Source organism: Streptomyces sp. RKAG337 (assembly GCF_023701715.1).
Taxonomy (GTDB): Bacteria; Actinomycetota; Actinomycetes; order Streptomycetales; family Streptomycetaceae; genus Actinacidiphila.
In genome coordinates, this window is the sequence record NZ_JAJOZA010000001.1 from 4,013,451 (window position 1) to 4,126,860 (window position 113,410).

The 113,410-nt window shown below is 72.0% G+C and carries 104 protein-coding genes, 1 tRNA gene, 1 pseudogene and 1 riboswitch (1 of these 107 running past the window's edge); of the genes and pseudogenes, 72 read left to right on the top strand and 34 right to left on the bottom strand.

Annotated features, from left to right (window positions below; genetic code table 11):
* Window positions 1-871 precede the first annotated feature (871 nt).
* The 12 genes from LNW73_RS17905 (at window position 872) to LNW73_RS17955 (ending at window position 11,934) form a co-directional block, all read left to right on the top strand.
* Window positions 872-3,205: an asparagine synthase-related protein gene (locus tag LNW73_RS17905; protein WP_250990586.1), complete on the top strand. Its 2,334-nt coding sequence runs from the start codon at window positions 872-874 to the stop codon at window positions 3,203-3,205.
* A 168-nt stretch (window positions 3,206-3,373) separates the two neighbouring features.
* Complete coding sequence (locus LNW73_RS17910; RefSeq protein ID WP_250990587.1) at window positions 3,374-4,594, top strand: DNA polymerase III subunit delta'; 1,221 nt, start codon at window positions 3,374-3,376, stop codon at window positions 4,592-4,594.
* Window positions 4,595-4,808: 214 nt separating this feature from the next.
* Complete coding sequence (locus LNW73_RS17915) at window positions 4,809-5,759, top strand: hypothetical protein (protein WP_250990588.1); 951 nt, start codon at window positions 4,809-4,811, stop codon at window positions 5,757-5,759.
* Between the two features lie 273 nt (window positions 5,760-6,032).
* Window positions 6,033-7,589, top strand: a complete 1,557-nt coding sequence (locus LNW73_RS17920) for an alpha/beta hydrolase (protein ID WP_250990589.1) — start codon at window positions 6,033-6,035, stop codon at window positions 7,587-7,589.
* 104 nt (window positions 7,590-7,693) lie between these two features.
* A tRNA-Thr gene (locus LNW73_RS17925) sits at window positions 7,694-7,770 on the top strand.
* Between the two features lie 443 nt (window positions 7,771-8,213).
* Window positions 8,214-8,312, top strand: coding sequence for a hypothetical protein (locus LNW73_RS36695; RefSeq protein WP_374118271.1), 99 nt, complete (start codon window positions 8,214-8,216; stop codon window positions 8,310-8,312).
* 89 nt (window positions 8,313-8,401) lie between these two features.
* Complete coding sequence (locus LNW73_RS17930; RefSeq protein WP_250990590.1) at window positions 8,402-8,701, top strand: SHOCT domain-containing protein; 300 nt, start codon at window positions 8,402-8,404, stop codon at window positions 8,699-8,701.
* 138 nt (window positions 8,702-8,839) lie between these two features.
* The gene (locus LNW73_RS17935; protein ID WP_285392980.1) at window positions 8,840-9,262 is read left to right on the top strand and encodes a DUF6325 family protein; all 423 of its coding nucleotides are present in this window, start codon (window positions 8,840-8,842) and stop codon (window positions 9,260-9,262) included.
* A 207-nt stretch (window positions 9,263-9,469) separates the two neighbouring features.
* Window positions 9,470-10,114 (top strand): GAP family protein, encoded by a 645-nt coding sequence (locus tag LNW73_RS17940; RefSeq protein WP_250990591.1) that lies wholly within the window; start codon window positions 9,470-9,472, stop codon window positions 10,112-10,114.
* A 102-nt stretch (window positions 10,115-10,216) separates the two neighbouring features.
* A complete protein-coding gene (locus LNW73_RS17945; protein WP_250990592.1) occupies window positions 10,217-10,393 on the top strand; it encodes a hypothetical protein in 177 nt (58 codons plus the stop codon).
* Between the two features lie 44 nt (window positions 10,394-10,437).
* Window positions 10,438-11,574 carry an alkyl sulfatase C-terminal domain-containing protein gene (locus LNW73_RS17950; protein ID WP_250990593.1) on the top strand — a complete coding sequence of 379 codons (1,137 nt, stop codon included), beginning with the start codon at window positions 10,438-10,440 and terminating at the stop codon, window positions 11,572-11,574.
* Between the two features lie 138 nt (window positions 11,575-11,712).
* Complete coding sequence (locus tag LNW73_RS17955; RefSeq protein WP_250990594.1) at window positions 11,713-11,934, top strand: hypothetical protein; 222 nt, start codon at window positions 11,713-11,715, stop codon at window positions 11,932-11,934.
* Here LNW73_RS17955 and LNW73_RS17960 read toward each other — a convergent pair.
* Window positions 11,909-12,532, bottom strand: coding sequence for a class F sortase (locus LNW73_RS17960; RefSeq protein ID WP_250990595.1), 624 nt, complete (start codon window positions 12,530-12,532; stop codon window positions 11,909-11,911). The two genes, LNW73_RS17955 and LNW73_RS17960, sit on opposite strands and share 26 nt — an antisense overlap.
* Window positions 12,533-12,594: 62 nt before the next feature.
* Complete coding sequence (locus LNW73_RS17965; protein ID WP_250992952.1) at window positions 12,595-12,990, bottom strand: LPXTG cell wall anchor domain-containing protein; 396 nt, start codon at window positions 12,988-12,990, stop codon at window positions 12,595-12,597.
* Between the two features lie 230 nt (window positions 12,991-13,220).
* Between LNW73_RS17965 and LNW73_RS17970 the strand changes: the two genes are divergently transcribed.
* Complete coding sequence (locus tag LNW73_RS17970; RefSeq protein ID WP_250990596.1) at window positions 13,221-13,481, top strand: hypothetical protein; 261 nt, start codon at window positions 13,221-13,223, stop codon at window positions 13,479-13,481.
* A gap of 48 nt (window positions 13,482-13,529) precedes the next feature.
* On the opposite strand, the gene LNW73_RS17975 is transcribed toward LNW73_RS17970, so the two are convergent.
* Window positions 13,530-13,997, bottom strand: coding sequence for an Lrp/AsnC family transcriptional regulator (locus LNW73_RS17975; protein WP_250990597.1), 468 nt, complete (start codon window positions 13,995-13,997; stop codon window positions 13,530-13,532).
* 152 nt (window positions 13,998-14,149) lie between these two features.
* On the opposite strand from LNW73_RS17975, the gene LNW73_RS17980 reads away from it, so the two are divergent.
* From LNW73_RS17980 to LNW73_RS17990, 3 genes are all read left to right on the top strand, one after another.
* Window positions 14,150-15,118 carry an NAD-dependent epimerase/dehydratase family protein gene (locus LNW73_RS17980; RefSeq protein WP_250990598.1) on the top strand — a complete coding sequence of 323 codons (969 nt, stop codon included), beginning with the start codon at window positions 14,150-14,152 and terminating at the stop codon, window positions 15,116-15,118.
* On the top strand, window positions 15,115-16,053 hold the full coding sequence (locus LNW73_RS17985; RefSeq protein WP_250990599.1) for an aldo/keto reductase: 939 nt from the start codon (window positions 15,115-15,117) through the stop codon (window positions 16,051-16,053). Before LNW73_RS17980 ends, LNW73_RS17985 begins: the two co-directional genes overlap by 4 nt.
* 160 nt (window positions 16,054-16,213) lie before the next feature.
* The gene (locus LNW73_RS17990; protein WP_285369630.1) at window positions 16,214-17,191 is read left to right on the top strand and encodes a zinc-binding dehydrogenase; all 978 of its coding nucleotides are present in this window, start codon (window positions 16,214-16,216) and stop codon (window positions 17,189-17,191) included.
* Window positions 17,192-17,297: 106 nt separating this feature from the next.
* Here the strand turns inward: LNW73_RS17990 and LNW73_RS17995 are convergent, their stop codons facing one another.
* On the bottom strand, window positions 17,298-17,846 hold the full coding sequence (locus LNW73_RS17995; protein WP_250976494.1) for a GNAT family N-acetyltransferase: 549 nt from the start codon (window positions 17,844-17,846) through the stop codon (window positions 17,298-17,300).
* 119 nt (window positions 17,847-17,965) lie between these two features.
* Here LNW73_RS17995 and LNW73_RS18000 point away from each other — a divergent pair, with 119 nt between their 5' ends.
* The 3 genes from LNW73_RS18000 (at window position 17,966) to LNW73_RS18010 (ending at window position 20,661) form a co-directional block, all read left to right on the top strand.
* Complete coding sequence (locus LNW73_RS18000; protein WP_250990600.1) at window positions 17,966-18,598, top strand: GtrA family protein; 633 nt, start codon at window positions 17,966-17,968, stop codon at window positions 18,596-18,598.
* Between the two features lie 94 nt (window positions 18,599-18,692).
* Window positions 18,693-19,202, top strand: coding sequence for a SigE family RNA polymerase sigma factor (locus LNW73_RS18005; protein ID WP_250990601.1), 510 nt, complete (start codon window positions 18,693-18,695; stop codon window positions 19,200-19,202).
* A 142-nt stretch (window positions 19,203-19,344) separates the two neighbouring features.
* The gene (locus LNW73_RS18010; RefSeq protein WP_250990602.1) at window positions 19,345-20,661 is read left to right on the top strand and encodes a hypothetical protein; all 1,317 of its coding nucleotides are present in this window, start codon (window positions 19,345-19,347) and stop codon (window positions 20,659-20,661) included.
* A gap of 67 nt (window positions 20,662-20,728) precedes the next feature.
* Here the strand turns inward: LNW73_RS18010 and LNW73_RS18015 are convergent, their stop codons facing one another.
* Window positions 20,729-23,254: an ABC transporter permease gene (locus tag LNW73_RS18015; protein WP_250990603.1), complete on the bottom strand. Its 2,526-nt coding sequence runs from the start codon at window positions 23,252-23,254 to the stop codon at window positions 20,729-20,731.
* Window positions 23,255-23,404: 150 nt separating this feature from the next.
* Here LNW73_RS18015 and LNW73_RS18020 point away from each other — a divergent pair, with 150 nt between their 5' ends.
* From LNW73_RS18020 to LNW73_RS18045, 6 genes are all read left to right on the top strand, one after another.
* Window positions 23,405-24,037: a response regulator transcription factor gene (locus tag LNW73_RS18020; RefSeq protein ID WP_308407794.1), complete on the top strand. Its 633-nt coding sequence runs from the start codon at window positions 23,405-23,407 to the stop codon at window positions 24,035-24,037.
* 239 nt (window positions 24,038-24,276) lie between these two features.
* Window positions 24,277-24,522 (top strand): Sec-independent protein translocase subunit TatA, encoded by a 246-nt coding sequence (gene tatA / locus LNW73_RS18025; RefSeq protein WP_250990604.1) that lies wholly within the window; start codon window positions 24,277-24,279, stop codon window positions 24,520-24,522.
* Between the two features lie 94 nt (window positions 24,523-24,616).
* On the top strand, window positions 24,617-25,699 hold the full coding sequence (locus LNW73_RS18030; protein ID WP_250990605.1) for a PucR family transcriptional regulator: 1,083 nt from the start codon (window positions 24,617-24,619) through the stop codon (window positions 25,697-25,699).
* Window positions 25,700-25,902: 203 nt separating this feature from the next.
* Complete coding sequence (locus LNW73_RS18035) at window positions 25,903-26,559, top strand: hypothetical protein (protein ID WP_441349483.1); 657 nt, start codon at window positions 25,903-25,905, stop codon at window positions 26,557-26,559.
* A gap of 138 nt (window positions 26,560-26,697) precedes the next feature.
* The gene (locus LNW73_RS18040; RefSeq protein WP_250990607.1) at window positions 26,698-28,761 is read left to right on the top strand and encodes an SPFH domain-containing protein; all 2,064 of its coding nucleotides are present in this window, start codon (window positions 26,698-26,700) and stop codon (window positions 28,759-28,761) included.
* Window positions 28,762-28,804: 43 nt separating this feature from the next.
* Window positions 28,805-33,631 (top strand): DNA repair ATPase, encoded by a 4,827-nt coding sequence (locus LNW73_RS18045; RefSeq protein ID WP_250990608.1) that lies wholly within the window; start codon window positions 28,805-28,807, stop codon window positions 33,629-33,631.
* Between the two features lie 93 nt (window positions 33,632-33,724).
* Here the strand turns inward: LNW73_RS18045 and LNW73_RS18050 are convergent, their stop codons facing one another.
* On the bottom strand, window positions 33,725-34,312 hold the full coding sequence (locus LNW73_RS18050) for a phosphatase PAP2 family protein (protein WP_250990609.1): 588 nt from the start codon (window positions 34,310-34,312) through the stop codon (window positions 33,725-33,727).
* Window positions 34,309-35,088 (bottom strand): DedA family protein, encoded by a 780-nt coding sequence (locus LNW73_RS18055; RefSeq protein ID WP_250990610.1) that lies wholly within the window; start codon window positions 35,086-35,088, stop codon window positions 34,309-34,311. The genes LNW73_RS18050 and LNW73_RS18055 overlap by 4 nt, the downstream gene beginning before the upstream one ends.
* A gap of 115 nt (window positions 35,089-35,203) precedes the next feature.
* Here LNW73_RS18055 and LNW73_RS18060 point away from each other — a divergent pair, with 115 nt between their 5' ends.
* Genes LNW73_RS18060 through LNW73_RS18070 form a run of 3 tightly spaced genes read left to right on the top strand, consistent with a single transcriptional unit; the run spans window position 35,204 to window position 38,023 of the window.
* Entirely contained in the window at window positions 35,204-35,644 is a 441-nt protein-coding gene (locus LNW73_RS18060; protein ID WP_250990611.1) for a BlaI/MecI/CopY family transcriptional regulator, read from the top strand.
* A complete protein-coding gene (locus LNW73_RS18065; RefSeq protein ID WP_250990612.1) occupies window positions 35,641-36,609 on the top strand; it encodes a M56 family metallopeptidase in 969 nt (322 codons plus the stop codon). The genes LNW73_RS18060 and LNW73_RS18065 overlap by 4 nt, the downstream gene beginning before the upstream one ends.
* A 55-nt stretch (window positions 36,610-36,664) precedes the next feature.
* Window positions 36,665-38,023: a DUF2786 domain-containing protein gene (locus tag LNW73_RS18070; protein ID WP_285392993.1), complete on the top strand. Its 1,359-nt coding sequence runs from the start codon at window positions 36,665-36,667 to the stop codon at window positions 38,021-38,023.
* Between the two features lie 52 nt (window positions 38,024-38,075).
* Here LNW73_RS18070 and LNW73_RS18075 read toward each other — a convergent pair whose 3' ends face one another.
* Window positions 38,076-39,803, bottom strand: coding sequence for a vWA domain-containing protein (locus LNW73_RS18075; RefSeq protein WP_250990613.1), 1,728 nt, complete (start codon window positions 39,801-39,803; stop codon window positions 38,076-38,078).
* A gap of 251 nt (window positions 39,804-40,054) precedes the next feature.
* Here LNW73_RS18075 and LNW73_RS18080 point away from each other — a divergent pair, with 251 nt between their 5' ends.
* The 8 genes from LNW73_RS18080 (at window position 40,055) to LNW73_RS18115 (ending at window position 45,417) form a co-directional block, all read left to right on the top strand.
* Complete coding sequence (locus tag LNW73_RS18080; protein ID WP_250990614.1) at window positions 40,055-41,041, top strand: alpha/beta fold hydrolase; 987 nt, start codon at window positions 40,055-40,057, stop codon at window positions 41,039-41,041.
* A complete protein-coding gene (locus LNW73_RS18085) occupies window positions 41,038-41,913 on the top strand; it encodes a metal-dependent hydrolase (protein WP_250990615.1) in 876 nt (291 codons plus the stop codon). The genes LNW73_RS18080 and LNW73_RS18085 overlap by 4 nt, the downstream gene beginning before the upstream one ends.
* 27 nt (window positions 41,914-41,940) lie before the next feature.
* Window positions 41,941-43,107 (top strand): PDR/VanB family oxidoreductase, encoded by a 1,167-nt coding sequence (locus LNW73_RS18090; protein ID WP_250990616.1) that lies wholly within the window; start codon window positions 41,941-41,943, stop codon window positions 43,105-43,107.
* A gap of 124 nt (window positions 43,108-43,231) precedes the next feature.
* Window positions 43,232-43,474: a hypothetical protein gene (locus tag LNW73_RS18095; protein ID WP_250990617.1), complete on the top strand. Its 243-nt coding sequence runs from the start codon at window positions 43,232-43,234 to the stop codon at window positions 43,472-43,474.
* Entirely contained in the window at window positions 43,446-43,961 is a 516-nt protein-coding gene (locus LNW73_RS18100; RefSeq protein ID WP_250990618.1) for a DUF6879 family protein, read from the top strand. Before LNW73_RS18095 ends, LNW73_RS18100 begins: the two co-directional genes overlap by 29 nt.
* A 26-nt stretch (window positions 43,962-43,987) precedes the next feature.
* Entirely contained in the window at window positions 43,988-44,836 is an 849-nt protein-coding gene (locus tag LNW73_RS18105) for a helix-turn-helix domain-containing protein (RefSeq protein WP_250976475.1), read from the top strand.
* A 64-nt stretch (window positions 44,837-44,900) separates the two neighbouring features.
* Window positions 44,901-45,167, top strand: a complete 267-nt coding sequence (locus LNW73_RS18110; protein WP_250990619.1) for a hypothetical protein — start codon at window positions 44,901-44,903, stop codon at window positions 45,165-45,167.
* A gap of 40 nt (window positions 45,168-45,207) precedes the next feature.
* The gene (locus LNW73_RS18115) at window positions 45,208-45,417 is read left to right on the top strand and encodes a hypothetical protein (RefSeq protein ID WP_250976474.1); all 210 of its coding nucleotides are present in this window, start codon (window positions 45,208-45,210) and stop codon (window positions 45,415-45,417) included.
* A gap of 93 nt (window positions 45,418-45,510) precedes the next feature.
* Here LNW73_RS18115 and LNW73_RS18120 read toward each other — a convergent pair whose 3' ends face one another.
* Entirely contained in the window at window positions 45,511-46,539 is a 1,029-nt protein-coding gene (locus tag LNW73_RS18120; protein WP_250976473.1) for a rod shape-determining protein, read from the bottom strand.
* Complete coding sequence (locus tag LNW73_RS18125; RefSeq protein WP_250990620.1) at window positions 46,536-47,018, bottom strand: DUF7144 family membrane protein; 483 nt, start codon at window positions 47,016-47,018, stop codon at window positions 46,536-46,538. The genes LNW73_RS18120 and LNW73_RS18125 overlap by 4 nt, the downstream gene beginning before the upstream one ends.
* Before the next feature lie 238 nt (window positions 47,019-47,256).
* Here LNW73_RS18125 and LNW73_RS18130 point away from each other — a divergent pair, with 238 nt between their 5' ends.
* On the top strand, window positions 47,257-48,936 hold the full coding sequence (locus LNW73_RS18130) for a SpoIIE family protein phosphatase (RefSeq protein WP_250976471.1): 1,680 nt from the start codon (window positions 47,257-47,259) through the stop codon (window positions 48,934-48,936).
* 19 nt (window positions 48,937-48,955) lie between these two features.
* Here LNW73_RS18130 and LNW73_RS18135 read toward each other — a convergent pair whose 3' ends face one another.
* Window positions 48,956-50,212 (bottom strand): M23 family metallopeptidase, encoded by a 1,257-nt coding sequence (locus LNW73_RS18135; protein ID WP_250990621.1) that lies wholly within the window; start codon window positions 50,210-50,212, stop codon window positions 48,956-48,958.
* A gap of 257 nt (window positions 50,213-50,469) precedes the next feature.
* On the bottom strand, window positions 50,470-50,685 hold the full coding sequence (locus tag LNW73_RS18140; protein WP_138355860.1) for a dodecin: 216 nt from the start codon (window positions 50,683-50,685) through the stop codon (window positions 50,470-50,472).
* Between the two features lie 248 nt (window positions 50,686-50,933).
* Here LNW73_RS18140 and LNW73_RS18145 point away from each other — a divergent pair, with 248 nt between their 5' ends.
* The 3 genes from LNW73_RS18145 to LNW73_RS18155 all read left to right on the top strand — a co-directional run bounded on the left by LNW73_RS18145 (window position 50,934) and on the right by LNW73_RS18155 (window position 54,699).
* The gene (locus tag LNW73_RS18145; protein ID WP_250990622.1) at window positions 50,934-52,010 is read left to right on the top strand and encodes a PP2C family protein-serine/threonine phosphatase; all 1,077 of its coding nucleotides are present in this window, start codon (window positions 50,934-50,936) and stop codon (window positions 52,008-52,010) included.
* Between the two features lie 151 nt (window positions 52,011-52,161).
* Window positions 52,162-53,250: an AI-2E family transporter gene (locus tag LNW73_RS18150; RefSeq protein ID WP_250990623.1), complete on the top strand. Its 1,089-nt coding sequence runs from the start codon at window positions 52,162-52,164 to the stop codon at window positions 53,248-53,250.
* A 168-nt stretch (window positions 53,251-53,418) separates the two neighbouring features.
* Window positions 53,419-54,699 (top strand): sensor histidine kinase, encoded by a 1,281-nt coding sequence (locus tag LNW73_RS18155; RefSeq protein ID WP_250992955.1) that lies wholly within the window; start codon window positions 53,419-53,421, stop codon window positions 54,697-54,699.
* Window positions 54,700-54,737: 38 nt separating this feature from the next.
* Here the strand turns inward: LNW73_RS18155 and LNW73_RS18160 are convergent, their stop codons facing one another.
* Together LNW73_RS18160 and leuE are read right to left on the bottom strand one after the other, a co-directional pair.
* Window positions 54,738-56,144 (bottom strand): glutamate decarboxylase, encoded by a 1,407-nt coding sequence (locus LNW73_RS18160; protein ID WP_250990624.1) that lies wholly within the window; start codon window positions 56,142-56,144, stop codon window positions 54,738-54,740.
* A 183-nt stretch (window positions 56,145-56,327) separates the two neighbouring features.
* Entirely contained in the window at window positions 56,328-56,996 is a 669-nt protein-coding gene (gene leuE, locus LNW73_RS18165; protein WP_250990625.1) for a leucine efflux protein LeuE, read from the bottom strand.
* A 120-nt stretch (window positions 56,997-57,116) separates the two neighbouring features.
* On the opposite strand from leuE, the gene LNW73_RS18170 reads away from it, so the two are divergent.
* Complete coding sequence (locus LNW73_RS18170) at window positions 57,117-57,875, top strand: MerR family transcriptional regulator (protein ID WP_250976465.1); 759 nt, start codon at window positions 57,117-57,119, stop codon at window positions 57,873-57,875.
* 25 nt (window positions 57,876-57,900) lie between these two features.
* Here LNW73_RS18170 and LNW73_RS18175 read toward each other — a convergent pair whose 3' ends face one another.
* Both LNW73_RS18175 and LNW73_RS18180 read right to left on the bottom strand, forming a co-directional pair.
* Window positions 57,901-58,266, bottom strand: coding sequence for a YbjQ family protein (locus tag LNW73_RS18175; RefSeq protein ID WP_250976464.1), 366 nt, complete (start codon window positions 58,264-58,266; stop codon window positions 57,901-57,903).
* 63 nt (window positions 58,267-58,329) lie between these two features.
* The gene (locus LNW73_RS18180) at window positions 58,330-59,688 is read right to left on the bottom strand and encodes an ABC transporter ATP-binding protein (protein WP_250990626.1); all 1,359 of its coding nucleotides are present in this window, start codon (window positions 59,686-59,688) and stop codon (window positions 58,330-58,332) included.
* Between the two features lie 232 nt (window positions 59,689-59,920).
* Between LNW73_RS18180 and LNW73_RS18185 the strand changes: the two genes are divergently transcribed.
* On the top strand, window positions 59,921-60,625 hold the full coding sequence (locus LNW73_RS18185) for a DedA family protein (RefSeq protein WP_250976463.1): 705 nt from the start codon (window positions 59,921-59,923) through the stop codon (window positions 60,623-60,625).
* 98 nt (window positions 60,626-60,723) lie between these two features.
* Window positions 60,724-62,409, top strand: coding sequence for a threonine/serine ThrE exporter family protein (locus tag LNW73_RS18190; RefSeq protein ID WP_250990627.1), 1,686 nt, complete (start codon window positions 60,724-60,726; stop codon window positions 62,407-62,409).
* 70 nt (window positions 62,410-62,479) lie between these two features.
* Here the strand turns inward: LNW73_RS18190 and LNW73_RS18195 are convergent, their stop codons facing one another.
* Entirely contained in the window at window positions 62,480-62,983 is a 504-nt protein-coding gene (locus LNW73_RS18195; RefSeq protein WP_138355876.1) for an inorganic diphosphatase, read from the bottom strand.
* 87 nt (window positions 62,984-63,070) lie between these two features.
* Between LNW73_RS18195 and dacB the strand changes: the two genes are divergently transcribed.
* The 6 genes from dacB to folE all read left to right on the top strand — a co-directional run bounded on the left by dacB (window position 63,071) and on the right by folE (window position 70,517).
* Window positions 63,071-64,477, top strand: a complete 1,407-nt coding sequence (gene dacB, locus LNW73_RS18200; RefSeq protein WP_250990628.1) for a D-alanyl-D-alanine carboxypeptidase/D-alanyl-D-alanine endopeptidase — start codon at window positions 63,071-63,073, stop codon at window positions 64,475-64,477.
* Between the two features lie 100 nt (window positions 64,478-64,577).
* Complete coding sequence (locus tag LNW73_RS18205; protein ID WP_250976460.1) at window positions 64,578-65,738, top strand: zinc-dependent metalloprotease; 1,161 nt, start codon at window positions 64,578-64,580, stop codon at window positions 65,736-65,738.
* 144 nt (window positions 65,739-65,882) lie between these two features.
* Entirely contained in the window at window positions 65,883-66,878 is a 996-nt protein-coding gene (gene tilS / locus LNW73_RS18210; protein WP_250976459.1) for a tRNA lysidine(34) synthetase TilS, read from the top strand.
* Between the two features lie 35 nt (window positions 66,879-66,913).
* Window positions 66,914-67,453, top strand: coding sequence for a hypoxanthine phosphoribosyltransferase (hpt, locus tag LNW73_RS18215; protein WP_138355918.1), 540 nt, complete (start codon window positions 66,914-66,916; stop codon window positions 67,451-67,453).
* A 239-nt stretch (window positions 67,454-67,692) separates the two neighbouring features.
* Window positions 67,693-69,765 (top strand): ATP-dependent zinc metalloprotease FtsH, encoded by a 2,073-nt coding sequence (gene ftsH / locus LNW73_RS18220; RefSeq protein WP_250976458.1) that lies wholly within the window; start codon window positions 67,693-67,695, stop codon window positions 69,763-69,765.
* 146 nt (window positions 69,766-69,911) lie between these two features.
* The gene (gene folE, locus LNW73_RS18225; RefSeq protein WP_138355881.1) at window positions 69,912-70,517 is read left to right on the top strand and encodes a GTP cyclohydrolase I FolE; all 606 of its coding nucleotides are present in this window, start codon (window positions 69,912-69,914) and stop codon (window positions 70,515-70,517) included.
* A gap of 80 nt (window positions 70,518-70,597) precedes the next feature.
* Here folE and LNW73_RS18230 read toward each other — a convergent pair whose 3' ends face one another.
* Window positions 70,598-72,478, bottom strand: a complete 1,881-nt coding sequence (locus LNW73_RS18230; RefSeq protein ID WP_374117289.1) for a phosphatidylglycerol lysyltransferase domain-containing protein — start codon at window positions 72,476-72,478, stop codon at window positions 70,598-70,600.
* A 166-nt stretch (window positions 72,479-72,644) separates the two neighbouring features.
* Here LNW73_RS18230 and LNW73_RS18235 point away from each other — a divergent pair, with 166 nt between their 5' ends.
* The 8 genes from LNW73_RS18235 (at window position 72,645) to LNW73_RS18270 (ending at window position 78,198) form a co-directional block, all read left to right on the top strand.
* On the top strand, window positions 72,645-73,751 hold the full coding sequence (locus LNW73_RS18235; RefSeq protein ID WP_250976456.1) for an alpha/beta hydrolase: 1,107 nt from the start codon (window positions 72,645-72,647) through the stop codon (window positions 73,749-73,751).
* A gap of 28 nt (window positions 73,752-73,779) precedes the next feature.
* Window positions 73,780-74,652: a dihydropteroate synthase gene (gene folP, locus LNW73_RS18240; protein ID WP_250990629.1), complete on the top strand. Its 873-nt coding sequence runs from the start codon at window positions 73,780-73,782 to the stop codon at window positions 74,650-74,652.
* A complete protein-coding gene (locus LNW73_RS18245) occupies window positions 74,649-75,119 on the top strand; it encodes a nuclear transport factor 2 family protein (protein WP_250990630.1) in 471 nt (156 codons plus the stop codon). Before folP ends, LNW73_RS18245 begins: the two co-directional genes overlap by 4 nt.
* Window positions 75,120-75,400: 281 nt before the next feature.
* Window positions 75,401-75,760 carry a dihydroneopterin aldolase gene (gene folB, locus LNW73_RS18250; protein ID WP_138355885.1) on the top strand — a complete coding sequence of 120 codons (360 nt, stop codon included), beginning with the start codon at window positions 75,401-75,403 and terminating at the stop codon, window positions 75,758-75,760.
* Window positions 75,757-76,347, top strand: coding sequence for a 2-amino-4-hydroxy-6-hydroxymethyldihydropteridine diphosphokinase (gene folK, locus LNW73_RS18255; protein ID WP_250976452.1), 591 nt, complete (start codon window positions 75,757-75,759; stop codon window positions 76,345-76,347). The genes folB and folK overlap by 4 nt, the downstream gene beginning before the upstream one ends.
* A 97-nt stretch (window positions 76,348-76,444) precedes the next feature.
* Window positions 76,445-76,924 (top strand): DUF3180 domain-containing protein, encoded by a 480-nt coding sequence (locus tag LNW73_RS18260; protein WP_250980216.1) that lies wholly within the window; start codon window positions 76,445-76,447, stop codon window positions 76,922-76,924.
* A gap of 300 nt (window positions 76,925-77,224) precedes the next feature.
* A complete protein-coding gene (locus tag LNW73_RS18265; protein WP_250990631.1) occupies window positions 77,225-77,788 on the top strand; it encodes a cysteine dioxygenase in 564 nt (187 codons plus the stop codon).
* Window positions 77,785-78,198, top strand: a complete 414-nt coding sequence (locus LNW73_RS18270; RefSeq protein WP_250990632.1) for a rhodanese-like domain-containing protein — start codon at window positions 77,785-77,787, stop codon at window positions 78,196-78,198. Before LNW73_RS18265 ends, LNW73_RS18270 begins: the two co-directional genes overlap by 4 nt.
* A gap of 40 nt (window positions 78,199-78,238) precedes the next feature.
* On the opposite strand, the gene LNW73_RS18275 is transcribed toward LNW73_RS18270, so the two are convergent.
* Window positions 78,239-79,399 carry a betaine/proline/choline family ABC transporter ATP-binding protein gene (locus tag LNW73_RS18275; RefSeq protein ID WP_250990633.1) on the bottom strand — a complete coding sequence of 387 codons (1,161 nt, stop codon included), beginning with the start codon at window positions 79,397-79,399 and terminating at the stop codon, window positions 78,239-78,241.
* A 197-nt stretch (window positions 79,400-79,596) separates the two neighbouring features.
* On the opposite strand from LNW73_RS18275, the gene LNW73_RS18280 reads away from it, so the two are divergent.
* The 4 genes from LNW73_RS18280 (at window position 79,597) to LNW73_RS18295 (ending at window position 83,274) form a co-directional block, all read left to right on the top strand.
* Window positions 79,597-80,274, top strand: coding sequence for an ABC transporter permease (locus LNW73_RS18280; protein WP_250990634.1), 678 nt, complete (start codon window positions 79,597-79,599; stop codon window positions 80,272-80,274).
* Complete coding sequence (locus LNW73_RS18285) at window positions 80,274-80,996, top strand: ABC transporter permease (protein WP_250990635.1); 723 nt, start codon at window positions 80,274-80,276, stop codon at window positions 80,994-80,996. Before LNW73_RS18280 ends, LNW73_RS18285 begins: the two co-directional genes overlap by 1 nt.
* A gap of 61 nt (window positions 80,997-81,057) precedes the next feature.
* Complete coding sequence (locus LNW73_RS18290; protein ID WP_250992956.1) at window positions 81,058-82,002, top strand: ABC transporter substrate-binding protein; 945 nt, start codon at window positions 81,058-81,060, stop codon at window positions 82,000-82,002.
* A gap of 342 nt (window positions 82,003-82,344) precedes the next feature.
* Window positions 82,345-83,274 carry a hypothetical protein gene (locus LNW73_RS18295; RefSeq protein WP_308407684.1) on the top strand — a complete coding sequence of 310 codons (930 nt, stop codon included), beginning with the start codon at window positions 82,345-82,347 and terminating at the stop codon, window positions 83,272-83,274.
* 54 nt (window positions 83,275-83,328) lie between these two features.
* On the opposite strand, the gene LNW73_RS18300 is transcribed toward LNW73_RS18295, so the two are convergent.
* Window positions 83,329-84,480, bottom strand: a complete 1,152-nt coding sequence (locus LNW73_RS18300; protein ID WP_250990636.1) for an NADH-quinone oxidoreductase subunit D — start codon at window positions 84,478-84,480, stop codon at window positions 83,329-83,331.
* 45 nt (window positions 84,481-84,525) lie between these two features.
* Window positions 84,526-85,581 carry an SAM-dependent methyltransferase gene (locus LNW73_RS18305; protein ID WP_374118272.1) on the bottom strand — a complete coding sequence of 352 codons (1,056 nt, stop codon included), beginning with the start codon at window positions 85,579-85,581 and terminating at the stop codon, window positions 84,526-84,528.
* Between the two features lie 240 nt (window positions 85,582-85,821).
* On the opposite strand from LNW73_RS18305, the gene LNW73_RS18310 reads away from it, so the two are divergent.
* Window positions 85,822-86,775 carry a carbohydrate-binding protein gene (locus tag LNW73_RS18310; protein ID WP_250990638.1) on the top strand — a complete coding sequence of 318 codons (954 nt, stop codon included), beginning with the start codon at window positions 85,822-85,824 and terminating at the stop codon, window positions 86,773-86,775.
* Here LNW73_RS18310 and LNW73_RS18315 read toward each other — a convergent pair.
* The 3 genes and pseudogenes from LNW73_RS18315 to LNW73_RS18325 form a co-directional block, all read right to left on the bottom strand.
* Window positions 86,765-87,095 (bottom strand): annotated as a pseudogene (locus LNW73_RS18315) (PfkB family carbohydrate kinase); the annotation flags it as partial. The gene LNW73_RS18310 and the pseudogene LNW73_RS18315 overlap by 11 nt on opposite strands.
* 22 nt (window positions 87,096-87,117) lie before the next feature.
* Window positions 87,118-88,272: an N-acetylglucosamine-6-phosphate deacetylase gene (nagA, locus tag LNW73_RS18320; protein ID WP_250990639.1), complete on the bottom strand. Its 1,155-nt coding sequence runs from the start codon at window positions 88,270-88,272 to the stop codon at window positions 87,118-87,120.
* Complete coding sequence (locus LNW73_RS18325) at window positions 88,272-89,213, bottom strand: ROK family protein (protein ID WP_250990640.1); 942 nt, start codon at window positions 89,211-89,213, stop codon at window positions 88,272-88,274. The genes nagA and LNW73_RS18325 overlap by 1 nt, the downstream gene beginning before the upstream one ends.
* Window positions 89,214-89,468: 255 nt before the next feature.
* Between LNW73_RS18325 and LNW73_RS18330 the strand changes: the two genes are divergently transcribed.
* From LNW73_RS18330 to otsB, 3 genes are all read left to right on the top strand, one after another.
* Complete coding sequence (locus LNW73_RS18330) at window positions 89,469-90,746, top strand: extracellular solute-binding protein (protein ID WP_250990641.1); 1,278 nt, start codon at window positions 89,469-89,471, stop codon at window positions 90,744-90,746.
* Between the two features lie 71 nt (window positions 90,747-90,817).
* Window positions 90,818-91,063, top strand: a complete 246-nt coding sequence (locus LNW73_RS18335; protein ID WP_250990642.1) for a DUF3263 domain-containing protein — start codon at window positions 90,818-90,820, stop codon at window positions 91,061-91,063.
* Between the two features lie 125 nt (window positions 91,064-91,188).
* On the top strand, window positions 91,189-92,034 hold the full coding sequence (gene otsB, locus LNW73_RS18340; protein ID WP_250990643.1) for a trehalose-phosphatase: 846 nt from the start codon (window positions 91,189-91,191) through the stop codon (window positions 92,032-92,034).
* Window positions 92,035-92,099: 65 nt separating this feature from the next.
* On the opposite strand, the gene LNW73_RS18345 is transcribed toward otsB, so the two are convergent.
* From LNW73_RS18345 to LNW73_RS18360, 4 genes are all read right to left on the bottom strand, one after another.
* The gene (locus LNW73_RS18345) at window positions 92,100-93,065 is read right to left on the bottom strand and encodes an SUKH-3 domain-containing protein (RefSeq protein WP_250990644.1); all 966 of its coding nucleotides are present in this window, start codon (window positions 93,063-93,065) and stop codon (window positions 92,100-92,102) included.
* A complete protein-coding gene (locus LNW73_RS18350) occupies window positions 93,062-97,630 on the bottom strand; it encodes a DUF6531 domain-containing protein (RefSeq protein WP_250990645.1) in 4,569 nt (1,522 codons plus the stop codon). Before LNW73_RS18350 ends, LNW73_RS18345 begins: the two co-directional genes overlap by 4 nt.
* A 113-nt stretch (window positions 97,631-97,743) precedes the next feature.
* A complete protein-coding gene (locus LNW73_RS18355; RefSeq protein WP_250990646.1) occupies window positions 97,744-99,171 on the bottom strand; it encodes an alpha,alpha-trehalose-phosphate synthase (UDP-forming) in 1,428 nt (475 codons plus the stop codon).
* 102 nt (window positions 99,172-99,273) lie between these two features.
* Entirely contained in the window at window positions 99,274-100,254 is a 981-nt protein-coding gene (locus tag LNW73_RS18360; RefSeq protein WP_250990647.1) for a glucosyl-3-phosphoglycerate synthase, read from the bottom strand.
* Between the two features lie 194 nt (window positions 100,255-100,448).
* A riboswitch (SAM riboswitch) is annotated at window positions 100,449-100,590 on the top strand.
* A gap of 17 nt (window positions 100,591-100,607) precedes the next feature.
* Here LNW73_RS18360 and thrC point away from each other — a divergent pair.
* The 4 genes from thrC (at window position 100,608) to groL (ending at window position 104,769) form a co-directional block, all read left to right on the top strand.
* Window positions 100,608-101,906: a threonine synthase gene (thrC, locus tag LNW73_RS18365; RefSeq protein WP_250990648.1), complete on the top strand. Its 1,299-nt coding sequence runs from the start codon at window positions 100,608-100,610 to the stop codon at window positions 101,904-101,906.
* Window positions 101,903-102,178 (top strand): ubiquitin-like small modifier protein 1, encoded by a 276-nt coding sequence (locus LNW73_RS18370; RefSeq protein ID WP_138355904.1) that lies wholly within the window; start codon window positions 101,903-101,905, stop codon window positions 102,176-102,178. The genes thrC and LNW73_RS18370 overlap by 4 nt, the downstream gene beginning before the upstream one ends.
* 418 nt (window positions 102,179-102,596) lie before the next feature.
* Entirely contained in the window at window positions 102,597-102,800 is a 204-nt protein-coding gene (locus tag LNW73_RS18375; protein WP_009339379.1) for a cold-shock protein, read from the top strand.
* A gap of 340 nt (window positions 102,801-103,140) precedes the next feature.
* Entirely contained in the window at window positions 103,141-104,769 is a 1,629-nt protein-coding gene (gene groL / locus LNW73_RS18380) for a chaperonin GroEL (protein WP_138355905.1), read from the top strand.
* 102 nt (window positions 104,770-104,871) lie between these two features.
* On the opposite strand, the gene murQ is transcribed toward groL, so the two are convergent.
* On the bottom strand, window positions 104,872-105,813 hold the full coding sequence (gene murQ, locus LNW73_RS18385; protein WP_250976432.1) for an N-acetylmuramic acid 6-phosphate etherase: 942 nt from the start codon (window positions 105,811-105,813) through the stop codon (window positions 104,872-104,874).
* A gap of 136 nt (window positions 105,814-105,949) precedes the next feature.
* Entirely contained in the window at window positions 105,950-106,906 is a 957-nt protein-coding gene (locus LNW73_RS18390) for a MurR/RpiR family transcriptional regulator (RefSeq protein WP_374118132.1), read from the bottom strand.
* A 72-nt stretch (window positions 106,907-106,978) separates the two neighbouring features.
* Here LNW73_RS18390 and LNW73_RS18395 point away from each other — a divergent pair, with 72 nt between their 5' ends.
* The gene (locus LNW73_RS18395) at window positions 106,979-107,323 is read left to right on the top strand and encodes a hypothetical protein (protein WP_250990649.1); all 345 of its coding nucleotides are present in this window, start codon (window positions 106,979-106,981) and stop codon (window positions 107,321-107,323) included.
* A 46-nt stretch (window positions 107,324-107,369) separates the two neighbouring features.
* Complete coding sequence (locus LNW73_RS18400) at window positions 107,370-107,660, top strand: DUF4031 domain-containing protein (RefSeq protein ID WP_250990650.1); 291 nt, start codon at window positions 107,370-107,372, stop codon at window positions 107,658-107,660.
* A gap of 31 nt (window positions 107,661-107,691) precedes the next feature.
* Here the strand turns inward: LNW73_RS18400 and LNW73_RS18405 are convergent, their stop codons facing one another.
* Together LNW73_RS18405 and LNW73_RS18410 are read right to left on the bottom strand one after the other, a co-directional pair.
* Entirely contained in the window at window positions 107,692-108,912 is a 1,221-nt protein-coding gene (locus tag LNW73_RS18405; protein WP_250990651.1) for a Cmx/CmrA family chloramphenicol efflux MFS transporter, read from the bottom strand.
* 95 nt (window positions 108,913-109,007) lie between these two features.
* Entirely contained in the window at window positions 109,008-109,766 is a 759-nt protein-coding gene (locus LNW73_RS18410; protein WP_250990652.1) for an HD domain-containing protein, read from the bottom strand.
* Between the two features lie 60 nt (window positions 109,767-109,826).
* Between LNW73_RS18410 and LNW73_RS18415 the strand changes: the two genes are divergently transcribed.
* A complete protein-coding gene (locus LNW73_RS18415) occupies window positions 109,827-110,543 on the top strand; it encodes a copper homeostasis protein CutC (RefSeq protein ID WP_250990653.1) in 717 nt (238 codons plus the stop codon).
* A gap of 484 nt (window positions 110,544-111,027) precedes the next feature.
* Here LNW73_RS18415 and LNW73_RS18420 read toward each other — a convergent pair whose 3' ends face one another.
* Complete coding sequence (locus LNW73_RS18420; protein WP_250990654.1) at window positions 111,028-112,935, bottom strand: sensor histidine kinase; 1,908 nt, start codon at window positions 112,933-112,935, stop codon at window positions 111,028-111,030.
* Window positions 112,925-113,410, bottom strand: the 3' portion of a protein-coding gene (locus LNW73_RS18425; RefSeq protein WP_250990655.1) for a response regulator transcription factor. Its footprint extends 222 nt past the window's final position; only the last 486 of its 708 coding nucleotides appear in the window; the start codon falls outside the window, past its right edge; the stop codon is at window positions 112,925-112,927. The genes LNW73_RS18420 and LNW73_RS18425 overlap by 11 nt, the downstream gene beginning before the upstream one ends.

The window sequence follows — 113,410 nt, forward strand, 5'->3', positions numbered from 1 at the left end:
GGGCATCGGATGGGCCGGGTGGGCCCGGTGGTCCCGGTGGTGCCGAGGCATCGGGTAAGCCGGAGATGTCGGCCGGGCCGGGGCTGCCGCGGGTGCCGGGGGTGTCGACCGGGCCGGGAACATCGGCCGGGCCGGCTGTGTCGGACGCGCCGGGGATGCCGGACGCGCCGGCCCGTCCGGACACGCGAGGGCCGCGCACGTGGACCACGCCCTTGCCACCCCCTCGACACAAAGAACGGCCGCCCCAGCCCCTCTTGTAGAGGCTGTGATGTCTGTGGAGCCCGATTCGGCCAATGTCGCGGACAAACCGGGCCCCGAGATGCCGGGGCGTTCGCTACTCGGGTACACCCAGCGTAGTTCGCCGCATCCCGACCGTTAAGAGGCCTGTCCCGGATGGCGAGATTGCAGCCCCCAAAAAGTGCCCGTGCTCCCGGTATATGTGGCTGTGCGCCCGCCCGTGCGCTCTTTGCGGTCCTGATCAGGCGCGCTTCCATGGACGGGTGGGTCGGCCCGTGGCCTCGACAAGCGGCAATGGCAAGAGACGGCGGGCCAGGGGGCTCCGCCGCCACAATCCCCGCGGGCGGCGGACCGGTCCGGGAGGCGTGCGGACGCCTCCCGGACTGTTGTTTTTATGCGGCGTATGTCCCGTAAATGCGCCCGCTCGACCACAGATCCGGCGACCGGCATATCAACTCCGGCATGTGCCAGCCACTTTGGCGTGAAACCGACGTTTGGCTTCACGCGGACGACCCGGCGCTCCTCCCTGCGCCCATGCGCCTCCTTGTGCGCCGTGCCATGGCAGCATGTTCCTCAGGCGGAGCGGCAGTTCGCATGCCGCACAGCCAGTGGTCCACAGCCTGTGGAGGCGGCGATGCGGTGGTTGGTGGGGTGGAGCAGTGCCGCCGCGGGGTCACTCCCGGGCACTGCGGCCCGTACGGTCCTCCCGGTTGGCGCGCAACTCCTGTGGGGCGACCCGGATCCGCTGTGGGCGGTCGGTGACTGGCGTCCGGACGAGGTCCGCGTGATCCACGCCGACCCGGCCGGCGCCTCCTACCAGGGCGGCAGCAGCTATTCGGGTTCCGGGTCCGGGTCCGGGTCCGGTGCGGGTGCGGGTGCCGCCTACGGAAGCGGCTCCGGCAGCAACGGGTACGGGAACAACGGTTACGGCGGCGGCAGCAGCGGCCGCGGCACCGGAACCGGCTACCAGGGTTCCAACGGCTACGGCGACAGCAACGGCAGTACCTACGGCGGCGGTCACGGCAGCGGCTACGGCAGCAGCCACCCCGCCATCGCCCGGATCGCCATCCTCGGCCGCTGCCACGCCAGCGACGCCCAACTGCGCGTCGGCCTCTTCGCCGCCCGCGGCGGCGCCCTGCGCCACCTCACCGCATGGCCCGGCAGTTACACCGCCGTCCTCCAACTCGGCCGCCGCATCACGATCCTGGGCGACCTCGCCGGCGCCCGGCCGGTCTTCCACACCCGCTGGGCGGGCGGTACGGCCTTCGCGACGGCCGCCCTCCCGCTCGCCGACCTCACCGAGGCGGGGCTGGACGTCACCCACCTCGCCGCCACCCTCGCCTGCCCGGACTCGCCCGAGGCGCTCGGCGACGGGACGCCGTACATCGGCGTCCGCCGCGTGCCGCCGGGCCACGCCCTCATCCTGCGCGACGGCGTCCCCGAGATCAGCGGCTACGAGGCGACCGCGTCGCTCGCCGTCGGCAACCAGACCTCCGCCTCCGACACCGAGGCGGCGATCACCGGGGTCCGCGACGCCCTCGTCGACGCCGTACGGGCCCGGCTCGCCCAGCCGCGCTTCATCCCCGAGGCCGGCGAGGCCCCGTCCCCCGGCATCGGCGCCGACCTGTCCGGAGGCAGCGCCTCCGCCACCCTCGCGCTGCTCGCCGCCGGACTGCCCGGCATGCCCGGCACCCCGCTCGGCCACGGATCCTCGGCCGGGCAGCGGCTGCTGGCCGTCACGTTCAACGATCTGGCGGGCGGCGGACTGCAGTCCCGCGACGCCGAACTCGAACGGGCCAGGGCCATGGCCGCCGACCCCCGGCTGCACCACGTGGTGGTGCCCGGCGGCACCGAGGCGCTCCCGTACGCCGAGCTCGGCTCGGGCCCGCTCACCGACGAGCCGGGCCCGTCCCTCATCACCGCGGAACGCCACCGCCGCCGGCTCGCCGCGGGCGGCGCCGACCACCTCGTGGGGCACGGTGCCCGCCAGGTCCTCGACGCGCACCCGGCACGCCTCGCCGACCTGCTCCTGGACCGGCACCGCCGGCACATGCTGCGACCGGTGGCCGCGCTCGCCACGGCGGACGGCCCGACCGGCCGTTCCGTCCTCGTCCCCTTCACCGTCTACCGCGCCGCCCGGCGGCTGGCCCGTACGCCCTACCAGCAGGGCGTGCAGGACGCCGCGGCCCGGCTGTTGCGGCGCGACTTCGGCTACGGATCCGGCTCGTCCGCGGCCTCCGGCAACGGCTTCGGTCCCGGTTCGAGCTCCGGTGACGCGGGGCCGGGCGCCGCGCTCAACGCCTCCCTCGCCGCGCTGGCCTGGGTGCGGCCGGGCCCGGCCGCCCGCTGGCTGACCGGCGAGGCCCTCGCCGAAGTATCGGTTCGCCTCCAGGAGGCGGCGGCCCGGCCGGGACCGGTGGAACGTCCGGGCGACCGGCGCGCGCGAGCCGCGCTGGCCCGGCACGCCGCCGACCACCGCGTCTTCGAGCAGGCCGTCGAGGTGCGCAGCCAGCGGCTGCACGCCCCCTTCCTCGACAACCAGGTCGTCCGGGCCTGCCGGGCGCTGCCCGAGGCGCTGCGCGTGCAGCCCGGGGCGCGGGTCTCGGTGCTGCGGGCGGTCCTGGCCGGCTCCGGGATCCGGGAGCTGCCGCCGGGCTGGGGCGCCAACTCCCACGTTTCGACCGCCGCCGCGTTCCGCACCGGGCTGCGGTCCTCCGTCGACGACCTCATCGAACTGTTCGACACACCGCTGCTCGCCGACGCCGGGCTCGTCGAGGCCCGCGTCGTCCGCCAGGCCCTGCGGGCCGCCGCCGACGGGGAGGCGCTCCCGCTGGACGGGCTCGGCGAGCTCGTCGCGACGGAGGTCTGGCTGCGCCGGCTGCTGGCCCGCCGCGGATCCTGCTGGACCGGGGCGGACGCTCCGGAGCAGCGCGCTGTGGCGGGCGGGGTGCGCCGGCTGACGATGTGAGGGGTGGGGCGGGGACGGGGTCGGCCGGTGGGCGGCGAACCGTTGTCAGTGCGATGCCCGACAATGGTCTCCAGGTCCGATGGCATCCGATGGCTACCCATGGCTCCCATGGCTTGGCTTCCGATGGCAACGGGCGATGGCACGAACGGCGACCGCAGAGGACTCGTAATGGCGGTGTGGGACGACCTGGTCGGCCAGGACGCGGTGACGGCGCAGCTGTCCGCGGCCGCGCGGGACGCCGATGCCCTGGTGACGGCCACTTCGGCGGGCGCGAAGGGCGCGGCGCTGCCGACCGCGTCCAAGATGACGCACGCCTGGCTGTTCACCGGCCCGCCCGGCTCCGGCCGCTCCACCGCGGCCCGCGCCTTCGCGGCGGCGCTGCAGTGCACGAGCCCGGACCGGGCGCTGGGCGGGGTACCGGGCTGCGGGTTCTGCGACGGCTGTCACACGACGCTGATCGGGACGCACGCGGACGTCGAGATCGTCCGGACGGATCTGCTGTCGATCGGCGTGAAGGACACCCGTGACCTGGTGCGGCGGGCGGCCATGTCGCCGGCGGGCGGCCGGTGGCAGGTGATCGTCCTGGAGGACGCCGACCGCCTCACCGAAGGAGCGGGGAACGTGCTCCTGAAGGCGGTCGAGGAGCCCGCGCCCCGGACCGTCTGGCTGCTGTGCGCACCCTCGGTCGAGGACGCGCTGCCGACCATCCGCTCCCGGTGCCGGCTGCTGAGCCTGCGGACCCCGTCCGTGGAAGCGGTCGCCGACGTCCTGGTGCGGCGGGACGGGGTCGACCCCGAGCTGGCCGCCACGGCCGCCAGGGCGACACAGGGCCACATCGGCCGGGCCCGCCGGCTCGCCACCGACGAGCAGGCGCGGGCGCGGCGGGCGACCGTGCTGCGGGTGCCGCTGCGGGTGGACGACGTGGGCGGGTGTCTGAAGGCCGCGCAGGAGCTGGTGGACGCGGCCTCGGACGACGCCAAGCAGGTCGCCGTGGACGTGGACGGCAAGGAGACCGAGGAGCTGCGGGCCGCGCTCGGGGCGTCGGCGGGCGCCGGCAGCCGGATGCCGCGCGGCACGGCGGGCGCCATGAAGGACCTCGCGGACCGCCAGAAGCGCAGATCGACCCGAACCCAGCGGGACACCCTCGACCTCGCCCTCATCGACCTGGCCGGCTTCTACCGGGACGTGCTCGCGGTGCAGGTCGGCTCGAAGGTCGGCATCGCGAACGTCGAGGCGCGCGACGCGATCGAGCGCATCGCGGCCTCCTCCCGCCCGGAGAACTCGCTGCGCCGGATCGAGTCGATCCTCGCCTGCCGGCAGGCACTGGAACGGAACGTCGCGCCGCTGCTGGCGGTGGAGGCGATGACGCTGTCGCTGCGGGCGGGCTGACAGGGGGGCGGGCTGACAGGGGCGGGCTGAGGGGCCTTCGCCTTCCTCGGCCCTCTGGGGTCGTTGGTGCCGTTGGCGCCTTTGGTGCCTTCGGGTGATCAACGACGGGGACCCGTAACGCCGACCGCCCACCCGGCGTGCCGCGTTGCAGGCTGCAGACAGTGCCGCCGGAGCCCACCCGGAGGCCGCAGTCGTCCCCGAGGTGGTCCGTACCGTGGCTGATGCCGTCCTGTTCACTCTGCTCTTCTTCACCACTGCCGCCGCCGTGGCGCTCGTGCGCTCCGCGCTGCGCTACTGGTGGTCGGAACGGTCCGGCCGGGTCTACGAGTTGGCGCAGGACCGTACCGGTACGGCGCTGCGCGCCGCCGCCGCGGGCGCGGCCGTCCTGGCGGTGGTCGCCGTCGCCGTACCGCTGCTGTCGCCGGGCGGCGGCGGGGGCACCGTGACGGCCGCCGCCCGGACGGCGGTGGACCTCCGGGTGCCCGCGCCTCCCCGGGCGCCCGCCCGCGCGGCCGCGCCGCCCGCGTCCGGATCCGCTGCGCCCCGTACGATCTCCCGCCCGGCGGGCGGCGTCCTGCAGGAGCTCGCCGACGGCACGCGCGTCTGGACCCCGGCGCAGTACGCGTACCCGCGCGCCGCGAAGGTGTCCTTCCCCGTGGTGGTCGCGGAGCTCGGCGCCGGTGACCAGGAGCTCTACGCGGGCTTCGCCGCCCAGGTCCAGCGGCGCCTGGCCGATCCGTTCCTTCTCGTGATCCCGCGCACCTGCGGCGGCGCGGGACCCGATCTCGGCGCCGTCGCCCGGCACTACCGCACCCTGACGGCCCGCTCCGCCCGCGCGATCCTGGGCGTCGGCGACCGGGCGGCGTGCGCGGTCCGCGAGGCGTTCGCCCACCCCGACCGCTACCGCGCGGTCGCCGGGATCTCCGGCCGGTACGAGGGCGTCGCCGTCCCGGCCCCGTCCCAGGCGGGCCGCCGCCCCGCGCTCCTCATCGCCTCCGGCTCCGGCGAGAGCGCCTCCCGCGACTCGGCCCTCAGGTTCCGCACGGCGCTGCGCCCCCGCGCCGACGAGGTACGCGTCATCGACGGCGTGAGCGGCCGCCGCGAACTCTTCGCGCGCGTCGCCGGCTACCTGACGGAGAAGGTCGACGGCCCGAAGCACCCGTAGCGAGAGCGCGCCATCGGGCGCAGGCACGCGGCGGGCCACCCGCCCGGGCACGCGACGAGACCACTCACCGAGGCGCGCGGCGAGCCACCCGCCCGGGCACGCGGCGAGCCACCCGCCCAGGCCCTCGCCCAACCACTCGATCAGCCACGCGATCAGCCCTCAAACGGCCTACAAACAGCCTACAAATAGCCCATAAGCGGGCGCCGGAGCCCGCCCCCACCCCACCAGGACGGATACGCTCCCCCTCACCCGACGGGAGGACCCGAGCCGCCGATGTACTCCAAGAGCCCGCTCCGTATCCCCGCCATCGCCCTCGCGGTGGCGGGCCTGCTCCTCTCCGGATGCAGCAGCGGGGGCCCGGGCCACAGCGCCGCCGCCTCCACCACCGCCAGCTCGCTCGGCCCGCTCCCGTCGGCCGGTGACGCCGACCTGGCGCCGTACTACGCGCAGAAGCTGAACTGGCACTCGTGCGGCGTCCCCGGTTTCGAGTGCGCGACGATGAAGGCCCCGCTGGACTACGCGCACCCCGTCGCGGCCGACGATCTGAAGCTCGCCGTCGCCCGTAAGAAGGCCGCGGGTCCCGGCGCGCGCCTCGGCTCGCTCCTGGTCAACCCCGGCGGTCCCGGCGGCTCGGCCATCGACTACCTGCAGTACGCGGCGCTCGGCTTCCCCGCACCGGTCACCGCCCGCTACGACATGGCCGCCATCGACCCGCGCGGCGTCGCCCGCAGCGAGCCGGTCGAGTGCCTCACCGACGCGCAGATGGACGCCTTCACCGCCGTCGACACGACCCCCGACGACGCCACCGAGACCAGCGAGCTCGTCACCGCCGACACCGGTTTCGCGGCCGGCTGCGCGAAGCGCTCCGCCAAGCTCCTCGGCCATGTCTCCACGGTCGAATCGGCCCGTGACATGGACATCCTGCGGGCCCTGCTCGGCGACGCCAAGCTCACCTACGTCGGCAAGTCGTACGGCACCTTCCTCGGTGCCACCTACGCCGGGCTGTTCCCGCAGCGCGTCGGCCGGCTGGTCCTCGACGGCGCGATGGACCCCGCGGTCTCCGCCCTCGACAGCAGCCGCACCCAGGCCGGCGGCTTCGAGACCGCCTTCACCGCCTTCGCGAACGACTGCGTCAAGCACACCGACTGCGCCCTGGGCACGAAGAGCGCGGACGACGCCGGGCACCGCCTCGACGCCCTCTTCCGCTCCCTCGACGCCAAACCGCTCCCCACCGGCCAGGCCCGCCCGCTCACCGAGGCGCTCGGCACCACCGGCGTGATCTCCGCCATGTACGACGAGGGCTCCTGGCCGACACTGCGCGCCGCCCTGGCCAAGGCCCAGCAGGGCGACGGCGCCGGCCTCCTCAAGCTCTCCGACGAGTACTACGAGCGCGACAGCAGCGGCAAGTACTCGAACCTCATGTTCGCCAACGCCGCCGTCAACTGCCTCGACCTCCCCCCGGCCCTCTCCTCCCCGGCCGACGTCGCGCGCGCCCTCCCGTCCTTCCGCTCCACCTCCCCGCACTTCGGCACGGGCCTGGCCTGGGCCAGCCTGATCTGCGGCTACTGGACGGTGCCGGCCACCGGCAAGCCCCAGCGCATCGAAGCCAAGGGCGCGGCCCCGATCCTCGTCGTCGGCACCATCCGCGACCCGGCCACCCCGTACTCCTGGGCCGAGTCCCTCGCCTCCCAGCTCTCCTCCGGCCACCTCCTCACCTACAACGGCGACGGCCACACCGCCTACGGCCGCGGTTCCGACTGCATCGACACCGCCGTGAACCTCTACCTCCTCGAAGGCACCACCCCGCCCAAGAACAAAAAGTGCGACTGACCCGCTGACCTGCATTTCCGCCCGATCCACCCCTGCACGGAGCACCCCCAACAACCCTGTAGACTTGGCGCCGCTGCTCCCGCCACACTGGCCGAGCGCAGCATGCCGCCTTAGCTCAGCTGGCCAGAGCAACGCACTCGTAATGCGTAGGTCTCGGGTTCGAATCCCGAAGGCGGCCCCATGGGAAACCCCAGGTCAGTCATCTGACCTGGGGTTTCTTTTTTTCGTTGACCTTGGAATCTCGGCACATCGGGCACCGTCCACCTGTGCATCGCAATGGGTGGGTGTGCGGCATGTTGATCGGACTGCCGGCTGTGCTCGGGGGCGACCTGATCGTGATCGTCGCCGGGCCGTGAAGCCGGCGTCTGAGCGGGGAAACCCGTCCGACGGAGCCTCGATGAGTGCGGTCGGCAGCGCCAGTTTCTGCGACCTCATGCGGTTCATGCGGCTCATGCGGTGCGGGAGCTCAGCAGCCGGGCGCTCTTGGAAGCCTTGAGCGGGCCCCCGGCCTGGTGTTCGCGGTGGCCGAAGTCGGGACACGGGCGTTGACTTGAAGGGCGGGCGCCTTGGACGGGCAGACCGCACCGGCTACAGCACCAGCCGGCAGGAAGACCAGCCGCCTACCTGGGCGCGGGCGACGTCTTGGACAAGGCCCTGGCCCGCTTCGCAGAGCGTTACGCCGACCAGAACGAACGCGACACCAGGCCCTGGTCGACGCTGTGAACAGCAGCCAGGTCACCGCCCGAGCCGCCCGAGCCGCGTGAGCGCGGGCGGATCCGCCGCGTGTGCCACGAACCCGAGGGAGAGATCAGATGCCACGCCTACTTCGCACGGTCGCCCGCACCGCGGTGGTCGCCGGAACAGCCACCGCCGTCTCGAACCGCGTGTCACGGCGCCAGGCCGGACGGTGGGCCGACCAGGGTGCCCAGCAGGCACCACCGGTCGAGCCCGAGCCCGTCGCCGCGGCCGCACCGGCCCCCGTCGCAGCCGCCCCCGCAACCGATATGGACAGCCGGATCGAACAGCTCAAACAGCTCGGGGGACTGCGGGACCAGGGAGTGCTGAGCGATGAGGAGTTCGCGGCACAGAAAGCCAAGGTCCTCGGCCTGTAGGCGCACCACATGGTCAAGGCCGCAGTGCCGAACCGGATTCGCAGGCGACCCGGTCCCGGCCCCCGCCAATGCGAGGGGTTTTTACCGCAGCATCCTTCCCGCGACCTACGAGGAGCCGACGTGGACGAGTTCAACGACCTGGGGCCGATCGACTACCTGATCATCGAGTTCCCCAACGGCGACATGGGCGGAGAGGGCCTGCCCCTGCTGGTCGACCTGGTCGACCGCGGCATCATCCGCATCATCGACCTCTCCTTCGTGCGCAAGGAGACGGACGGCTCGGTGGTCGCACTGACCATCGCCGACCTCGACCACGACGGCGTCCTGGAGCTGGCCGTCTTCGAGGGCGCACCCTCCGGGCTGCTCAGTTCCGAGGACGTCGATGAGGCCGGCGCTGTGCTGGAACCCGGCAGCGCGGCGGGCATCATCGTCTACGAGAACCTCTGGGCCGCCCCGCTGGCCTCCGCGCTGCGCCGTTCCGGTGCCCAGATGATCGCCGGCGGGCGCATTCCCCTGGAGGACCTGGTCGGAGCTCTGGACGCCGCAGGGACCGGTGACTGAACCAACGCCCGCGCATCCCGCCCGGGCCACCGGCGGCCACAGCGGCCTTCCCGCCCTGCGTACCGTTCGTGGCCACCCCCGGGGGCCGCACGCAGGCGAGCCGATCCCGGCACCCGCCCCGGCGCTGGACCCCCTGATCAGAGGGTACGACCATGAACCAGGACACCGCACGGGCACTCCAACAGCTCATGAACACCGGGGGTGGCCATGGTGCTTGACCTGGTTTTGATCGGCCTGGCCATCACGCTGGGCCCGCTGCACAACACCGCGTTCATCCTGCTGCTGTCCGCACCGGGCGGGGTGCGCAAGGGGCTGGCGTTCATCCTGGCCTGGCTGGCCTGTCTGGTCGCGGTGATCGCCGCCGTGATCCTGCTGACCGGCGGCAACCCGCCCAAGCGCAACAGCAATCCCTCCACCGCCGCCCTGGCCCTCAAACTGGCGCTGGGTCTGGGCATGGTCGTCTACGGCGAAGGCAAGCGGCGCCGGGATCCCAAGCCGCGTCCCGCCCCCAAGTGGATGGCTCGGCTGGACGGCGTCTCGCTCTGGTTCGCCGCCGCTCTCGGCTTCCTGCTGCAGCCCTGGGCGATGGTCGCCGCCGGTGGCGCGACCGTCGTGCAGGCGCACCTGTCCTCGATCGGCTCCTACCTGGCACTGATGGGCTACGTGCTGCTGGCCACCTCCAGCCTGCTGGCCATGGAGCTCTACGCGACCTTCCGACCCGAAACCGCCCACGTGCGGCTGGCAGCCCTGCGTTCCTGGGTCGACGGGCACCAGGACCAGGCCATCGTCGCATTGTCCCTGGTCATCGGCCTGTGGCTGGTCGGCAAAAGCATCTACGGGCTCGTCGGATGACACCCGCGGCCCGGCACCGGGGTTCTCTCGATCAGACAAACCGTTCGTTGGGGCACCGGCTGGAACATGTCCATCGAGGGGCGGACCACCAGGGAGTACGTCATGCCGGTAGCACCCAAGGCGGCGTCGAAGGCGACGGCCGCAGCGAACCGTGCCGCGCTCAAGACGCTGGCGTTCGATGACGTGCGTGACTTCGCGGACGTCCAGCGAGGGCTGATCGCGCCGCTGCCGACGGCGGCGTCATCCGCACCGCGGAGGGTGAACTGGTCTGGGACCTGACCTGGTTCTCGTTCCTGGACGGCGGCGGCCAGGCGCCGGACAGCGTGCACCCGAGCCTGTGGCGGCAGTCCCAGCTGATCAACGAGGCCGGCCTGTACGAGGTCTCGGAGCGGATCTACCAGGTCCGCAACCACGACCTGGCGAACGTGACGATCATCGAGGGCGACGGCGGCCTGATCGTGGTCGACACCGGCTCCAAGGCCGAGTGCGCCGAGTTCGCCATGGACCTGTACTACGCCCACCGCCCGCACCTGCCGGTGGTCGCGGTGATCTGCACCCACACCCACATCGACCACTACGGCGGCATCACCGGCATCACCACCCCCGAGGACGTGGCCGCGGGCAAGGTCGCCATCCTCGCGCCGGGCGAGAACTTCGGGAAGTACACCCTGGGTGAGAACGTGATCTGCGGCAACGTGATGTCCCGCCGCGCCGCCCACGCGTTCGGCACGCTGCTGCCGCACGGCCCGCAGGGCATGGTCAGCGACGGCGGCGGCCTGGCCCTGCCCCCGACCGGCACCTTCGCCTACATCGAGCCCACCGACACCGTCACCACCACCGGCGAGACACGCACCCTGGCCGGCCTCGAATTCGTCTTCCAGATGGCCCCCGACACCGAGGCCCCCGAGGAGTTCCACTTCTACATCCCCGAACTCAAAGCCCTGACCTGCGCGGAGAACGCCAACCACTCCTACGAACAACTCGGCTACCAGTCCGAGGGCCCGCAGTGGCGCAACCTCTACCTCGCCGCAGCCCAGGAACTGCGCGACGGCTTGCCCACCACCGGCGTGCAGAGCACCGGCAGCATCGAGACCATCATGGCCATGCCGCTGGACCTGTTCCTGGACTACATCGCGGTACGCCTCAACGGCCCCAAGGCCGCCGGCACCACCCTGGTCATCAACCTGGACCTGACGGACGGCGACCAGCCCGGCCCCCACAGCCTGCACCTGCTCAACAGCGTCCTGCACCACCGCACCCGCCACACCGCCGACCCCGACCTGACGCTGCGCCTGGGCAAGGCCCAGCTCGCCGGGGCGCTGCTGATGCCCGGCGCGTTCACCGCCGCTGCCGACGCCGGCCGGATCAGCACCGAGGGCGACCGCAGCGTCTTCACCACCCTCACCGGCCTGCTGGACGACTTCTCGCCCTACTTCGCCCTGACCAACTCCAACGCCTGAACCAGTCGGTGGAAGCGGAGTTCCAGCAGGCCGAGGCCAGGACCCTGGTTTGACGTGCGGCGGCGACCCCCGCGGGGCCGGCGTCGTGGGGAGAGGACCTCACCGACACCGACACCGGCACGCGAAGTGAACCGGCGGATGCCGTTGAGCATCGCCGCAGGTATCACCCTGGACGACAGGCACCTGCCGCACATCACCATGCTCCAGCGCTACCTGTTGACGGCCGGCCTGGATCAGGCTTGTGCGGCCGTCGAGAAGGCCCTGGACGCCATCGACGCGGCCCTCTTGAGCTATCGCGTCCCCCTCGGCAACAACGGAACCGACCGGACCCTGCTCAGGTCAGGGTTGCGTAGACGATGAGGTTGTCGACGGGGTGGCCCTGGGGGTCTATCGAGCCGTCGCAGGTGATCAGGCGGAGGGTGGGGGTCGGGGTGGGGGCGTAGACCTGTTGGGTGGGGAAGGTCTTCTTGCTGACCGTCTGGGTGGCGGTCACGGTGAAGTGGACGGTTTTGCCGTCGGCGCCGCGGACGGCGATGTCGGCGCCCTTCTTGATCTTCGCGAGATCGTGGAAGACGGCCTTGCCGTGGCGGGTGTTGTTGTGGCCGATGACGACGGAGGAGCCGCGCTGGCCGGGTACGGCGCTGTTCGTGTACCAGCCGGCGGTCATGCCCTGGTCCGACGGCGGGACTTGGACCGTCTGGTCGGCGTTGAGGCCGAGCCGCAGCAGGGAGCTGTCCACGCCGAGCGAGGGGATGACCACGCGGGTGGGGTCGCCGGGGGTGGCGGGTGCCGTGGCCGGGGGCGGGGTCGATGCGCCGGTGGCGGGCGGCTCCGGGGCGCTGGCGGCGGGGGAGCCTGACGAGCAGGCGGCCACGGTGGTGAGGGCCAGCGCGAGGAGCGGGGCTCGCAGGGCGCGCGCCGGGCCGGTCCGCCGCGCCGGGTGCGGGATGCGGGCCATGGGTGTCCTTAGGGGTGGTGGTGCGCCGCCCACGGGGGCGGCGCACCACGTGGATCGGAGGGTCAGCCGTCGTGGCGGGCGGCCCGGCGGCGCACGATGACGAAGCCGGCACCCGCGAGCGCGGCGGCCGCAGCGGCCGAGCCGGCGATGGTGGCGTTGCTGGTGCCCGTGCTCCCGGCCGGCTGCTCGCCGGCGGCGACGCCGCCGCGCGGCATCGGGGCGGCGGACGGACCGGCGGGAGCGGCGGTCGGCTGGGGGGCGCCGGTGCGGGTGCCGCCGGGGGCGCTGACGGAAGCGGTGGGACGGGGGCTGTCGGTGACCACGCCGGAGGAGGCGGTGGGGGCGGGGGCGGGCTTGGCGCTCGCGTCCGCCGCGAACGCTCCGGTGGCCGGGAGCAGCACCGTGCCGGCGATGACTGCGGTGACGGCGGCGGTGCGCAGGGTGCGGAGGGAGAACATGGTGGTGCCTTCCGTTGACGGGGGTCGATCAGTGTCGGAGCGGCCGCCGCGTCCGGCGCTCGCCGCGTCCGGCGGCTGCCGCGCGGCAGCCGGCATGATCGACAGGCTGGCAGGCACCTGTGAAGAAGTTGTCAGAGTGCTGTGGTCCGCGGATCAGGGTCCCGGACGGCTCTGCCCGGCGTGCGGAAGACGGCGCGGGCGCTCAGGCTGGATGCATGACGATCAATCGGATGACTGAACACGGAATCGACATCGACACGCGCATGCTCGCGGTGGGTGTGGCCGTCACCGGCGTCGCGGCGGTGCTGGGGCTGGCCGGGACGGTCATGATCGGCGTCACGCTGCTGAACGCCGGGCGCGGATACGTCCGTCATATGGAGGTACCGCCGTCCGAACTGGCGGCCCGCGCCATGCGGCAGGCGAAGGCGGCCTCGCAGGCCGCCTCCCAGGCGGGGGTCGACGCCTGGCGCTCCGCGGACGGCTCCTCCTGACCGGATGAGCCTCGCTCGTGGCGCGCCTCTTGCCAGGCGTGCCGCTCCCTAACGTGCTGTGCCGGTGCGGTCGATCGGGGTGATGACCTTCCGTTCGACCGGGGAGGACAGCACGATCGACGTCGTGGTGCGGCCGAGGGCCGAGATCTGTTCGAGCATCTCCTCGAGGTGCGAGGTGTCGGCCACGGCGACCTTGATGATCCAGCAGTCCTCGCCGACGACGTGGTGCACCTCCAGGATCTCGGGGCGCGCCATCAGTTCCAGCGTCCTGGGGTGACGCAGCGTGTAGCCGCCGTGCGGGGAGACCCGGACGAAGGCGAGCATGCCGTAGCCGAGCCGGTTCGGTGCGACCACGGCGGAGTAGCCGGTGATAGTGCCGTTGCCCTCCAGCCGGCGGATCCGTTCCGCCACGGCGGCCGGGCTGAGGCTCACCCGCCGGCCCAGCTCACTGAGAGTGATGCGGCCCTCGGTCTGGACGAGTTCGAGCAGCCGCGTGTCGACGCTGTCGAGGGCCACCGAGGAATCGTGGGCGAGGCCCCGCAGATGGCGTGGTTCTTTCGGTGGCGCCGCTGAATCTCCCATGATCTCCCCTTCGGATGCCGGGTCGAGACGGTAACACTTGAGCCCAGCGGCGGGGATGTCCTGCCTGGTGGGAAAGGTCTGAAGGCATGCGCGACTCCACGGGGGACGTTCTGCGCGACGTCTGCGTCATCGGTGGCAGCCGGTACTTCGGCAAGCGGCTGATACTGCGGCTCCGCGACGAGGGCGTCAACGTCACCGTCATCAACCGCGGTTCGGCACCGGCACCGCCGGGCGTCACGCATCTCGTCGCGGATCGTGACGACGAGGCGGCCCTGGAAGCCGCCCTGGGCGACCGGCACTTCGACGTCGTCATCGACCAGGTCTGTTACACACCGCGACAGGCGGCCATCGCCAAGCGCGTCTTCCGCGACCGCACCGAGCGCTACGTCATGACGTCCACGATGGAGGTCTACGACCCGGCGACGTTCGACGGCGCGCCCCCTGCCCATCGTCCGGTCGGCGAGGGCGCGGTGGATCCCGGCACGTGGCCGTTCGACCTCGAACTCCCCTGGGGAGAGGAGTCGTTCAGGGAGCGGCTCGGCGACGCCCGGCACTACGCCGAGGGGAAGCGGCAGGCGGAGGCGGTGTTCAGCCAGGACCCGGCGTTCGCGTTCGTCTCCGTGCGCAGCGCGCATGTGCTGGGCGGGGGCGCGGAGGAGTTCACCGGGCGGCTGGAGCACTACGTGGACCGGGTCCGTACGGGGCGGCCGGTCGTCGTGCACCCCACGGACCGGCCCTCCACGTTCATCAACGACCGCGAGATCGCCGACTTCCTGTTCTGGGCGGCCGGCGCCGACTTCACCGGGCCCGTCAACGCCAACTCGCACGGTGAGCTGAGCGCCACGGAGCTGAGCGAGCTGGTCGCGGCACAGCTCGGTGCGGAGCGGCCGACGTTCACTCGTACCGGATCCCGGGCGGGCGACGACGTGTCGCCGTTCTCGTTCGACCGCTACTACGCGATGGACAACTCGCGTGCCACCGAACTGGGTTTCGCCTTTTCGACCACCGCGGAGTGGCTGCCCGGCGCCATCGCCGAGACGGGAGTCCAGGAATGAGCGGCTTCGCTGCGCGCCGGATCCGTGACGTCCGCGTCGGTCCGGTCGGTCTCGGGGCCATGCCGCTGTCCATCGAGCGGCGACCGGACGAGGCGAGGGCCTTTGCCACGGTCCATGCGGCGCTCGACGCAGGGGTGACGCTCATCGACACCGCCGACTCCTACCACTGGCACGCGGACGAGCGGGGGCACAACGAGGAGCTGATCGCCCGCGCCATCGCCGCCTACGGCGGTGACACATCGGACGTCCTCGTCGCGACCAAGGGGGGTCGCGGGCGGCCCGGCGACGGTTCGTGGACCGTCGACGGCACCCCGGAGCATCTGAAGCGGGCCTGCGAGGAGTCGCTGCGGCGGCTCGGTGGCGAGGCGATCGGGCTGTACCAGCTGCACAAGCCGGACCCCCGGGTCCCGTTCGCCGAATCCATCGGCGCGCTGCGGGAGTTGCTCGACGCGGGCACGATCAGGATGGCGGGCGTCTCGAACGTGGACGCCGATCAGATCCGGCAGGCCGACGAGATCCTCGGCGGTCGGCTGGCCTCGGTGCAGAACGAGTACTCGCCCGCCGTCCGCGACAGTGCGGCCGAGCTGCGGCTGTGCGACGAGCTCGGGATCGCCTTCCTGCCCTGGAGCCCGCTCGGCGGCATCTCCCGGAGCTCGCTCGACGCCCCGCCGACGGTGGCTGACGGGATCCCGGCTCCGGCCCCCGCGCCGACTCCCGCCCCCAGCCACGCCCCGCCCTTCGCCGCCTTCCACGAGATAGCGCGGGACCGCGGGGTGAGCCCGCAGCGCATCGCTCTCGCATGGCTGCTGGCGAAGTCCCCGGTCGTCGTTCCCATCCCGGGCGCCAGCCGGCCCGGGACGATCCGGGACTCGGCTGCGGCCGGCGAAGTGACGCTCACCGCCGACGAGTTCGCACGGCTCGACGCGGCCCGGTAGTCCGCCCACCCGGCCACGGAGACCCCCACCACGGACCCGGCGCCACGGACCTCGCCTCCGACCCCGCCACCGACCGACCCCGTCGCTCCTTGACATGAACCGAGGTTCAAGTCTGAGACTGCTGTGTGGACGAAGCAGCAGGTGGCGGACGCAGGGAGTGATGGGTGTGCGAGCAGTACAGGTGACACGGTTCGGTGGTCCCGAGGTGCTGGTCACGGCGCAGCTGCCGGATCCGGTCGCGGGTCCCGGCGAGGTGGTCGTGGGGGTCGAGGCGGCCGACGTGATCCTCTTCGAGGCGCGGATCCGCGAGGGCCTGGCGCAGGACTTCCTGCCGGTGCGGCCGCCGTACGTACCCGGGGGCGCGGTGGCCGGGCGGGTGCTCTCCGTCGGCGAGGGCGTCGAGCCCGGCTGGATCGGCCGGTCCGTCGCCGCGCATGTCGGTGACCGCGGGGGGTACGCCGAGCGGGCCCTGGCGCCCGCCGACGCGCTGCTCGCCGTACCCGACGGGCTTGGCCCGCGCGAGGCCGCCGCGCTGCTCCACGACGGCACCACCGCGCTGGGCCTGGCGGACGCCGCCCGGACCCAGCCGGGAGAGTGGGTCCTGGTCACCGGGGCCGGCGGCGGGCTGGGCATCCTCATGGTGCAGCTGGCCCTGGCGGCGGGGGAACGGGTCGTGGCGGCCGCTCGCGGCAAGCGGAAGCTGGACCTGCTGCGCGAGCTGGGTGCCCATGCCGTCGTCGACTACTCGCTGCCGGGCTGGGAGGAGCGGGTGCGCGAGGCGACCGGCGGTGCGGGTCCCGACATGGTCTACGACGGCGTCGGCGGGGAGCTCGGACTGGCCGCGTTCGAACTGACCGCCCGTGGCGGCCAGTTCTCCGCGCACGGCGCGGCCGCCGGCGGCTTCGCGCCCGTCGACCCGGCGGAGGCGCGCCGGCGGGAGGTGACCGTACGGGGTATCGAGCAGGTGCAGTTCGCGCCCGACGTCGGCCGCGGGCTGTTGCGGCGCGCGCTGACGGAGGCCGCCGCGGGACGGATCCGGCCCGTCATCGGGCAGACGTTCCCGCTGGAGCGCGCCGCCGACGCGCACCGGGCGATGGAGGCCCGCGACGTCCTCGGGAAGACCCTGCTGCTGCCCTGACGACACCCCGGCAGGCCGGCGCCTCCCCGACGCACGGGTCCCTGTCGTCGCACCGGCCCCTTCTGCCCCCTCTGCCCCCCTGTCCGCTCCGCCACCCCCGGCTCCGCTAATCCGCGAGGCTGCGGCTCCACGATTCCAGCACCGTCAACGAATGGTCGTGCCGACGCTGGACCTCACCGTTCTTCGACCAGCCCCACTCCCGGTACGCGGCCAGCGCCGGCACGTTCGGGGTCTCCACCAGCACGGACGCCACGGCCGCCGCGCTGCGCGACAGCAGCATGTCCTGCAGCCGGCCCGCGACCCCGAGGCGGCGATGGGAGGGGAGTACGAGCAACTCGGCGACGGCGAAGACCTGGCCGGACGCGGTGTGCTCCTCCAGGTCCTGCGGGACCCCGCCGACGAATCCCTGCCACCACTCGCCGCCGCGATCCGGAGGAAAGCCGTATGCGAAGCCCACGAGCGCCGGGTCGCCGGCGATCGTCATATCGAATCCGGGGTGCTGCACATGCTCCGCGAAGCGCCGCAGAAAGCTCTGCCGGCTGTGGAACTCCTCGCCCTGGGCGCCGAGGTAGGACTCGACGTAGAGGTCCGCGAAGGCCTCCCTTTGCGCCTCGGCCTGCCACCGGCTCAGACGCCGTAGAAACACCTCTGTCATGCATTCCTCCTGCGATCACACCCATCGTGACAGCTCGGCGGGCACCGTGTCAGCGGGCGGTCAGTGAGCGGTCGGCTGAAGTCAGCGCGCTGTCAGTGGCGTACGGGAGTCTTGGAGACATGAAGACCACGGGGAGCATCGAGCGGAGCACCGACCACCCAACCGGCAGGACCGGGCCGATCGCGGCCTTCGTGCGGTTCGTCGTGTGCGGCGGGGGCGTGGGGCTGCTGTCCAGCGCCGTCCTGCTGCTGCTGTCGGGCCGGCTGCCCCTGGTGGTCGCCAACGCGCTGGTGACCGTCGCCTCCACCCTGCTGGCCACCGAGCTGCACGGCCGCTTCACCTTCCGGGCCGGACGGGCCCAGCTGAGCGACCACGTCAAGTCCGGTGCCACCGCGGCGATCTGCTACCTGTTCACCACCGCCGCGCTGCTCGTGCTGCACGCGGTGCACCCGTCCCCGGGTCCGCTGCTGGAGCAGAGCGTGTACCTCTCGGCCTCGGGCCTCGCCGGTGTCGGCCGCTTCGTCGTCCTGCGGGTCATCGTCTTCGCCAAGGGCGGCACCAGGACGGCCGACGTACCGGTTGCCACCCCGGCCACCGGCCGGGCCGCCACCCTGGTCGCCACTCCGTCCGCCGCTCCGTCCGTCGCCCCGTCCGCCGCCCCTTCCGTCTCCCCGTCCTTCTCCCCTTCCGTCGCTCCGGCTCCCGCCCTCGCCCCGGCTCTCGGCCAGGGATCGGTGGCGGTCGCCGCGTAGCGTCGTCGGGAATCTTGCGGAAATCCTCCCGGGCCGTGAAACATTCAGGCACCTCTGGCGCGTCAATGAGGTGTACACGGCGAATGGGGGGTGGATGCGGCAGACGCACGCGGACGGGTATCTGGACTTCGCCGCGAACCGCGCCGGGCATCTCTTCCGGTCGGCATGCCTGCTGACCAGCGGTGACACCCATCTCGCCGAGGATCTCGTCCAGGAGACCCTCGGCCGGATGTATGTGGTCTGGGGGCGGGCCTCCAAGATCGACAACCCGGCCGGCTACGCGCAGACCGTCCTGGTGCGGGCCTTCCTCTCCCATCAGCGGCGCCGCAGCAACCGCGAACGCCCGACCCCCGACCTCCCGGACGTGCCGGGCGAAGCGGGGGTCGACACGACGCTGCGGCTGACGCTCCTCGACGCGCTCGGCCGGCTGGCGCCCAAGGACCGGGCGGTGCTGGTGCTGCGGTACTGGGAGGACCGAAGCATCGAGGAGACCGCCGACGCGATGCGCGCTTCGTCCAGCTCCGTACGGACGCGCTCCGTCAGGGCGTTGGCGAAGCTGCGGGAACTGCTCGGCGGCACCCTCGCCGAATTCGCCGCGAACTGACGCCACCGACTTCCACTGATGCTTCCGCCCCCACTCCGCTCGCCCCACGCCGCTCGCACCACTCCGCTCGCACCACGACCCCGAGCTCCGCGCCATACGCCATACGCCATACGCCATACGCCATACGAAACGGTGGTTCCCCATGCCCTTCGACCCCTTCGCTCCCTCGGACCCCTTCGAGGAGGACCTCGGCCAAGCCATACGGGGCACCGCCGGCACCTTCTCCACCGACAACAGGGCGCTGGTGGACGCCGGTGCGGCCCGCGGCCGGGTGATGCGGCTGCGCCGCAGGGCCGCCGTCGCGGGTGGTGCGGCGACGCTCACGCTGGTCGCCGTCGGGGGGCTGATGGCGGGCGGAATGTCGGGTTCGGCCGGACATCACGTCGCGGAGGATCCGGCCGCGCGGGGCGGACCGCAACCGGTCGCCGTCGCGTCCGGTGAGCGGGTCACCGCGCAGCACATGATCAACCTGCTCAAGTCGGCGCTGCCACCGGGCGTGACCACCGGCGGGCAGGGGCGCGGCACCGGCGCCGAAGGGACCGGCGGCCCGATCGGCGCCCCGTACGCGGAGGTCGTCTACGACGACGGGCACGGCCCCGGTCTGGTCAGCGTCAGCCTGAACCACGCACCGGCGGGGCAGGGCGTGGGCCCCGGCACCGGTACCCGGTGCCCGGACCGGGTGTACGTGCCGTTCGACTCGTGCGACCGGTCCGTGCTCGCCGACGGCTCCGTACTCGTCCTGCTCAAGGGCTACGAGTACCCGGACCACCGGGTGACCACCAAGAACTGGCGGGCCACCCTGACCACCCGCGACGGCCAGGTCGTCGACGCCATGGAGTGGAACTCCCCGGCGGAGAAGGGCTCCCCGGACACCCGGCCCGACCCCCCGCTGACCGCCGCGCAGCTGACGGCGCTGGTGAACGTGAAGATCTGGAAGCCGGTGTTCGACGCCCTCGGACCGACCAAGGTTCCGGCCGATCGGCCCACCACACTCCCGGCCGAGCAGCCCGCCATCGCCGAGGCGAGCTCCTCGGTACCGGGCCCCGCGATCAGCGCCGTTCTGAAGGGGCTGATCCCGGCCGGCCTGAAGCGCAGCGACGCGGACGACTCGGAGGGCTTCGCCCATGTGACCGTGAACGACGGGCACGGCAAGACCCTGATCGAGGTGAACGTCGACCGCTGGCCGCCCAAGGACCCCGACACCCTGGCGTTCTTCTCGGGTGGCGAGAAGCTCGCCGACGGCACCCGGGTGCTGGTCTCCCAGGGGCCGGCGGAGAAGGGCGGTGCCGGGACCGTGCAGTGGGTCGCCCAGATCCTGCGCCCCAACGGCCGGCGGATCGTCGTCGCCGAGCTGAACGCGGGCGGCTACCACCAGCCCGCCACCCGGACCGCGCCGGTGTTCACCATCGACCGTCTCAGGGCTATGGCGCTGAGCCCCGACTGGAAGAAGCTGGGCTGAGCTCGGACGGCGCGCCCTGGTGGTGCCCGCAGCTACTCCCGCAGCTACTCCCACCGCTGCTCCTGCCCTACTCCCGCCCTCCCGCCAGCTCGACCGCCCGTCCCCGCAGCGCCAGGCGGGCCGGGATCACCGCGGCGGGCACGGCGAGCAGGGCGCAGGCGGCCACCGCGGCGCCGGTGGTCGTCCAGGGGATGACGACGGGGGACGGTACGGACAGCGCGGCCAGTGCGGCTTTGACGCCCAGCAGGTTCAGCGCGGCGACGCCCGCGCCCAGGGTCGTGCCCACCGCGACGATGAGCAGCGCCTCGGCGGCCACCATCCGCAGCACCTGGCCCATGGTGGCCCCGGCGAGGCGCAGTACGGCGAGATCGCGGACACGGTCGGCGGTCGCCATGACCAGGGTGTTGGCCAGCGCGATGCCCGAGTAGAGCAGGGCGATGCCGAGCACCAGCAGAATGCCGATCCGGGTCTGTCTGCTGGTGGCCGGGTAACCCGCCGCGAGCCACTGCTCCTTGCTCAGCACGTGCCCGCCGCCGGGCGCCACGGCGGCCCGGAGCGCGTCGGCCGAGCGGCGCACGTCCGTTCCCGGCCGGATCCGGACGTCGATCCGGTCGGGGGACGAGCCCGGCGCGTTGAGCGGGGTGACGTAGGCGCCGTTGCCGCCCGTGCCGGTGCGCAGCACGGCGGCGATCCGGAGCGACGTCCGCCGGCCGTCGCCGAGCCAGACGGCCACCTGGCTGCCGACGGTGTGCTCGGGCCACTCCTCGTTGACGACGATGCTCCGGTCGTCGAGATCGGTGACCTTTCCGGCGGTCACCGGGAGGGTCGTCACGGCGGCGAGGGCGGCCGGGTCGACGGCGCGGGCCTCGTCCCCGACCAGCGCCACCCCGTCCTCCAGCCGGTACACGGTGGTCGGTGCGAAGGCGGCCGCGTCGAGTCCGGGCAGTTCCCGGACCCGCGCGACGGTCGCCGGGTCGAGGCCGCCGGCATCCGACGTCACGACGAAGTCGGCCGCCGACTGCGCGCGCGTCTCCGCCGCCTTGGCGGCGTTGACGGTCGCCGTGACCCCGAGCAGGGACCCGGCCAGGGCGACGGTGATCAGTACGGGCGCGGCGACGGCCGCCGTACGCCGCACCCCGGCCAGCACGTTCTCCCGTACGAGCCGGCCGGCGACGCCCGGCAGCCGGGCGGGCAGCCAGGCCAGCGCCTTCGTCAGCGGCCCCACCACGACGGGTGCGAGCAGCGCGAACGCCGTGATGAGCAGCATCGGTTGGGTGGTGTACGTCTTGCGGTGCAGCGCGTCGGACGGATCGGTGAGCAGTTGCCGGACGAGCAGCCCGAGGCCCAGCAGCAGCAAGCCGCCGCCTGCCGTCCAGCGCCCGGCCGTCATGGTGCGGCTGTCGACCGAGGCTTCGCGCAGCGCCTCCATCGGACCCACCCGCCCGGCCCGGCGGCTCGCCGCCCAGGCGCCCGCGAGCGCGACCCCGAGCCCCGTCCCGAAGGCCGTCCAGTACGGCCAAGCGTCGTCGCCGACCGTGAACCAGGACGGTGCGATGCCGGTCTCCACCAGCCACGCCGCCAGCCGCGGCGCCCCGAACCGCCCCAGGACGCAGCCCGCCGCCGAGGCCACCGCGCCCACCACCGCGGCCTCGACGATCACCAGCCGCCGGAGCTGCCGCGGCGCGGCACCGGCCGCCCGCAGCAGGGCGAACTCCCGCCGCCGCTGCGCCACGGCGAAGGCGAACGTCGACGCGACGACGAACACCGACACGAAGCCGGTGACTCCGCCGGCCGTTCCCAGCAGGGCGTTCACGGTCGTCAGCGCCTCGCTGTCCCGGTCCGGGTCGGCATCGGCCCGCCGCCGGTCGTCGCCGGTGAGGACGTCCAGGTCCCCGGGCGTGGAGGCCCGTACCGCGGCCGGGTCCGCGTACACCACGACCGTGTCGATCCGGGGCGCCAGCCGCGCCGCCTCCGCGTCCGTGAAGAACACCGCGTGCTCGAAATCCGCGTGCTCGAAATCCGCGTGCGCGAAACCCGGGTCCGGAGCCGTTCCGACGACCGTGCCGACGACCGTTCGGACTGTGCCGACGACCGTCCGGGCCGCGCTGCCGCCGTCCGGGGTGTGCAGCGTGACGCGGGCGCCCGGTGCGGCCCAGCCGCCCGTCGTCACGATCTCGCCGGGGGTGGCAGGCGCGCGGCCGGCGGTGAGCCGGTAAGGGGTGAAGGCCGCCGCCGACCAGGCGTGGCCGACCGTGCCGGCCGGGGCGCCGTCCGCGCGCACCGGGAACGTACGGTCCTGGACGGTGCGGCCGAGCCGGGCCAGCGCGGCGGCGGTGGCCGCCGGGACCGGCCGGGGGTGGTCGAGCCGCTTCTCGCGCACCCCGTGCGCGGTGTCGACCCGCAGGGTGTCCGTGCCGCGCACGACCACCGGGGCCGCCGCGAACCGTTCGGGACCGCGGTGCGGGGCGTCGACGGTGGCGGCCAGCGCCAGGCCCATCGTGGCCATCAGGCCGACGCCCAGCGCGAGGGCGACGAAGCTGCCGGTGAAGGTGGCCCAGCGGGCGCGGAGCGTGCGCAGCGCGATTCTCAGCATGCGCTCAAGCCAATCGGCGGCGGGCCGCGCGCACAGCACGGCAGGACGGAGTCCTCGGGTATGCCTGGCCCTACCCCTGGGGCCGCCGCGGCCTCTGGCCGGTCCGCGCCGACTGGCAGAATCCAGCGCGTGGAACGAGAACTGCGCATCGTGCTCGCCGAGGACAGCGTCCTGCTCCGCGAAGGGCTGGTCGGCCTCCTCGCGCGCTTCGGGCACCGGGTCGTCGCGGCGGTCGGGGACGCCGAGGCGCTGCGGACGGCGGTCGCCGAGCACGACCCGGACATCGTCGTCACGGATGTGCGGATGCCGCCGGGCCTCCAGGACGAGGGGCTGCGCGCCGCCGTCGCGCTGCGCGCCCAGCGCCCGTCGCTGCCGGTGCTCGTCCTGAGCCAGTACGTGCAGCACAGCTACGCCGCCGAGCTGCTCGACTCGGGCGACGGGTCCGGCGTCGGCTATCTGCTCAAGGACCGGGTGGGCCAGGTCGAGGAGTTCCTCGACGCGCTGCGCCGGGTCGCGGACGGCGGCACGGTCGTCGACCCGGAGGTCGTCCGCCAGCTGCTGCGCCGCCGGCGCGATCCGCTGGAGCGGCTGTCCGCGCGGGAGCGGGAGGTGCTGGGGCTGATCGCGGAGGGCCGGTCCAACGCGTCGATCGCCCGCGAGCTGGTGGTCTCCGAGGCGGCCGTCGGCAAACACATCGGCAGCATCCTCAGCAAGCTGGACCTGCCGCCCGCCGAGGAGACCCACCGCAGGGTCCTGGCGGTCCTTGCCTTCCTGCGCGCCTGACCTGGGCCTGACCTGGGCCTGACCTGGGCTGACCAGGGCCTGACCTGGGCTGACCAGGGCCTGACGAGCCGCTCGACATACCCCCGGAACGGCCGCCGGCGTCATCGGAGGTATGCCCAGCCTTTGCCGATGCTTTGAGCACTGAGGGGCTGATTGGACGCCCGCCCGGGTGACAATGCGACAGTCGACGCATATCCCCGGGCGCCCCTGGCCCATCTCTACGCGAAGCGAGGATCCCCGTGTTGCGAAACGGGCTGGAGCCGTGGCACCTGATCGTGGTGGCGCTGGTTCTGATCATGCTGTTCGGTTCCAAGAAGCTGCCCGACGCCGCCCGCGGTCTCGGCAAGTCCATGCGCATCCTGAAGTCCGAGGCGCGTGCGCTGAAGGCCGATGACGCCGCCGCGAACGCGACCGCCACCACCACGGCCACCCCCGCGGACGTCAAGCCGACCCCCGCACCCGAGGTGCACCCCCACACGTCGTAGCGGGTCCGCGCTTCCGGATTCCGGCAGTGTTGATAGGTTCCTGACGCCCGGAAGTCGGCAGTCGGAAGTACGCGGTAGTGGCGGGGGTTGCGCAGTGGCAGCACGGGGCATACCGCCCGAGTACGTGGACGGGTACGAGGAGCTCCTCGCCGACATATCCCGCAGCGGCCGCGCGCTGCGCCGCGACGAGCGTGAGGCCCGTCGTGAGCTGGGGGAGCGGGCCGCCGACGCCGGCTACGGCCTGCGGGAGCTGGTCGACGCCTACCTGGGTGCCACCCGCAGGTCCTGGTCGGCGCTGCCCGGCGTCGCCGACGCCCGCAGCGCGGCCGATCTGCGCCACGTCGGCGAATCCGTCCTCGCGGCGGTGGAGGCCGGAGTGGCGGCGCTCGCCGAAGGACATGAACGGTCGCATCGGCTCGCGGTCCGCAAGGAGGAAGCCGCCCGCCGGGAGTTCGTCGACGATCTGCTGTACGGGCGCAGCGACCCGGGGCGGCTGGCCGAGCGCGCCGAGCGCTTCGGGCTGCGGCTGGCCGGCCGCCATGTGGTGGCCGTCGCCACCGGGACCGAGGCGTACGACGACGCCCATCCCCTCGTCCACCGCGTGGAACGCGACCTGGCCGGACGGTTCGGCGACCACGACGTGCTGCTGGCCACCAAGGGCGGCCGGTTCGTGTGCATCGCGCCCGCCGCGGAACAGGCCGTCCTGGACGCCTTCGTCAAGCTCGCCGGCGAGGTGCGGGTGGCGCTGGGCCGCCCGCACGGAGGTCCCGGCGGAGTGGTCAGGAGCTACGAGGAGGCGCTCAGCGCCCTCGACCTCGGGGAGCGTCTCGGCCTCGAAGCCCGCGTCCTGAACTCGGCCGACCTGCTCGTCTTCCCCGTCCTCATGCGCGACCGCGCGGCGATGGCCGACCTCGTCCGCGTCGTGCTCGGCCCGCTGGAGGAGGCGCGCGGCGGCGCCCTGCCGCTGCTGCAGACGCTGGGGGCGTACGCGGCCGCCGGCTATGTGGGCGCCGAGGCAGCCCGCCGACTCGACCTCAGCGTCCGGGCGCTCAGCTACCGCCTCGAACGCATCGCGGCCCTCACCGGGTTCGACCCCGACGACGCCCTCCAGCGCTACACCCTGGAGACGGCCGCACTGGGCGCGCGTCTGCTGGACTGGCCACAACGACCTTTGTAGGGCGGGTTGTTGGCGGCGTCGCAGTGCGGCGTCATCGGCGGGGCGGCGAGGCCGGAGAGGCGGCGGGACCCCAGCGGCGTTAGTAGGACGTCAGAGGCGCGTCAAGATTGCCGGGATCGGGCAATGTGGCAGCGCGACACCCGGTGCCACCATCTCCGTGACGGGCGGTTGGGAATCGGGGGGTCAGTGCCATGGGGGAGTTCGTGAGAACTGCGCTGGCGTTCCCGACCGTCCTGTTCAGCTTCGCGCTCCTGGTCGTCATCGGCTTCTGGCTGCTGGCGCTGATGGGCGGCGTCTCCGCCCATGGCCACGGGGGGCACGGCGCGGGCCACGGGGGCCACGGGGACGGCGGCGGCCACGGTCACAGTCAGAACAGCCACGGCCCAGGCGGCGAGGGCCTGTTGACGGCCGCCGGGCTCGACGGGGTGCCGGTCACGGTCGTCCTCTCGCTGCTGACCGCCGTCGCCTGGTTCGTGAGCCTGGCCGGCAGCGCGCTGCTGGACGGCGCCGGCGCGCACAGCCCGGTACGCGTCCTGCTCGGCATCGCCGTCCTCGCCGTGGCCCTGGCCGGCGCGTGGTCCGCGACCTGGCTCCTGGTGCGGCCGCTGCGCCGGCTCTTCCCCGAGGTGCGGCCGCTCTCGCGGCGGGACTTCGTCGGAAGCCTGTGCGTCATCCGCACCGGGCGGGTCGGTACGGACTTCGGCCAGGCCGAAGTCACCGCGCCGGACGGCTCGTCCGCGGTCGTCCAGGTCCGGCAGACCGGTGAGGACACCTTCGCCTCCGGGAGCACCGCGCTCCTCTACGAGTACGAACCGGCGGGCGAGTTCTTCTGGGTCGCACCTTTCGACCCGATCACCTAGCCCGGTCCAGGCGGCCCGCGCCACTGCCCCGATCCCTCACCTGACACGTGTCCGACGACACGTGACACCCAGTCATGTCCCGTACCACCCAACGCCCACCACCACACCGTCTCCGCACTCTTCGACTGAGGATCCGCCATGGATGCCACCGCCATCGGGATCGGCGTACTGATCGCCGTCCTCCTGCTCATCGCGCTCGGCGTGGTGTTCACCGTCAGCCGGCTCTTCCGCAAGGTGGAGCAGGGCCAGGCGCTGATCATCTCCAGGACCAAGCACGTGGACGTCACCTTCACCGGCGCCGTGGTGCTCCCGATCCTCCACAACGCCGAGCAGATGGACATCTCGGTGAAGACGATCGAGATCAAGCGCACCGGCCGCGAGGGCCTGATCTGCCAGGACAACATCCGTGCCGACATCCACCTGACGTTCTTCGTGCGCGTGAACAAGACCACCGAGGACGTCATCAAGGTCGCCCAGGCGATCGGTACGGCACGGGCGAGCCACCAGGAGACGCTGCAGGCGCTGTTCGCCGCCAAGTTCTCCGAGGCGCTCAAGACCGTCGGCAAGCAGCTGGACTTCGTCGACCTCTACACCCAGCGCGACCACTTCCGCGACCAGATCATCCAGGTCATCGGCACCGATCTCAACGGCTACCACCTCGAGGACGCCGCGATCGACTTCCTCGAACAGACCCCGATGACCCAGCTGGACGCCGCCAACATCCTCGACGCACAGGGCATCCGGAAGATCACCGAGCTGACCGCCATCGAGCACGTGCGCACCAACGAGTTCCAGCGCACCGAGCAGAAGGAGATCACCCGGCAGAACGTCGAGGCCCGCGAGACCATCCTGGAGCTGGAACGGCGGCAGGCCGAGGCCGAGATCAAGCAGCGCCGGGAGGTCGAGACACTCCGTGCCAAGGAGGAGTCGTCCACGATGCGCGTCCAGGAGGAGGAACGGCTCGGCTCGCAGGGCGCGTTCATCCGGACCGAGGAGCTGCTCGGCATCCAGCGGGAGAACCAGGGCCGTGAGATCGCCGTGGCGCAGAAGAACCGTGAACGCGTCATCGCCGTCGAGAACGAGCGGATCGAGAAGGACCGGCTGCTGGAGGTCATCGCCCGCGAGCGCGAGACGGAACTGTCCCGGATCTCCAAGGACAAGGAGGTCGAGGCGGAACGCCGTGAGGTCGCCGATGTGATCCGCGAGCGCATCGCCGTGGACCGCACCGTCGCCGAGCAGGAGGAGAGCATCAAGGCGCTGCGGCTGGTGCAGGAGGCGGAACGGGAGCGGCAGGCGCTCATCGTGCGGGCCGAGGGACAGGCGCAGGAGAAGCTCGTCAAGGACATCAAGGCCGCGGAGGCGGCCGAGCAGTCCGCGACCCACCGGGCGCGGGAGGCACTGACCATGGCCGAGTCCCGCAAGCAGGCGTCCGAGCTGGACGCCCAGGCCAAGATCCGGCTGGCCGAGGGCACGCGGGCGGAGGCGGCGGCCGCCGGGCTCGCCGAGGTCGAGGTGCGCGAGCGCAGCGCCGAGGCGATCGAGAAGGTCGGACTCGCGGAGGCGGCCGTCTCGCGGGAGAAGAACACCGTCGAGGCGGAGGGCATCGGCCGCCGGCTGAAGGAGGAGGCCGCGGGCCTCACCGACAAGGCGGCCGCAATGGCCGCGCTCGACGACGCCTCACGCGGTCACGAGGAGTACCGGCTGCGGCTGGCGGCCGAGAAGGACATCCGGCTCGCGAGCCTGGACATGCAGCGCCAGGTCGCGGAGGCGCAGGCCACGGTGCTCGCCACCGGCCTGGAGTCGGCGAACATCAGCATCGTCGGCGGCGAGAGCGTCTTCTTCGACCGGGTGGTCGGGGCGATGTCGCTGGGCAAGAGCGTCGACGCCTTCGTGGACAGCTCCGACGCCGTCAAGGCGCTGGCCGGGCCGTGGCTGGACGGATCGTCGCGCTTCACCGAGGACGCCACCCGGGTGCTCGGCTCCCTCGGGAGCGGCGGCGTCCAGAACCTGACGGTGTCCGCGCTCCTGATGCGGCTCATCGCGTCCGGCGGCCCGCAGTCCGGCGGACTGCAGCAGCTGCTCGACCAGGCCAACTCGCTGGGCCTGGGCCAGCTTCCGCTGGACGCGCTCGGCGGCGCGGCCCCGGCTGCCCCGAACCCTCCCGCGGTCAACGGTGCCAAGCCCGTCGCCGTGCGCAACTGAACAGCACCACCCGCACACACCACTGAGTGAACGAGGCTGGGAAGTGTCTGAGACCCGGATCGATGCCGGTACCTACGAGGTCCTGCGGGACCGGCTGGCCGCGTCGGCCAGAACGCTGGCGGTGCGCGCCGAGGCGCTGAACGCGCGCCGCCAGGAGGTGTTCGGGTCGGCCGAACTGCGGCTCGCCGGCGCCGACCGGATCAGCACCGGGCACGCCTGCGTGCCGTGCGACATCGCGCCCGTCGGCGAACGGCTGCTGTTCGGCGCCAACCCGGCGCCGGGCGGCCGGACGGACGGGCAGCCGGCGGTCGGGGACGTGCTGAGCGTGCAGGGGGAGCCCGTGCCGGGGCTGCTCGACGACCCGCACTTCGTCCGGGACTTCGACGAGCTGTACCGCTACTACCGGCAGACGCGGCTGACCCGGCTGCGCCCGCTGGACGGCCGACTGCTGGCCGTCTTCAGGACCGGTCCGGCCGTCGACGACGTCCGCGTGCTGCGCTGGCGGCTGTCGGCGGACGGCTCCGCCACGTACCTCGACGCGCGCGGCGAACGCGACCATGTGGTGCCGCCCGCACACGACTTCACCTGGACGGAGGCGACCCGCGACGACCACGTCCCGGGCGTCCCCGGCACGGTGGGCGTCCCGGGTACTCCTGCCGTCCCGTCCCGCGAGCCGCACATCGCGCTGCCCGGCGGCGTCTCGGTCTCGGTGACCGGCGGGACGCTCACCGTCAACGACCACACCGAGCCGGTGGACGAGCCGCTGCAGTCGCTCGCCGACGGGGAGGTGGCGTACGCGGTCGTCGGGCCGCTGCTCGTGCTGCGGGTGCGTCCCTACAAGGAGACGGCGTGGCGCCACCTGGTCGTCCACACCCGGACCGGGGAGGTGGCACGGCTCGACGCGATCGGGCAGGCGTGCCGCCGGCTGCCCGAGGAGCAGGGGATCATCTTCCCCGGCGGCTACTGCCTGGCGACCGGAGCGATCCGCACCTTCGACGACGCCGGTGGCGGCGGTGCCGCCGGTGACGTAGCCGGCGTCGGCGGCCTGGCGCCGGAGAGCGGCTTCGCCTTCGAGCGGCTGGTGCGCTCGGCGAACGGCGAGGACCTGCTGTACGTGTTCCACGCCGCCGCCACGGGACGCCGGCTGCTGCTCCCGTACAACATGATCAGCATGGCCGTGGCGACGCCGATCCGGACGCACGGCTATGCGCTGTTCGAGGACGGCACGCTCGTCACGATGCGGGCGGCCGGCGACGAACCGACCCGCGTGCACCCGCTGCACCGCTGGCGGACCCCGTACCTCTCCGACAGCTACGCCGCCGCGCAGCCGGTCGGCACCGGGCCGCTGGAGCGGATCGGCAACCCGGACCTGGTGCGCGGCATCTCCGACTGCCTCTCGGTGGCCGGCACGGTCGCCGACACCGCGCCGGCCGCCGCCGTCTTCGAGGCACTGGCTGCCTCGTGCGCGCGGATCCTGGACCGCTACCACTGGCTCGGCGAAGCGGAGTTGGGGGATCTGCGCGGGCCGCTGCAGGAGGTGCGGGGCACCGCCGAGCAGGTGCTGGCCGAGTACGAGCAGGTGCAGTCGCTGACCGCGCGGGCGGCCGGGGCCGTGGAGGAGGCCGCGGCCCGTATCGCGTCGGTGGTGCGGCGGGCGCGCGGCGAGGCCCCGAAGTCGGCCGCCGACTGGGTGGGCCAGCTGTCGGAACTGCGGGCCGGTCAGGGCAGGCTGGAGACGCTGCGCGAGCTGCGTTACGCCGACCCGGCCCGTATCGGCGAGCTGGCGGCCGGACTGGACGCCGATCTCACCGCCGCCGCGCACCGGGCCGTCGCGCACCTCTCCCGCGAGGACGCCTTCGCCGACTACCGGGAGCGCGTCGAGCGCGCGGGCGCCGAGGCGGCGGGCATCGCGGTCGTCGCGGACGCGGTCCCGGTCGCGGAACGGCTCGCCGAGCAGGCCGCCGCGCTGGAGACCGTCACCGGGATCGTCGGCACCCTGGAGATCGCCGACGCCACCGTCAGGACCGGCATCCTGGCGCGGATCGCCGACGTGCTCGGCGGTGTGAACCGGGCCCGCGCGCTCCTCGACGCCCGCCGCCGGGAACTCCTCACCAGCGAGGGCCGCGCCGAGTTCGCCGCGGAACTCGCCCTGCTCGCGCAGTCCGTCGGCAGCGCCCGCGCCGCCGCCGACACGCCGGAGGCGTGCGACGAACAGCTCGGGCGGCTCCTCGTCCAGCTGGAGAACCTCGAAGCACGGTTCGCCGAATGGGACGAGTACCTCGCCGAGCTGGGCACCCGGCGCGAGGAGATCTACGAGACCTTCTCGGCGCGCCGGCAGACCCTCACGGACGAACGGGCCCGCCGCACCGAGCGGCTCGCGGGATCCGCCGCCCGCATCCTCGACGGCGTCCGGCGCCGCGCGGCGGGCCTGGCGACCCTCGACGAGATCAACACCTACTTCGCGTCCGACCCCATGGCCGCCAAGGTCCGCAAGGTCGCCGACGAGCTGCGGGCCCTCGGCGACCCGGCGCGCGGCACCGAGCTCGACGGCCACCTCGCCGCCGCCCGCCAGGACGCGGGCCGCGCGCTGCGCGACCGCCTGGACCTGTACGACGCGGGCGGCGCGGCCATCCGCCTCGGCCGGCACCGGTTCGCGGTCAACACCCAGCCCCTGGACCTCGCGCTGGTCCCGCACGAGGGCGGTCTCGCGTTCACCGTCACCGGCACCGACTACCGCGATCCGGTGCGGGACGCGGCCTTCGCCGCCACCCGCCGCTTCTGGGACCGCCCGCTGGTCTCCGAGTCCCCGGACGTCTACCGCGCGGAGTACCTCGCGGCGACGCTGCTGCCCGAGGTGCCGCCGGGCGCGGACGACGGGGAACTGGCGGCCCTCGTCCGGGCCGCCGCCTCGTCCCGGCTCGACGAGGGCTATGAGCGCGGCGTCCACGACCACGACACCGTCGCCCTGCTGCGCGCGCTGCTGGACCTGCACTCCACGGCCGGCCTGCTCCGCTACCCGTCCGCCGTCCGCGCCGCCGCGCAGCTCTTCTGGACGTACGGACCCGACGCCGGTGCCCGCACGGCGTGGACCACCCGGGCCACGTCCCTGAGCCGGGCCCGCGGTCTGTTCGGCCCCACGCCGGCGCTCGCCGGTCTGGCGGAGGAACTGGCCGTGTGCGCGGGGGAGTTCCTGACGGGGGCGGGGCTCGCCGAGGTGCCCCGGCCGCCCGACGGGCTCGGTCTCCTGGGCGAGTACCTGGTCGAGGAACTCGCCACCCCCCGGCAGGGGTTCATCGGCGGTGCGCCGGCCCGCGTGCTGCGCGAGCGGTTCGCCGGGGCACTCGGCGGGCCGCAGGCCGTCCCGTACAAGGAGTTCCTGGACGATCTGCAGACGCTCGGCGGCGACCTGGCGGCCCGCTACCGCCTGGCGGACGCCTGGCTGGGGAGCTTCGGCGGGGGCGAGGACCAGGCGGAGGCGGTGACGGCGCTGGTGTGCGGGGAGGAGCTGACGCACTACGAGTCGGACGCCACCCTGTCGGCGACCGTCGGCGGGCTGCTGGGCGCGCACCCGAGGATCGACGGCCGTTCCCTGACCGTCCGGCTGGACGAAGTGCTCGCCAGGACCAGGCGGTTCAGGACGGAGGAGGTGCCGGCGTACCGCGCGTACCAGCGGGACCGCGCCGCCCTGGTGGCGGCCGAACGGTCGCGGCTGCGGCTGGAGGACTTCCGGCCGCGCCCGCTCAACGGGTTCGTGCGCAACGCACTGCTGGACGAGGTCTACCTGCCGCTGATCGGCGACAACCTCGCCAAGCAGCTCGGCACGGCGGGGACGGCGGGGACGGCGGGCGCCGGTGATGGGCAGAAGGCGGACCGGATGGGTCTGCTGATGCTCATGTCGCCGCCCGGCTACGGCAAGACGACGCTGATGGAGTACGTGGCGAGCCGCCTCGGCCTGGTGCTGGTGCGGGTCGACGGGCCCGCGCTCGGCAGCGCCGTCACGTCCCTCGATCCGGAGCGGGCCCCGGACGCGACCGCCCGCCGCGAGGTCGAGAAGATCAACTTCGCGCTGGAGCTCGGCACCAACACCCTTCTGTACCTGGACGACATCCAGCACACGTCCCCGGAACTCCTGCAGAAGTTCATCCCGCTGTGCGACGCGCAGCGCCGGGTCGAGGGCGTACGGGAGGGTCGGGCGCACAGCTACGACCTGCGCGGCAAGCGCTTCGCGGTGTGCATGGCGGGCAACCCGTACACGGAGTCGGGCCGGGTCTTCCGCGTTCCCGACATGCTCGCCAACCGGGCCGACGTCTGGAACCTCGGCGACGCCGTGACCGGCCGCGAGACGCTGTTCGCGCTCAGCTTTCTGGAGAACGCCCTCACCTCGAACGAGGTGCTCGCCCCGCTCTCCACCCGGGGCCGCGCGGACCTCGAACTGCTCGTCCGGCTCGCCGGGGGCGACCCGTCCGCGCGCGCCGACCGACTCGTCCACCCTTACGAACAGGGCGAGTTGGACCGGATCCTGGCCGTGCTGCGGCATCTGCTGCGGGTGCGCGGCACCGTACTGGCGGTGAACGCGCAATACATCGCCTCCGCCGGGCAGACGGACGCGACGCGCACCGAACCGCCCTTCCTGCTGCAGGGCTCGTACCGCAACATGAACAAGCTGAGCGAGCGGATCGTGCCGGCGATGAACGACGCCGAGGTGGAGGCCGTGATCGACGACCACTACCGCGCGGAGGCGCAGACGCTGGCGGCGGGCGCGGAGGCGGCGCTGCTGAAGCTCGCCGAACTCCGCGGCCGGCAGACCGCGGAGCAGGCGTCGCGCTGGGCGGAGGTGAAGGCGGCCGCCGTGGCCTCTGCCGTGGCCTGACCGGCTCCGGCGCGGCCGGCTCCGCCTCGGTCGGCTCGGGCGCGGTCGGCTCCGCCTCGGCCGGCTCCGCCCCGACCGGCTCGGGCGCGGCCGCTACGCGGCTCTGAGCAGTGGCTTCAGTTTCGTGCCGCGCAGCCGCTCGACGGCCGGTGCGGCGCGGTGCGCGTGCCGCACGAGCGGGTGGGCGACCAGGGCGCCGACGATCACTCCGATGAGCACGTCGTGCGGGTAGTGCACCCCGATCCAGACCCGCGACGCGGCCATGAACAGCGCGGCGGGCACCGCGAGGCGGCCGAGCCCCCGGTCGATGACGAGGAGGGCCACGGCGGCCGCCGCCGCGATGGCGGCGTGGTTGCTGGGGAAGGACCAGTCACCGCGCGCCGGGCAGGCCTCGACGGTGACGGCGCGCAGCGTCCGGCACGGCCGCTGTTCGTCGAAGACCATCTTGAGCACGTCGTTCACGGCGTAGGCGACGACGACGGCGACCGGCACGGACAGCGCCGCCGCCATCCGGGCCGCGTCGCCCTGCCGGGCGCGCCACCAGGCGATGAGCATGAGGACGGCGAACACCGCGAGCCCGTAGTCGCTCCACGCCTGGATCAGGGTGTCGACGGGTCGCGGTACGCGCTGGGCGAGGCCGGTGATCCAGGAGTAGAGGCCCGCGTCGATGCCGGAGTTCACAGGCTCTCCGGTGCGTCGGCGGGCCCCACTCCGGACCCTGTCCCGGACCCCGCCCCGGTTCCGGTGCCGCCCCCGGCCCCGCCTGCCCCGGCCGCCCGTGCCGTCTTGACGCGGCCGCGTGAGCGGTACAGCTCCAGCGCGAGCGGGGTGAGCGAGACGATGACGATGAGCGCGACCATCGGCAGCAGGTACTTGTCCACGTGCGGCACCGAGGAGCCGAGCGCGTAGCCGCCGAGCACGAGGCCCACGGACCAGACGAGACCGCCGATGATCTGCCAGATCGTGAAGGTGCGCGCAGGCACGTTCAGCACGCCCGCCATCGGGTTGAGCACGGTCCTGACGACCGGGACGAAGCGCGCGAGCACCACGGCCTTGGCGTGCCCGTACCGTTCCAGCAGTTCGGCGGCGCGGCCGACGCCGTCGTGCAGATGGGGATTGCGGATCCGGGCGAGCAGCGGCGGTCCGCCCCGCCGGCCGATCCAGTAACCGGTCTGCGCACCGGCCAGCGCCCCCGCGGCGGCGGCGAGGAGGACCTGCCAGAGCGAGAGATGCACCACATCCGACGCACCGGGCACACACAGCAGACCGGCCGTGAACAGCAGCGAGTCGCCGGGCAGGAAGAAGCCGATCAGCAGGCCGGTCTCCGCGAACAGCACGACGGCGATGCCGATCGCGCCGAACGTCGCCAGCAGGTCGTGGGCGTCCAGGACGTTGACCGCCAGCGGTGCTGCCTGGGGAACGGCGTCCAGCAGGGGCGTGGCCAGGGACAGGGGCATTGGCGGAGGGCCCTCCCATAATGGGCTGCGGGGGCGAGCTGCGCCGCACCCGGCCGACTACAGTCGCGTAGACGGTCTACAGCACTGTAGACGAATCAGGTGGAAGGGGCGTTCCATGCCAGAGACACATCCGGCGCGTCGCCCGCCGGGCGAGCTGGAGGCGAGCGTCCTGGCGGCGCTGTGGGCCGCCGGAGGACCGCTCACTCCCGCCGACGTCCAGCGCGATCTCGGGCGTGCCCTCGCCCGCACCACGGTCACCACCATCCTGGCGCGGCTGCACGACAAGGGCGCCGTCGCCAGGACCCGGTCGGGGCGCGGCTACGCGTACACCCCCACCCAGGACTCACCGGGCCTCGCCGCCCGCCGGATGCGCACCGAGCTCGACAAGGAGCAGGACCGGGAGACCGTACTGGCCCGCTTCGTGTCGCAGCTGAGCCCCGACGACGAGCAGCTGCTGCGCGCCCTCCTGGACGACGCGGAACCGGGTACGGGGGAGGAAGCGGGTACGGGCGCGGGCGCGGAAGCGGGTACGGGGGAGGGGGGCGGTTCCCGGTGAACCCCGATCTCGTTCCGCCGCTGCTGATGCCGCTGCTCGCCGTCCCCGTCGCCCGCCGGCTCGCCGCGTCCCTCGCCCCGCGCGCCGCCGCCTGGCTGCTGGCGTGCACGGCCGCCGTCCTGGCCGCGAGCAGCACCCTGGCCCTGGTCCTGCTGGCCGCCCAGGGCGCGCTGCTGCTGCCACCGGTCGCCGCCCTGGGCCATCTCACGCTGCCGCTGCTCACCGCCGGCTCGGACGGGCTCGGCGGCTTCGCCGGTCTCGGCAGCACGGGCCTGACCGTTCCCGCCGCGTGTGTCGCGGCGGTGCTGCTCGCCGTCTGCGCGGGGGCGGTGACCCTCGCCGGCCACCGCTACCGCGCCGAGATGGCCCGGGCCCGCGCCGCCACCGGCGCCTGCGCGGCCTCCGGCGAGCTCGCCGTCCTCCAGGACAGCGACCCCGACGCGTACGCCCTGCCGGGGCGCCCCGGCAGGATCGTCGTCACCACCGGCATGCTGCGCGCCCTGCGGCCCGGCGAGCGCGAGGCGCTGCTCGCCCACGAGCGCGCCCATCTGGCCGGCCACCACCACCGTTTCATCGTCGTCGCCGCGCTCGCCGCCACCTGCCATCCGCTGCTGCGCGGGCTGCGGGCGCCGCTCTCGTACGCGCTGGAGCGGTGGGCCGACGAGTCCGCCGCGTCCGCCGTCGGCGACCGCCGCCTGGCGGCCCGCGCGGTGGGGCGGGCCGCCCTGGCGGCCCGCACGGCCGGCTCGGCCCGCCCCAGCGCCGCGCTCGCCGCCACCACGGGCCCCGTCCCGCGCCGCGTCGAGGCCCTCCTGCACGCCACACCGCCGGCCGGCCCGCGGCAGGCCCGCGGCCGGCGCCTCGTGGCCGCCCTCCTCGCCGGCTGTCTCCTGCTGTCCGCGGCGGCGGCCGTAGAGGCCGCCACCGACCTCCACGAGAGCGTGGAAACCGCCCAGGGCGAGTAGCCCCCGGATCTCCCGCTCCCGGATCTCCCGCAGAATGGGAGACCGGGTGGGAGAGCTGAAGGGCGAGGCGGCGGACGTGGCGGACGTGGCGGAGAACGACGTGGAAGACGTGATCGAGCGGGCGTACCTCCGCGCGCTCAACGCGGCGGACGCCGACGCCGAGGACGCCGTCGACCTCGGCGCCTCGGCCCTGGCCGCCGCCGGCGGATCCGGTACCGCTGCCTCCGGTACCGCTGCCTCCGGACCTGACGCCTCAGGCGCCGCTTCCGCCGCGAACGACGCGCTGCTCGCGCTCACCGACCGGCTCGTACGGTCCTGCTGGACCCGCGGCTGGCAGCCCGCCGACGTGGTGCGCATCGCGCGCCGCCGGCTCACGGACGGGCACGCCCGCCTCGCCGCCGACCTGATCACCGCCGAGGCCCGCACGGCCCCCGCGGCGACGGCGTCGAAGGACCCGCGCTGGGCCGCCCAGCTCGCCGAGCTGGCGGCGGCCGGCCCGTGGAACGGCGAGGGCACGCTCCTCGCCGCCCACGGCCGCCGCGAACGGCTCGACGGCTTCTCCGCCGCCGTCTCCGTCCTGGAACTCCTGCGGCTGCTCGGACGGCTGCCCCGGATCACCCCGGTGGCGGCGCCCACGGCGGCGGGCGCCGCCGCCCACCGCCACGCGGCCCCGCTGCTCGGCCGGATCCGCGCCCTGCTCGCCAAGGCCGAATCCACCGACTTCCCTGAGGAGGCCGAGGCCCTCAGCTCGAAGGCCCAGCAGCTGATGGCCCGGCACAGCATCGACGAGGCCCTCATCGCCTCCGACGCCGGCGCGGCGGGTTCCGACGGTCCTGGAGCCTGCCGTATCGGCATCGACCAGCCCTACGAGGGCGCCAAGGCGCTGCTCCTCGACGCCGTGGCGGCGGCCAACCGCTGCCAGGCGGTGTGGGCGGGCGACTTCGGCTTCTCGACGGTCGTCGGCTTCGAGCCCGACCTGGAGGCCGTCGAGCTGCTCTACACCTCGCTGCTCGTCCAGGCGGACGCCGCCATGCTGCGCACCGCGAAGGGCGCGGGGAAGAGTGCGGGGAGCGGCACGGGAAACGGCTCGGGGCACGGCGCGGGGAAGAGCCGCAACGGCAAGGCCCGGCACGGCGGTTCGCGCTCCAAGGACTTCCGGCAGTCCTTCCTCATCGCCTACGCGGGTCGCATCCGCGAACGCCTCGCCGACGCCACCGAGCAGGCCACCCACGCCCCCGACCTCCCGGCGGAGCGCCTGCTGCCGGCCCTCGCCGCGCGGGACGTCGCGGTCCGCGACACCACCACCCGCATGTTCCCCACCACCACCTCGCACCGGCTCAAGGGCCGCGACCACGAAGGCTGGACGCACGGCACCGAGGCGGCCGACCGTGCCGTACTCGGCGGCCGCCAGTAACGCCTTTCCTGGCCCGTTCAGCCCGTTCAGCCCGTTCAGCCTGTTCGGTCCGTCAGCCCGCCAGGTGCCGTGCCTGCGTCACCGCCTGGGAGAGCTCCCGGACGGCCGGGTCCTCGGTGCTGCTCGCCAGGGTGGTGGCGTGCTCGGCGAGGGCCGGCAGCCCCGGGGCGCCGGGGAGGCGGTCGGCGTCGCCGCGGTTGCGCAGCCAGTCGGCGAAGTAGGCGGCCAGGGCGTCGACCTGGAGCCGCTTCGGGGCGGCGGTCCAGAGCGGGGACGTGAGCGCGGCGGCCTCGACCGTGCCGGACTGCTCGTGCGGAGCCCGGGTGGACGGGTCGAGCCACCGGACGGTGGCGGTGGCGACATGGCCCGAGGCCCCGGGCTTGAGGTGGACCGAGTACAGGGCCGTGACGGTGTGCCCGGGGCCGACCTCGCCGCCGTCCACCGCGTCGTTGCGGAAGTCCCCGTTCGCGACCGTCCGGTCGTCGAAGCCGATCAGCCGGTACTCGCTGACGGTCTGCGGATCGAAGGCGACCTGCGCCTTGGCGTCGCGGGCCCTGAGGTCCACATTGGCGGGCAGCTGCTCGGTGAAGAGCCGGCGGGCCGCTTCGGGCTCCGCGACGTAACTCGTGTGCCCGTCGCCCTTGTCGGCGAGCTGTTCCATCAGCTTGTCGCCGTACTGGCTGCTCACGCCCACCCCGAACAGGGTGATGCCGTGGTCCCGCCGGGCCGTCCCGATGCGGTCGAGGATCGCGGCTGCGGTGGTGTCACCGGAGTTGGCGAGGCCGTCGGAGAGCAGCACGACGCGGTTGGTGACGCCGGGCCGCGCCGCCTTGACCGCCTCGTTGTAGCCCGCCTGCACCCCTGCGGCGAGGTTGGTCTCGTCGCGCGGCTCCAGGCCGTCGACGACCGAGTGGATCCGGCCGCGGCTCTCGACGCTGCCCAGCCGGGTCATCGGCAGTTCCACCCGCGCCTCGCCGCTGAAGGTGACGATCGCGAGGGAGTCCTCCGGGCGCAGCGCGTCGATGGAGCTGCCGAGCGCCTGCTTCACGAGGTCGAGCCTGCCGGGCTCGGCCATCGAGCCGGAGACGTCCACGACGAACGTCATGGCGGCGGGCGGCCGGTTCCCGCTCTGCGCGGAGCGGGTCGCCAGGCCGACGCGCAGCAGCGACCAACTGCCCGCGCTGTCGGTGCCCTTGACGCCGCCCTTGTCGTCGCCATTGGTTTCGCTTTTTGTGCCGATGCCCTCGCCGTCCGTGCGGGCGCCGTCGGTGGTGACGGTGAATCCGTCGCCCTCGGGCTGCGGGTAGTCCTGCCGGAAGCTGTTGACGAACTCCTCCTGGCGCACGGTGTCGGCGGCGGGCAGCCGGCCGCCGGCCAGGGTGCGCCGGGCGTAGCCGTACGAGGCGGTGTCGACGTCCAGGGCGAAGGTGGACAGATAGCTGGGCACCGCCTGGCTGTGCTTCTGCGCGTCGCCGGAGCTGTCCTTGGCCGCTCCGTCGTCCGGGGCCGCCGACGCGGCGGGTCCGCCGTTCGGGTTCGGCGGCGCGGGCGCCGGGCGCATGGGGGCTTTGTCGGCGCCGTTCCGGGATGAGTCGGGGGTTCCGGCGCTGCACCCGGCGAGCAGCAGCCCGCCGGCGACCACCGCCGCCACGGCGACCCGACGCGCGGTCCCGGACCGCTTCCCGGCCTGTTTCCCGGACCGCGTCCCGGACGGTTCCGCGTCCGGCGTTCTGGAGGGCGTTCCGTACCGGTTCCCGTACCGCTGCTCGTACCGCTTCATGCGATTCCCCCACGGACTCGTCGGCCTTTGCCCTTGTGACGAACGCCGGCCCGCGACGGAGGCATCGGAGGAATTGCGGAAGCGTCTCGATGGGGCAACGGCCGGGCGGTATGCCCCGGGCCGTCCCGGACTGTGCTCGGTCCGTCTCCGGCCGGGACCCCGCGGAGCCCGTTTCCCGCCCGGCGGATCCGGCCGGACGAGTCCCCACCCACTAGTAGACACGGCGTCAACAAGCTGCCATCGTGACCGCCATGTCGCAGCGATGGGTCACGGCCTCGGACGGCGTCCGGCTGGCCGTCTACGAACACGGCGAACCGACCGCACCGACGGTCGTGTGCGTGCACGGCTTCCCCGACGACCACGGTGTCTGGGACGGCGTGGTGCGGCGCCTCGCGGACCGCTTCCACGTCGTGACGTACGACGTGCGCGGCTCCGGCGCCTCCGGCGTACCGCGCCGGAACCAGGACTACCGGCTCCCGCAGCTCGCCGCCGACCTGACCGCCGTCGCCGACGCCGTCAGCCCGGACGCGCCCGTGCACGTCCTGGCGCACGACTGGGGCTCCGTGCAGAGCTGGCACACCGTGACCGTGCCGGCGACCGCCCACCGCTTCGCGTCGCTGACCTCGATCTCCGGCCCGGACCTGGACCACACCGGCCGCTGGTTCCGGGCGCAGTTGCGCCCCAGCCCGCGCAGGCTGTGGCACTTCACCCGGCAGTCGCTCGCCTCCGGATACGTGGGCTTCTTCCATCTGCCCGGCGTCGCGGAACTCGCCTGCCGCGCGGGGCTGCTCGACGCGGTGACCAAGGCCGCCCGGCGGCTGGAGACGGGTGAGGCGCCGGCCGGCTACGGCCTGGGACTGGCGTCCCGTAACCGGGCGGGACTGAAGCTCTACCGGGCCAACGTGCTGCCGCGCACCCTCCGGCCCCGGACCCGCCATGCCGGGCTGCCCGCGCAGGTCCTCGCGCCGCGGCGGGACATGTTCGTGCTCGTCCCATGGCAGACCGAGATCACCGACTGGGCGCCGGACACCGAGATCCACATCGTGGACGGCGGGCACTGGCTGCCCGCGTTCCGCCCCGATCTGGTCGCGGAGTTCACGGCACGGCTCATCGACGGGATCGACGCGATCGACGAGATGCACGGGGTCGACAGCATCGACGGCATCGACGGCATCGACCGGACGCCGGGCGCGACGACGCCCGAGCGGACCGCCGCACGGAAGGCAGGGCAGGAATGACCGCGACCGAACCGGACAACCTGGTTCTCACCCCCCGCGACGTCCAGTGGGACTGGACGGGCCTGCCGATGCACTACATCGACGGCGACCCGTTCACCACGCACTTCGCGAACGTGCTGAACATCCTGCTGCCGGAGGGCGAGGACTGGTTCATCACCGTCTTCCAGCAGGCCGTCCCGATGATCAAGGACGACCGGCTGCGCGAGGACGTCATCGGGTTCATCGGTCAGGAGGCGACGCACTCCGCCTCGCACCAGACCGTCCTCACGCACTTCAAGAACGTCGGCTTCGACACCTCGCCCTACACCGATCAACTGCGCTGGTTCTTCAGCAAGATGCTCGGCGACCGGGAGCTGACCGGGAAGAAGGCGCAGGGCTGGATCATCGACCGGATCGCGATCATCGCGGCGATCGAGCACGTCACCGCGTACCTCGGTGACTGGATCCTCAACGCCGACGCGATCGACCGCACCGACCACAACCCCGCGATCCTCGACCTGTACCGCTGGCACGGCGCGGAGGAGGTCGAGCACCGCGCGGTCGCCTACGACCTGTTCACGCATCTCGACGGCCGCTACCGCAACCGGGTGCGCGCCCATGTCGTCGCCTTCCCCGTCCTCGTCTACTGGTGGGTCCGGGGCCTGCGCTACCTGATGGCCGCCGACCCCGAGCGCATCGCGGGCCGCGACAAGCCGCGCTTCCGCGACTGGTTCCGGGCCTCGCGCAAGGGCGTGCTGCCGAGCCCGAAGAGCCTGGTGCGGCTGTACTTCGGCTATCTGCGGCCCGGCTACCACCCCTCGCAGTACGGCTCGACGACCCAGGCCGTCGCCTATCTCGCCGCCTCGCCCGCCGCGCGCGCCGCCCACCGCTGACCTGTTCCACTCGTCGAAGGACCGAACGTGAGCACCGAGACAGAGACCGGGACCGAGGCCGGGACCGAGGCCGGGACAGAAGAGCCCGGGACCAGGACCGAGTACGACGCGTGGACGCCGCCACCGCGCAGCGCCACCGACCCGCGCCCGGACCCGGTCCTCGCCCTGCTGGCGCGCGTCACGCCTTTCCTGCTGTGGCAGAGCGCCCGCCGCAAGCGCCGCGAGCCGCGCCCGGTCGACCGCTCGCTGCGGCTCGTCGTCACCGAGGTGCGGCAGGAGGCCGAGGACGTCGTCAGCCTGCGCTTCGCGGCGGCCGACGGCGGCCCGCTGCCGGGCTGGCACCCGGGCTCGCACCTGGACCTCGACCTGCCGTCGGGACGCCGCCGCCAGTACTCCCTCTGCGGCGACCCCGCCGACCGGACCACGTACCGGATCGCCGTACGGCGCCTCGCGAACGGGGAGGGCGGCTCCCGCGAGATCCACGAGACGCTGACCCCCGGCACGGAACTGCGCGCCCATGGCCCGCGCAACGCCTTCGCCTACGCGCCGGGCGGCGCCTGCCTGTTCATCGCGGGCGGCATCGGCATCACCCCGATCCTCCCCATGGTCCGCGCCGCCGCCGCGGCGGGCGCCGACTGGCGGCTCGTCTACACCGGCCGCAGCCGCGCGACCCTGCCGTTCCTCGACGAGATCGACGAGATCGACGAGCTGGACGCCATCGCCGGCGCCTCCGGCCGGGTGACCGTCCGCACCGACGACACGGACGGCATCCCCACCCCCGAACAGCTGCTGTCCGGAGCGGGCCCCGGCACCTCCGTCTACTTCTGCGGACCCCCGCCCCTCATCACCGCCGTGCGCGACGCCTTCCCCGCGACCGGCGCCGGCGGCCTCCACTTCGAGCGCTTCGCGGCGGCCCCGGTCGTCGACGGCACCCCCTTCGAGCTCCAACTCGGCCCCGACGGCCCGGTCCTCCCGGTCCCCGCCGACCGCTCCGCCCTCTCCGTCCTCACCGAACAGCGCCCCGAAACCGGCTACTCCTGCCGCCAGGGCTTCTGCGGCACCTGCCGCCTCCCGGTCCTCATCGGCGAAGTCGCCCACGCCGGCAGCCCGACAGCCCGCCGCACGGACACGAACATGCTGATCTGCGTATCGAGGGCGGCGTCTGAGGGCGGCAGGATCACGCTCGACGTGTAGCACGGGCTCACCTGCTTGCCTGCTCCGCTCCAACATCGGTGCAGCGAGGCCTCCTTGACGAGCGTCGGCGTTGGAAGTGATGGTGATGCAAGCTGAAGCAACCCACCACGCGCGGGAGGCCGACATGGATCTTCAGTTCATCGGCATGGACCCTGAGACCGACACCGACCACTGCCCCACTGTGTGGGTGGACGCAGAGGGGGGCGACTTGGTACTCCAGGGTTGGAAGGCCGACGACGCGACCGAATCGAAGTGCCAGGAGACCGGTTCGCTGCCCGACTACGAAGCGGTGATTCGCATTCCGGCGCGCATGGTGCCATTGCTGAGAAAGGCATGCGATGACGCAGAACGTTCCGCCCTTCGCTGATCTGCTGGCCGCTTGTGGGCGGTCGGCTGTTCATCTGGAGATGCGTGACGTCTACGGCGACAACGAGCGCTTTGCGGCCTGGCGGGCGGGGCACCGGACCGACTGGGAGGATCGCGCAACCTGGTGGCAGCCTTTCCATACGACGATCTCCGATGCGGTGGCACGAGGTGTTGAGATCCGTCGGGCTCGGATCGTTTCGGAACCTGTTTCCGAATACATCCGATGGGAGCACTACGCAACGACTGCCAACGTTGCGGCAGGCGAGCAGGTGCGTTGGCTTCCGCGCCGGAAGACCAGGGATCTACTTCTGCCCGGAAACGATTTCTGGGCATTCGACGGAAAACTCCTGCGGGTTCATCACTTCTCCGGAGACGGTGCCGTGGTGGAAGACGAGCTGGTTGAGGATCCGAGCGTGGTGGACCTGAGCGCGTCCGCATTCGAGGAAATCTGGGCGCGGGCAGTTCCGCACGCAGAGTTCGCCGTCTAGAGAAAGCTTCAGGCAGATACCGGATCATGTCACCGTCCCCCTCCTCCAGCGTCCGCGCCGCCCGTGAAGCCCTCGCGGCCCGCCTGCGTGAGATCCGCCTGGATGCCGGGATCACGGGGCGGGAACTGGCAGCCCGAGCCGGCTGGAGTGAGTCGAAGTCGTCGCGGATTGAGAATTCAAAAACTCCGCCATCCGATGCTGATATTCGTGCTTGGTGTCGGGTCTGCGACGCCGAGAATCAGTCGGCCGATCTGATTGCCGCGAATCGTACGGCCGACTCGATGTACGTGCAATGGCGGCGGGTTCAACGTACCGGTTTGAGTCGGGCCCATGCGGCAAGCATTCCGTTGTACGAGGAGACTCAGCATTTCCGTGTCTACTGTTCGAACGTCGTGCCGGGACTGTTTCAGACTCCGGAGTACGCGACCGCGCTGCTGTCGTCCATCGTCGCGTTTCGCAAGACCCCGAACGACGTGGCTGATGCCGTAGCGGCGCGGATGGCACGGTCTCATGTCATCCGGGAGGGCAACCACCGGTTCGCCGTTCTGGTCGAAGAATCGGTGTTGCGGTATCGGGTCGGTGACCCGGAGGTGATGGCGGGTCAACTCGGGCATCTCATAGCGGTGATGGCACTGCCGGCTGTCTCTCTGGGCGTGATTCCCTTCACGGCCAAGCGGGACATCTGGCCGCTGGAGACGTTCTCGGTGTTCGACGACCGGCGGGTGCACATCGAGCTGCTGTCGGCCGCCGTGACCGTCACCGAGCCAGGAGAGGTATCGCAATACGTCGACGGGTTCGGCGAGCTGACCGCGATCGCCGTACATGGGGCTGCCGCAAGATCGCTCATCACTGCGGCGATCGACGCTCTCAAGTGAACTGAGGTGCAAGTCGCTGCAAGGACGTAGAGGGCGATGAACCGCTTTTCCTAGCGTGGTGTTCATGGCAGCGGCGAACTTCTGCAAGGGCGAGTACGTGACCGATGAGGCCGGGGATCTCGGGCCCGGTGTGGTGGTCAGAGATCTGGGCGGCGGACTTCTGCGCGTGCGGTTCGAGCGCTACGAAGCAACCGTGAACACGAACCGTCTGCGTCCGGCGACCGATGACGAGACGCACCGTGTGACGGCGACGGAGGAACACCGGGCAAGCCGACGGGCTCCGAGCGGGACGGGGGCCGGTGACCATGTGGGCCACACAGCCGGGCGTTAGCGCGCTGCCCCCGGCTCCGGCCAGGGATCGCTACATCACGATGTGGTCTGCCACGCGCCGCCGGTACGTGATCGTCGACCGGGTCATGCGAGACGTCTGCGCGCTGCCCGACGCCGATGGCGTGTGCCGGGTGCTGGTGTTCATGACCGATGCGGTCGCTACCGCGTATCTGCAGGGTTGCTACCAGGTGTGGCGGGAGCGGCCGAAGATGGGCCGCCGGCATCCTGCTCCGCTTCCGCCCGAACGCTGAGGCTCCGGTGGCTGAGGCTCCGGTCGCCTGATCCGACTGCGGCTGCGGGCCGGACCGCCCACCCCGGACGTGGGGCAGGCAGCCGGCCAGTGCTCACGCGCTCAGCGGTGCCAGTGCCATTGGGCGGACGCGGCCCTCGATCATGGCGCCGAGGCCCTGGACCGCGCAGACGTCGGGGCGTTCGGCGATGGTGACGGGGATGCCGGTGGCGTGGCGGAGCATGGCGTCGAGGCCGGGCATCAGGGCGCTGCCGCCGGCGAGCATGATGCCGCGGTCGGCGAGGTCGGCGACCAGGTCGGGGGGGCAGCGGCGCAGGACGGTGCCGATGGCGTCGAGGACCGCGGTGAGCGGGGTGCGCATCGCGTGCCGGACGCCGTCGGTCTCGACCAGGACGGTGCGGGCGAGGCCGCTGACGACGTCGCGGCCGTAGACCTCGGTGCTGTCGAGGGTCGGGCCGACGGTGCCGAGCACGTGGTGCAGCGGCCGCACGGACTGGCTCGGGAGCATCAGCTCGTGCTGGCTGCGCAGGTGCTGCACGACCGCGTGGTCGATGGCGTCGCCGCCCACCGGCACGGTCTCCGCCGCGACGATCGAACCGAGCGACAGGACGGCGATCTGGGTGGTGCCGGCCCCGCACACCACGATCATGGTGGCCTCGGGATGCTCGACGGGCATCCCGCAGCCGACCGCCGCGGAGATCAGCGTGTCGACGAGTTCGACCCTGCGGGCGCCGAGCCCGAAGAGCGTCTCGGTCGCCGCGCGCTGCGCGAGCGGGTCGCTGCCGTTCGGCATGCAGACGGCGGCACGCACCATCTGCGCGCGGCGCCAGGACTTGCGCAGCTTGTCACCGAGGAGGTGCTTCAGCATCCGCTGCGCCATGGCGATGTCGACGATGGTGCCGTTCGACACCGGCCGCACCACGCGGATGTGCTCCGGGGTGCGCCCGGCCATCTGCTCGGCGCGGGCGCCGACCGCGATCAGCGAGCCGGTCCTGATGTCGACGGCGACCACGCTGGGTTCGTCGACGACCAGGCCGGTGTTCCGCAGGTAGACGCGGGTCCTGGCGGCCCCGATGTCGAAGGCGACCGAGCAGCGGCGGAGTTGGTCGAGGGTCGGGTTCACAGCAGCGCCTCCGCGTCGTCCGTGGGGCGGTAGCTGGCGAGGGCCCAGATGACGAAGACGTCGATCGCGATGAGCGTGATCGCCCAGATGGGCTGGTAGGGCAGGAACATGAAGTTCGCGAAGATGCTCAGCGAGGCCAGGGCGATACCGGTGACCCGCCCCCACGCGGAGCCCGTGAGCACGCCGTAGCCGACGACGACCGCGATGACGCCGAGGATGAGGTGGATCCAGCCCCAGGACGACAGGTTGAAGCGGAAGGCGTAGGCCGGGGTGCTGAGGTACACGTCGTCCTTGGCGATGGCGACGATGCCCTGGAGGATCGCCAGCACGCCGGAGACGAAGAGCATGATGCCGGCGAAGACGGTGCCCCCGGCGGCCAACCCGTTGGTGGAGGAGTCGGCCGGTGGGCGGCTGCCGCCCCAGGCACCGCCCTGCGGTGTGGGTGGCGGTGTGGACGCGGTGGGTGAATCCTGGCTCACAACGGGCTCCCGAGATCGCGACGACGAGCGCGACGGGAGCATTGCGCATGAAACTCCCGCCTTAAAGACAAAAGGATCAGCTGCCCGGAACGGTCCCGCCACCGGAGATGGGCCGTCCGGGGGGTGCGGGCCGGTCCGGGCCGCGAACAGATGCGCATTGCGGCCCGTCGGCCCACGATGGATGGTGGCTGGACGGTCCCGCCTGCGGTGACGGACTGACGGCGAGGGAGGCGGACGCGTGCACCCTGACGCCGACGCGGACTCGAACGTCATCCTGCGGGGAATCCTGGAGGGCACCTCGGCCGGCGTGGGCATCCTCGACCCCCGTATGCGCTACGTGTACGTCAATCCGGCGCTGGCCAGGATCAACGGCGTGCCTGCCGAGGCGCACCTCGGCCGGACCATCGCCGAGGTACTGCCCGGCATCGACGGCCGCGAGGACGTGCTGCGCGCCGTACTCGCCGACGGGGTGCCGCGCGAGGTGACGTCCAGCGGGCACACCCAGGCACCGTCCGGGCTGGAGCGGCGGTACTGGCACGGCGCGTACCACCGGCTGGTGGCGGAGGGCGCGGTGGTCGGCATCGTCGGGATCGTGCTGGAGGTGACCGCCTCGCGGCAGCAGCAGCGCGATCTGGAGCAGGCCCGCGAACGGCTCACCCTTCTGGACGCCGCCGCCACCCGGATCGGCACGACGCTCGAAATGGACGCCACCTGCGGGGAGCTCGCCGACTTCCTGGTGCCGCTGCTCGCCGACGTCGCGTCCGTCGAGGTGCTGCCGGTCATGCAGGGGGAGGGCGGCGGCCGCCCGGCGCCCGGGTCGCTGCGGATGCGCAGGACCGCGCTGTCGTCCGTGCCGAGGCTGCGGGAGCGCGTGCAGGTGTTCGGCGTGCCCGGGGAGTACGTGGACTACCAGGCCGGCTCCGCCATCCCGCGCTGCCTGGAGACCGGCAAGCCGCTGATGCAGAACCTGCTGTCCGACGAGGAACTCGTCCGGGCGGCGCCCAACACCGAACGCGTCGCCGCGTACCGGGCGGCGGGCATCCACTCCGCCCTCGTCGTACCGCTGGCCGCGCGCGGTCAGCCGATCGGCACCGTGACCCTGGTGCGGTCCGGGGACTCGCCGGGCTTCACCGCCGAGGACGTCGTCGTCGCCCAGGACCTGGCCCGCCGGGCGGCCATCAGCCTCGACAACGCCCGCCGCTTCACCCGGGAGCACGACATCGCGCTGGGGCTGCAGAGCGCCCTGCTGGCGGAGCCCAGCAGCCCGCACCCGAACCTCGAGGTGGCGTCCCGCTATCTGCCGGCCGGCAGCAGCGCGCTGGTCGGCGGCGACTGGTTCGACGCGGTCCAACTGCCGGACGGCAGAACGCTGCTGGCGATGGGCGACGTCATGGGGCACGGCGTGGAGGCGGCCGTCGACATGAGCCACTACCGGGCGATGCTGCGGGTCGTCGCCGCCGATGACGAGCCCCCGAACCGCATCCTGGAGCGGCTCGACGCCCTCATCGCCGCGACCGAGTCGGGCCGTCCCGCCACCTGCATGCTCGTCCTGGTGGATCCACCGCGCGGCTTCGCCTGGTACTCCAGCGCCGGCCATCTGCCGCCCGCCGTCCTCGGCCCGGACGGCAGCGCCGGGCTGATCCGCGTCCCCACCGGCCCGCCGCTGGGCACCGGGTTCGGCGGATACACGCTGGCCAGGGGCCGCTGCAGCCCCGGCTCCGTCCTGCTGCTCTACACCGACGGCCTCGTCGAGCGCCGGGGCGAGGACATCGACGTGTCCCTGGCCCGGCTCGCGGCGCTGCGGCTGGCCCCGGACGGCAGCCTGGAGGAGCTCCTCGACCAGGTGCTGGAGCGGCTCGTCGAGACGACCATGGAGGACGACGTGGCGGTGCTGGTGGCCCGGGTGGTCGCGCAGTAGTCCCGGTGGCCGCGGTGGTTCAGTGAGCAGCGGGGGTCGTGGGGACCGCGGAGACGGTTGGGGACGTGGACGGGCTGGGCACGGCGGGGGCCGGCGGTGCGAGGGCGATGGCCGGGGCCGTGGGCAGCTGGGTGACGGCGGGAGCCGTGGACGGGCCTGCCACGGGCTGGAGGCGCACGCCGTGCTCACGCAGCCACGGCACGGGGTCCACCCCCGACCCCAGCTCGGGCGTCACCCGCACCTCGAAGTGCAGATGCGGACCGGTGGAGTTGCCGGTGCTGCCCGACAGCGCGATCTGCCGGCCCGTCGGAACCCGCTCGCCGACCTTGACCTGCATCAGCGACAGATGCGCGTACTGCGAGAAGTACCCGTTGCCGTGCCGCACGACGATCTGGTTGCCGAACCCGTCGCCGCACGTCGTCCGGACCACCGTTCCGGCCCCGACCGCACGCACCGGAGTGCCCTCCGGCACGGCGAAGTCCTGGCCGGTGTGGCGGTTCGCCCAGTGGTCGCCGGGCGCGTCGAAGCCGGCGGACAGGGTGTAGCGGTCGACGGGCGCGATCCAGGGGGCGCGCACCCGGATGGCGGTGCCGGGCGCGGGCATCTCCTCGGGGATGGCGTGCGCGCACTCCTGCGGGGAGGCCAACCGGGCGGATCTGGCGGCCTCCAGCCGGCGCAGCAGTTCGCGGGCCCGCCCGAGCCTGGCCGTGATCTCCTTCTGCAGCCCGGCCTCACGCGCGGTCTGCTCGTCCAGCTCCCCGAGCGCCCGGTCGGCCGCCGTCCTGTCCCGTCGCAGCTGTGCGGTCGTCGTCGCCACGGTGCTGAGCAGCGCCGTCACGGCCTCGTCGCTCTTGCGGAGCCGGCCCATCTGGTCGAGCAGGTCCTCGGGGGAATCGGACAGCATCAGCGCGGCGGCGGCCGGCAGCCCTCCGGAGCGGTACTGCAGCCGGGCCAGCAGGCCGATGCTCTCGTGCAGTCCGTCCATCTTCCGCTGACCGAGCGTCACCGACCGCCGCAGCCGGACGGCCGTGGCCCGCTGCCTGTCCGCGGCCCGCCGGGCCTTGTCGTACGCGGTGGTGGCGTCGGCGGCCTGCCGGTACATGGTGTCCACCTCGGCGGACACGTCCCCGAGCCGGTCGTCCGCGCGGGCCGGCTGCGCACCGAGCGAACCGTGGGCGGGATCCGGCAGGACCGGCAGGACCGTCAGCAGTCCGGCGCAGAGCAGGACGGCGAGCGACCTGACGGCCGACCCGCGGACGGACGCGGTTCCTGGCATCGGAGGATCATCGCGTCACGACCGCCGCCCGTGCCCGCGGGACACGCCGCGGGCCGCCCGCTCTCCGCCGTTCGGCCGGTACCGCGAAGGCGCGTCACAACGCGTCACCGAGGATGGTCACTTTCCGTGGTCAAGGCAGACAAACTGTTGTCTCCGTGACCGTCGCCGGATCCCGGGACGGTCTCCCGGTGGCGGTCACGGCCCTGTCGTCCTTCCCGTTCCCGTCCGCGCGCGCTCCTGCCTCGCTCAACGCTGCGCTATTCGGAGTCCTCCAGCCGGAATCCGACCTTCAGCCCCACCTGGTAGTGCTCGATCTCGCCGTCGACGATGTGGCCGCGCACCTGGGTGATCTCGAACCAGTCGAGGGCGCGGAGCGTCTGCGACGCCCGGTGGATCCCGTTGCGGATCGCGGCGTCGATGCCTTCGTGCGAGGTGCCCACGATCTCGGTCACGCGGTACGTACGGTCGGTCATGGCGTTCTCCCGGCGTAGTGAGAGGGCGGTGTAGGGCGGTGTGGGGTGGCGTGTGCGTTCCGTCCTTGCGTCCACGGTGCCCGAAGGGCCGCCACTCCGCATTCCCGCAAAACCGGACATAAGATCATGTACTCGACCGTGTTCCGGTGGATGCGCGGGCGTCATGGCGGTGAACCATGGCCGGTGAGCCATGGCCCGTGAGCCATGGCCCGTGAACGATGACGTGCGAGCGATGACGGAGGAAGCGCGTGGACCGCCTTTCCGGCCGCTGGCCCGTCCCCGTCCGCTTCGTCCCGCTGGTCGTCGTCCTCATCGGCGTCTGCTTCGACCTCCTCACCCCCGTCGACTACCACGGCGGACCGCTGCTCGCCGTGGCCTGCGTAGCTGCCGGGGCGACGCTCTCGTTCCGCTCCACGCTGCTGCTCTCCGCCGCCGCCCTCGCGGCGATGATCGGGCTGACGGTGTGGCACGGGTCCTTCGGCCACGTCCTGGGCGCCGCCGAGATCGCCAACGTCTTCCTCGCGGGCCTCATCGGCCTCGGCGTGAACCGGCTGATCGCCCGCTACGGCCGGAGCCTGGCCACCGTGCGGACGGTGGCGGAGGCCGCCCAGCGCGCCATCCTGCCCACCCCGCCCGAGCGGATGGGTCCGCTGGACATCGCGGTCACCTACCGCGCCGCGCAGAGCGAGGCGCGGATCGGCGGCGACGTCTACGCCGTCGAGGACACCCCGTTCGGCACCCGGCTGCTGATCGGCGATGTGCGCGGCAAGGGGCTGGGCGCGGTCGGTGCGGTGTCGGTGCTGCTCGGCGCCTTCCGGGAGGCCGCCGAGTGGGCGGCCGACCTCCCGGAGTTGGCCGGACGGCTGGAGCACTCCCTGACCCGCGAGGGGATCCGCCGGTCGGGTGAGGACCAGACGGAGGGCTTCACGACGGCGCTGCTCGCCGAGTTCTCCGCGGACTGCCGCACCCTGCGGCTGCTGAACCGCGGCCACCCCGCCCCGTATCTGCTGGTCGGCGGCACGATCCTGGCCCTGGACGCCGCCGAGCCGGATCTGCCGCTCGGCATGGGCGCGCTCAACGGCTCCCGGTCGGCGCCTGACACCCACCGGCTGCCGCCCGGCGGCACCTTGCTGCTGGTCACCGACGGGGTGACGGAGGCCCGCGACAAGGCCGGGGTGTTCTACGACCCCGTCGTACGACTCGCCGGCCGCGGGCCGTTCGAGGGTCCGCGGGCGGTGATCGACGCGCTGGTGTGCGACGTCGAGGCGTGGTCCGGCGGCCGCGGAACGGACGACATGGCCGTACTGGCCGTCACCTACCACTGACCCCGGCCGGTGGTGGGCCGGGTGGGCCGGTCCTCGGTGGTCCGGGCCGGTGCTCGGTGGTCCGGGCCGGTGCTCAGTGGGCCGGCCGGTGAGGTTGGGCCAGGTGCGCCACAACATGCGACGTATGGATGAACGGCGTGAAGATCTCCGTATGGACGACCAGCGCGAGGCGTTTCCGGCCCCGGTCCTGCGCATGGCGCAGTGGTGCGCGGCGATCCTGCTGGGAGCCGCCGTCGTCGCGCTCGGGGTGTGGCTGTGCGTCGAGCTGCGCGCGGCCATCGTCCCCGTACTCCTCGCGCTGCTGGGCGCCGCGCTGCTCGGGCCGCTCGCCCGGCGGCTCGTGGGGCGCGGGGTGCCCCGGGCCGCGGCGGCGGCGCTGACCTGTGTGGTCCTGATCGCGGTCGTCGTCTTCGCCGGGTGGGTGATGGTCCACACCCTGGTGACCAACGCCGCCCAGCTCTCCGCCTCGCTCGCCGAGGCGGGTGAGCGGCTCGCCGACGATCTCGGCTCGGCCGGCGACACGATGAACAGCGCCGCGCAGGGACTGAACGGCCTCGGCGCGCAGTTGGGCGGTGCGGTGGCCAAGGGCTTCGTCAGCGGGCTGGGTCTGGCGGCGCAACTGCTCATGGGGCTCGTGCTGATGCTCGCGATGCTGTTCTTCCTGCTGCGCGACGGCGACCGGTTGCCGGGCGCGGTCCGGGCGGCGCTGCCGGGTCCGGCCGGGGAACGGCTGCTGTGGATCGGGCGGCGCGCGTTCGCCGCGCTGTCCGGCTACATGCGGGGTACCACGATCATCGCCGCGATCGACGCGGCGTTCATCCTGATCGGGCTCGCCGCCCTGCGCGTGCCCGGCGCCCCGGGGCTCGCCGTGCTGGTCTTCGTCGGCGCGTACGTCCCCTACGTGGGTGCCTTCCTGTCCGGCACGGTCGCGGTGCTCGTCGCCTTCGCCGACCAGGGGCTGGGGACCGCGCTGTGGACGCTCGGGGTGATCCTCGCCGTGCAGACGATCGAGGGCGCGGTGCTGCAGCCCGTGGTCCAGAGCCGTACGGTCCGGCTGCACCCGGCCGCCGTGATGCTCGCCGTCACGGCGGGCGCCGCGGCCGGCGGACTGCTCGGCACCCTGCTGGCCGTACCGGTGGCGGCGGCCGCCGTCGGCGTGCTGTCCGAACTGCGGGCCGAGCGGCGGGCGGAGTCATCTGGGCCGCCGGGCCCTCCCGAGTCGGCGGTCGCGGAGAAGTAGGGCAGGAAATCAGGGCAGGAAAGTGGGGCAGGAGTAGGGCTGGCACTACCGCGCCCGTCCCGCCCCGCCGCCTACCGTGGCCGGGTGCAGCCCCTGAACACGCAGCCCCCGAAGCCGATCCCGACCCGGAACCCGGGCCCGGGCCCGTTCCCGAGCACCTGGCAGGCGATGGCCCGCCCCGCGTTCGTCCTGTCCGCCCGGCCGTGGCGGTCCGCGGCGTATCTCCTCACCGGCGGACTCGCCGGCGCCGTCGCGTGTGCCCTCCTGGTCCTCGGCACGGCCGTCGGCGGATCGCTCGCGCTCGTCCTCGTCGGGCTGCCGCTGCTGGCCGCGCTCGCCCTGGCGGGCCTGCCGTTCGGTGCGCTGGAACGCCGCAGGCTGCGCTGGATCGACCCCCGGCCCGCGCCCAGCCCGCACCGGGCGCCGGACCGCACCGGCCTCGCCGCCTGGGCGCGGCTGCGGTTCCGGGAGCGCGCCACGTGGTGGGAGCTGGGCTACACCGTCCTCACCGCCTTCGTCCTGTGCTGGTGCGACCTGCTGGTCGTCGGGTTCGCCCTCGTCGTTCCCGGCGCGCTGCTGGCCACGCCCGCACTGCTGGCCACCGAGGGCGAGGTGCACGTCCTCAAGACGCTGCACATCGACTCGTACGGCAACGCCTGGGCGCTCGCGCTCTTCGGGGCCGTGCTGCTGCTCGCCTTCTCCTATCCGCTGACGGCGTTCGCCGGGGTGCGGGCCGAGCTCGCCCGTTTCCTGCTGGTGCCGGGCGACGACAGCTCACAGCGCCGGATCAGCGAACTCACCGACTCGCGGGTCCGGCTCGTCGACGCCTTCGAGGCCGAACGGCGCCGCATCGAACGCGATCTGCACGACGGTGCGCAGCAGCGTCTCGTGGCGCTCTCCATGACGCTCGGCCTGGCCCGCCTCGACGCGCCGCCCGGCAGCCGGCTCGCCGAGCAACTGGAAGTGGCGCACCGGGAGGCCGGCCAGGTCCTCACCGAGCTGCGCGAACTCATCAACGGCATCCATCCGCAGATCCTCACCGACCGCGGCCTGCCCGACGCCGTCGCCGACGCCGCCGACCGCTCCCCGGTGCCCGTCGACGTCTCCTTCGACCTCCCGGGCCGACTGCCCGACGCCGTCGAGGCCGCCGCCTACTTCGCCGTCTGCGAGGCCCTCGCCAACGTCGCCAAACACAGCGGCGCCACCCGGGCCACCGTCACCGGCGGCCACGACGGCACCCACCTCGACGTACGGATCCACGACAACGGACGCGGCGGCGCAGGCGAAGCGAACGATGCCGCGACGAACCCCGCGCAGCAGGGCGGCACGGGTCTCACCGGCCTCGCCGACCGCGTCTCGGTCGTGGCCGGCACCCTCGCCGTCACCAGCCCACCGGGCGGCCCGACCCTGCTGCACATCCGCATCCCGGCCCGGGTCTCAACTCCCTGACCCGCGGCCCGAGCGGCGCCCCCGCACCCGCCCCGCCCTCAGTGGTGGAACGCCGTCGCAACCCCTGCCGGGCGGTCCAGGGGGCCGTCCTGCTGGCGGAGTTCGGGGAGGAGGCGGGAGAGTTCCTCGATGAGGAGGTCGGCGAGGTCGTCGGAGAAGCCGTTGCGGCAGACCACGCGCAGGACGGCGAGGTCCTCGCGGTCCGCCGGGTAGGTGTAGGCGGGGACGAGCCAGCCGCTTTCGCGGAGTCGGCGGGAGACGTCGAAGACGTCGTAGTTCTTGATCTCGTCGGTGGTGGTGAAGGCGAAGACCGGCAGCTCGTCGCCTTTGGTGATCAGCTTGAAGTCGCCGAGCGCCTCGATGCGGGAGGCCAGGGACATCGCCACGTCCCGGCTGGTCTGCTGCACGGCGCGGTAGCCGTCGCGGCCCAGCCGCAGGAACGTGTAGTACTGCGCCACGACCTGCGCGCCCGGCCGGGAGAAGTTGAGGGCGAAGGTCGGCATGTCGCCGCCGAGGTAGTTGACGCTGAAGACCAGCTCCTCGGGGAGGGCGTCGTGGTCGCGCCACAGTGCCCAGCCGACGCCGGGGTAGACCAGCCCGTACTTGTGGCCCGAGGTGTTGATCGAGGCGACGCGGGGGAGCCGGAAGTCCCAGACGAGGTCCTCGTCGATGAAGGGGGCGACCATCGCGCCCGACGCGCCGTCCACATGGACCGGTACGTCCAGGCCGGTTCGTTCCTTGAGCGCGTCGAGGGCCGCGCAGATCTCCGCGACCGGTTCGTACGATCCGTCGAAGGTCGATCCGAGGACGGCGACTACGCCGATCGTGTTCTCGTCGCACAGCGCCACGGCCGACTCGGCGTCCAGGTGCAGCCGGTCGCCCTCCACGGGCACCAGCCGCGCCTCGACCTCCCAGAACGCGCAGAACTTCTCCCAGCACACCTGCACGTTGGCGCCCATGATGAGGTTCGGCCGGGCCGTCGCCGGATAGCGGTCCGCGTTGCGGTTCGCCCAGCGCCGCTTGAGGGCCATACCGGCGAGCATGCACGCCTCGGAGGAGCCGGTCGTCGAGCAGCCGATGACCTGCTCGGGGTCGGGCGCGTTCCAGAGGTCGGCGAGCATCGTCACGCAGCGCCGCTCCAGCTCGGCGGTGCGCGGGTACTCGTCCTTGTCGATCATGTTCTTGTCGCGGCACTCGACCATCAGGACGTCGGCCTGCGGTTCCATCCACGTGGTGACGAACGTCGCCAGGTTGAGCCGGGAGTTCCCGTCGAGCATCAGCTCGTCATGGACCAGCTGGTACGCGGTGTGCGGCGACATCGGCCCGTCCGGCAGCCGGTGCTTGGGCGGCGCGGTGCGCATGCTGCCGATCGGGTCGGCGTCGCCGTAGAAGAACGGGTTGACCGCGAGCGGGCGGGAGTCCCCGGCTCCCTTGTGCAGCGCCATCAGAGGGTGGCCGGGCGGCGGACGACGGCGGCGTTCACGTGCGTGCTCATGATGTGCCTCCTCAACGGGTTCCCCACGGGACGATACGGCGCCCGTGGCCGTCCCGCCTGTCGGGAATCCTGTCAGGAATCCTGTCAGGAATGAGGTCAAGGAAGAGGTCACCCGCGCCCCTCCCGCGCGCGGTCAGACCGTGCTGGCCAGCGACAGCTTCGCCGCGAAGCCCAGGAAGAGCGCCCCCGCGCCCGCCGACAGCCCCGCCGTCAGCCGCCGGCGCCGCCGGAAGGCCGCCGCCAGGTAGGTGCCGCTGAAGATGAGCACCGTCAGATAGGTGAAGCTGAACAGCTGGGCCCAGGCGCCGAGCGCGAGGAACGACAGCGCCGGGTGCGCGTACCCCGGGTCGACGAACTGCACGAAGAAAGCGACGAAGAACAGGATCGCCTTCGGGTTGAACAGACTGACCACCAGCGCCCTGCGGAACGGCCGCTCCGCCTTCTCCTGCTTCGCGGGCCCGCCCTCCCCGTCCCCGGCCGCCGCGTTCCGTTCGGTCCGCCCGCGCCACAGCGCCACGGCGCCGCGCAGCATGCCCGCCGCGAGCCAGGTCAGATAGCCCGCACCGGCGAACTTGACCACGGTGAACGCCACCGGGCTGGCCTGCAGCAGCGACGCCACCCCGCCCGCGGACAGCGTCATCAGCACGGTGTCGCCGCACAGCACCCCGGCCGCCGCCCGGTAGCCGGTGCGCGGCCCGAGCCGGGCCGCCACCGAGACCACGTACAGCGAGTTCGGCCCCGGCAGCAGGATGATCAGGGCCAGCCCCGCCAGGTACGTAGAAAGATCAGTTATCCCGAGCATGCGAACAAGTGTGGCACTTGCACCTCACGCGACGTGAGGCGTCACCGTGGACCCCGGAAGCGCGGCAGCGCGGAAGCGCGGCAGAGCAGAGGAAGAGCAGCGGAAAGGAGCGGGGAAGCGATGGGCTACTCCGTGGGAGAGGTCGCGGGCTACGCCGGCATCACCGTGCGGACCCTGCACCACTACGACGAGATCGGGCTGCTCTCCCCGGGCGGCCGCAGTCACGCGGGCCACCGGCGGTACGACGACGCCGACCTCGACCGGCTGCAGCAGATCCTCTTCTACCGGGAGCTGGGCTTCCCCCTGGACGAGGTCGCCACCCTGCTGGACGACCCGGCCGCCGACCCCTCGGCGCATCTGCGCCGCCAGCACCGGCTGCTGTCCGACCGGATCAACAGACTCCGGGAGATGGCGGCCGCCGTCGAACGAGCCATGGAGGCGAAGAAGATGGGCATCAACCTCACACCCGAGGAGAGGTTCGAGGTCTTCGGGGACCACGACCCCGACCAGTACGCCGAGGAGGTCGAGCGTCGTTGGGGCGACACCGACGCGTACGCCGAGTCGCAGCGCCGGGCCGCCTCGTACACCAAGGAGGACTGGCTGCGGATCAAGAACGAGGGCGACGATCTCAACCGGCGGTTCGTCGCGCTGATGGACTCCGGCGCGGCACCGGACTCCGCCCCGGCGATGGACCTCGCCGAGGAGCACCGCGAGCAGATCCGGCGGTTCCACTACGACTGCACCTACGAGATCCACGTCGGGCTCGCCGAGATGTACATCGCGGACCCGCGCTTCACCGCCACCTACGACGCCGTCCGCCCCGGCCTGGCCGGGTACCTCCGTGAGGCGATCCTGGCGAACGCCGTCCGCAACGTCTGACGGAGTTCACCACCGAAAGCGGCGGCTACACGCGGACCAGCACCACCGCGGTGCCGTACGCGCACACCTCCGTGCCCACGTCGGCCGCCTCGGTCACGTCGAAGCGCATCATGAGCACGGCGTTCGCCCCGCGGGCCTGGGCCTGCTCGACGAGCCGCTCCATCGCCTGGTTGCGGGTCTGCACCAGGGTCTTCGTCAGACCCTTCAGTTCGCCGCCGATCATCGACTTGAGCCCGGCGCCGATCTGGCTCCCGATGTGCCGGGAGCGCACGGTCAGCCCGAACACCTCGCCGATCACCTTCTCGACCCGGTAGCCGGGCGCTTCGTTCGTGGTCACCACCAGGACGTCGGACTGGTCCGACTGTCCGCCGCCGAAATCATCGATACCCATGAGGGAACGGTTACCCCTGAAAGCGGCGGCCGCACCCCGGACTACTCCAGTCGCGACGCCGCACTACTCCAGTCGTGGCTGTTCCGCGGGCGCCGGGCAGATCCGGCGGCCGGTGTTGTCGAAGACGTAGAGGTGCGCCAGGTCCACCAGCAGCGGGACCCGGTCCCCGGGCCGGACCCGGATGTCGGGCCCGGTACGCACCACCAGGTCGCCGGTCGGCTGCTCCGCGCGGTCGGCCGGCGGCGGGTCCAGCACCTTGACCGAGCCCGCGCTGTCCGGTTCCTGGAGCAGTCCGGGGAACCGTCCGGCGGCCTTGCGCGCCAGCTTCCCCAGTCCGCCGGGCCCGGCGGCCGCCCGCCGGGCCGCGGAGCGGGTGCGCTGGGCGGGCAGCCGGGGCGCCTCCAGCTCCGGCACGACCGCCGGCTTCGCGCCGGTGTTCAGATGCACCAGGCACTCGTGCCCCTGGTACTCCACGTGCTCGACGATGCCGCTGAGCACCACCTCGCCCGCGTGCGCGCTGCTCGGCGCCGCGATCCGGACCGCCTCGGAGCGCAGTCCGACGATGATGTCGCGACCCTGCTGGATGCGGAGCATCTGGTGGTCCAGGCTCAGCGGCTCCGGCAGTCCCAGCCGCTGCCGCCCGAAGTCGATCCACATGCCGCCGCCCAGCGGCGCCAGCACCGTGGCCTGCAGCAGATTGATCCGCGGCGTCCCGATGAACGCGGCGACGAACACGTTCACCGGCAGGTGGTACGTGTCGCGCGGGCTTCCGACCTGCTGCAGCACCCCGCCGCGCATGACCGCGACGCGGTCGCCGAGCGACATGGCCTCCGCCTGATCGTGCGTCACATACACGGTGGTGACGCCCATTCCACGGGTCAGCCGGGCGATCTCGGCGCGTAGATGTGAGCGCAGCTTGGCGTCCAGGTTCGACAGCGGCTCGTCCATCAGGAACACCGACGGGTGCCGGGAGATGGCGCGGCCCATCGCGACCCGCTGCCGCTCGCCGCCGGACAGCTGCCCGGGGTAGCGGTCCAGGATCTCCTCGATGCCCAGGATCCGCGCGGTCTCCTCGACCCGCGGGTTCTGGTCCTCGCCGGGCATCTCGAAGCGCAGCGGGAACCCGATGTTCTGCCGGCTGGTCATGCTCGGGTAGAGCGCGAAGTTCTGGAAGACCATCGCCATCCGGCGGTCGCCGGGCGCGAGGTTGTTCGCGTACTCGCCGTCGAGCAGCAGCTCCCCGGAGCTGATGTCCTCCAGCCCGGCGATCATGCGCAGCACCGTGGACTTGCCACAGCCGGAGGGACCGAGCAGCACCAGGAACTCGCCGGGGGGGATCTCCAGGGAGAACCGGTCGACCGCCGGGGCGGGCTGCTTGGGGTAGGTCTTCGAAAGATCGTGCAGGGATATGGCGCGCGTCATAACAGGATCCGCCAGAAGGTTCAGATGCTGCGACAGGAGACTTGCCAGTGGTGCACGCGTGGCGTTGCGGAGAACGTAATGCACCGCCCGTGCGTTGGGGAACGTTTCGGCCAAGACCGTTGGCGCGATCTCTACGTCGCGGATCTTTCACCGACCCGTCACGGAGTCCGCACGGACGGGAGCCGGCCGTCACGCACAGGGGGCGCAACGATTCGGTTGGTACTTTTAAACGGTGACCAACATCGCCCTGGGCCCCAGCTGGCTCGATCCCGACCACCTGATCAACTCGTTCGGCCTGTGGGGCGTGCTGTTGATCGTCTTCGCAGAGTCGGGCCTGCTGATCGGATTCTTCCTGCCCGGGGACTCGCTCCTCTTCACGACCGGACTCCTGGTCGCGGGCGGCACCCTCAAGACCCCGCTGTGGCTGGTGACGGTGCTGATCATCGTCGCCGCCATCGTCGGTGACCAGGTCGGCTTCCTCTTCGGCCGCAAGGTCGGGCCCTCGCTCTTCCGGCGGCCGGACTCCCGGCTCTTCAAGCAGGAGAACATCGAGAAGGCGCACGAGTTCTTCGAGAAGCACGGTCCGAAGTCGATCGTGCTGGCCCGCTTCGTGCCGATCGTCCGCACGTTCACGCCGATCATCGCCGGCGTCAGCCGCATGAACTACCGGACCTTCGTCACCTACAACATCATCGGCGGAACGCTCTGGGGCGGCGGCGTCACCCTCCTCGGCTACTGGCTCGGCCAGATCGAGTTCGTCCACAAGAACATCGAGCTCATCCTGGTCGCGATCGTGCTCGTCTCGGTCGTCCCCATCGCCATCGAGTTCCTCCGGGCCCGCGCGAAGTCGAAGAAGGAGGGCCCCCGGCCCCCCGCGGACCTGCCTCCGCCGCCCGTCGGCACCGCCGGCCGGGGCGGCCGCCACCGGGCCAAGTAGCGGAGGGCCGGCGTCCGCCGCCGGTGCGGTGAGGGGGGTGGGAATCGCGGTGGGTGCCGTGCGCCCTGCACACTGATCACCGGAGGTGGTCGGTCAACGTGTCGGACGAAGAGAAGCCGGACTCGGACGAATCGCGGTCGGAGTTCACCCCGCCCGTGGGCGTACCGCTGCCGCCTGCCCCGGAATCCGACAGTTCGACGACCTCGGAGTTCGCCGCGCCGACCGGGGTGGAGCTGCCGGCCGGGCCCGAGGCGGAGGGGTCCGCCTTCACCGCGCCCGCCTCCTCCGCCTCCTCCGCCTCCTCCGCCGCCTACGGCGCCGGCAGCAGCGGAGCGGGGAACGCGTTCACGCCCCCCGACGGGATCCCCGTCATACGGCTCACCAAGGGCGTCGTCCCCTGGCAGGACCGGATGCGCGAGCTGGTCCGGATGCCCGTCACCGAGCGTCCGGTGCCCGAGCTGCCCGCGGACAAGCCGGAGGCCGGCCCGCCGGTGCCCCGCGTGCTCGACCTCACCCTGCGTATCGGCGAGCTGCTGCTCGCGGGCGGCGAGGGCGCGGAGGACGTCGAAGCGGCGATGTTCGGCGTCGCGCACGCCTACGGCCTGGCCCGCGTGGAACCCACCGTCACGTTCACGCTGCTGGGCATCTCGTACCAGCCGTCCCTCGTCGAGCCGCCGGTCAGCGCCAGCCGCACCGTGCGCCGCCGGGGCACCGACTACACACGGCTGGCGGCCGTCTTCCAGCTCGTGGACGACATCACCGCGCACGAGGCGACGCTGGAGGACTCCTACGGCCGGCTCGCCACCATCCGCCGCAACCGGCACCCGTACAGCGGCTGGGTGCTGACCGGCGCCGCCGGGCTGCTGGCCGGCTCGGCGAGCATCCTGGTCGGCGGTGGTCCGCTGATCTTCTTCGCGGCGGCGCTGGCCGCGATGCTCGGCGACCGGCTGGCCTGGCTGTGCGCCGGGCGCGGGCTGCCGGAGTTCTACCAGTTCGCCGCCGCCGCGATGCCGGCCGCCGCGATGGGCATCGTCGTCAACCTCTACGCCGACCACCTGCCGGGCGCCACCGACCTCCAGGCGTCCGCGGTGATCACCGGTGGACTCTTCACGCTGCTGCCGGGACGGGCCCTGGTGGCCGGTGTCCAGGACGGCCTGACGGGGTTCTACATCACCGCGTCCGCCCGCCTGCTGGAGGTCATGTACCTCGTCGTCGGCATCGTCTTCGGCGTGACGATCGTGCTCTACGCGGGAGTGCGGCTGGGCGCCGACTTCGACCCGGAGCAGGCGCTGCGCGCCTACGACCACCCCTGGGTGCAGCTGCTGTCCGCGATGTCCCTCACCCTGGCCTTCGCGGTGCTGCTGCAGTGCGAGCGCGGTGTGCTGCTGCTCGCCATGCTCAACGGCGGTGTCGCCTGGACGGTCTACGGGGTGCTCCACCAGCAGCTCGGCGCCAACCCGGTCGTCGCCACCGCGGCCGCCGCGGGCCTGGTCGGCCTCTTCGGCCAGCTGATGGCCCGCTACCGGTACGCGTCGGTCCTGCCGTACGTCACGGCCGCGATCGGCCCGCTGCTGCCCGGCTCAGCGACGTACTTCGGGCTGCTCGCCTTCACCCAGAACCACACGGCCGAGGGGTTCGCCTCCCTGACGAAGGCCGCGGCGCTCGCGCTCGCCGTCGCCATCGGTGTGAACCTCGGCGGGGAGATCGCCCGCATGTTCCTCAAGACCCCGGGCTCCGCCGACCCGGCCCGGCGCCGCGCGGCCAAGCGCACCAGGGGCTTCTGAGCGGCGGCGGAACGCGCGAACGCCGGGCCGGCCCGTGAAGGGCCCGCCCGGCGTCCGGCAGGTCTGCGTGTCAGTGGCTGTGGAAGGTCTGACCCGAGTCCTTCAGGCGCTTGTACGACGCCTCGATCTCGGCCTCGGCCTCGATGCGGCCGACCCAGTTGGCGCCCTCGACGGACTTGCCGGGCTCCAGGTCCTTGTAGACCTCGAAGAAGTGCTGGATCTCCAGGCGGTCGAACTCCGACACGTGATGGATGTCACGCAGGTGCTCCACACGCGGGTCGGACGCCGGCACGCACAGCAGCTTGTCGTCGCCGCCCGCCTCGTCGGTCATACGGAACATGCCGACGGCGCGGCACTTGATGAGGCAGCCGGGGAACGTCGGCTCATCGAGGATGACCAGCGCGTCCAGCGGGTCGCCGTCCTCGCCGAGGGTGTTCTCGACAAAGCCGTAGTCGGCCGGGTAACTGGTCGAGGTGAAGAGCCGGCGGTCCAAGCGGATACGACCGGTCTCGTGGTCCACCTCGTACTTGTTCCGGGAACCCTTCGGGATCTCGATCGTGACGTCGAACTCCAAGGCCCTACTCCTCCATGATCAGCACATACTTCTGGTGGTTAAGTGTCTCCCACGCAGGTGTGTGGTCGCGAAAGGGGCTGGTCGGGGGTGCCGGACGCCAGAACATGGCAGGTAGTGGCGGGGTCGGCCGCAGTCGGACTGACCGTTTCCTTCGCGGCGGTGGCCGTGGCCGGACCGTGGGAGTCGGGCCAGCGTACGGCGGAGCGGGCGGCGGCCGCCTCCCGGGGTCACCAGCCGGACGGCCGCACCGTCCCCGGGTCCCGCCCGGGGCCGGCCGCCGAGGCCGCGGCCCCGCCCGCCGCCAGGGTGCTCACCGCGCCCGCCACCGACCCGGCGACGCTCCCCACCCAGCAGGCGCTCGCGGCCCGGCTCGCCCCGCTGCTGCGCGACCCGGCCCTCGGCCCGCTGCGCACCGGCGCCGTCATCGACGCGGCGACCGGCAAGCTGCTGTACGGCTCCGGCGCCGCGACCCCGTCCGTGCCGGCCTCGACGATAAAGATCGCGACGGCCGCCGCCGCGCTGTCGGTCCTCGGCCCCGACCACCGAATATCCACGACCGTGCTGGCCACCGGACCGCACACCACCGTGCTCGTGGGCGGCGGGGACCCCACCCTCACCGCCGCCGCGCTGCGCACCCTGGCCGACGACACCGCCCGCGCCCTCACCGCGCGCGGCACCACCGCCACGTCGCTCGGCTACGACCTCTCGCTCTACTCAGGACCCGTCCAGCATCCGATAGGCCGCAACGAGAACATCGCGCCGGTCACCTCACTGATGCTCAACGAGGGGCGCCTCGACACGAGCGACCACGGCCCCGCCGACCGCTCCACCGACCCGGCCGCCGACACCGCCACCACCTTCGCGAAGCTGCTCCGGGCGCGTGGCATCAAGGTGACGGGCACCCCCGCCGGCACACCCGGCGCCGCGGCCGGCACGCGGCTCGCCACGGCCGCGTCCGCGCCGCTGTCCGCACTCGTCGAACGGATGCTGACCAACAGCGACAACGACATCGCGGAGGCCCTCGCCCGGCAGACCGCGATCGCCGCGCACCTGCCCGCGAGCTTCAGCGGCGCCCAGCAGGCCGTCACCGCGGCGCTGGGCCGGCTCGGCCTGCCGCTGGCCGGGGCGAAGTTCACCGACGGCAGCGGCCTCAACCGCGCCGACGCGCTGTCCGCGGAACAACTCGCGCGGCTCCTCGCGCTGGCCGCGTCACCCCGGCACCCCCAACTGCGGCCGATCCTCACCGGTCTGCCGGTCGCCGGCTTCTCCGGCACCCTGTCCGACCGGTTCCGCGGCGGCCCCGCCTCCGGAGCCGGCCTGATCCGCGCCAAGACCGGCACCCTCACCGGCGTCAACGCCATCACCGGCACCGTCGTCGCCGCCGACGGCCGGCTGCTCACCTTCGCGTTCCTCACCCAGGGCACCACGTCCGCGACAGCGGCCCAATCCGCCCTGGACCGGCTGGCGTCCGCCCTCGCCGCCTGCGGCTGCTGAGCCCCGCCTCAGCCCCTTCTCAGCCCCCGTCCCGGCCGCGCCTCGGGACCCCGGGCGTTATCCGACCCCCAAAGCGGGAGCGGCAACGTACCGTGAAGGCATGACGAGCATCGGTGGTGCCGAGATGGTCGACTGGAATCTCGCAGTGGCGACCGCACAGCGGTTGATGCGGCCGGGACCTGAGGTCAGCGGGGACGAGGCGCGGGCGATCGTGGCCGAGTTGCGCAAGCACGCGCGCTCCTCGGAGGAGCACGTGCGCGCGTTCACCCGCATGTACGGGGACGCTGAAGCCCAGACGAACGGCACGCCGGTGCTGATCGTCGACCGGGTCGGCTGGGTGAAGGCGAACGTCGCCGGCTTCCGGGAGATCCTCAAGCCGCTGCTGGGCAAGATGCAGGACCGCCGCCCCGGCGGCATCGGCGGCATGGCGCTGGGCACCGTCGGCGGCAAGGTCACCGGCGTCGAGGTCGGGATGCTGCTGTCGTTCCTGGCGTCCCGGGTGCTCGGCCAGTACGAGACCTTCGCCCCGGCCACCCGCGAGCTGCCGGCCGGCCCCGTCGTCCCCGGCCCGGGGGAGCCCCGCGCGGGCCGCCTGCTGCTCGTCGCGCCGAACATCGTGCACGTCGAGCGGGAACTCGACGTGGACCCGCACGACTTCCGGCTGTGGGTGTGCCTGCACGAGGAGACGCACCGCACGCAGTTCACCGCCGTGCCGTGGCTGCGCGACCACATCGAGGGCGAGATCCAGTCCTTCCTCGGCGAGACCGAGATGGACGCCTCCACCGTCATCGACCGCTTCCGGGAGGCCGCCCAGTCCTTCGCCGCCGGTGGCGGCGCGAAGGAGGAGGACGAGGCCGACGAGGGCCGCAGCCTCGTCGATCTCGTCCAGACCCCCGCCCAGCGGGAGATCCTCGCCCGGCTGACCGCCGTCATGTCGCTGCTCGAGGGCCACGCGGACTACGTGATGGACGGCGTCGGCCCCGACGTCGTGGCGTCCGTCGCGGAGATCCGGGAGAAGTTCCAGCAGCGCCGCGCCAGCGGCGCGGGCCGCATGGACCAGGTGCTGCGCAAGGTGCTGGGGCTGGACGCGAAGCTGCGCCAGTACAAGGACGGCGAGCGTTTCGTGCGCGCCGTCGTGGACGAAGTGGGCATGGACGGCTTCAACCGCGTCTGGACGTCGCCCAACACGCTCCCGACGAAGTCGGAGATCGCCAAACCGGCGGACTGGGTCGCAAGGGTGCACCGCCGTAGCGATTCGTGACCACCCGACGCCTCCCGGTTCACCCGTCCGAGGGACCGTAAGCGCAGGGTAAGGCGTGCGATGCTCGGGTACTGCCCCAGCTTCTGTCACCATCTAGCTACTTTGCGTTATCACCCTCACAGCCTCCATAGGAGGGAACCGGACATGGGTCCCCACCCCACGGTCGCCGCGATACGCCTGGCGGTCCGCCGCGTACTTCACGACGTCCTCATCGCCACCCCCGCCCCCAACCCGCTCGTCCTCGCCGCCTGCAGCGGAGGCGCCGACTCCATGGCGCTCGCCGCGGCTCTCGCGTTCGAGGCCCCCAAGCTCGGCGTGCGCGCCGGGGCCGTCACCGTCGACCACGGGCTGCAGCCCGGCTCGACCGGACGGGCCCTCGAAGTCGCCGCGCGCCTGCGCGGCCTCGGGCTCGACCCCGTGGACGCCGTCGGTGTCACCGTCGGCCGCCAGGGCGGACCCGAAGCCGCCGCCCGTGACGCCCGCTACGGCGCGCTGGACGCCACCGCCGACGCCCGCGGCGCCGCCGCCGTCCTGCTCGGCCACACCCGTGACGACCAGGCGGAAACGGTGCTGCTCGGCCTCGCCCGCGGCTCCGGCACCCGCTCGCTGTCCGGGATGGCCGCCGTGTCGGGCGCCGGCGGCCGCTACCGCCGCCCGTTCCTGCTCCTCGACCGCGACACCGTCCGCAAGGGGTGCCTGGCCCAGGGCATCGACGTGTGGGAGGACCCGCACAACCACGACCCGGCGTACACCCGCTCCCGGGTCCGCCACGAGGCGCTGCCGGTGCTGGAGAAGTCCCTCGGCAAGGGCGTCATCGAGGCACTGGCCCGCACCGCCCAGCTCTCCCGTGACGACGCCGACGCCCTGGACCAGTGGGCGGCCACCGCGGAACGTGATGTTGCCGACGGCGACGGCGCCCTGGACGCGGACCGGCTGTACGTCCTGCCGGCCGCCGTCCGCCGCCGGATCCTGCGCCGTGCGGTCATCGCCGCCGGTTCCCCGCCCGGATTCCTGTTCGCCCGCCATATCGAGGAGGTCGACCGGCTGGTCACCGACTGGCGGGGGCAGAAAGGTCTCAACCTGCCGGGCGGCGTCGAGGCCCGTCGGCGCAATGGCAGACTGTTCTTCTCACCGTCGTAGACCTTGAGGAACCAAAACAGGTGAACGAGAACGACATGGGCACCGATCTCGAAAAGGTGCTCATCACCAAGGAAGAGATCGACGCCAAGCTGATCGAGCTTGCCGCGAAGATCGACAAGGACTACGCCGGGAAGGACCTGCTGATCGTCGGCGTGCTCAAGGGCGCGGTGATGGTCATGGCGGACCTGGCACGCGCACTGTCCACCAACGTGACGATGGACTGGATGGCGGTGTCCTCCTACGGCGCCGGCACGAAGTCCTCGGGCGTCGTCCGCATCCTCAAGGACCTCGACACCGACATCGCCGGCCGTGACGTGCTGATCGTCGAGGACATCATCGACTCCGGTCTGACGCTGTCCTGGCTGATCAGCAACCTCGGCTCGCGCGGCCCGGCCTCCCTGGAGGTCTGCACGCTGCTGCGCAAGCCCGAGGCGGCCAAGGTCGAGATCGATGTGAAGTACACCGGCTTCGACATTCCCAATGAATTCGTCGTCGGTTACGGACTCGATTTCAACGAGAAGTACCGCAATCTCCCATTTGTCGGAACACTCGCCCCGCACGTATACGGCGGCTGACGCCCCGTTCGTCCGAGGATGTCCCCGTTCGGCGCAGCCCGTGCCGACAACGGGGAACCCCGCACCGTTTCCCGCCGTTGGAGCAGGGGAAGCCGGGATTGTTAACGGTTGGCGGCCGCCTCGGTGGACAATGCTGAGGTACCGTCCGAAGGTCGGGTCATACACCGGATGTGCGCGCGGCCATCGAGCCGCGCTGCCTCACTGTGGCAGGAGGGACGGGGCGTCCGCGCCCCGCATGGATGGACGTCAAGCGCTATTTCCGTGGGCCAGTCATGTGGATCGTGCTGGCTGTCATCGCCGTGGTCGTCCTCATGCAGGTCGTCGGCTCCTCCGGCGGCTACAAGACGGTGGACACCGGCCAGGTCGTGCAAGCGATCCACAGCAAGGACAACATTCTCAAGTCGGCGGAGATCACCACCGGCGACGAGCAGATGATCAAGGTCGAGCTCGTCGACGGTGCCAAGGTCGGCGGTAAGGACCTGGGCACCAAGCTCAAGGCGAGCTACGTCAGCGCCGACCAGAGCACCGCCATCGCGGCTGATCTCCAGAAGAAGGTCGACGGCGACACGAGCACGGGCACCCTGCCCGACGGCTACACCGTCTCGCCGTCCAAGCAGAACGCGTTCGTCAGCATTCTGCTGTCGTTGCTGCCGTTCGTGCTGATCGTCGTGGTCTTCCTCTTCCTGATGAACCAGATGCAGGGCGGCGGATCCCGCGTCATGCAGTTCGGGAAGTCCAAGGCCAAGCTGATCACCAAGGACACCCCCAAGACCACGTTCGCGGATGTGGCCGGGGCGGACGAGGCGGTCGAGGAACTCCACGAGATCAAGGAGTTCCTGCAGGAGCCGGCGAAGTTCCAGGCCGTCGGCGCCAAGATCCCCAAGGGCGTGCTGCTCTACGGGCCGCCCGGTACCGGAAAGACCCTGCTGGCCCGCGCCGTCGCGGGTGAGGCCGGCGTGCCGTTCTACTCGATCTCGGGCTCCGACTTCGTCGAGATGTTCGTGGGTGTCGGCGCCTCGCGTGTCCGTGACCTGTTCGAGCAGGCCAAGGCGAACGCTCCGGCGATCGTCTTCGTCGACGAGATCGACGCCGTCGGCCGGCACCGCGGTGCCGGTATGGGCGGCGGTCACGACGAGCGCGAGCAGACGCTCAACCAGCTGCTCGTCGAGATGGACGGCTTCGACGTGAAGGGCGGCGTCATCCTGATCGCCGCCACGAACCGGCCGGACATCCTGGACCCGGCGCTGCTGCGCCCGGGCCGCTTCGACCGGCAGATCGCCGTGGACCGCCCCGACCTCATGGGCCGGCTGGAGATCCTCAACGTCCACGCCAAGGGCAAGCCGGTCGCTCCGAACGTCGACCTCCGGGCCGTCGCTCGCCGCACCCCCGGTTTCACCGGCGCGGACCTGGCGAACGTGCTCAACGAGGCCGCGCTCCTGACGGCCCGCGGGGACCGCAAGCTGCTCGACAACGAGACCCTCGACGAGGCGATCGACCGGGTCGTGGCCGGACCGCAGAAGCGGACCCGGATCATGTCCGAGAAGGAGAAGAAGATCACCGCGTACCACGAGGGCGGACACGCCCTGGTCGCCGCGGCTTCTCCGAACAGCGACCCGGTGCACAAGATCACGATCCTCTCCCGCGGCCGGGCCCTCGGTTACACGATGGTCCTGCCGGACGAGGACAAGTACTCGACGACCCGCAACGAGATGCTCGACCAGCTCGCCTACATGATGGGCGGCCGGGCGGCGGAGGAACTGGTCTTCCACGACCCGACCACCGGCGCCTCGAACGACATCGAGAAGGCGACCGCGACGGCGCGCGCGATGGTCACCCAGTACGGGATGACCGAGCGGCTCGGCGCGATCAAGTTCGGCTCGGACAACGCGGAGCCGTTCCTGGGCCGTGACATGGGTCACCAGCGCGACTACTCGGAAGAGGTCGCCGGGCTGGTCGACGAAGAGGTCAAGAAGCTCATCGAGACCGCGCACAACGAGGCGTGGGAGATCCTGGTCGAGAACCGCGACGTTCTCGACAACCTGGTTCTGGCGCTCCTGGAGAGGGAGACGCTGAACAAGGAGGAGATCGCCGAGATCTTCAAGGCCATCGTCAGGCGCCCGCCGCGTCCGGCGTGGACCGGGTCCTCGCGGCGTACGCCGTCGACCCGCCCGCCGGTGCTCTCGCCGAAGGAGCTGGCGCTCACCAACGGCAGCCAGTCCGCCAACGGCAGCAGCACCGCCACCCCGGCCATCGAGAAGGCCACCGAAACGGTGGAGCTTCCCGAGGACTCGGGCAGCGGTACCGACAGCTGACCACCGGAAACGGTCGGCGTCAGCCGGCCGGCGAAGGTGGTCCCGGAATGCAGGCCGCGTCCCCAGGGTTTTAGCCTTGGGGGCGCGGCCTTCCGCTTTCGCCCGCACATCAGGATCCGCAGGTCCGTACGAGGAACGAGGCACAGATGACCGACCCGGTGACGCTGGATGGCGAGGGGGCCATCGGTGAGTTCGACGAGAAGCGCGCCGAGGCCGCTGTGCGCGAGCTCCTCATCGCGGTCGGCGAGGACCCGGACCGGGAGGGCCTGCGGGAGACGCCGAGCCGGGTGGCCCGCGCGTACAAGGAGATATTCGCCGGCCTCTGGCAGGAGCCGGAGGACGTCCTGACGACGACGTTCGACCTCGGGCACGACGAGATGGTGCTGGTGAAGGACATCGAGGTGATGTCCAGCTGTGAGCACCACCTGGTGCCGTTCGTCGGTGTCGCGCACGTCGGCTACATCCCGGCCGCCAGCGGCAAGATCACCGGGCTGTCGAAGCTCGCCCGGCTGGTCGATGTGTTCGCCCGCCGTCCGCAGGTCCAGGAGCGGCTCACCACGCAGATCGCCGACTCGCTGATGCGGATCCTGGAGCCGCGCGGCGTGATCGTCGTCATCGAGTGCGAGCACATGTGCATGACGATGCGCGGGGTGCGCAAGCAGGGCGCGAAGACCATCACCTCGGCGGTGCGCGGCCAGCTGCGGGACTCCGCGACCCGCTCCGAGGCGATGAGCCTGATCATCGGCCGCTGAGACCACCGACCGAAAAAAGCGGCCGGCCCCCTGATGACAGGGGGCCGGCCGCTTCGTCGTGACCCGTGGTCACCGAGCGGTCAGGCGACGCTCTTGACCACCCGCTCTGGCTCCGAGCTGTTGGCGTAGCAGGGCGCGCTGTGCGCGGCCCGCTTGGCCCGGCCCGGCAGGAACCGCTGGAGCGCGTCCGGCAGCGGCAGCGACAGGGTGACGAAGCCCTCCGCCTGCATGGCGGCGAAGCCGATCCGGGGGAGGTCCCGGGAGTTGCGGAACACCAGGAACCGCGGCACCCACTCCGGCTGGAACTTCGCGTTGAACTTGTACAGCGACTCGATCTGGAACCAGCGCGACAGGAAGACCAGCAGTCCCCGCCAGCCGCGCAGTACCGGCCCCGCCCCGATCCGCTCACCGCGGGCGAGCGCCGAGCGGAACATCGCGAAGTTGAGCGAGACGTTCTCGACGCCGAGCTCCGGAGCGTGCTGCAGCGCCTCGACGATCAGCAGCTCGTTGAGCCCCGGGTCGGCGCTGCGGTCGCGCCGCATGAGCTCCAGGGACATGCCGTCCTTGCCCCAGGGGACGAAGTGCAGCACGGCCCGCAGGTCGCCCAGCGGCGACTCGACGCCGTCCTCCCGCTCCTTGTGGGCGGTGACGACCACGCAGTCGCCGTCCTCGACGTCGCCGAACCGGCCCAGCGCCATGGAGAAGCCGCGCTCGGTGTCCGTACCGCGCCAGGCGTCGGCGGCCTGGCGGACCTGGTCGCGCTCGGCGTCGGACAGCTCGCGGACCCGGCGCACCTTGCAGGTGTAGCCGGACCGTTCGATGCGCTTGACCATCTGCCGGACGTTCCGCATCGCGCGGCCCTGCAGGGTGAAGGCGCTGGTGCGGACGATCGCCTCGTCGCCCAGTTCCAGCGCGTCCAGGCCCGTCTCGCGGGTCCAGACCTCGCCGCCGGTCTCGCTGCAGCCCATGACCGCCGGGATCCAGGCGTGCGCGCGGGCCAGTTCCATGAAGCGCTCGATGGCGCCCGGCCAGGCCTCGACGTCCCCGATGGGGTCGCCGCTGGCGAGCATCACCCCGGACACCACCCGGTAGCAGACGGCGGCCTTGCCGCTCGGTGAGAACACCACGCTCTTGTCGCGGCGCAGTGCGAAGTGGCCGAGGGAGTCGCGGGCGCCGTGCTTGGCCAGCAGCTCGCGCAGCTGGTCCTCGTCGGCGCCGCTGAGCTCGGCGACCGGCCGTGCCGGACGCAGGATCAGATACGCGGTGGTGCCGGCGATCAGGAAGCCGAGCCCGCCGAGCGAGTAGGCCACGACATCCGAGGCCCGGTCACTCGTATAGCTCACCGGGCCCTCGAAACCGAAAAGCCCGTACAGCACGTGCTGCAGTCGCTCGATCAGGCTGGGATCGCCCATCTCGACGCGGGGGTGGGCGCTGACGATCAGCAGCCCCAGCGCGAGGGCGACGACGCTGAGCAGCACGAAGTTGGCCGCGGCCCGCCAGCGGGTGCGCGGGTCCGACAGCGCGTTGAACTGCGCCCGGTGGACGATCAGCAGCGCGAACAGTCCCAGCGAGACGATCGCGCCGACCCCCGAGTGCCGGTAGACCAGCTGGGTCGCCGCGCCGGTCGGCAGCAGCAGCACCGCCGCCCACCAGGCGCGCACCTTCCCGCGTTTGAGGCCATGAGCCAGCATCAGCAGCAGGATGCCGGTGACCACCGACCCGGCCGCCGCGAGGGAACTCATGGTGCCGGGAAAGACCATCGCCATGTGGTGCATCCGGCCGTTGCGGAAACCGGGGAACACGCCGGAGACGACGTCGAGCAGCCCCACCACGGCCCCGGCGGTACCGACGACCGAGGGGACGGAGGAGGAGCGGAGGAACCGCGGACGCCGCGTGCCGGCGTTTGCGCGATCAGTAGACACGGGCACCTGCCCAGGGAACCCGGAAGCCGAGTTCTCCATCTACCTGTACAGACATGGGTCACCAAGCCCCAACATTGCGGGATATGTTCCGCAAACAGCTCTCGTTAATGAACAATTTGCGCCCTCTAGGACGCGAAGAAAGGCCCTTAGGTTCCGTCAGAAGGAGCCGGAACCGGGCCGCGGACAGGAAAGTACGTCACTCGACATGGGTCTCACCAGTAAGAAGGTTCTACTGCTGGCGGTCATAGCCGCGGTAGTGCTGTTCGTGGCCACCGTATGGCTCTGGCCGCGGCTGTCCAAGCGCAGCCTCCCGGCGGTGCTGGGGCGGGTCGGCATGATGCTCTTCACCCAGTTGTCGATGATCGCGGCGCTCGGGCTCGCCGCCAACTACTCGTTCGGCTTCTACGCCTCCTGGGCCGACCTGTTCGGACAGGAGTCCGAGCCGGGCGTCGTCGTCAACCACTCGGGAGCCGCGAACCAGCTGCAGGTGGTCGGGCACAAGTACGTCAACGTGCCCGGTGGTTCGGTGCCGAAGGTCGGCGGCCAGATCCAGAAGGTGGTGTTCCAGGGCGGTGCGTCCGACATCACGACCCCGGCGTACGTCTATCTGCCGCCCGAGTACTTCCAGGACGCCAAGCGCAGGTTCCCGGCGTCCGTGATCCTCACCGGGTACCCGGGCACCGCCGAGGCGCTGTTCAAGAAGATGAAGTACCCGTCGATCGCCCACCAGCAGGTCCTGGACGGCAAGGCCAAGCCGACCATACTGATCATGATGCGGCCGACGGTGGCCCCGCCACGGGACACCGAGTGCATGGACATCCCCGGCGGCCCCCAGACGGAGACCTTCTTCACCAAGGATCTGCGCGCCGCCGTGTCCGGCCACTTCCGGGTCGGCACCAACGCCCGGAACTGGGGGATCATGGGCGACTCCACCGGCGGCTACTGCGCCCTGAAGCTCACGATGCGGCACCCCGAGGCGTACTCGACCGCCGTCGGCCTGTCCGCCGACTACAAGGCGCCGCGCGACCGGACGACCGGCGACCTGTTCGGTGGCGACAAGAAGCTCGAACTCCAGAACAACCTGCCGTGGCGGCTGAAGAACCTGCCGCACCCGCCGGTGAACCTCCTGGTGACCAGCAGCAAGAAGGGCGAGCCGAACTACCGGGAGACGCTGAAGCTGATCGGCGACGCGAAGGCGCCGATCCACATGTCGTCGATCATCCTGGAGAGCGGCGGCCACAACTTCAACACCTGGGGCCGGGAGATCCCGCCCGCCCTGGAGTGGCTGAGCGGCCGGCTCAGCGACCAGTAGTCGACCGGCCAGCGCCTACGCTGGGCGTATGAATACGCTGCGGGGCTTCGTGGACGGTCTTCCTGAGTGGGACCGCTGCGCGGTCATGGGCGTGGTGAACGTCACGCCGGACTCCTTCTCCGACGGCGGCCAGTGGTTCGACCCGGAACTGGCCGTCAAGCACGGTATGGACCTCGTGGCGTCCGGCGCGGACATCGTGGACGTCGGCGGGGAGTCGACCCGGCCCGGGGCGGCGCGGGTCTCGGAGGCCGAGGAGCTGCGCCGGGTGATCCCGGTGGTGCGGGAGCTGGCCGCCGCGGGGGTGCTGGTCAGCGTGGACACGATGCGCGCCGCGGTCGCCGGGCAGGCGGTCGCGGCCGGTGCGCGGCTGGTCAACGACGTGAGCGGCGGCGGCGCCGACCCCGCGATGATCCCGGTGGTCGCCGACGCGGGGGTGCCGTTCGTCGTCATGCACTGGCGCGGGCAGAGCATCGACATGAACAACCGGGCGGTCTACGGCGACGTGGTCGCCGAGGTCGTCGCCGAACTGCGCGAGGGCTGCGAGCGCGCGGTCGCCGGCGGCATCGACCCGCGCCGGATCATCCTCGACCCGGGCCTCGGTTTCGCGAAGAACGCCGAGCACGACCTGGCGCTGATGGCGCACCTCGGCCGGCTGCGCGAGCTGGGCCGCCCGCTGCTGGTGGCCGCGTCCCGGAAGCGGTTCCTGGGACGGGTGCTGGCCGGATCGGCCGGGGATCCGCCGCCGGCCAGGGAGCGCGACGCGGCGACCGCCGCGGTCTCCGCGATCGCCGCCCGTGAGGGCGCCTGGGCGGTACGGGTGCACGAGGTGCACGCGAGCGCGGACGCGGTGCGGGTCTCGCGGGCCATCGAAGGCGCGGCGGGCGCGGCGGGTGCCGCGTGACGCCTCGTACGGCGGAGGCCGCGAAGGTCGAGGAGGCGAACCAGGCGTTCTACGACGCGGTCGAGACCTCGGACCTGGACGCGCTGGAGGAGATCGTCCTGACCGGGCCGCTGGCCGAGACGGTCTCCGTGGTGCACCCGGGGTGGCCGGTGCTGCGCGGGCGCGGCGAGGTGATGCGCTCCTATGCGCTGATCATGGCGAACACCGAGTACATCCAGTTCTTCCTGACCGATGTCGAGGTCGCGGTCGACGGTGACACGGCCCTGGTCACCTGTACGGAGAACATCCTGACCGGGGGACCGGCCGAGGAGGACGGCTCGGCGGGCACCCTGGTCGGCGCTCTGGTGGTCGCCACCAATGTGTTCCGGCGCACACCGGAGGGCTGGCGGCTATGGGTGCACCACGGGTCTCCGGTGCTGGCCGACGGTGACGACGACGATGAGGACGCGGCCGGACCCGGCGCCTGAACCACACCGTCCGACCACCCCGCGTTCACCCACCCGGCCCGGGATCCGGCCGTGTTGGCGACCTCGTCACCCGTTCGCGCCAAGAATCCGCCGACGGACGGGTAGCGGACCGGCTGATGGGTAAAGGGCTGGAGTCCGCCCGCTCTGACCTGCGCCGGACCGGCCCCGGACAACCCGTCGGCACGTGCTGTCGGTAGTCGCGGGTAGATTCGATTCCGGGCGGGCCCGTACACATGGCGGGACCCGGCCCGTCCGTCCGAACAATCAGCAGGAGTGATCTCGTGGATCGTGTCACGCTGCGCGGCCTCAAGGCCCGCGGTAACCACGGCGTGTTTCCCAGGGAGCGCGAGGAGGGCCAGACCTTCGTCGTGGACCTGGTGCTCGGCCTGGACACGGCTCCTGCCGCGGCCGGGGACGACCTGACCAAGACCGTCCACTACGGCGTGGTGGCCGAAGAGGTCGTGGATGTCGTCAAGGGCGAGCCGGTCGACCTGATCGAGACCCTCGCCCAGCGCATCGCCGACCAGTGCCTCAAGCACGAGGCGGTCCAGGAGGTCGAGGTCACGGTGCACAAGCCGGACGCCCCGATCACCGTTCCGTTCGACGACGTGACCATCACCATCACCCGGAGGCGCCCGTGAGTTCCGACCCCACCGTGCAGCCTGTCCACCCGTCCGTGGTGGCGCAGGTCGACGCCGCCGACACGACGCTGCACAACCCCCAGCGGGCCGTGATCGCACTGGGCAGCAACCTCGGCAACCGGCTGGAGACCCTGCAGGGCGCCATCGACGCCCTGGAGGACACCCCGGGCGTGCGCGTCAAGGCGATCTCGCCGGTCTACGAGACCGAGCCGTGGGGTGTCGAGCCCGGCAGCCAGGCCAACTACTTCAACGCGGTGGTGCTGGTGAAGACCACCCTGCCGCCGTCCTCCCTGCTGGAACGCGGTCAGGCGATCGAGGAGGCGTTCCTGCGGGTGCGCAGCGAGCGCTGGGGCCCGCGCACCATCGACGTCGACATCGTTGCCTACCAGGGCATCGTCTCGGAGGATCCCGACCTGACGCTGCCGCACCCGCGCGCGCACCAGCGGGCCTTCGTTCTCGCGCCCTGGCACGATGTGGACCCGTCGGCGGAGCTCCCAGGACACGGCGAGGTGGCAGAGTTGCTCGCAGCGGTCGGCGACGCCGGCGTGCAGGCCCGCGGTGATGTGGAACTCAGGCTGCCCGAATAAGCGTTAAGCGGTCGGGCACGGCGGGCGCCACCGGCACCGACCGCACCACCAGCAGGACCACAACCAGCAGATGAACCATGTGAGGGGCGAACACTCGGTGAAGGCGCTGCGCATCAGAACGCTGCTGGGGCTGTTCGCGGTGGCGGGGGTGCTGTCCTGGGCCGGCGCCAAGCTGTGGGACTCGCTCGGCACCCTGCCGAGCGTCCCGCTGGCCGCGCCCATCGTGCTCGCGCTGATCGCGGTGGTGCTCACCGCGACCGCCCTGTCGCTGCGGACCCGGCTGCGCGCCCAGCGGGACCGCGTGCCCGGCGCCAAGGGCGTCGACCCGCTGCTGGCGGCGCGCGCGGTGGTCTTCGGCCAGGCGAGCGCGCTGGTCGCCTCGCTGGTCGCCGGGATGTACGGCGGTACCGGCGCCTTCCTGCTGATGTACCAGTTCGACGTCCCGCCGCGCCGGGACCAGGCGGTCTACGCGGGCTTCGCGGTGCTGGCCGGCCTCGCGGTCGTCGCCGCCGCGATCTTCCTGGAGCGGGTCTGCAAGCTCCCGGAGGATCCGGAAGACACCGCGCCCGGCATCTGAGACGCGAGCTCAAATGTTGACCGTCTTGAGGATGGCGTGATTCAGTCTTCGATGTGAGTGGTATCGGACGGCGACTTCACCGGCGAGTGCACCTGGACCTCGTCCGGTACGCGGGCTGCGTGTGTCCGGGTTCACGCTGAACCCCGCCTCCCCGCTCACCTCCGCGTCGTAGCCTGCCGCCGCCGTCCGTTTCCCGGTCGGTGCGGCGCCGTGCCGGCGCCTCCCTCCAGGGTGGTCCCGTTGTCCGCACCAGCCTTTGTTTCCGCATCCCCTTCCGCGGCCGTCGTCGCGTCGCCCGTCGTGTCTCCCAGCACGGCCGTGCTGTCAGAACCGGCCCCGGCTCCCGCTGCCGCCGCTTCCGTTCCCGCCGCTCCCGCACCGACGGCGGCCGAGCTGCTCGACTTCGTCCGCTCCATCGCCTCCGACCCGGAGAAGGTCGCCCAGCTCGCGCTCGACCCGCTGGACCGCACCTGGATCCGGCTGGAGGGGCCCGGCGGCGCCGAAGCGTGGCTGCTGGGCTGGCCGCCCGGCACCGAGACCGGCTGGCACGACCACGGCGGCTCGTACGGCGCCTTCGTGACCGCGGGCGGCGAGCTGACCGAGGAGTCCCTGTCGGTGCCGCTGCCGTCCGAGGGCTGGCGCTCACTGGAACTGGCGGAGGGCCTGGACCGGACCCGCGCCCTGCCGGCCGGCAAGGGCCGCGCCTTCGGCCGCAACCATGTGCACCAGGTCGTGAACCGCTCCGCCGAGCGGCACGCCATCTCCGTGCACGCCTATTACCCGCCCCTGCCGCTGATCCGCCGCTACCTCCGCGACGGCCGCACCCTGCGGCTCGACGTCGTGGAACACCCGGAGACCTGGTGACCGAGCCCACTGCCCGCACCGCCCGCAGCATCGACGACCATCTGGAGCGCGTCAGGACCCGGCTGGAGCGCCTCGACGCACCGGCCGCCGCCGAGGCCGCCGCGAACGGCGCGGTCCTCGTCGACATCCGCTACGCGGCGCTGCGCGACCGGGACGGGCTCATCCCCGGCGCGCTCGTCGTGGAGCGCAACGAACTGGAATGGCGGCTCGACCCGCTCGGGGACCACAGACTGCCGGAGGCGACCGGGCACGATCTGACGGTCGTGGTGATCTGCAACGAGGGCTACGCGTCCAGCCTCGCCGCGGCCTCGCTGCAGGACCTGGGCCTGCACCGCGCCACCGACCTGGACGGCGGGTTCCAGGCGTGGCGCGCCGCCGGACTGCCGGTGCTCCCGCCGGAGCGGCCCTGAGGCCCGTCCGGCGGGACCATGAACGTTTCTTCCAGTTCTTCTAGCCGGCCCGTTCGATCGACTCGATCGTGACGTCGGCACGGTCCGCGCCGTGCGCGTCCGCGTCGATCGAGCGGCGCAGCGCCTCGTGCAGCCGCGCCGGGGTCAGCACGCCGAGGAAGTGATCGCCGTCGACGACGGCGATCCACCCCGCGTCGTACTGCAGCATGGCGCTGAACGCCTGCTTGAGCGTCGCGCCGATCGGCACCCACGCCTCCATGCGGCGGGCGTGGTCACGGACCGTGGAGCCCTTGCCGAGCAGCGACTCGACGGTGATCCAGCCGTGCAGCGCGCCGCCCTCGCCCAGGACGACCGCCCAGCGGGAGCCTTCCGTGCGCATCCGGGCGGCGGCGGTCTCCACCGGGTCGTCGAGCCGTACGGTCGGCGGCTGCTCCAGGTCGGCGGGCTGGATCTCCGTCACCGACAGCCGCTTGAGCCCCCGGTCGGCGCCGACGAAGTCGGCGACGTACGGGGTGGCGGGCGCGCCGAGCACGGTGGCGGGTGTGTCGTACTGCTCGACACGGCCCTCGCCGTAGACCGCGATGCGGTCACCGAGCCGGACCGCCTCCTCTATGTCGTGCGTCACGAAGAGCACGGTCTTGCGGACGGTGGCCTGCAGCTTCAGGAACTCCGACTGGAGCCGCTCGCGCACCACGGGGTCGACGGCGCCGAACGGCTCGTCCATCAGCAGCACCGGCGGGTCGGCGGCCAGTGCGCGCGCCACTCCGACGCGCTGCCGCTGGCCGCCGGAGAGCTGGTCGGGGTAGCGGTCGCCGTAGACGGACGGGTCCAGGCCGACGAGGTCGAGGAGTTCGGCGGCGCGTTCTCTGGCCCTGGCGCGCTTCCAGCCGAGCAGCGCGGGCACGGTCGCGGTGTTCTCCAGCACGGACTTGTGCGGGAACAGGCCGACCTGCTGGATGACGTAGCCGATCCGGCGGCGCAGCTTCACGGGGTCGATGGAGGCGATGTCCTCGCCGTCCACCAGGATGCGTCCCGAGGTCGGTTCGATGAGCCGGTTGACCATCTTCATGGTCGTCGTCTTGCCGCAGCCGGACGGCCCCACCAGCGTGACCAGTTCCCCCTCCGCGACCTCGAACGACAGGTCGTCGACGGCGGTCGTGCCGTCCGGGTACCGCTTGGTGACGTTCTCGAATCGGATCATCGGTGCCTGGAATCCTCACTGACGGGTTCTTACGACCGTACTCTCCCCGAGTTCCGGCCCGGAATTGTGGCGGGAGTATTGCAGCTGTGGGGCGGGCCGGCCTGATTGTCGTACCCGCCGGATAGGGTCGGGCCACGTGCCGACCGCAGGGCTGTTGTCGGACGAATGTACGGACCGGAGCGGGGGAGGTGAGGGGCATGGCGAAGCGGAACTGTCTGGTATCCAACGACTGGATCTGCGGTGAATACCTGCGCACGCGCAGTCATGAGCTGACCGATGCCACCGTCCAGCACCTGTGGATCACGGCGGTGTCGGTGGCCATCGGGCTGCTCATCGCGTTCCCGGTGGCGTTGGTCGCGCGGCGCTGGCGGCCCCTGGCGGGCCCCGTGCTCGGGCTGGCCACCGTGCTGTACACGGTGCCCTCGCTGGCCATGTTCTCGCTGCTGCTGCCGGTCTTCGGCATCTCCCCGGCGGTCGTCATCACCGGCCTGGTGCTCTACTCCCTGACGATTCTGGTGCGCAACATCATGGCCGGCCTGGAATCCGTTCCGGAGGACGTCCGAGAGGCCGCCCGCGGGATGGGGTACGGGCCGCTGCGGCTGCTGTTCGCCGTGGAGCTGCCGCTGTCGCTGCCCGCGCTGATGGCCGGCCTGCGGATCGCCACCGTCTCGACGGTGGCGCTGACCACGGTCGGCGCGATCATCAACTACGGCGGCCTCGGCAACCTCATCTACACCGGGATCGACACCATCTTCAAGGCGCAGGTGCTCGCCGCCTCGGTGATCTGCGTGGCCATCGCCATCGCGGCCGACGTGCTGCTGCTGGGTGTGCAGTGGCTGCTCACCCCGTGGGCGCGGAGCAGGAAGGCGGCCTGATGAACGCGGTATCCGGAGCCTGGGACTGGCTGAACGACAGCGCCAACTGGCACGGTACGGACGGTGTGTGGCACCGGCTGGGCGAGCATGTCTACTTCACCGTCGTCTGCCTGGCGCTGGCCTGTCTGATCGCCCTGCCGATCGCCATCGTCCTCGGCCACCTCGGCAAGGGCGGGGCGCTCGCGGTGAACATCTCCAACGTGGGCCGCGCGGTGCCCACGTTCGCGATCCTCGTCCTGCTGATGTTCGCGATGGGCTCGGACACCGACTGGCCGACCATCATCGCGCTGGTGCTGTTCGCCGTGCCGCCGCTGATGACCAACGCCTACGTCGGCATGCGCGAGGCCGACCGCGATGTCGTCGAGGCCGCCCGCGGCATGGGGATGACGGGCGGTCAGCTGATGTTCCGCATCGAGCTGCCGCTGGCCTTTCCGCTGATCTGGACGGGTGTGCGGTCCGCCGCCGTCCAGGTGGTGGCCACCGCGACCATCGCCGCCATGGCGGGCGGCGGCGGCCTCGGCCGGATCATCACGGCCGGCTTCAACCGGCAGATCACCGCGCAGGTGGTGGCGGGAGCGGTCCTGGTGGCAGGACTGGCCCTGCTGATCGAGGGAATCTTCATCGCGCTGCAGTGGTTGCTCGACCCGATGCGGCGCCGTCGCCGCCCGCGTACCGGCAGCGTCGTCCCCGCCTCGGCTCCCGCGACCCCCGCGACACCCTGACCGTCATGCCTTTCCTTGCACTGTGGATGGAGAACCGATGAACCCGACGCTGCGCGTCACGATGGTGGCCGCTGCCGCCGCACTGCTCCTCACCGGCGTCACCGGCTGCGGCGGCGACAGCCTGGAGAAGTCCGGCTCCGACGCCGCCTCCCCGTCGTCAGGGGAGAAGAAGGGCGCGCTGGTGATCGGCTCCGCCGGATTCACCGAGAGCACGGTGCTCGCCGAGCTCTACGCGCAGGTCCTCAAGAACGCCGGTTACTCCACCTCCGTACAGACGCTGAAGAACCGCGAGCTTTATGAACCGGCCCTGGAAAAGGGCCAGATCGACATCGTTCCCGAGTACGCGGCGACGCTCGCCGAATACTTCAACACCAAGGCGAACGGTCCGAAGGCCGCCCCGGTGGCCTCCGCCGATGTGACGGCCACGGTGAAGGCGCTCACCACCTTCGCCGAGCCCAAGGGTCTGAAGGTCCTCGACGCCGGTCCCGCCATCGACCAGAACGCCTTCGCCGTCAACAAGGACTTCGCCGCCGAGCACAAGCTGAAGACCCTCAGCGACCTCGGTGCCGCCAAGGTCGCGGTCAAGCTGGCGGCCGGCGACGAATGCCCGGACCGGCCCTTCTGCTCGCCGGGCCTGAAGACCAAGTACGGCATCAACATCACCGGTATCGACCCCAAGGGCGTCGGCACCGTGCAGTCCAAGCAGGCCGTCAAGGACGGCACCGACCAGCTGGTGCTGACCACGACCACGGACGCCACGCTCGACCAGTTCAACCTGGTGCTCCTGGAGGACGACAAGAAGCTGCAGAACGCGGACAACCTGCTTCCCGTGGTGAATGCCAAGGACGCCGGCTCCGCCGATATCGCCACCGTCCTCGGAAAGCTCACCAAGGCACTCACCACCGCCGATCTCACCGACCTCAACCAGAAGGTCGACGCGGAGCGCCAGAAGCCGGCCGATGTCGCCGCCGCGTATCTGAAGTCGAAGGGTCTGATCACGGGCTGACGGGGCTCCGGCCAAAGGGCTGACGGGGCTCAAGCCAAAGGGCTGAGGGCTCCGGCCCGAGGTCCGGCGCCGCCGGCCGGCCCCGCGTCGGCCGGCCGGCGGCGCCAAGATCCATAACCGGGTCGGGGCGGGCTGCGGAGGGCATTGCGGAAACACATGGTGTCGATCCGGATGCCCTCCGTATTCATCGCGGCATCCATTGCCGGGGAGACGGCGATAAATCGGACCCCAGGCCCCACGCGTCCCCGTCGCACGCTAGTTTCGAGCCATGCCACGAGGACGCCACCGCCATTCCCCCCGCTGCACCGGCTGCTGCCCCCGCTGACGCTGGCCGGGTCCGCGGTGGCCTGTGTCGCCGCCGCCTGGATCAGTTCCGATCCGATGGTGCTGCGCGCGGTCGTCGCGGCAGCCGCGGCGGCCGCCTGCGGCGGCGCGGTCATGGCACGCACCTGGGACCGGGCCGCCGGCCGCCGGGTCGCCGACCTCACCACCGCCCGCGCCCGTGACGAATGGCACGCCGACGAGCGCATAGCCGAGCTCGAAACGGACCTCGACGAGTCCCGCGAGCTGCGCGTGCGACTGGACACCAAGCTCAGCGCCAAGCGCGCCGAGCTGGCCCGGCTGCGCACCGAACACGCCGATCTGCTCCGCCGCTACGCCACCGCCGAGAGCGAGCGGGCCCGCGCCCTCGAAGGCCGCCGCCAGCTCGCGCTGGAAGCCGCCAAGGCTCCGCTGGCCATCGCCTCCTCACCCGTCGGCCCGGCCGCGTTCAAGAAGGCGGACGAGGCGCTCCTCAACCTCGGCCGCAACGCCGCCCGCCAGCAGGCCCTGCGCACCGTCGAGGAGGCCAGGCGGCGTGACGCCGCGGCCGCCGACAGCGCGGGCAACGGCGACGACGAACCGCAGGGGCGGCACGCGGCGGCCGAGACCGCCGAGCCGGCCACGACGCACACCCGCCCGGACTCCACGGGCCCCAGGACCGCGGCCAGCCTGCCGATCCGCGAGCACCGCCTCGTACCGGCCGTGGCCGCCGCCGTACTGCCCTACGCGCAGCCGCACCGCGCCGGCGGGTCCGCCAGCCGCGCGCTCGGCGGCTTCGACTTCTTCGGCACCCAGAAGCCCGGCGCCGCGGGGGAGGACCTCGCGGACGTCGTCGGCGAGGAGGCGTACGCGGAGCACGAGGCGCAGCTCGCGGCCGAGGTCATCGATCTCACCGAGCACGACGAGACCGAGCAGATCGACGTCAGCGGCCTGCGCGCGCACTCGTCCTGACGCCCGGCCCGGTCGCCGGCCCCGCGCCGGCCACTCGCCGAGCTACGTGTCCAGCTACTTGTCGACGTCCCCGACGACGAAGAACATCGAGCCCAGGATCGCCACCATGTCCGCGAGCAGGGTGCCGGGCAGCAGCACCGTCAGCGCCTGGATGTTGTTGTACGACGCCGAGCGCAGCTTGAGCCGGTACGGGGTCTTCTCGCCCTTGGAGACCAGGTAGTAGCCGTTCAGCCCCAGCGGGTTCTCGGTCCACGCGTACGTGTGGCCCTCCGGCGCCTTCAGCACCTTGGGCAGCCGCTGGTTGATCGGGCCCTGCGGCAGTTCACCGAGCCGGTCCAGGCAGGCGTCCGCCAGGTCCAGTGCGTTGTGGGTCTGCGCGAGCAGCACCTCGAAGCGGGCCAGGCAGTCGCCCTCGGTGCGGGTGACGACCTTCAGGGTGTCCTGCAGCTCCGCGTAGGCCAGGTACGGCTCGTCGCGGCGCAGGTCGAAGTCCACGCCCGAGGCGCGGGCGATCGGCCCGCTGACGCCGAAGCCGTGCACCGCCTCGGCGGACAGCGTGCCGACACCGCGGGTGCGGCCGCGGAAGATCTCGTTGCCGAGCACCAGGTCGTCGAAGCGGCCCATCCGGGACCTGACCTGCGCGACGGCGTGCCGGGCGCGGCCGAGCCAGCCGTTCGGCAGGTCCTCCTTGAGGCCGCCGACCCGGTTGAACATGTAGTGCATGCGGCCGCCGGAGATCTCCTCCATGACGTTCTGCAGTTCCTCGCGTTCCCGGAACGCGTAGAACACGGCGGTGATGCCGCCCAGTTCCAGGGGGTACGAGCCGAGGAACATCAGGTGGTTGAGCACCCGGTTCAGCTCGGCGAGGAGGGTACGGGTCCACACCGCGCGCTCCGGGACCTCCATGCCCAGCATCCGCTCGACGGCCATGACGACGCCCAGCTCGTTGGAGAACGCCGACAGCCAGTCGTGACGGTTGGCCAGCATGATGATCTGGCGGTAGTCCCGCGCCTCGAACAGCTTCTCCGCGCCGCGGTGCATGTACCCGACGACGGGTTCCGCCGTGATGATCCGCTCGCCGTCCAGCACGATCCGCAACCGCAGCACTCCGTGCGTGGAGGGGTGCTGCGGGCCGATGTTCAGCACCATGTCGGTGCCCTCGGCCTGGCCGCCGATGCCGATCGTGGTCTCCGTCATGGACGGCATTCTGTCAGCCCGCCCTCCAACCCCGCTTGCGGGCGGCCGGTTGCGTCAGTCCCCGGCCGGACCCGTCCCCGACCCCGTCGCCGCACCCGTCTCCGGCCCCGCTTCCGGCCCCGTCGGCAGCAGGCCGTGGCAGGCGTCGCCGACGGGGGTGGCGAGCCAGCGGAAGGCGCCGAGGCCGCCGGGGGCGATGAGCTCGGCCGCCTCGCCCGCGGCGGCGAGACCGCGCAGATAGCCGCGGGGGTCGGTGGAGGCCAGGGCGAGCGGCGGGCGGGCCCCGGAGACGCCGAGGGCGCGCAGGGCGGCGCGCTGGGTGACGAGGGGGGCGCCGCCGCCGACGGCGTCCAGCGCGACGTGCGAGGTGAGGTCGCAGGAGCCGTCCGGCACCGGCGGCACCTCGCGGCCGTCGCGGAAGCCGGTGAGGGTGCCGTACGGGGGCCGCGCGGCCCGTTCGTGCGCGTAGTCGACGGCGACGGCGAGCCCGGCGTCCAGCGAACCGGCGGCCGCCGCCCAGGCGGCGTCGCGGGGGAGCCCGATCTCGGCGCGGGCGCCGGGCGCCCCGGCGATCGGCCACCAGCGCCGCAGCCAGGCCGCGTCCTGGGCGCTCAGCGGCCCGCCGGGGCGCTCCCGGCCGTCCGCGGGGCGGACGAGGACGTAGCGGGGCTCGCCCGCCTCGTCGGTCTCGGCGATGTCGACGGGGATGTCGTCGAGCCATTCGTTGGCGAACAGCAGTCCCCGCACGCCCCGCGGCGGGGCGGCGGCCCAGTGGATGCGGCCGTCGAGCCCGGCGGGGCGCGCGGACCGCTCGACGGCGTACGGCGCGACCCGGGCCGCCACCTCGTCCGGCAGGGCGGCCAGGACCCCGGTCAGCAGCTCGGCGGACCCGGCGCCGACGTCGACCAGCGCCAGCCCGTCCGGCCGGCCCAGTGCCTCGTCCACCCGCAGCAGCAGGGCGGCGACGGCCCGTGCGAAGAGCGGGGAGGCGTGGACGGAGGTGCGGAAGTGCGCGGCGGGCCGTTCCCGCACGAAGAAGCCCCCCGGCCCGTAGAGAGCGCGTTCTGTGGCGTCCCGCCAGCCGGGCCATGCGGAGCCGTCCTCGTCGATCACGGGACCACCGTAGGACGTGCGTCGTGTCACAGGGGAACCGGAAGTACCTGGTGATGCGTCGAAGGCCAGAGCGGGCAGTCCCCTGACCCGGGTAGGGTTCCGTGGGTCAAACATGTCCGCCCGCGACGCCGCGGAAGCGAGAGCGCAGGCCTTGTGACCGCGCCGCGGACTAATCGATCATGAGCCATGGGTGCACCGCGCTGCGATGGGCATGTGCCATTAGGGAGTGAACAGCGGATGACGGCCGGCAATAACGGCGCCTCTGAGAACGACGACCCCTTCGCGTACCTCTACCGCTCCGAGGGCGGCGAGGGCGAGAGTTCCGGGGCGGCCCCAGAGGGCGCGACGGTGGCACAGCCGGGCGTGCCACGCACGTCGTACAACCAGGTCCAGCGGGTCGGCGAGCGCCGCCCACCGCAGCAGGGCGGCTACGGCTACCCGCCGCAGCAGCCCCAGCAGCAGCCCGGCTACGACCAGGGCTACGCGCAGCAGCCGCCCCAGCAGGCACAGCCGCCCCAGTACACGCAGCAGCAGACGCAGTACACGCCGCACGGCGGCGGCAGCGGCGGCGGCGGGTCGCAGGGCCCGAACCGCAAGGGGCTGCTGATCGGCGCCATCGCGGTGGTCGTGGCGGTCGCCATCGGCATCGGCTTCGCGATGACGCAGGGCGGCGGCAAGAAGGACGACGCGAAGGACAAGCCGTCCACCCCGCCGTCCTCCAGTGCTCCCGTCACGCCGAGCCAGTCCGCGAGCGCCCCCGACAAGTTCGCGTCCAAGGTCGTGGACGCCGCCACGCTGACGCTGTCCGGCGGCGCCGCGCAGACGAATGCGATTCCGGGCGCCAAGGCGGCCGGCGGTACGTCCGTGGGCGGTCTGAACGCCGTCGGCGCGAGCGCCACGTACACCTTCGAGGTGCCGAAGGACGGTGCGTACACGCTGTTCATCAGGTTCGGCAACGTCGGCGAGGACGCCGGTCTCACGCTCAATGAGAACGGCAAGCTCCGCACCGGCCCGATGAGCATGCACAACTACACGGGTACGGCCGACTGGTCGAAGGCGTGGGCGACCACCTATGTGTGGGTGGACCTGAAGAAGGGTTCCAACACCCTTGCCCTCACCTGCGCGCCGGGCAACAAGTGCGGCGTCAACCTCGACCAGGTGTGGATGAAGGAAGGCCAGGTCAAGAAGTAGCGCGCGGAACGGCCGTCACCTCGACGCGCCCGAGCAGCTCTTCGTAGGCCGCCCGGTCGAACGCGCCCGCCGCGGGCGCCGGTACGGTCGCGGCGGACAGGGCGACCGCGCGGGCCGGCCGGCCCGGCCGGTCCAGTCCCTCGACGAGGCCGGAGAGCAGTCCCGCGACGGCCGAGTCGCCGGCGCCCGTCGGGTTGCCCGTGAGCCGGTCCGGCGGCACCGCCCGCCACGTGGCGTCCTCCGTCACCGCCAGGACGCCCTCGGCGCCCGGTGAGGCCGCCCACGGCCCGTGCACCGCGTCTGCGGGCCTCCTCGGCGGCGTGGGCGGCCTCCCCGGCGGCCTCAGGAGGGCCGGACGATCCATTCGCCCTTGCGCATCACGCCGACCAGGTCGTACGAGGCGTCGAGCACCACCAGGTCCGCGTCCTTGCCGGCCTCCAGCGAGCCGATCCGGTCGTACTGGCCGAGCAGCCGCGCCGGGTTGGCCGAGATCGCCCGCACGGTGTCGGCCAGCGACAGCCGGTCGACGGTGACGGCGCGCTTGAAGGCGGTGTCCAGGGTGAGGGTGGAGCCGGCGATGGAGCCGTTCTCGACGAGCCGGGCGACCCCGTCCTTCACCTCGACGGCCATCGGGCCGAGGTCGTAGTGCCCGTCCCCGAACCCGGCCGCGTCCATCGCGTCGGTGATGAACGCGACCCGGTCCGCGCCCGCGCTGCCGAAGGCGAGCTCCAGCACCGCGGGGTGCAGATGCGTGCCGTCGTTGATCAGCTCGACGGTGACCCGCTCGTCCTCCAGCAGCGCCGCGATCGGGCCGGGGGCACGGTGGTTGAGCGTGGGCATCGCGTTGAACAGGTGCGTGGCGACGGTCGCGCCCGCCTCGATGGCCTCGATCGTCTGCTCGTACGTCGCGTCGGTGTGGCCGATGGCGGCGATCACGCCGTGCTCGACGAGCAGCCGCACCGAGTCCAGACCGCCGGGCAGTTCGGTGGCGAGGGTGACCATCTTGGCGGTGCCGCGGGCGGCGTCGATGAGCTTGCGGACCTCGGCCGGGTCGGGGTCGCGCAGCAGCGACTCCATGTGCGCGCCCTTGCGGCACGGCGAGATGAACGGGCCCTCGAAGTGGATGCCGGCCAGATCGCCCTGCTCGACCAGCTCCGACAGCAGCGCCGCGCGCTGCGCCAGGACGTCCATCTCACCGGTGACGGTCGACGCGACGACGGTGGTCGTGCCGTGCTCGCGGTGGGTGCGGACGCCGGTGAGGATCTCCTCCGCGGTTCCCGAGGTGAAGGACGCCCCGCCGCCGCCGTGGTTGTGGATGTCGACGAAACCGGGGACGACGGTATGACCGCTGAGGTCGAGGGTGGCCGCCTCGGCGGACTCGTCGGCCACGATCCGGCCGCCGTCGACGGTCACCCGGCCGTTCTCCACCACGCCGGACGGCAGCACCACACGGGCACCGGTCAGTACCGTGCGCTGCGTTGTCGTTACGGGGGCCATCAGGCGGTTACCTCCACGGAGAGAAGATCCCAGGCGAGCAGACCCGCGCCCAGGCATCCGGCGGTGTCCCCGAGGGCGGCGGGGACGATGAGCGGCAGCTTCTGGAACGTGATGCGTTCCTCGACCGCCGCGCGCAGCGGGCCGAAGAGTGTGTCCCCAGCTTCGGCCAGACCGCCGCCGATGATGAGGACCCGGGGGTCCAGAAGAGTGAGGCCGGTGACCAGGCCGTCGGCGAGCGCTTCGATCGCGTCGCGCCAGACGGCCAGCGCGCGCGGGTCGCCGGATTCGACGGCCTTGGCGCAGTCGGCGGCGGACGTGTCGTCGGTGGCCTCATCGCCCAGGGCGGCCGCCCACGCCCGGGAGACGGCCGAGGCGGAGGCCAGCGTCTCCAGGCAGCCGCGCTGCCCGCAGCCGCAGAGGGGTCCGCCGGGCCGGACGACGATGTGACCGATCTCGCCCGCGTAGCCGTGCGCGCCCGCCTCGATGCGGCCGTCGATGCCGATGGCGCCCGCGATGCCGGTGCCCAGCGGGAGGAAGAAGAACCGGTCGGCGCCGTTGCCCGCCCCGATGCGGCCCTCGGCGAGACCGCCGGTGCGCACGTCGTGCCCGAGGGCGACGGGGATGCCGCCGAGCCGTTCGGAGACGAGCGCGCGCAGCGGTACGTCGCGCCAGCCGAGGTTGGCGGCATAGACGGCGATGCCGGCCGTGTCGTCCACGATCCCGGGCACGGCGACGCCGGCCGCGGCGGCGGGTTCGCCGAACTCGCGGATCCCGTGGTCCCGCAGATCGGCGGCGAAGCCGAGGATGGTGGCGATCACGGCCTCGGGGCCGCGTTCGCGTCCGGTCGGCCGGCGCGCCTCATGCAGAAGCGTGCCGTCCTCCCCGACCAGGGCGGCCTTCATTCCGGTACCGCCCACATCGAGCGCGATGACATGTCTCACGCAGGACAGTGTCCCCTCTACTCAGGGAAAGGTCTAGTCCACTTACGCCATGAAGATCACCCTTCGGGCCCTGGCGAATCGCCTGGTCTGCGGGCTTCCATCCCTTCTGTCCCCGCTGTTGGGGAAGGGTGTTGCCGAAGCGAGACAGCCGTGGTGTAGACCTTGGGTGGGCAGCGCGGGCAGACTCGGGCACTTGACGCCCCCGGAAACGCGCGGGGGCGGGCGCATGAAGCGGATGAAGGCGGTAGGACAACGGTGCACCGGCGACGACTCCTGGGCACGGCGGCAGCGGGTATCGCAGCGGCGCTGGCTCTGACGACACTCAGTGGATGCGGTGGCAGCAGCGCCCTCGGCGGTGACGTGACCCTGCACATGGTCGCGGCCGACTACGGCACCGACGCGGCCACCAGCTCCAAGAAGTACTGGGACGAGCTCGGCCGCGCCTTCGAGGCCAAGAACCCCGGCATCAAGGTGGACATCCAGGTCATCGACTGGGACCACGTCGACACCAAGGTCGCCGAGATGGTCAAGGCCGGCAAGGCGCCGGACATAGCCCAGATCGGCTCCTACGCCGCCTACGCCTCCAAGGGCCAGCTGTACAGCGCCGACGAGCTGTTCCCGATCAGCACCCAGGCCGACTTCATCCCCTCCCTGGCCACCGCCGGCGAGCAGAACCGCACCCAGTACGGCATCCCCTTCGTCTCCAGCTCCCGGATGTTCTTCTACAACCAGACGCTGTTCGACGACGCGGGCATCAAGGACGCGCCCAAGACCTGGGCCGACATCGCGGCCGACGCGAAGAAGCTCAAGGAACACGGCGTCAAGATGCCGTACGGGCTGCCGCTCGGTCCCGAGGAAGCACAGGCCGAGTCCCTGATCTGGATGCTCGGCAAGCAGGGCTCGTACACCGACACCGTCGGCAGCTACACCCTCGACTCCCAGCCGAACGTCGAGGCGATGGAGTGGCTCAAGGACAACCTCGTCCAGCCCGGCCTGACCGGCAGCGACCCGGCCAAGACCAACCGCCGCACCGTCTTCGACGCCTTCCTGGCCGGCAAGGCCGGCATGGTGAACGGCCACCCGACGCTGCTCAAGCAGGCCCTCGCCAAGGGCATCAAGGTCAAGGCCGTGCAGATACCCGGCGACGGCGGCACGATGGCCGAGACCCTCGGCGTCGCCGACTGGATGATGGCCTTCAAGCAGAACGGCCACCGCGGCGAGATCGGCAAGTTCCTGCAGTTCTCCTACAGCCCGGAGAACTCGATCAAGTTCCTCGACGAGTACGGGCTGCTGCCGGTGACCAACTCGGCGATGCAGGCGATGCGCAAGGACCCCAAGGACAAGGACCTCATCAAGTTCATCGACCTGCTGCCGTCCGCCCAGTTCTACCCGGTCGACAAGACCTCCTGGGGACCGGTCAGCGACCAGATGAAGAAGGTCCTCGGCGGCGCCGTGCACGCCGACCCCAAGACCGTCCTCAGCGATCTGCAGCGCTTCGCCGAGAGCCAGGACGCGGCGGAGAAGGTCAAGTAGTCATCGGTCACGTTGTCGCCGGTGACACAGTCACCGGACACCTTGTCGCCGGTCACGTGGAGGAGACGCGGGTGGAGAGCGAGAACGGGAGCGGGGGCCTGACCGGCCAGGACCGGGCCGTCCTCGACCTCGCCGCCCGCACCTGGGCGGGCCCCGGGGCGAAGGAACGCGCCATCAGGGAGCAGCTGGGCATGTCCGCCACCCGCTACTACCAGCTCCTCAACGCCCTCCTCGACGACCCCCGGGCACTCGCCCACGACCCGGTGACCGTCAACCGGCTGCGCCGCGCCCGGGACACCCGCCGCGATGCGCGCTGACGCGGACGACGCACTGAACGCGCGCATGCTCCCGTGTGCCCGCCCCTCGCCCGCCACCACCCTTGCAACGAAGTGCTTCGCACGCCCCCTCCTCTGCCCCTCCTCCCCTCGGTAGGGTCGGGGGCATGAGCAGTCACCTGCTGACCTCGTCCACGTCCGACGGCAAGGAAGGGCTCGCGGCGTTCCTCGCGAACCCCGAGCGTGCTGTGGTCGCCCTCGATTTCGACGGCACCCTGGCGCCGATCGTGCCCGACCCCGAGAGCGCCCGCGCCCACCCGGGCGCGGTGCCCGCACTCGCCCGGCTCGCCCCCCGCCTGGGGGCGGTGGCCGTGATCAGCGGCCGCCCGGCGGGCGTCGCGGTCCGGTACGGCGGCTTCGCCGGCGTCCCGGGGCTGGAGCGGCTCGTCGTCCTCGGCCACTACGGCGCGGAACGCTGGGACGCGGTCAGCGGCGAGGTGAAGTCCGCGGGCGACCACTCCGGCGTCGACGCGGTACGGGCCGAGCTGCCCGGCTTCCTCGACCGGATCGGCGCCTGGCGCGGCACCTGGATAGAGGACAAGGGACGCGCGGTCGCCGTCCACACCCGCCGCACCGAGAACCCCGAAGCCGCATTCGAAGCCCTCCGCGACCCCCTGAACGAACTCGCCGCCCGCCACGGCCTCATCGTCGAGCCCGGCCGCCTCGTCCTGGAGCTGCGGCCCCCCGGCATGGACAAGGGCGTCGCCCTCGCCTCCTACCTCCGCGAGGCCGACGCCGGCTCGGTGCTCTACGCCGGCGACGACCTCGGCGACCTCGCCGCCTTCGGCGCCGTCGAACGCCTCCGCGGCGAAGGCCTCCCCGGCATCCTCGTCTGCAGCGGCACCGCCTCCGGCGAGGTCCCCCCAGAACTCGTCGCCCGCTCCGACCTCGTCGTCGACGGCCCGAAGGGCGTGGTGGACCTCCTCAACGCACTGGCGGACGCGCTGGGGTAACGGGCGGGCGGCGCGGAGCAGGCCGTCGCCGGTCTTCCCGTTGGGCCCGCTTCGGCTGCGCCCCGTCAGGGGCGGATTCCCACGATGAGATTCTCCAGGGCCCCGTCGGGGGTGTCCGCCAGCAGGCTGACGTTGTCCTTGCCGGCGTAGACAGCTCCGTCGGCGGCCATGCCCAGGTAGAAGTTGCCACGGCTGGCGTCGCCGATGGGGTAGAGGTAGGTTCCGGCTTCCTCACTGAGGACGTCGAAGATCTCGTAGTCCCATGTGGCCACGAGGGGATCGAGCCCGAACGGTGACCGGCCCGCCGCTCTGCCCGGGCCGTTCACGTTGATTGCCAGGCCGCCGAACTCGGTGAGGAAACGCCGGGCGGCTTCGTGCATCTCGAAGTCCTCGTCGGCCTCGTGCAGGATGCGTTCCCAGTCCGCGGTGGGGACCGAGCGGCCGGGGTACCAGCCGGCCAGTCGCAGTACCCGGTCGGTCTCCGCCGACCAGCGTGTCCCGATCTCCGCGCTCAGGTCGTGTTCAGCGGTGTGGGGCAGCACGAGGTGATCACCTGCCAGGACGAAAGGCAGGGGAGCGTCGGTCTGTCGTTCCATGACGAGGATTTCGATCGCCGCGTGGGCGGTGTCCGCCAGCCGTTCGACGCTGTCCTTGCCGATGTAGACGGCTCCGTCGGCGGCCATGCCCAGGTAGTTGTCACCGCTGTCGGCGTGGCCGATGGGGTAGAGGTACGTTCCGGCCTGCTCGCTGAGCCGGGCGAAGGTCTCCCTCTCGCCCTCTGCCAGGCCCGGATCGAATCGGAACGGCGACTGCGGCATCGTCGGGCCAGGCGTCCACGTGTCGGTGCCCAGCCACCCGAACTCGGCGAGGAACCGCCGGGCGGCATCGTGTATCTCGAACCACCCGCCGCGCTCGCGCAGGGCACGTTCCTTGATGTCGACGGGCACAGAACGGCCGGGGTGCCATCCAGTGCAGCGCATCACGTGGTAGGTCAGGTCGGACCATCCTGCGGGCCGGGACTCGTCAGTCATTTACGCACCGCCGCAACTCCGAGTTCATCAAGAACATGTTCACACGACCTGCAGGGATCCTTCACCCTGCCATGCGCCGGATTGCCCGGCGCGCGCACTTCGACGGCGGCCATCGTGCCGCCCCGTGGATTCACGCCCGCTCGCATGGCGTCCGACAGCGCCTCCGGCTCTCCGCAGCGCGAATGCGCCCCGCCCATGTCATCCTTGATCGCCTGTGGCACCCGATCGTAGGCCGCCTGGACATCTGGATGCAGATCATGACTTCCGCCACCCTTGATGCTCGCGCCGTTGAACGTCGGCTCGTGTCCCGGTACCGAAAGGCCGGCCGAACTCGTCGGCCTGGTGTGCTTGTTCGCGCCTTCCCGGCCTTGTTCCAGGTCCGCGCGGTCTTTTGCGGCCTTCAGGGCCCGTTCGCAGTCGGGCGCGAGACCGAATGGGTCCACGGCGGTGAAGGGGTTCGCCACATACGCGCGCGGGTTGGGGCCGGGCGCGAGGCCGAGTGGGTCCAGTGACGCGTACTGGCCGGTCTCCGGGTCGTAGTGCCGGTAGTAGTTGTAGTTGAGCTCGGTTTCGGGGTCGTGGTACTGGCCCGGGAACCGCAATGGGCAGTACGCGCGATCGGACCCGGGGTGGCTCAACCCGGCGCCCCACACCGTCGCCCGGGCTTGCCAGGCCAGCTCGCCCTGCTCGTCGACCAGTTCCGCGGGGGTACCCACGAGGTCGGTCACGATCGAGTAGAACTGCTCGTCGATCCACTCCTGCGGCCGGTCCCGCGGCGCGACACGGTCGACCTGGGTGACCGGGCTGAACCGGTCCCGCTCCCAGTTCCACACGGTGCACCGGGGCGCGTCGTCGCCCGACAGCGTGATCTGCTCGGCCAGAACGAACCCGTCCCAGGTGAACAGCACCTGCTCCACCACGGTCTCGCCGTCCGGGCCGAACCGCTCCTTGGCTATCCGGCGGCCGAACGGGTCGTAGCGGTAGGCCCACCGGGAGCCGTCCGGGGTGACCGCCCCGACCAGCCGGTCCTGGCCGTCCCAGGTGTACTGCCAGACATCCGGTTTCCTCGACAGCCGCTTCTTGCGCCGCTGCACCACCCGGCCCTGGGCGTCGTGGTCGTAGCGCACGTCACCCGAACCGCCGGACCGCCCGCTCCCTGCGGGCTCCGCGGACCGGTTCTCGCGCCACTCTCCTTGTACGAGATTGCCCGCCGCGTCGTACGCGTAGCGCTCCGACCACGTCGCCGCCTGCACTCCGGTGACACGCCCGGTGCCGTCGACGTCGAGAACACGGTCGCCGTTCGCGAGGTCCTCGATCGCGCCGGGTATGCCGTCCGGCCGGTAGCGGTATGCCCGGTGCTGTACCCGCCGCGGTTCGAGAGCGCCCGAAGGATCGCGCGCGGTCAGGGTCTGCGTGCTCAGCCTGCCGTTCGGATCCCATGCCTGGGCGAGAACGGCTGCGCCCGCCTGCCGTTCGACCTCATTCCCGGCCGCGTCATAGCTGAAGGTGACGTTCCTGCCGGCCGTCCGCAGGAGGACCGGCCGGTCGCGTCCGTCGTACTCCCATGCGCTCTCGGCGCCCGACGGCGTGACCCGTCGCACCCGCCTGCCGAGTACGTCGTACTCCGAGCGCACCGTGGCACCGTTGCACGTCTCGGCGACGACCCGGCCCATCGCGTCGCGCTCGTAGCTCAGCTCGGCGTGCCGGCCATGTACCTGGAGCACGTTGCCGACGCCGTCGTAGGCGAAGGTCGTGACCTCCTCCGAGGTGCGCTGTTCCACCACCTTGCCGAGCGGGCTCCGCACGTACGTGGTGGTGACGCCCATGCCGTCGGTCTGCTCCACCAGCCGCCCGGCCTCGTCGTGCCGGTAGCTCTGGGTGCGTCCGCCGAAGTCCTCCTCATGGGACAGCCGGCCCGCCTCGTCGTAGAAGTACCGCCAGGCGGCGCCGAGTTGGTTGGTCACCGACGTGACCCGGAGCTCGGCGTCGTACGCGAACTCCAGCCGCGAGCCGTCCGGGTCGATCCGGGCCGCGGGCCGGTCGAAGCCGCCGTACTCGAAGCGCGTCACCTTCCCGGCGGTGTCCACGTGCTCGACGAGGTTGTCCTCGCCGTCGTAGACCCGCCGCTCGGTGGTGCCGTCGGGCAGGGTGCGCCAGCTCAGCCTTCCCTCGGGCGTCCACCCGAAGCGGGTGCACGACCCGTCCGGAGCGGTCTGCGCGACGAGCCTGCCGAACGCGTCCCGCTCGTACCGTGTCGTCGAGCCCTCGGCGTCGGTGCTCGCGACGGGCATGCCGGTGGAGTCGGTCTCGATCAGGACCGTGCGCCCGGCGGCGTCGGTGATCGCGGTGAGCGCGCCGATGTCGTTGTACCGGTAGGAGACCTGGGCGCCGGAGGGATCGGTCTCGGCGGTCAGGTCGCCGGCGGGGCTGTACTCCATGCGCCAGACGTTTCCGTCGGCCTGGGTCACGGCCACGGGCAGGCCGTGCTCGCCGTTCTCCGCGACGGACCGGCTGCCGTCCGGGCGGACGACGGCGATCGGGTCGCCGTGCTCGTCGTAGAGATAGCGAGTGGTGTGGCCCAGCGGGTCGGTCACGGCCTGGACGCGGTCGTAACGGTCCCATTCCGTGGTCGTGGTGTGGCCGAGGGGATCGGTTTCGGCGACGATCTGGAAGAGGTCGTTGAACTGGTAAACCGTGCTCTGGCCGAGCGAGTTGGTGGCCGTGGTGCGGTGGTCGGCTTCGTCGTACCCGTAGGAGTACTCCAGGAGCCGGTCGGTACCGGTGGCGAACACGCACCGGCTTTCCCCGTCGTACTCGTAGCGGTACCAGGTGCCGTTGCGGTCCTCCCAGGAGGTGATCCGGTGCTCGTCGTCATAGCTGAACTTCATCGGCGCGCCGGAGGAGTTGGTTATCTCCGCGAGATTTCCGCCGGCGTCGTAGCTGTACGACAGCAGGACGGGCCGGTCCGGGTGGCTCAGCAGGCGCAGCGCGGTGATGCGGTGTGCGTCGCTCTCGATGCCCACCCGGTAGCCGCCGCTGTGGGCGACCTCCACCGGGGCGCCCTCGGCGTCGTAGTCGATCGTGACGCGGTTGTCGTGGCGGTCGGTGATCGCGGCGAGTACCAAGTGCGCGGGGTTGCGGCCGGGCAGCGCGCTGAAGTGCAGCGTCTGCCCGGTGCCCGGGTTGCTGACGGACAGCTTTCCGGCGGGCAGCCCGTCCCACGTCAACGGCAGGCGGGGGCCTTCCACGGGCATGACCGGCGCGGTCGACTGCGGCACCGGGTAATAGAGCACCATGCCGTCCGCGGAGGTGAAGCGCACTCCCTCGTCGTCCGCCCACAGCCGCTGGTCGAGAGTGGATGCCCATGACTTTCCGAACCATCGGCCGGCTCGGTACGAGGAGCGGTGGTGACGCTCCAGGATCAGCGGCAGCACGCCGGGCAGTTCGATGTCGGTGGTGGACATGACCAGCTCGCCGGTCGCCATGTCGACCGGGTCACCACAGGTGACCAGCTTCTTGATGTCGCGACCGGTCTGGCGCATCGCGCCGGCGCCCTTGCGGATGCTGTTGGCGACGTTCTCCAGGGCCTTGCCGCTCTTGAGGAGCGCGGGAAGTTCCTTGGCCATCTTGAGCAGGCCGCCGGCGGTGGTGAGCCCCTTGAACATCGGGATGCAGTCCAGGGCGGCGAACGCCACATCCCAGAGCGATGCCTTGCCCTGCGCGTATTTGACGAGGGTGTCGGCGAGGACGACGAGGGCGGCGGCCAGCACGATCCAGGCCAGCGGGCCGCCGATGATCATGACGACGATGCCGAGGACGGCGACGATGACCTTGCAGACGGCGACGATGTCGTCCCAGTGGTCGGCGACCCAGTCGACCGCCTTCTCCCACCAGTGCTTGTTCTTGATGCCCGCGTCCGACGCCTCGTGCAGGGCGTGCTCCGCGGTCGACGCCGCGGTGTCCCGCAAGTGGGCCGCCTGGGCGGCGAGCTCCTTCGCGGCGTCCAGGCGCTGCTGGGCGTCGTGGACGGCGGTGTTCGCGGACTTCTGGGCGTTCGAGGCGTCCAGTGCGTTGCGGGTGGCGGTGCGGACCTCGTCGGCGGACGGCGGTTCCACGCCCGGTTTCGGGTCGGCCTGGTACTCCTTGGACTTGTCGCCGGCGCGCTTGACCCAGTCGTTCGCGGTGCCCTGGGTGGTCTTGGCGGCGTCCAGGTCCTGCCGGGCGGTACGGCCCTGGGCCAGCGCGCGGTCGGCGTCCGCCTGCGCCGTCTCCAGCTTCGGCCAGTACGTCTCCAGCGCCCCCGACGCCAGCCGGTAGGACTTCTCCAGCTTGGTCAGCTCGCCCGGCAGATCCCCGAACTGCTCCCGGTAGGCGTCGCCGGCCAGCCCGGCCCAGTCCTGGACCGCGTTGTTGCCGCTCAGGCCCTTGACCGACCGCAGCGCCGACGAGACGTCGTCGGCGAAGTCGCCCAGCTTGCGGGCGAGTTCCTTCACTTCGAACGGATCGCCCGGAACCGGATCCCGGTCCAGATCCAGCACATGCCAATCCGTCGGACGATTCGCCACGCTTCTCCCCCGTGTGTGGTCAACTCCGCTTCGATTCTTGCATTTTGGAAACGCGGGGCGACCCGGGGGAGTCAGGTTGTCGACGCTCTGTTACACCGCCGTCCGGATCCGGCCTACTCCAGCTCGGACAGTTGCGCCAGGAACCACTGCTCCGGTGGCAGTGCCGTCGCCGCTGCCGCGAGGCGCTTCGTTCGTTCGGCGCGCTCGTCGTTCGGCATCGTGAGGGCGTCGTGCAGGGCGCGGGACGTGGAGCGCAGGTCGTACGGGTTCACGACCAGGGAGTCGTCGCCGAGCTCCTCGAAGGCTCCCGCCTCGCGGGAGAGGACGAGCACGACGCCGTCGTCGGAGACGACCGGGATCTCCTTCGCCACGAGGTTCATGCCGTCGCGGATCGGGTTCACCAGGGCCACGTCGGCGAGACGGTACGCGGCCAGGGAGCGCGCGAAGTCGTCCTTGACGTGCAGGAGGAGCGGCTGCCAGTCGGCCGTGCCGAAGTCGGCGTTGATCTCGTCGGCGACGCGCTGCACTTCGGCGGTGTACTCGCGGTACACCGCGAGATCGTGCCGCGACGGGTACGCGAAGGCGATGTGCACGACGCGCTCGCGCCACTCCGGGTGCTCGGTGAGCAGCTGCCGGTACGCGAGGAAGCCGCGCACGATGTTCTTGGAGAGCTCGGTGCGGTCGACGCGGACGATCGTGCGGCGGCCGGGGCCGATGTCGGAGCGCAGGGCGGCCAGCCGCTCCTCGACGTCGTCCCGGTGCGAGCGCTCCCGCAGGAAGTCGGCGTCGGCGCCGAGGCCGTGCACGCCGATCCGGGTGGTGCGGCCCTCGTGGGTGACGGTCAGCTCGCCGGCGGCATCGTGGCCGACGTCCGCGCCGAGCACGTCCGCGCAGCAGGCGGCGAAGGCCTCGGCCCACCGCCGGGTGAGGAACGCGGCGCGGTCGGCGCCGAGGATGCCGGTGAGGAGCTGCGCGCCGATGTCGTCGGGCAGCAGGCGGTAGTAGTCCGGCGGCGCCCACGGGGTGTGCGAGAAGTGCCCGATGCGGAGGTCGGGCCGGCGCTCGCGCAGCATCGCGGGGGCCAGCGACAGGTGGTAGTCCTGCACGAGGACGGTGGCGCCCTCCGCGGCCTCCTCGGCGAGCGCGTCCGCGAAGGCGGCGTTGTACGTCTCGTAGCAGGCCCAGTCCTGCCGGAAGTCCTCGTCGAAGAGGGGTTCCAGGTGGGTCTGGAAGAGCAGGTGGTGGACGAACCACAGCACGGAGTTGGCGATGGAGTTGTAGGCGGCGGCGAAGACGTCCGGCTCGATGCCGAGCATGCGCGTCTGCGCGTCGCCCTCGCCGCGGCGGACCGCTTCGCGGTCGCCCTCGCTCATGGCGGCGCACACCCAGACGGCGCCGGCGTCGGGGCCGATCGCGCTGAGGCCGGAGACCAGTCCGCCGCCGCCGCGCTTGGCGGTCAGCGTGCCGTTCTCTCCGAGGGTGTACGAGACGGGCCCGCGGTTGGAGGCGACGAGGATCGGGGCTGCGCGGTGAGCGACCATGCCGCCAGCCTAGCCACGTGTCCTGCGACGCAAACGTGGTGGCGGCTTCGCCGCGGGGGTGGATGAGGGGGCCGGGCCCTCCGGGGAGGGGGCATCGGCGGTTCAGCCCGTGCGGCGTGTCTCGCGGTGGGTCGTGTATTCGGGGATGGTGATCATCGGGGGGCGTTCCTCGGCTGCCACCTGGTGGGTGCGGGGGGCGAAGCCGCCGTCCGGGCCCCGGTCGAACTGGGTGAGGACCGGGCGGACGAGCTGGCCGCGGGCGAGACGGACCTGGGCGGTGCGGTAGATCGTCGCGGCCATGCGGCCGAGGGCCTGGCCGTCCTGGTGGCGGTGGTGGCGGACGCCGACGTCCACCTGGGCCAGCGCGTCGAGGCCGACGGTGTTCAGGGCGTCGATGAGCATGCCGAGCTCGACGCCGTAGCCGACCGGGAAGGGCAGCCGCTCCAGCAGGGAGCGGCGGGCCGCGTACTCGCCGCCGAGGGGCTGGACGAAGCCCGCGAGGAGGGGCCAGTGGAGGTTGAGCAGGGGGCGGGCGACGAGCTCGGTGACGCGGCCGCCGCCGGCCGGCACGATCGTGTCGCCGGTCTCCAGCGGGCGGTCGTACATCGCCTTGACCAGCTGGACGCCGGGCTCGGTCAGGAGGGGGCCGATGATTCCGTAGACGAAGCGGGCGTCGAAGTCGCGCAGGTCGGCGTCGATGAAGCAGACGATCTCGCCGCTCGTCACCAGCAGCGACCGCCACAGCACCTCGCCCTTGCCGGGCACCGCGGGCAGGTCGGGGAGTATCTCGTCGCGGTGCACGACCCGGGCTCCGGCGCGCGCCGAGACCTCCGCCGTACGGTCCGTGGAGCCTGAATCGAGCACGATCAGCTCGTCCACCAGGGGCACGGGACCGCTCATGAGCTCGTCGCGGATGGTGCGGACGATCGCACCGACCGTGGCCTCCTCGTCGAGGGCGGGCAGCACCACGCTCACCGTGCCCCGGTCGCCCGCGGAACGCTTGGCCGCGAGCAGCCGGTCGAGGGGCCGGTCGGCGGCGGACCAGGACCGTCGATCGAGCCAGCGCTCCACCTCTTGCAGCACGTGCCTGACTCCCTGATGTGTGTGTCGGGGGCGGAATCCACCCCGTGCGGGGACCCGCGTGACCCATCTCGCGGTTCGGACGACTATCTCAAGTGTCCGGCTCGTCGGTTACAGTCTTGAACAACGCGAGTGACCGCCGCATGCCGGGGGTCACCACGGAAAACAAATGCCCGGGTGAGAGCCCGGTGCCACAGCGCTCATCCAGAGGGACTGAGGGAACGGCCCGCAGAAGTCCCGGCAACCCTCCCGCCACATCTCGTCGTCGACGACGCGAGGCCAGGTGGGGAAGGTGCCAATTCCGTCTCGTGGCGATCGTCGCCGCGGGGAAGATGAGGAGAAAGGGCCTCGCCGTCATGGCTGTGCAGACCATCGACAACACCACTGAAGCCACCCCGGACACCGGACCCGCGTTCGGACCCGCCGTAGCGCTCTCCTGCCGCGAGTGCGGAGAACGCGTTCCGCTCGGTCCGGTCTTCGCGTGCCAGGAGTGTTTCGGGCCGCTCGAAGTGGCCTACGACCTCCCCACCGGTGACCCGGAAGCGCTGCGCAAGCAGATCGAGTCCGGCCCGGCGAACATCTGGCGCTACGCGCCGCTGCTGCCCGTTCCGGCGGACGTGGTCGACAAGCCCAATCTGAACCCGGGCTGGACCAAGCTCGTCAAGGCCGACAACCTGGCCCGTGAGCTGGGCGTCACCGGCGGCCTGTACGTCAAGGACGACTCCGGCAACCCGACGCACTCCTTCAAGGACCGCGTCGTCGCCATCGCCCTGGAGGCCGCCCGCACCTTCGGCCTCACGACGCTCTCCTGCTCCTCCACGGGCAACCTGGCGGGTGCCGTCGGCGCCGCCGCCGCCCGTGCCGGGTTCCGCTCCTGTGTGTTCATCCCGCACGACCTGGAGGCCGGCAAGGTCGTCATGGCCGCGGTGTACGGCGGCGAGCTGGTCGGCATCGAGGGCAACTACGACGATGTGAACCGGTTCTGCTCCGAACTGATCGGCGACCCGATCGGCGAGGACTGGGGCTTCGTCAACGTCAATCTGCGTCCGTACTACGGCGAGGGCTCCAAGACCCTGGCGTACGAGATCTGCGAGCAGCTCGGCTGGCGGCTGCCGGACCAGATCGTCATCCCGATCGCGTCCGGATCGCAGCTCACGAAGATCGACAAGGGTCTGCAGGAGCTGATCAAGCTCGGGCTGGTCGAGGAGAAGCCCTACAAGATCTACGGTGCGCAGGCCGAGGGCTGCTCCCCGGTCTCCGCGGCCTTCAAGGCCGGCCACGACGTGGTGCGCCCGGTGAAGCCGGACACCATCGCCAAGTCGCTGGCGATCGGCAACCCGGCCGACGGCCCGTACGTGCTCGACATCGCCCGCCGCACCGGCGGAGCGGTCGAGGACGTCACCGACGAGCAGTGTGTGGCCGCGATCAAGCTGCTGGCCAGGACCGAGGGCATCTTCGCCGAGACCGCGGGCGGGGTGACGGTCGGTGTGCTGCAGAAGCTCATCGAGACCGGTCAGCTCGACCCGGCCCTGGAGACCGTCGTCCTCAACACCGGTGACGGCCTGAAGACCCTCGACGCGGTCGCTCCGACCACCGGCCCGACCGCCGTCATCCGCCCGACCCTTGCCGCGTTCCGAGAGGCTGGCCTCGCATGAGTGCTTCTGTTCGTATTCCGACCATTCTCCGCACCTATACCGGCGGCCAGTCGGAAGTCCCGGCCGAGGGTTCGACGCTCTCCGAGATCCTTGAGTCGCTGGAGAAGAACCACACGGGTATTTCGGCGCGCGTTCTCGACGACACGGGCAAGCTGCGTCGCTTTGTGAACGTCTATGTGAATGACGACGACGTGCGCTTTTCCGAAGGTCTGCAGACCTCGGTTCCGGACGGCGCGAATGTATCGATCATTCCGGCGGTAGCCGGAGGCTGACCTCCGTCCCTACCCAGTCCCGCGTGAACTCATGCACCGCCTCATGCCCCGTCCACCTGTGGTGGGCGGGGCATCTGGGTGTGGGGCGGTAGTTGAATCGAGGTACAGTTGCGGTGGACTCCCGCCCGGCCCCTGACGCGGCTCGACGATTTATCGCCAAATTCGCGAGATGATTGTCGTGTAGGCGAAGTATGTCCGGTCCGAGTTGCCCCGGATCCTTATTGTTCCTCCCCGTATTTCCGATCAGTCGTGCCTGGAATTCTCGTCGGATTGACCTGTTGCAGAGGGCATCCGTACGGATACATTCGGCCGCGGTCGACGCGTTCCGGCGCACGCCCCCGACCTTGGCGGGGGTGAGGTCTGACCCGGGTCCGCGAAGTGCGGATTCGCGATAGGGCCAGCAATAGGGGAGTTAGGGATGGCTCAGGGCACCGTCAAGTGGTTCAACGCGGAGAAGGGCTACGGCTTCATCGCGGTCGACGGTGGTGCGGATGTTTTCGTCCACTACAGCGCGATCCAGATGGACGGCTACCGCACCCTCGAGGAAGGCCAGCGGGTCGAGTTCGAGATCTCGCAAGGTCAGAAGGGGCCGCAGGCAGACATGGTCCGCCTGGCCGGCTGAAGCTCCGGAGCGTCGCCGACGGCGCTACGCACTCACGCCGAAGGGTCCGTGTCCCGACAGGGGCGCGGGCCCTTCGTGCGTCCGCCCGCGGCCGGGCCGCGGCCTGCTCCGGGGGAGGCGCGCGGCGCCCCTCCGGGACCCCGAGTTATCCACAGTCGCTTGCACTCGACTAGGGCGAGTGCTAATCATTGGCGTTAGCACTCTGACAGTGAGAGTGACAGAAGGACCGGGTCGGCGAGGCCCGATCGAGCGCCGGGAAGAGCCCGGTGATCGGCAGGCCGTCCGTCGCGGGCGCCACGCGGTCCACTGAAATCCACCCCTGTCCGGGAGGACCACTTCTATGGCCAAGATCATCGCGTTCAACGAGGAAGCTCGGCGCGGCCTCGAGCGCGGGATGAACCAGCTCGCCGACGCCGTCAAGGTCACCCTCGGCCCGAAGGGCCGCAACGTCGTCCTCGAGAAGAAGTGGGGCGCCCCCACGATCACCAACGATGGTGTTTCCATCGCCAAGGAGATCGAGCTCGAGGACCCGTACGAGAAGATCGGCGCCGAGCTGGTCAAGGAAGTCGCGAAGAAGACCGACGACGTCGCCGGTGACGGCACGACGACCGCGACCGTTCTCGCCCAGGCCCTCGTCAAGGAAGGCCTCCGCAACGTAGCCGCGGGCGCCAACCCGATGGCCCTCAAGCGTGGCATCGAGAAGGCCGTCGAGGCCGTCTCCGCCCAGCTGCTCGAGCAGGCCAAGGACGTGGAGACCAAGGAGCAGATCGCTTCGACGGCCTCCATCTCCGCCGCCGACACCCAGATCGGCGAGCTCATCGCCGAGGCGATGGACAAGGTCGGCAAGGAAGGCGTCATCACTGTCGAGGAGTCGCAGACCTTCGGGCTCGAGCTTGAGCTCACCGAGGGCATGCGCTTCGACAAGGGCTTCATCTCCGCCTACTTCGCGACCGACCTGGAGCGTATGGAGTCGTCCCTCGACGACCCGTACATCCTGATCGTCAACTCGAAGATCGGGTCCGTGAAGGACCTGCTCCCGCTCCTCGAGAAGGTCATGCAGTCCGGCAAGCCGCTGCTGATCATCGCCGAGGACGTCGAGGGCGAGGCGCTCTCCACCCTCGTCGTCAACAAGATCCGTGGCACCTTCAAGTCCGTCGCCGTCAAGGCTCCGGGCTTCGGTGACCGCCGCAAGGCCATGCTCGGCGACATCGCCATCCTCACCGGTGGCACCGTCATCTCCGAGGAGGTCGGCCTCAAGCTGGAGAACGCCGGTCTCGACCTGCTCGGCCGCGCCCGCAAGGTCGTCATCACCAAGGACGAGACCACGATCGTGGACGGATCCGGCGAGGCCGACCAGGTTGCCGGTCGCGTCAACCAGATCCGTGCCGAGATCGAGAACTCGGACTCGGACTACGACCGCGAGAAGCTCCAGGAGCGCCTGGCGAAGCTCGCGGGCGGCGTGGCCGTCATCAAGGCCGGCGCCGCGACGGAGGTTGAGCTCAAGGAGCGCAAGCACCGTATCGAGGACGCCGTTCGCAACGCGAAGGCCGCCGTCGAAGAGGGCATCGTCGCCGGTGGTGGCGTCGCTCTCATCCAGGCCGCCGTCGCGTTCGAGAAGCTCGAGCTCGAAGGTGACGAGGCGACCGGCGCCGCGATCGTGAAGCTGGCCCTCGAGGCCCCGCTGAAGCAGATCGCCGTCAACGGTGGCCTCGAAGGTGGCGTCGTTGTGGAGAAGGTCCGCAACCTGCCCATCGGTCACGGCCTGAACGCCGCGACCGGCGAGTACGTCGACATGATCGCCGAAGGCATCATCGACCCCGCCAAGGTCACGCGCTCCGCGCTGCAGAACGCGGCCTCCATCGCCGCGCTCTTCCTCACCACGGAAGCCGTCATCGCCGACAAGCCCGAGAAGGCCGGAGCCGGCGCCGGCGCCGGTGGCGGCATGCCCGGTGGCGACATGGACTTCTGACCTTCCGGTCAGAACTCCGGTCAGCGGTACCTGTAGTAGGACCGAGGGCGGCATCCCCAGTTGGGGATGCCGCCCTCGGGCGTTTCCGTGGCGACCCTGACGTCAGGCGCCGGCCGACTCCAGGGCGGCGCGCAGATGGCCGTTGCTCTTCGCGAGCAGCCGGGCCGCCGTGGCCGCGTCCACATCGGCCAGGATCGCCAGGATGGCGTGCTTGACCTCGCCGTCCGCCGCGGCCAGCGCCGCCTCGATCGTGGCGTCCGGCGCCCCCGTCGCCAGGGCGACGATCCGGCGCGACCGCGCCCGCAGCTTCTCGTTCGACGCCCGGACGTCGACCATCAGGTTCCCGTACGTCTTGCCGAGCCGGATCATCGTGATCGTCGAGAGCATGTTCAGCACGAGCTTCTGCGCCGTGCCGGACTTCAGCCGGGTCGAGCCGGTGAGCAGCTCGGGGCCGACGACGACCTCGATGCCGTGCTCGGCGGCCGCCGCGAGCGCCGAGTGCGCGTTGCAGGACAGCCCGACGGTGAGCGCCCCCAGCGAGCGGGCGTGCTCGACGGCGCCGATGGCGTACGGGGTGCGGCCGGACGCCGAGACGCCCACGACGGTGTCGTCCGGGCCCAGCGCCAGCGCGTCCAGGTCAGCGGCGGCCAGCGCCCTGCTGTCCTCGGCGCCCTCGACCGCGGTGACCATCGCGGCCGGGCCGCCCGCGATCAGGCCGGCGACCTGCCCCGGCTCGGTGTTGAACGTCGGCGGGCACTCGCTGGCGTCGAGCACCCCGAGCCGGCCGGCGGTGCCCGCCCCGGCGTAGAGCAGCCGCCCGCCGCGAGCCATCCGCTCGGCGATGTCGTCGATGGCCGCGGCGATGGCCGGCAGCTGTGCGGCGACCGCGGCCGGGACGGTGGCGTCCTCGGCGTTCATCGTCCGGGCGATCTCCAGGGTGGACAGCCGGTCGATCTCGGAGAGCTCGGGCCGGAACGCCTCGGTGGTGAGGGTCTCCAGCTCCCGGCGCAGCTCGGTGTAGTCGGAGTCGGTGGAGGGGGACATGCGGCTCGTACGTCCTTACGTGAAGCGGTGAGCCCTGGCGCCACGTCAGCGCGCCACGGCCTGATGCTGCGTCCTGTGTGCGGATGCCTGTGTGGATAGGGGGCTGGTGCTGGATGGGGAGGGGGCGGGGCTCCGGTCAGGAGCGGGAGGCGCGCGGACTGTGCCGGTGGGCCAGCGCCTCGTACGAGGCGGACAGGGCGGGCGCGGCGGTCTCGTAGGTGCGTTGCATGACGCCTATGAACAGGAAGTCCACCACGAGGAGCTGACTGGTCCTGCTGGACATCGCGGCCGGCCGCAGCTCGCTCTCCCGCGAGGTGGACGTGGTCAGCACATGGTCGGCGTACTGGGTGACCGCGCCGTCCGGGCGGCCGGTGATCGCCACCGTCGTCGCACCCCGGTCGAAGGCCACCCGCAGCGGCTCGATGACGTCATGGGTGTTGCCCGAGTGGGTGATCGCGATCGCCACATCGCCGGCCCGCAGCTGGACCGCGTTGGTGATGGCCAGGTGCGTGTCGCCGTGCGCGTGCGCGATCAGCCCGATCCGCAGCAGCTTCTGGACCAGGTCCTGGCCCACCAGGCTGGACGCGCCGATCCCGAACACCTCGATACGGCGCGCCGCGGCGAGGGCCCCGACGGCCGCCTCCAGCTGCGCCACGTCGAGCTGCGCGGCCGTGTCGGCGAGCGTCTGCTGCTCCTCGCGCGCCAGCTTCGCGACCACCTCGGTCAGCGGATCGTCCACGGCGATGTCCGCGGTCACGGCGGGCGGCACGCCCGCCGCCTGCTGCGCGGCGAGCGCGGCGAGCGCCAGCCGCAGATCCCGGTAGCCGGGATAGCCGAGCAGCCGCGCGGTGCGGACGACGGTGGCCTCGCTGGTGCCGGTGCGCTGCGCCAGCGCGGTCACGGTGAGGTGCGCGCAGGCGGCGGGGTCGTTGGCCACGGCCTCGGCGACCCGCTGCATCGAGCGGGTCATCGACGGCCCGACCGTACGGACCGTGGCCGCCAGCGTCCCGGGGTCGGGGCTCTTGGCGGGCACGGTGGACGCGGCGGACGCGTCACGCGATGGCCGTGCGCGCTGGGGGAAAGTTTCCTTCACGCTGTAGGTCACACCTTGAAAGATATTTTCAGGCGGTGGGGGCGTCAAGGGGACAGGAGGCAGAATGGACGGATGGATCGTGATCTGGAAGAGGCCCTGCACGGCGCGCGGGCGCTCATCCTCGCCGACCTCGCCGCCCGGGACGTCGCAGGGCCGGACGTCGTCTCCCTGGTCGAGAACGCCGTCGCGCAGCGGCGCTGGTGGGTCGAGCAGTGGCCCGAGGGCATCGAGTTCGTCGCCGGGCTGGTCGCCCAGGACGTCCAGGACGCGCTGCTGGCGCACTTCGGACGCTGGCCGCTGTGCCCGCTGTGCGAGGAGCCGCACGGGCTCGCCGTCGAACCGGAGCTCGGGCCCGACCCGCACTGGGTCTGCGAGACCGCCGGAGCGGTCGTCGCCCCGGTCGGCGGGCTGAGCTGACGATGGCACCGCGGACGCGGGCGCAGCCCTTGAGGGCGGCGCTCTCATGACGCTCTACATCGACCCGCCGACCTGGCCGGGGCACGGCCGTATGTGGTCGCACCTGGTCAGCGACGTCTCCTACGACGAGCTGCACGCATTCGCGGCGCGCCTCGGCTGCCCGCCGCGGGCGTTCGAACGGGACCACTACGACGTTCCGGCCGCGCGCTACGCCTCGGCCGTCGAGCTGGGCGCGGTGGAGGTCGGCAGCAAGGAGATCGTGCGGCGGCTCATCGGCGCGGGGCTGCGCCGCCGTAAGGCCCCGCCGGCGGGTGACGCGTCGGCCGCGTCGGCCTGAGTGCGTCGAGGCCGGCCTGCGGGGGTCGAGGTCAGCCCGCGTGCGTCGCGCCGGTGACCTCGGCGGGCGCCGGGACCCCGGGCACCGGGTGGCTCGCGATGACGCGGCTCGCGCCGTGCCGGCGCGACGAGACGAGCACGAGGCCGATGGCGACCGCGGCCATCGCGGCGCCCGCCCAGGCGGTGGCCGCGAAGCCGAAACCGCCGCTGATGACGAGGCCGCCGAGCCAGGGCCCGCCGGTGTTGCCCAGGTTGAAGGCGGACGTGGTGGTGGCACCGGCGAGGGTGGGGGCGGCGCCCGCCACGTTGAAGATGCGGGCGTTGAGCGCGGGCGCGGTGAAGAACGCCGAGAGGCCCAGCAGGAACGAGAGCACGATCACGGCGATCTGGTTCTGCGCGGTGAGCGCCATGACGCCCAGGAAGACCGTGGACGCGGTGATGCCGCCGATCATTACGCCGAACAGGTGGGCGTCCGCGAAACGGCCGCCGATCGCGGTGCCGATCAGCGCGCCGACCCCGAAGAGGCCGAGGATCGCGGGCACCGAGCCCTCGGGCAGCCCGGCGACATCCGTGAGCAGCGGCGCGAGATAGCTGAAGGCGCAGAACACACCGCCCGCCGAGAGGGCCGTGATGGCGACGGCCAGCCAGACGTTGCCGTCGCGGTAGATCCGCAGCTCCTCGCGGAGCCGGGGGCGGACCTCCGGGATCGGTATGCGGGGGATGAGCGCGATCACGCCGACGAGCGCCACCGCCGACATCAGGGCCACCGCCCAGAACGCGGAGCGCCAGCCGAACTGGTCGCCGAGGAAGGCGCCGGCGGGGACGCCCAGCACGTTCGCGATGTTCAGTCCGCCGATCATCACGGCCATCGCCCGCGCCCGCGCGTTCATCGGGACCATAGAGATCGCGACGGCCGCGCCCACCGCCCAGAAGCCCGCGCAGGCGAGCGCGCTGATCACCCGGGAGGCGAACAGCAGCGCGTAGTTCGGCGCCACGGCCCCCGCGACCTGCCCGAGGCCGAAGAGCGTGATCAGCGCGATCAGGGTGGTGCGGCGCGGCAGCCGGAGCGTGGCCACGGCGAGCAGCGGTGCCCCGACGACCATGCCGATCGCGAACGCCGAGATGAGCAGTCCGGCCTGCGGGATGCTGACGCCGAGGTCGTCGGCGATCGGCGGCAGCAGACCGGAGAGCATGAATTCCGAGGTGCCGAGCGCGAAGACACTGAGCCCGAGGACGTAGACGGCTACGGGCATGCGGGAGCGGCTGGCGTCGGCGGAGGGCATAACAGTTACCAGCGCCTCGGGTGACCTGCGTATTCCCGCGTATTCCCGGACCCGCCCGAGCCGGGTCAGGTGGCGGGATCGGTGGTGGGGCCGGTCGCGGGACCCGTCGTGGGACCCGTCGCGAGGAGCAGTTCCAGCTCGGTGCCGAGGTTGCGGCGGGCGATGTGCTCCCAGCGCTCGTGGCCGACCGGGGTGCGGAAGAGCCGGGGCAGATCCAGCAGCTGGCGCAGCACGGCGGCGCGGCCGGACCGGAAGTCGTCGTCCGGCACGAAGCCGTACTCCTGGCGGACGGCGGCCGCGTAGGCGGCGTACGCGGCCGGCTCGCCGGCCAGGACCGCGAGATCCGCGTCACACAGGACCTCGCCGTTGCGGTCGTCGGGCGCCGGGTCGTGGCTGGTGGTGAGCAGCACCAGCCGGACCACCTCGGCGATGCGCGCGGCGCCGACCCCGGCCTTGGCCAGCGCCCGCTCGGCCAGCCGGGCGCTGCGCTCCTCGTTCTCGGAGCGGTCCGGGCGGTAGACGGCGTCGTGGAACCAGGCGGCGAGCAGTACGGAGTCCGGGTCGTCGGCGTACGCGGCCAGCTCGGCGATGTGGTCGAGAACGGCGACCAGGTGATCCGTGGTGTGATACCAGCGCTGCTCCTCGCTCCACCGGCCGAGAAGGTCCTCGCCGTAGGCGGCATCGGGCGCGGGTGCGGGGGCATGGGCAGGTGCAGGGGCGGGAGTGTCCGAAATCGGGGCGACCCGGGTGCGGCGCAGCAGGTCACACCATTGGGTGAGCAATGCGGCATGCTGCGGGTGCTTCGTCGCGGGGGTGACAGCCATGGTGGCTATTGTGCGCCTGAGGGCTCGCGCGGGGGTGGCGATTGTGGCACTCTTGGTCATATGTCTAGACCAATTTTCGAGGTGATCGCCCTCGGCGTCGACGACGCCGTAGCGGCCCAGACCGGCGGTGCCGACCGCCTCGAGCTGGTCACCGACATGGCCGCGGACGGCCTCACCCCGTCCCGCGAGACCTTCGCCGCCATCCGCGCCGCCGTGCACATCCCGCTGCGCGTCATGCTGCGGCTCTCCGACGGCTTCGGCGCCGGCGACATCGACGCGCTCTGCGCGGCGGCCGAGGGGCTGCGCCGCGAGGGTGCGGACGAGTTCGTCCTCGGCTTCCTCGACGGGCGCGGCGGGGCCGACCTCGAGGCGGTCTACGCGATCGCCGACGTCATCGACGGCTGCCGGTGGACGTTCCACCGCGCCATCGACCGCGCGGCGGACCGTGACGCGGTGCGGTTGCAGCTGGCGGGGCTGCCGGGGCTGGACACGTACCTGACGGCCGGTTCGGCCAAGGGCGTCGACGACGGCCTCGCGGTGCTGGTCGCCGAGGCGGCACGGACGTCGGCGGAGCCGGCGCCGGAACCGGGGTACGAGCCGCGGATTCTGGTGGGGGGCGGGTTGAACAGGGAGCATTTGCCGGCGCTGCGGGCGGCGGGGATCGACGCGTTCCACGTCGGCGGGGCGGTTCGCCCTGCGGGCTGGGCTTCCCCTGTGGACGTGGGTGCGATGAGGGAGTGGCGGGCGTTGCTGGATGGGCCTGTGCCGGTGGGTTAGGCGGGGGTTGGTTTTTTGGTTCCGGTGCCCGCGCCCTCCGGGCCGGTTGGTGGCTCCGGCGCCCGGGCCCTCCGGGGCGGGGGTTCGAAATCGACTATTTACGATCCCCCAACCTTCGGCCGGGGGTGCCCCCAGCGGCTCACAAATAGCTCGGCAGCATTTCGAACCCCCACCCCTGCGGCCCCGGTCCCCTCGCGTCACAGCCGGCCGGTGGGAGCGCGGCTGTTGTTTGTGACCTGCATTCGTGACGGCGGTGGTGGGGGCACCCCCGGCCGAAGGTTGGGGGAGGGTGGGGATAGCTCGCCGCAGGCGCAACGGTCCGCGCGGGCCGTCGTACGTGCACCCCCACCGGCAGGTGGAGAGGGCGGGTGGGTGGGGGAAAGCTCGCCGCAGGCGTAACGGTGCTGTGGGGGCCACGTACCCGCACCCCCGTCGGAGGCGGCGCGGCTCGCCGCAGGCGGAACGGCACGGTGGGGGCTGGGGTTCAGGCCCCGCCGCTGAGCCGGAGGGTGAACGTTGAGCCGTGGCCGCGGCCTGCGGAGGTGACCGTCGCCGTGCCGCCGTGGGATTCGGCGAGTTGGCGGACGATGGCCAGGCCCAGGCCGCTGCCTCCCGTCTGGCGGTTGCGGGATTTCTCGGCGCGCCAGAAGCGGTCGAAGACGTGGGGGAGGTCGTCGGGGGCGATGCCGGTGCCGGTGTCGGTGATGTCGATCACGATGCGGTCGTCGTCGGCGTAGCCGCGCAGGGAGACGCTGCCGCCCGGCGGGGTGTGGCGGATGGCGTTCGAGACGAGGTTGCCGACCGCCTGGCGGAGGCGTACCGGGTCGGCCTGGAGGCCGAGGTCGCCGGGGGTGACGGTGAGGGCGACGCCGGCCGAGGCGGCGCGGGCGCGGTGGGCGGCGGCGACCTGTTCCAGGATGTCGCCGAGGCGCACCGCTTCGGGGTGGACGCGGAGCGTCCCGGCGTCGGCGGCGGCCAGGTCCTGGAGGTCGTCGATGATGTGCTGGAGCTGGAGCGCTTCTTCGAGGAGCGAGGAGTTGAGGGCGTCGTCGGGTTCCGCGATGCCGTCCTCCACCGCTTCGAGCCAGCCGCGGATGTTGCTGACCGGAGTGCGCAGTTCGTGGGCGACGTCGCTGACCATGGCCTTGCGCTGTTCCGCGAGGCGCTGGCGCTCCTGGGACATGTCGTTGAAGGCGGCGGAGAGCCGGCCGATCTCGTCGCCGGTGGCGACGGTGACGCGCGCCGAGTCGTCGCCGTCCCGCATGCGCTGGGCGGCGTCGGTGAGGGCGCGCAGCGGGCGGATGAGGCGGGCGGCGAGCAGGAGGGTGACGGCGGCGGCGAGGGCGAGGACGAGGCCCGCGACGCCCGCGACCCGCAGGGTGTTGGAGCGGGAGAGGGCGAAGCCGGGGGTGGTGGCGCCGCTCGGGTCCGTGACGAAGAGGTACGCGGCGGGGGCGACGAACTCGCGGAGCTGGTCGCGGCGCGCGGTGTCGACGCAGTCGGCGGTCTTGCGTTCGGTGATGCCGCCGCCCTTGGGGTCGCGGACGGCGGGGGTGGGAACGGCCCGCGGCGACTGGACGTTCCGGGGCGACTGGACGGCGCTGGGCGTCGGGACGGGGCTGGGCCCCTGGGCGGCCGCGGCGCCCCTGCCCCAGGTGAGGTCGGGGTTCAGTTCGAGGATCGGCAGGTTCTCGGTGGTGAGGCACTTCTTGAGACGGGAGTTGAGGTCGGCGAGGGCGGAGCTCTCGGTGGCGGTGGGGGCGGCGAGCCTTCTGCCGCCGCAGGACTCGTCCAGCACGTCGGTGGGGTCGCCGCCGACGACCTTGATGTGCGGACGGCCGCTGGGGCCGTCGGCGATCTCGCCGGCGATCATGTAGTCGGCGAGGCAGGAGACGCTGCGCCGGGCGAGGTCGTGCAGGTGGTTGCGCTCCCCGGGGAACAGCCGGAACGGGCCGACGGCGCGCGGGTCGATGTCGCCCGCGGTGGCGCCGGGGACCATGGTGGCGTCGACGTGCAGCGGGTCGAGGGCCGCCGACTGGGTCTGCGGGAGCAGGGAGCCGGGCGGGGCGGAGTCGGCGACCGGCCGCCGGTCCTGGGTGGTGACGGCGATACGGCGCTGGGTGGTGGCGGCCAGCTGCCGGACGGTGGGCGCGACGCCGTCCCAGTTCGCGTGGGTGGCCGCGTACTCGGCGAGCTTGCCGTAGATCAGGGCGTCGTTGGCGAGATAGCGGCTCTGCTCCTGCTGGATGGAACCGGAGGTCGTCTGGACGGCCAGCCAGGTGGTGGCGGCGACCGAACAGGTCGCGACCAGGACGAAGGAGAACAGCAGCCGGCCGAGCAGGCTTCTGCGGAACGGGACCTTGCCGCGGGCCGGCCGGGGTTCACGGGCCATCGTGCGCGCCGTCCGTCAGCTTGTAGCCGACGCCGAAGACCGTCACCAGGTAGCGGGGCCGGCGGGGGTCCGGTTCTATCTTCTTGCGCAGGTTCATGATGTGCACGTCGACCGTCCTGGTGGTGATGTACCGGTCGAATCCGTGGACGTGGTCCAGGAGTTGGGCCCGGCTGAAGACCCGGCCCGGCAGGGCGGCCAGAGCCGCGAGGATGTGGAACTCGCCGGGGGTGCAGTCGGCGGGTCTGCCGTCGACGGTCACCTCGTGCCGCGCCGGGTCCACGGTGAGCCCGCCGACGCGCAGCACGGCATCGGGCACGGCCTCAGGTTTGCGGGCGCCGCTGCGCCGCAGCAGGGTGCGGATCCGGGCCATCAGCTCGCGGGGGCTGTACGGCTTGGTCATGTAGTCGTCGGCGCCCAGATCGAGGCCGAGCAGCAGATCGTCCTCGGTGGTGCGGGCGGTGAGCATCAGGATCGG

What these genes read in the sequence shown, in the direction of transcription:
- LNW73_RS17905 (WP_250990586.1), top strand. Translation starts at nt 872, where the DNA reads ATGCGGTGGTTGGTGGGGTGGAGCAGTGCCGCCGCGGGGTCACTCCCG.
- LNW73_RS17910 (WP_250990587.1), top strand. Translation starts at nt 3,374, where the DNA reads ATGGCGGTGTGGGACGACCTGGTCGGCCAGGACGCGGTGACGGCGCAG.
- LNW73_RS17920 (WP_250990589.1), top strand. Translation starts at nt 6,033, where the DNA reads ATGTACTCCAAGAGCCCGCTCCGTATCCCCGCCATCGCCCTCGCGGTG.
- LNW73_RS17930 (WP_250990590.1), top strand. Translation starts at nt 8,402, where the DNA reads ATGCCACGCCTACTTCGCACGGTCGCCCGCACCGCGGTGGTCGCCGGA.
- LNW73_RS17940 (WP_250990591.1), top strand. Translation starts at nt 9,470, where the DNA reads ATGGTGCTTGACCTGGTTTTGATCGGCCTGGCCATCACGCTGGGCCCG.
- LNW73_RS17945 (WP_250990592.1), top strand. Translation starts at nt 10,217, where the DNA reads ATGCCGGTAGCACCCAAGGCGGCGTCGAAGGCGACGGCCGCAGCGAAC.
- LNW73_RS17955 (WP_250990594.1), top strand. Translation starts at nt 11,713, where the DNA reads ATGCCGTTGAGCATCGCCGCAGGTATCACCCTGGACGACAGGCACCTG.
- LNW73_RS17960 (WP_250990595.1), bottom strand. Translation starts at nt 12,532, where the DNA reads ATGGCCCGCATCCCGCACCCGGCGCGGCGGACCGGCCCGGCGCGCGCC.
- LNW73_RS17965 (WP_250992952.1), bottom strand. Translation starts at nt 12,990, where the DNA reads ATGTTCTCCCTCCGCACCCTGCGCACCGCCGCCGTCACCGCAGTCATC.
- LNW73_RS17970 (WP_250990596.1), top strand. Translation starts at nt 13,221, where the DNA reads ATGACTGAACACGGAATCGACATCGACACGCGCATGCTCGCGGTGGGT.
- LNW73_RS17980 (WP_250990598.1), top strand. Translation starts at nt 14,150, where the DNA reads ATGCGCGACTCCACGGGGGACGTTCTGCGCGACGTCTGCGTCATCGGT.
- LNW73_RS17985 (WP_250990599.1), top strand. Translation starts at nt 15,115, where the DNA reads ATGAGCGGCTTCGCTGCGCGCCGGATCCGTGACGTCCGCGTCGGTCCG.
- LNW73_RS17990 (WP_285369630.1), top strand. Translation starts at nt 16,214, where the DNA reads ATGGGTGTGCGAGCAGTACAGGTGACACGGTTCGGTGGTCCCGAGGTG.
- LNW73_RS17995 (WP_250976494.1), bottom strand. Translation starts at nt 17,846, where the DNA reads ATGACAGAGGTGTTTCTACGGCGTCTGAGCCGGTGGCAGGCCGAGGCG.
- LNW73_RS18000 (WP_250990600.1), top strand. Translation starts at nt 17,966, where the DNA reads ATGAAGACCACGGGGAGCATCGAGCGGAGCACCGACCACCCAACCGGC.
- LNW73_RS18005 (WP_250990601.1), top strand. Translation starts at nt 18,693, where the DNA reads ATGCGGCAGACGCACGCGGACGGGTATCTGGACTTCGCCGCGAACCGC.
- LNW73_RS18010 (WP_250990602.1), top strand. Translation starts at nt 19,345, where the DNA reads ATGCCCTTCGACCCCTTCGCTCCCTCGGACCCCTTCGAGGAGGACCTC.
- LNW73_RS18015 (WP_250990603.1), bottom strand. Translation starts at nt 23,254, where the DNA reads ATGCTGAGAATCGCGCTGCGCACGCTCCGCGCCCGCTGGGCCACCTTC.
- LNW73_RS18040 (WP_250990607.1), top strand. Translation starts at nt 26,698, where the DNA reads ATGGATGCCACCGCCATCGGGATCGGCGTACTGATCGCCGTCCTCCTG.
- LNW73_RS18055 (WP_250990610.1), bottom strand. Translation starts at nt 35,088, where the DNA reads ATGCCCCTGTCCCTGGCCACGCCCCTGCTGGACGCCGTTCCCCAGGCA.
- LNW73_RS18060 (WP_250990611.1), top strand. Translation starts at nt 35,204, where the DNA reads ATGCCAGAGACACATCCGGCGCGTCGCCCGCCGGGCGAGCTGGAGGCG.
- LNW73_RS18075 (WP_250990613.1), bottom strand. Translation starts at nt 39,803, where the DNA reads ATGAAGCGGTACGAGCAGCGGTACGGGAACCGGTACGGAACGCCCTCC.
- LNW73_RS18080 (WP_250990614.1), top strand. Translation starts at nt 40,055, where the DNA reads ATGTCGCAGCGATGGGTCACGGCCTCGGACGGCGTCCGGCTGGCCGTC.
- LNW73_RS18085 (WP_250990615.1), top strand. Translation starts at nt 41,038, where the DNA reads ATGACCGCGACCGAACCGGACAACCTGGTTCTCACCCCCCGCGACGTC.
- LNW73_RS18095 (WP_250990617.1), top strand. Translation starts at nt 43,232, where the DNA reads ATGGATCTTCAGTTCATCGGCATGGACCCTGAGACCGACACCGACCAC.
- LNW73_RS18100 (WP_250990618.1), top strand. Translation starts at nt 43,446, where the DNA reads ATGACGCAGAACGTTCCGCCCTTCGCTGATCTGCTGGCCGCTTGTGGG.
- LNW73_RS18105 (WP_250976475.1), top strand. Translation starts at nt 43,988, where the DNA reads ATGTCACCGTCCCCCTCCTCCAGCGTCCGCGCCGCCCGTGAAGCCCTC.
- LNW73_RS18110 (WP_250990619.1), top strand. Translation starts at nt 44,901, where the DNA reads ATGGCAGCGGCGAACTTCTGCAAGGGCGAGTACGTGACCGATGAGGCC.
- LNW73_RS18115 (WP_250976474.1), top strand. Translation starts at nt 45,208, where the DNA reads ATGTGGTCTGCCACGCGCCGCCGGTACGTGATCGTCGACCGGGTCATG.
- LNW73_RS18135 (WP_250990621.1), bottom strand. Translation starts at nt 50,212, where the DNA reads ATGCCAGGAACCGCGTCCGTCCGCGGGTCGGCCGTCAGGTCGCTCGCC.
- LNW73_RS18140 (WP_138355860.1), bottom strand. Translation starts at nt 50,685, where the DNA reads ATGACCGACCGTACGTACCGCGTGACCGAGATCGTGGGCACCTCGCAC.
- LNW73_RS18150 (WP_250990623.1), top strand. Translation starts at nt 52,162, where the DNA reads ATGGACGACCAGCGCGAGGCGTTTCCGGCCCCGGTCCTGCGCATGGCG.
- LNW73_RS18155 (WP_250992955.1), top strand. Translation starts at nt 53,419, where the DNA reads ATGGCCCGCCCCGCGTTCGTCCTGTCCGCCCGGCCGTGGCGGTCCGCG.
- LNW73_RS18160 (WP_250990624.1), bottom strand. Translation starts at nt 56,144, where the DNA reads ATGGCGCTGCACAAGGGAGCCGGGGACTCCCGCCCGCTCGCGGTCAAC.
- leuE (WP_250990625.1), bottom strand. Translation starts at nt 56,996, where the DNA reads ATGCTCGGGATAACTGATCTTTCTACGTACCTGGCGGGGCTGGCCCTG.
- LNW73_RS18170 (WP_250976465.1), top strand. Translation starts at nt 57,117, where the DNA reads ATGGGCTACTCCGTGGGAGAGGTCGCGGGCTACGCCGGCATCACCGTG.
- LNW73_RS18175 (WP_250976464.1), bottom strand. Translation starts at nt 58,266, where the DNA reads ATGGGTATCGATGATTTCGGCGGCGGACAGTCGGACCAGTCCGACGTC.
- LNW73_RS18180 (WP_250990626.1), bottom strand. Translation starts at nt 59,688, where the DNA reads ATGACGCGCGCCATATCCCTGCACGATCTTTCGAAGACCTACCCCAAG.
- LNW73_RS18205 (WP_250976460.1), top strand. Translation starts at nt 64,578, where the DNA reads ATGACGAGCATCGGTGGTGCCGAGATGGTCGACTGGAATCTCGCAGTG.
- tilS (WP_250976459.1), top strand. Translation starts at nt 65,883, where the DNA reads ATGGGTCCCCACCCCACGGTCGCCGCGATACGCCTGGCGGTCCGCCGC.
- hpt (WP_138355918.1), top strand. Translation starts at nt 66,914, where the DNA reads ATGGGCACCGATCTCGAAAAGGTGCTCATCACCAAGGAAGAGATCGAC.
- ftsH (WP_250976458.1), top strand. Translation starts at nt 67,693, where the DNA reads ATGGACGTCAAGCGCTATTTCCGTGGGCCAGTCATGTGGATCGTGCTG.
- folE (WP_138355881.1), top strand. Translation starts at nt 69,912, where the DNA reads ATGACCGACCCGGTGACGCTGGATGGCGAGGGGGCCATCGGTGAGTTC.
- LNW73_RS18230 (WP_374117289.1), bottom strand. Translation starts at nt 72,478, where the DNA reads ATGGAGAACTCGGCTTCCGGGTTCCCTGGGCAGGTGCCCGTGTCTACT.
- LNW73_RS18235 (WP_250976456.1), top strand. Translation starts at nt 72,645, where the DNA reads ATGGGTCTCACCAGTAAGAAGGTTCTACTGCTGGCGGTCATAGCCGCG.
- folP (WP_250990629.1), top strand. Translation starts at nt 73,780, where the DNA reads ATGAATACGCTGCGGGGCTTCGTGGACGGTCTTCCTGAGTGGGACCGC.
- LNW73_RS18275 (WP_250990633.1), bottom strand. Translation starts at nt 79,399, where the DNA reads ATGATCCGATTCGAGAACGTCACCAAGCGGTACCCGGACGGCACGACC.
- LNW73_RS18280 (WP_250990634.1), top strand. Translation starts at nt 79,597, where the DNA reads ATGGCGAAGCGGAACTGTCTGGTATCCAACGACTGGATCTGCGGTGAA.
- LNW73_RS18285 (WP_250990635.1), top strand. Translation starts at nt 80,274, where the DNA reads ATGAACGCGGTATCCGGAGCCTGGGACTGGCTGAACGACAGCGCCAAC.
- LNW73_RS18290 (WP_250992956.1), top strand. Translation starts at nt 81,058, where the DNA reads ATGGTGGCCGCTGCCGCCGCACTGCTCCTCACCGGCGTCACCGGCTGC.
- LNW73_RS18300 (WP_250990636.1), bottom strand. Translation starts at nt 84,480, where the DNA reads ATGCCGTCCATGACGGAGACCACGATCGGCATCGGCGGCCAGGCCGAG.
- LNW73_RS18310 (WP_250990638.1), top strand. Translation starts at nt 85,822, where the DNA reads ATGACGGCCGGCAATAACGGCGCCTCTGAGAACGACGACCCCTTCGCG.
- nagA (WP_250990639.1), bottom strand. Translation starts at nt 88,272, where the DNA reads ATGGCCCCCGTAACGACAACGCAGCGCACGGTACTGACCGGTGCCCGT.
- otsB (WP_250990643.1), top strand. Translation starts at nt 91,189, where the DNA reads ATGAGCAGTCACCTGCTGACCTCGTCCACGTCCGACGGCAAGGAAGGG.
- LNW73_RS18345 (WP_250990644.1), bottom strand. Translation starts at nt 93,065, where the DNA reads ATGACTGACGAGTCCCGGCCCGCAGGATGGTCCGACCTGACCTACCAC.
- LNW73_RS18355 (WP_250990646.1), bottom strand. Translation starts at nt 99,171, where the DNA reads ATGGTCGCTCACCGCGCAGCCCCGATCCTCGTCGCCTCCAACCGCGGG.
- thrC (WP_250990648.1), top strand. Translation starts at nt 100,608, where the DNA reads ATGGCTGTGCAGACCATCGACAACACCACTGAAGCCACCCCGGACACC.
- LNW73_RS18370 (WP_138355904.1), top strand. Translation starts at nt 101,903, where the DNA reads ATGAGTGCTTCTGTTCGTATTCCGACCATTCTCCGCACCTATACCGGC.
- LNW73_RS18375 (WP_009339379.1), top strand. Translation starts at nt 102,597, where the DNA reads ATGGCTCAGGGCACCGTCAAGTGGTTCAACGCGGAGAAGGGCTACGGC.
- groL (WP_138355905.1), top strand. Translation starts at nt 103,141, where the DNA reads ATGGCCAAGATCATCGCGTTCAACGAGGAAGCTCGGCGCGGCCTCGAG.
- murQ (WP_250976432.1), bottom strand. Translation starts at nt 105,813, where the DNA reads ATGTCCCCCTCCACCGACTCCGACTACACCGAGCTGCGCCGGGAGCTG.
- LNW73_RS18395 (WP_250990649.1), top strand. Translation starts at nt 106,979, where the DNA reads ATGGATCGTGATCTGGAAGAGGCCCTGCACGGCGCGCGGGCGCTCATC.
- LNW73_RS18400 (WP_250990650.1), top strand. Translation starts at nt 107,370, where the DNA reads ATGACGCTCTACATCGACCCGCCGACCTGGCCGGGGCACGGCCGTATG.
- LNW73_RS18405 (WP_250990651.1), bottom strand. Translation starts at nt 108,912, where the DNA reads ATGCCCGTAGCCGTCTACGTCCTCGGGCTCAGTGTCTTCGCGCTCGGC.
- LNW73_RS18410 (WP_250990652.1), bottom strand. Translation starts at nt 109,766, where the DNA reads ATGGCTGTCACCCCCGCGACGAAGCACCCGCAGCATGCCGCATTGCTC.
- LNW73_RS18415 (WP_250990653.1), top strand. Translation starts at nt 109,827, where the DNA reads ATGTCTAGACCAATTTTCGAGGTGATCGCCCTCGGCGTCGACGACGCC.
- LNW73_RS18420 (WP_250990654.1), bottom strand. Translation starts at nt 112,935, where the DNA reads ATGGCCCGTGAACCCCGGCCGGCCCGCGGCAAGGTCCCGTTCCGCAGA.